Consider the following 112,766-nt stretch of genomic DNA (forward strand, 5'->3'; position numbering starts at 1 on the left):
TTCCTCCGGCGATTTCGGAGCGCATCTTCGATCCCTTCTTCACCACCAAGGGCGTGGGGCGTGGCCTCGGTCTCGGCCTTTCCATCACCTACAACATCATCAAGGATTTTGGTGGCCAGCTGCGTGTCAGAAACCATGAAGATGGCGGCGCGGAATTCGAGATCGAATTGCCGGCAGCAGCCTATCGTGTGGAGGCGGCGGAATGACCATGTCGCGGGTTCTGTTGATTGATGACGAGGAGGAGCTGCGCTTTTCCACCGCGCAGGCGCTGGAACTTTCCGGTTTTGCGGTCACCATGCTGGCGAGCGCCGAACATGCGCTCGAACTCATCGGCTACAGCTTCGATGGCGTCGTGGTCAGCGATATCAGGATGCCCGGCATGGATGGCATGACGCTGCTGCAGAAGGTGCGGGAGCTTGACCCGGAAATACCTGTCATCCTGATGACGGGCCATGGCGATGTGCAGCTTGCCGTCAATGCCATGCGCAACGGCGCCTATGACTTCATCGAAAAGCCCTTCACCCCGCAATATCTCGCCGGCATCATCAAAAGAGCCAACGACCGGCGGGCGCTGGTGCTGGAAAACCGCCGCCTGAAGGCGGTGGCGGGCAAGCATGACGATCTCGAAACGCGTCTGCCCGGTAGAACCCAGGTCATGGTCGATCTACGCTACCGCATTCGCGCCATCGGTGCGACGGATGCCGATACGCTCATTGTCGGCGATACCGGTGCGGGCAAGGAAGTGGTGGCGCGCGCACTTCACGATATCAGCGCCAGAGCCAACCGGCCCTTTGTTGCCATCAATTGTGCCGCCCTTCCGCAAACGCTGATCGAAAGCGAGCTGTTCGGCCACGAGGCTGGCGCTTTTCCGGGCGCGCTGCGCCCGCGCTACGGCAAGTTCGAGCATGCCCGCGGCGGCACCATATTGCTGGACGAGATCGGCTCCATGCCCTTTGAATTGCAGGGCCGGTTCCTGCGCGTGTTGCAGGAACGGGTGATCACCCGTCTTGGCTCCAATGAAACAGTCGAGCTCGACGTCCGCTTCATCGCCACCAGCAAGGTCGATCTGGAGCAGGAAGTCGCGGCAGGGCGGTTCCGTGCCGATCTTCTTTACCGCCTGAACGTGGCGACGCTTCTCGTGCCGTCCCTCTCGCAGCGCAGTGCCGACATACCGCTGCTTTTCCTGCATCTGGTGCGGGAGGCCGCCGCCCGTTACGGGCGGGAAGATATGGACGTTCCGCAGCATCTACTCTCAGTTATTTCCCTGCGCGAGTGGCCGGGCAATGTCCGGGAATTGCGCAATGCGGCGGACCGTTTCGTTCTCGGTCTGGAAAGCGATGTCTCCGAAACCTCGCTGCCGTTTGAGGACGATGGCAAGGCGGCGCTTGCCGCAAGGGTCGCCGCTTATGAAAAAAGCCTTATTGCGCGCGCGATCGCCGCCCACGGCGGAAATCTGAAATCCGTCTATGAGAGCCTCGGCATTTCACGCAAAACGCTTTACGAAAAAATGCAGAAATACGAGCTGCACCGGCATATGACCGAGGTGTGATGGGTGGATTTCCACCCATGGATGAGCCCGTATGGGTAGAAATCCACCCATTGCTGCCCATGATGGCGATAAAAGCGCGCCTTGCAGCAAGACCACCGTTGCTGAACCGCAATCCCGGATCGCAAATGGCTCACCCCGGTCGCCATGGAGGAGCATGCGCGGCTGAAGTGGCGAACATTTTCATCCGGGAGGAATCGATGAAAATACTGAAGACAGTTACCGGCCTTGCTGCCGCCGCTGCCGTTTCCCTTTTTGCGCTTTCTGCATCCGCTCAGAACTACCCCGAGCGCAACATCACCATGGTCGTGCCCTTTGCCGCCGGTGGCCCGACAGATACGGTCGCGCGTCTTGTCGCTGAATCCATGTCGAAGGATCTCGGCCAGCAGATCATCGTCGAAAATGTCGGCGGCGCTGGTGGCACGCTGGGCGCTGGCCGCGTGGCGTCGTCGGATCCGGACGGTTACACCGTTCTGCTGCATCACATCGGCATGGCGACGAGCGCCACGCTTTATCGCAAGCTCGCCTATGATACCCTGAACGCTTTCGAATATGTCGGACTGGTCACGGAAGTGCCGATGACCATTCTGTCGCGCAAGACGCTCGAGACCAAGGATCTCAAGGGTCTGATCGACTACGCCAAGGCGAACAAGGACAAGGTCACCGTTGCCAATGCCGGCATCGGTGCTGCTTCGCATCTGTGCGGCATGTTGTTCATGAGCGCGATCGAGACACCGCTGGTCACTGTTCCCTACAAGGGCACAGGCCCGGCCATGACCGACCTGCTCGGCGGCCAGGTCGATATCATGTGCGACCAGACCACCAACACCACCAAGCAAATCCAGGGCGGAACCGTTAAAGCCTATGCCGTAACCTCGGCCAAGCGGCTCGACGTGCTGCCGGACGTACCGACAGTTGCCGAATCGGGCCTGCCGAAGCTTGAGGTGGGTATCTGGCACGGTATCTACACGCCGAAGGGTACACCGGCCGAGATCAACGAAAAGCTCTCCAAGTCCCTTCAGGTCGCGCTGAAGGACAAGAACGTGGTGGCCCGTTTTGCCGAACTTGGCACCACGCCTTCCCCGGAAGCCGATGCGACGCCCGCAGTGCTCAAGACCAAGCTTGAAAGCGAAATCGCCCGCTGGAAGCCTGTGATCGAGGGAGCCGGCCAATATGCCGACTGATGGTTGAAGCAATTGCCGGCGGCACCTGCCGCCGGTTTCTTGCCGTCAATTTAACGCGCGGAACGGTGTGTGGCCGGCCGCAGTGGAGGGGCATCTTTCATGAAGTCGTTTTTCATTGACCCTGCCGAGGCAGCCTGTGGGGCAATTTTCATCGGTTTTGGCGCTTTTTTCGCCTTGCAGTCTTTCGGGCTGGATATCGGAACCGCCTTCCGCATGGGGCCGGGTTATTTTCCGCTTGTTCTGGCAATCGTGCTGATCCTGCTTGGCGGGGTAATATTCATTCGCGCCACCCGTGTGCAGGGCGATGCCCTCGGTGCAATCGCCTGGCGGGGGATTTTTTTCATCCTGCCCGCGCCGATCTTTTTCGGTTTCACGGTCCGGGGGCTTGGTTTCGTACCGGCGCTTTTTTTCAGCGCCCTTATCGCAGCCTTCGCCTCGCACAAGATGAGCCCGCTCATGGCCGTCATTATTTCCGCCGCCATCACGGTCTTTTCCGTTGCTGTGTTCAATTATGGTCTCGGCCTGCCATTCCAGCGCTTCGGCCCCTGGCTTAAATTTTGAGGTGCCGCAATGGAATTGCTTGATAATCTTGCTCTCGGTTTCGTCACGGCCACGTCGCTGGCAAACCTGTTTTTCTGCCTGATTGGCGTGCTGCTCGGCACGCTGATCGGCGTGCTGCCGGGCATCGGCGCAACCGCGACCATCGCCATGCTGTTGCCGATCACCTTTCAGCTTGAGCCCGTCTCGTCGCTCATCATGCTCGCAGGCATCTATTACGGCGCGCAATATGGCGGCTCCACCACGGCGATCCTCATCAACATGCCGGGGGAATCCTCATCCGCCGTTACCGCCATTGACGGCTACCAGATGGCGCGCAAGGGCAAGGCGGGTGCCGCACTTGCGATTGCCGCCATCGGCTCGTTTTTCGCCGGCACGGTTTCCACCTTTCTCGTGGCAGTCTTTGCACCGCCTTTGACGGCGATTGCGCTGGAATTCGGCGCGGCGGAATATTTCTCGCTGATGGTCGTCGGCCTCGTCTCCTCCATCGCGCTTGCCCACGGTTCCATCGTCAAGGCGCTGGCCATGGTCGTGCTTGGCCTGCTGCTCGGTCTCGTCGGCACGGATATCTACAGCGGCGCGCCGCGCTTTACTCTCGGCATCCGTGAATATGCCGATGGGCTGAATTTCGTTGCGGTGGCGGTGGGCGTATTCGGTATCGCCGAAATCCTGCGCAATCTCGAAAACGAGCGCACGCGCTCGGTGCTGATCGCCAAGGTCAGCAGCCTGATGCCGTCGAAGGAAGACTTCAAGGCCATGGTCGGCCCGGTGTTGCGCGGTACGGCCATCGGTTCGGCACTGGGAATCCTGCCCGGCGGCGGTGCAATTCTCGCTGCCTTCGCATCCTACACCGTCGAAAAACGCGTCTCCAAGCATCCTGAGGAGTTTGGACACGGTGCGGTCGCCGGTGTTGCCGGTCCGGAATCCGCCAATAATGCCGGTGCCCAGACCTCGTTCATCCCGCTTCTGACGCTCGGTATTCCTGCAAACCCGGTGATGGCGCTGATGATCGGTGCTATGATCATTCAGGGCATCGTGCCCGGCCCGAACGTTGCGACCGAGCAGCCGGCGCTGTTCTGGGGCATCATCGCCTCGATGTGGATTGGCAATCTGATGCTCGTCATCCTCAACCTGCCCCTGATCGGGCTTTGGGTGAAGCTGCTGACGGTGCCTTATTACGTGCTTTTCCCCATCATCATGGCCTTCTGCGCCATCGGGGTTTACAGCGTCAATTCCAACGTCTTCGATCTCTACGCCGTCGCCTTCTTCGGCTTCATTGGTTATGTGCTCGTGAAGCTGCGCTGCGAGCCGGCGCCGCTGTTGCTGGGCTTCGTGCTTGGGCCGCTGCTGGAGGAAAACCTGCGACGCGCCATGATCCTGTCGCGTGGCGATCCGACGACCTTCGTCACCCGACCGATCAGCGCCACCCTGCTGTTTATTGCTCTGGCCGTGCTGATCATCGTCTTCCTGCCCAGCGTGAAGAAAAAGCGCGAAGAGGTTTTCGTAGAAGAAGACTGAGCAGGTCGCGAAAAATTCGGAACGCCGGTGATGGAAACGTCGCCGGCGTTTCTGCGTTGACGGGATCGTTGTGAGGAATCCGCTTCACCAAAGCGGCATATGGTTGACTTGAAGCTTTTTAGGGCCAAGGAAGGGCGGGAAAGAGAGGTCGATATGACGTCGGAAACCGAAAAACGGATCATTGCGCTTGAGGAAACGATCGCGCATCAGGCCAAGACTATAGAGGAACTGTCCGACCAGCTGACGGAACAGTGGAAGGTGGTGGAACAGACCCGCGCCAAGCTCGACCGGTTGACGGAAAGGTTTCTGAGCCTCGAGGAGCAGTCGCTGGACGCGCCCGCAATTACCCGGCCGCCGCATTATTGATGAGGGAGACCCGATGAAGAGCGATACAGCCGCACTTGCCGCCGAAATTGTGGATTTCTGGAAGAAGGCAGGACCGGACAAGTGGTTTGACAAGGACGCCGCCTTCGACGATCACTTTCATGACCGTTTCCGCGATGCCCATTTTGCCGCTGCAAGGCGCGAATTGGATGGCTGGCTGGACGGTGCGGAAAGCAGCCTCGCGCTGATGCTTCTGCTGGATCAGTTCCCGCGCAACTGCTTTCGCGAGACAGCGCATATGTATGCGACCGATCCGCTGGCACGCATGTTCGCCAGCGAGGCCATCCGTCGCGGCCACGATCAGGCGGTGACCGAGGATTTGCGAGTCTTCTTCTATCTGCCCTTTTCCCATTCGGAAAGCATCGAGGATCAGGAGCGTGCCTGCAGGCTCAACCGGCCACTTGGCGGGCCTTATCTCCACCATGCCGAAGAGCATCGCGATATCGTCGCGCGTTTTGGCCGCTTTCCGCATCGCAACGACATATTGCTGCGGGAAACGACGCCGGAGGAACGGCAATATCTTGATGCGGGCGGTTTTACTGGCTGATACGAACGAAAAACGCCGCCAGTCCCGAAAGACGGCGGCGTTTTTTATGGTGGGTAACGGCCGCAGATCAGCCGTCGAAGAATTCCTTCATCCGGGCAAAGAAGCCGGTTGATTCCGGATTATTCTCCTGGGACGAGAGTTGCTCGAACTCCTGCAACAGCTCGCGCTGGCGCTTGCTGAGCTTCTGCGGTGTCTCGATCTGGATCTGGATGTAGAGATCGCCCGTCTGCGCCGAACGCAGCACCGGCATGCCCTTGCCCTTCAGGCGGAACTGCTTGCCTGGCTGGGTGCCTTCCGGAACCGTGACGCGAGACTTCGTGCCGTCGAGCGTCGTGACATCGAAGGTGCCGCCAAGAGCAGCCGTCGTCATGGAGATCGGCACGGTGCAATAGAGATCGGCACCGTCGCGCTGGAAGAACTCATGCGGACGCACGGACAGGAAGATGTAGAGATCGCCCGCCGGGCCGCCACGCATGCCGGCTTCGCCTTCGCCCTGCAGGCGAATGCGGGTGCCATCCTCGATACCCGAGGGAATGTTGACTGAAAGCGAACGCTCTTCCGTCACGCGGCCCTGTCCGTGGCACTTGCTGCACGGATCGGAAATCGTCTGTCCACGCCCGTGGCAGGTGGGGCAGGTGCGTTCTACCGAGAAGAAGCCCTGGGCTGCGCGCACGCGGCCGGAACCCTGACAGGTGCCGCAGGTTTTGGGTTGCGTGCCGGGTTTCGCGCCAGAACCGGAACAGACATCGCAGGTGATCGAGGTTGGAACCCTGATCTGCGCCGTCTTGCCGGCAAAGGCTTCTTCCAGCGTGATTTCCATGTTGTAGCGAAGGTCGGCGCCGCGCTCACGACCGCCGGAAGAGCGGCGTGCGCGTCCGCCGCCCATCATCTCGCCGAAGATGTCCTCGAAAATATCCGAGAAGCCGCCATTGGCGAAACCGCCGCCGCCCATACCGCCGCCGCCCATGCCGCCATTTTCAAAGGCGGCATGGCCAAAACGGTCATAGGCCGCGCGTTTTTGCGGGTCCTTCAGCGTTTCATAGGCTTCGTTGATTTCCTTGAACTTCCGTTCGGAATCAGCATCATCCGGGTTCTTGTCCGGATGGTATTTCATCGCGAGTTTGCGGAAGGCGCTTTTCAGCTCTTTTTCGTCCGCGGTCTTGCTGACGCCGAGTGTTTCGTAAAAGTCTGCTTTCGCCATTAAGATAACAAGCCTCGCAAATGGATTTCCGGCTGCACGTCGGCAGCCGGATGTCTTGCATGTATCGACAGGAGACGGGAAGTCACGCGATTATGCGGACTTCTTGTCGTCCTTGATTTCCTCATAGTCGGCGTCGACGACGTCGTCCTTGCCGCCTTCTCCGTTAGCGCCGGCTTCAGCCTGCTGGGCTTCGTAGATGGCCTGACCGAGCTTCATGGAAACTTCCATGAGGGTCTGGGTCTTTGCCTGAATGTCGTCGGCATCCGGTTCGGAAGCCTCAACTGCCGTCTTCAGGCTGGCAATGGCGTCTTCGATGGCCTTGCGGTCGGTTTCGGAAACCTTGTCGCCATATTCCTTCACCGATTTCTCGGTGGAGTGAACGAGGCTTTCGGCCTGGTTCTTGGCTTCGACACCCGCACGACGCTTCTTGTCGGCTTCGGCATTGGCTTCAGCGTCCTTGACCATCTTCTCGATGTCGGCGTCGGAAAGACCACCGGAAGCCTGGATACGGATCTGCTGTTCCTTGCCGGTGCCCTTGTCTTTCGCCGAAACCTGCACGATGCCGTTGGCGTCGATATCGAAGGTCACCTCGATCTGCGGAACGCCGCGGGGTGCCGGCGGCAGGCCGACGAGGTCGAACTGGCCGAGCAGCTTGTTATCCTGCGCCATTTCGCGCTCGCCCTGCGAGACGCGGATCGTCACGGCCGACTGGCTGTCTTCGGCGGTCGAGAAGGTCTGGCTCTTCTTCGTCGGGATCGTCGTGTTGCGATCGATCAGACGGGTGAAGACGCCACCCAGCGTTTCGATGCCGAGCGACAGCGGGGTCACGTCGAGAAGCAGAACGTCCTTGACGTCGCCCTGCAGAACGCCGGCCTGAATGGCGGCGCCCATGGCAACCACTTCATCAGGGTTCACGCCCTTGTGCGGCTCCTTGCCGAACAGCTGCTTGACGACTTCCTGTACCTTCGGCATGCGGCTCATGCCACCAACGAGAACGACTTCATCGATCTCGGCAGCGGTAACGCCGGCATCCTTGAGGGCTGCCTTGCAAGGGGCGACGGTGCGCTGCACCAGATCGTCCACCAGGCTTTCGAACTTGGCGCGGGTCAGCTTCAGCGTCAGGTGCTTCGGACCGGAAGCGTCAGCCGTGATGAACGGCAGGTTGATTTCGGTCTGCTGCGAGGACGAAAGTTCGATCTTGGCCTTTTCGGCAGCTTCCTTGAGGCGCTGCAGAGCGAGCTTGTCGTTCTTCAGGTCGATGCCCTGATCCTTCTTGAACTCGCCGGCCAGATATTCGACCAGACGCATGTCGAAGTCTTCACCGCCGAGGAAGGTATCGCCGTTGGTGGACTTCACTTCGAAAACGCCGTCGCCGATTTCCAGAACGGAAATATCGAAGGTACCGCCGCCAAGGTCATAAACGGCGATGGTCTTGCCTTCCTTCTTGTCGAGACCGTAAGCGAGGGCTGCCGCGGTCGGCTCGTTGATGATGCGCAGGACGTCCAGACCGGCGATGCGGCCAGCATCCTTGGTGGCCTGGCGCTGGGCGTCGTTGAAGTATGCCGGAACGGTGATGACGGCCTTCTCGACCTTTTCGCCGAGATAGGATTCAGCCGTTTCCTTCATCTTCTGAAGGATCATCGCGGAAATCTGCGAAGGGGAATAGTTCTTGTCCTGAGCCTTCACCCATGCGTCGCCATTGTCGCCCTTGACGATTTCAAAGGGAACGAGGGCCTTGTCCTTTTCGACGGTCGGGTCTTCATAACGGCGACCGATGAGGCGCTTGACCGCAAACAGGGTGTTGGTCGGGTTGGTGACCGCCTGGCGCTTGGCCGGCTGGCCGACAAGGCGTTCGCCATCGTCGGAAAATGCCACCATGGATGGCGTAGTGCGCGCGCCTTCCGCGTTTTCAATAACTTTCGTGTCCTTGCCGTCCATCACTGCAACGCAGGAATTGGTTGTGCCAAGGTCGATACCGATTACTTTTGCCATGCTCTTCTCTCCTTGAAGCGAGCTGTCGGAACCCCGTGAGGCATTCCATGGACAACTCCTTGACTTGGATTTGCAGTATTCGCTGCTGTTATGCGGCGTATATAAGGAGCGATTTTTCCTGCTGCAAGGCGCAAGAGAGGGTGAAGCGCTGCAAAAAAGCGGATGAAACCCCTGTCTGTGCAGAAGCATAGCCATCAAGGCTTGCAGAAGGGCAAAAACGTGACTTTGACTGCCACGGTAATGGCGATCCGGACGCGCGTTTATAAAGTCGTTGAAGTGAGGTGAAATGGCGGACAGGGTGGGATTCGAACCCACGGTACGCTTTCACGCACACACGCGTTCCAGGCGTGCGCCTTAAACCACTCGGCCACCTGTCCTTTTTTCAAATCTGCATGTTTTGAGGAATGCAAATCACTGGAACGGCGCGATATATACCGATGAATTCGCTGGGATCAACACGAATCTGACAGTTTTTTGAATTGTCGGCAATTTCCTGCCTTCCGATGCGATTGCAAACCGGTTTTCCCGCCTTTATCGATGCAATATATCTTTCAAAACATGGCTGTCGAAACGACGGGCCGCAACCGAGGTATCCTGATGAAAGCTTTTTTGCGGTTTTTAAGCTTTCTTCTTCTCATTGCAGCGGTTTTTCTTGGCGTACTCGATTCGATCCGCTCGGTTTCCACATCCTCGGTCAACATCACCGGCATCCTGTCCGTCTGGAACTATCTTCTTCCTGCCTCGCGCACCATGGTGGAAACGGCCTTGGCTCACTATATTCACCCTGAAGCGTGGCGCTTCATTGAAAATGCCCTGTCGGGACTGCCGGCATTTGCTTTTTTCCTCGCGCTATCCCTGCTTTGCTGGATGGCCGGTTACAGGAAGCGAAAAGTCATGAGGCGTTCGTCAGTCTGAATTTATCAACTGACAGCGCGCGCGCCCCGCAGATGTGAACCCTGAGAAGCGGCAAAACAGGCCGCACGGAGGACCGAATGTTCCTGTTCGATACGCTTTCAAAAAAGACGACGATGCCGACCGAAGAGACGGCTTTGCCCGGCCGTGAAGAGGCGCTTGCCGTGCCTGAGACCCATTTCGTCAATGGCCGGCCTTTGAAGGGGCCTTATCCCGATGGTTTGGAAATCATCTATCTGGGCATGGGTTGCTTCTGGGGTGCGGAGCGCCTGTTCTGGCAGACGCCGGGTGTGTGGGTGACGGCGGTAGGTTATGCCGGCGGTTTTACCCGCAATCCCACCTATCAGGAGACGACGACGGGCCAGACGGGCCACGCCGAAGTGGTCAAGGTCGTCTACGATCCGGCCGTCATCTCGCTGTCAGGCCTGCTCAAGATATTCTTCGAGGAGCATGATCCGACTCAAGGGATGCGGCAGGGAAACGATGTCGGCACGACCTATCGTTCCGCCATCTATGCCAATACCGAAGGCCAGTTGCAGCAGGCGCAGAAGGCGCACGACGCTTTTCAGCAGGCTTTGGACGAGGCGGGGCATGGCCGCGCCATCACCACCGAAATTGGACCGCTTGAAACATTTTATTACGCGGAAGACTATCACCAGCAATATCTTGCCAAGAATCCGGGCGGCTACTGCGGCCTCAGGGGAACAGGCGTAAGCTGCAATATCGACTAGATTTTTTGCACGTTGCCCAGGTGGAAAGACCAAAAAAACGCCAGAATAAAGTTTTTCCACCGGGTCAAAAAAACCGGATGAATTTTTCGTTGAGCCATGCAAGGATATGGGCCAAGCACAGCCGGGATAACGGCTGGCGGTTCCGCAGACATTCCCGGTCAACGGGTTTGCGGGAGGACCCTTAAAATATCAATTGCAACAACAGGGCTGCACAATGAAAAAATCCCTTCTGACGCTTTTTGCGCTCGCCGCCATGTCGGCTTCCGCGCTTGCTGCCGATATCAAGCCGGCATTGGTTTATGGTACGGGCGGCAAGTTCGACAAGTCGTTCAACGAAGCCGCCGCGGCTGGCGCTGAAAAGTTCAAGGCAGAAACGGGCATCGAGTTCCGCGATTTTGAACCGACCAGCGATACGCAGGGCGAGCAGGCTATCCGCAACTTCGCCAGCAAGGGCTTTAACCCGGTTGTTGCCGTGTCCTTCGCCTGGACGTCGGCCATGGAAAAGGTTGCAGCCGAATTCCCGGACACCAAGTTCGTCATCGTCGATTCCGTCGTCGAGCTGCCGAATGTCCGCTCGGTCGTCTACAAGGAGCACGAAGGCTCTTATCTCGTCGGTCTTCTGGCAGGCATGGCCTCCAAGACCGGTAAGGTCGGCTTCATCGGCGGCATGGATATTCCGCTGATCCGTAAATTCGCCTGTGGTTATGCGCAAGGCGCCAAGGCTGCCAACGACAAGATCGAAGTCTTCCAGAACATGACCGGAACTACGGGTGCGGCCTGGAACGATCCGGTGCGCGGTGGCGAACTGACCAAGAACCAGATCGACCAGGGCGCTGACGTAATCTACGCGGCAGCTGGTGCGACCGGTATCGGCGTGTTGCAGACCGCCGCCGACAACAAGAAATTCTCGATCGGCGTCGATTCCAACCAGAACCACCTGCACCCCGGCTCGGTTCTGACCTCGATGGTCAAGCGCGTCGATCTGGCCGTCTATAACGCCTACAAGGATGCCAAGGACGACAAGTTCACCCCCGGCATCGTTGCTCTCGGCGTCAAGGAAGACGGCGTTGCCTATGCTCTCGACGACAACAACAAGGCCCTGATCACGCCGGAAATGACCGCCGCCGTGGACAAGGCGAAGGCCGACATCATTGCCGGCACCATCAAGGTTCATGACTATATGGCGGACAATTCCTGCCCGAAATGATATGATATGTGTCTGGGGCGCATGGTGATTTTTCACCTTGCGCCCTTTTCATATCCAGCCTTCGGAGAGGTTTCGGTTTGAGTATGGACCCAGCAATCGAACTCGTGGGCATCGATAAAAAATTCGGTGCCGTTCACGCCAATAAGAATATCAACCTGACCGTTGCCAAGGGTACGATCCACGGCATCATCGGGGAAAACGGTGCCGGAAAATCGACCCTGATGTCGATCCTCTACGGTTTTTACCAAGCTGATGCCGGTGAAATCCGGGTAAACGGCGCGCCGGTATCGATCCGCGACAGCCAGGCGGCGATCAGTGCGGGCATCGGCATGGTGCATCAGCATTTCATGCTGGTGGAAAATTTCACCGTGCTGGAAAACGTCATGCTGGGCGCTGAAGGCGGTGCTTCGCTTGCCAAGGGCCGGGCCGCTGCGCGCAAGGAGTTGAAGCGCCTTGAGGACGATTACGGGCTGGAAGTCGATCCGGATGCGGTGATCGAGGAACTGCCAGTCGGCCTGCAACAGCGTGTCGAAATCCTCAAAGCCATGTATCGTGGCGCCGAAATCCTGATCCTCGACGAGCCGACCGGCGTTCTCACGCCTGCGGAAGCCGATCATCTTTTCAAGATCCTCGGTGTCCTGCGTGAGCAGGGAAAAACCGTCATCCTCATCACTCACAAGCTGCGCGAGATCATGGCGATCACGGATTCCGTCTCCGTCATGCGCCGCGGCGAAATGGTGGCGACCCGCAAAACCTCCGAAACCAGCGTCGAGGAACTGGCCGAATTGATGGTCGGCCGTCGCGTGCTGCTGCGGGTGGAAAAAGGCGAGACGACGCCGGGCGAGGTTCTCCTCTCCATCCGCAACCTGACCGTCAAGGACAGCCGCGGCGTCACCATGGTGGACGATGTCTCGCTGGATGTCCGTGCCGGTGAAATCGTCGGCATCGCCGGAGTGGCTGGCAATGGCCAGTCCGAACTTCTCGAAGCGATCGCGGGCATCCGCAAGCCTTATTCAGGCGAGATATGGGTGGCCGGGCAGAAGGTTGACCGACCCGATCCGTCCATTCTGCGCGAACTCGGTCTCGCACATATTCCGGAAGACCGGCACCATATGGGGCTGGTGCTGAAATTCGAGGAATATGAAAATTCCATCCTCGGCTATCACCATGACGAGCGTTACGGCAAAGGCCCTTTCCTCAACCCCGAGGCCATCCGCAAGGATGCGGTCGAAAAGATCGAGAAATACGATATCCGCCCGCCGAACCCGCAGCTGAAGACCGCCAATTTTTCCGGCGGCAACCAGCAGAAGATCGTCGTCGCCCGCGAAATCGAGCGTGACCCCAAGATGCTGATCATCGGCCAGCCGACCCGCGGTGTGGATATCGGCGCCATCGAATTCATCCATCGCCGCATCATCGAAATGCGCGATGCCGGCAAGGCGATCTTGCTGGTTTCGGTCGAACTCGATGAAATCCGTTCCCTTTCGGACCGGATCATGGTCATGTTCGCCGGGCGTGTCGTTGGAGAAAAAACGGCGGAAGCCGAAGAACAGACGCTGGGCCTGATGATGGCCGGCATCGCCGCATGAGGCATGAATGAGCACCGCTTCCGTACCCCTGCCAAACTGGATCACCTACGGCCTCCTGCCGTTTTTAAATGTAGTTACCGCATTTCTGATTTCCGGCCTCGTCGTCTGGTCGATCGGTGAAAATCCGTTCGCGGCGCTTCGCCTGCTCATCGAAGGTGCGCTAGGTCGTGGCGATGCCATCGGCTTCACGCTGTTTTATACGACGAGTTTCATCTTCACCGGCCTCTCTGTGGCGGTCGCCTTCCATGCCGGTCTGTTCAACATCGGTTCTGAAGGTCAGGCCTATATTGGTGGACTGGGCGCGGCGCTGGTGGCGCTGGCGCTCGACCGTTACGTGCCGTGGTACGTTACGATGCCCTTCGCCGTCATCGGCGCTGCGGTTTTCGGCGCGGCCTGGGCGTTTATTCCGGCATGGCTGCAGGCAAAACGCGGCAGCCACGTCGTCATAACCACCATCATGTTCAACTTCATCGCTGCGGCTTTGATGGTCTATCTGCTGGTGAACGTGCTGATCGTGCCGGGCAAGATGGCGCCAGAAACGCGCACCTTTCTGCCAGGTGGGCAATTGCCGAAGCTCGACTGGCTGATGGCGCTGTTCGGCCTGAAGCTCGGGCCGGCGCCGTTCAACGTCTCCTTCATCATCGCACTGGTCATGTGTTTTCTGGTCTGGGTGCTGATCTGGCGCACCAAGCTCGGTTATGAGATGCGCACGCTCGGCGTCAGCCCCTCGGCCGCCGTCTATGCCGGCATTCCCTATGCGCGCACCGTCATCATCGCCATGCTCATTTCCGGCGGTCTGGCAGGCATGATGGCGCTGAACCCGGTCATGGGCGCGTCCGCCCGCCTGCAGGTGGAATTTGTCGGCGGTGCGGGTTTCGTCGGCATCGCCGTCTCGCTGATGGGGCGAAGCCACCCGCTCGGCATCCTGTTTTCGGCGCTGCTGTTCGGTATTCTCTATCAGGGTGGTGCAGACCTCTCTTTCGAGATGCCGAATATTACCCGTGAGATGATCGTCGTCATCCAGGGTCTGGTTATCCTGTTTGCCGGCGCGCTCGAATATATGTACCGGCCGGCGATCGTCCGCATCTACCAGCGCTTGGCAAAGGGGTGAGCTGATATGGATTTCTTCGATATGCTGGTCAGCATTCTCGGCTCGACCGTCCGTCTCACCATCCCGCTTCTGTTCACGGCGCTTGCGGGGCTGTTTTCCGAACGCGCGGGCGTGTTCGATATCGGCCTTGAAGGCAAGATGCTGGCGGCAGCCTTTGCTTCGGCTTGTGTCGCCTATCTCACCGCAAATCCCTGGGCCGGCCTGCTTGCGGGCATTGCCGTCTCCATCCTGTTCTCGCTGATCCACGGCTTTGCCGTCATCACAAATCGCGGCAACCAGATCGTTTCAGGCGTGGCGCTCAACTTCATTGCCGCCGGTCTGACGGTGGTTCTGGGGCAGGCGTGGTTCGGGCAGGGCGGGCGCACGCCGCAATTGCCGGGCGAAGGCCGTTTTGCACCGATCATCCTGCCCGGTGCGGATGCGATGCGTGAAGTGCCTTTCATCGGCCCGCTCTACGCCAATGTCATTTCCGGCAACAATATCCTGACCTATCTCGCCTTTCTGGCGGTGCCGCTGTCCTGGTGGGTGCTTTACCGCACCCGTTTCGGCCTTCGCCTGCGCGCGGTGGGTGAAAATCCGGGCGCGGTCGATACGGCGGGCATTTCGGTGACATGGATGCGTTACCGCGCCGTCATCGTTGCCGGCTTCCTCTGCGGTTTTTCGGGCGCCTATCTCGCCGTTGCGCAATCGGCGGCCTTCATCGCCAACATGTCGGCCGGCAAGGGCTATATTGCACTCGCCGCGCTGATCTTCGCGAAATGGAAGCCGGTGCCGGTCATGTTCGCCTGCCTGCTCTTCGGTTTCCTGGATGCTTTCGCCAACTTCATGCAGGGCAAATCCGTGCCGGGTATCGGCGAAGTGCCGGTGCAGATTTTCCAGGCCATGCCCTATATTCTGACCTGCATCCTGCTTGCCGGTTTCATCGGCGTCGCCAAGCCCCCCAAGGCCGGTGGCGTTGCCTATGCGAAGGAGCGTTAAATCCATGTCCCGTGAACCAATGTCCCATCAGTTGTTCGAGGCAGCGGTGGAGGCCATGGCCTTTGCCCATGCGCCCTATTCGAAATTCCCTGTCGGTGCGGCAATCCGCGCTGAAGACGGTAAGATCTACAAGGGCGCCAATATCGAGAACCTCTCCTTCCCTCAAGGTTGGTGCGCCGAGCCTTCGGCCATCAGCGCCATGATCATGGGTGGAGCAAAGAAGATAAGCGAGATCGCCGTCATTGCGGAAAAGCTTGCTCTTTGCCCGCCCTGCGGCGGCTGCCGGCAGAAGATCGCCGAATTCGCCTCGCCAGACACCAAGGTCTATCTCTGTGACGAAACCGGTGTTCAGAAGGTCATGACCATGGATGAACTTTTGCCCTTCAGCTTCAAGACCGAGCTGCCCTGATGCCGGATACGCTGATCGATATTCTGGTGGAGCGTCTGAATGGCCTGATGCCGCGCATCGCCATCGTGCTGGGCTCAGGCCTGGGGTCGCTGGTGGACGAGGTCAGCGATGCGATCCGCGTGCCCTATGCCGAACTTCCCGGTTTCCCTGCAAGCGGCGTTTCCGGCCATGCGGGCGAGTTGGTGGCCGGATATCTCGGTGGCGAGCCGGTGATGATGCTGTCCGGCCGGGTGCACTATTACGAAAAAGGCGATCCGGCCGCCATGCGCGCGGTCATTGAGGCGCTCACTGGTCTTGGCGTGCAGTCGCTCATCCTCACCAATTCGGCAGGCTCGGTCAGACAGGACATACCGCCCGGCTCGGTCATGCAGATCACCGATCATATCAATTATTCCGGCATGAACCCGCTGATTGGCGAAGAGAGCGACAACCGTTTCGTCGGCATGACCACGGCTTATGATCCGGACCTGATGCTCGCCATGCGCAATGCCGCGATCCGCGCGACGGTGCCCTTGTTCGGCGGCGTCTATATGTGGTTTTCCGGCCCGAGTTTCGAAACGCCGGCGGAAATCCGCATGGCGCGGCTGCTGGGTGCGGATGCCGTCGGCATGTCCACCGTGCCGGAAGTCATCCTCGCCCGCTTTTTCGGGATGCGCGTTGCCGCCGCATCGGTTATTACCAATTACGGTGCCGGCATGACTGGCGCTGAACTGAGCCATGAGGAAACCAAGGACATGGCCCCGGTGGGCGGCAAGAGGCTTGCCGCCATCTTGAAAGAAATGATCGCAGGAGGAGCGTGACCATGGAACTCCAGCGTCCGCGCGAAGCGGCTGCCCTGACACTATCCTTGCTGGACCTGACCAACCTCAAGGAAGACTGCACGCCCGAGCAGATTGCTGCTTTGTGCCAGAGGGCTCATACTGAATACGGCAATACGGCCGCGATCTGCATCTGGCCGCGTTTCGTCGCCCAGGCGCGTGCCGCTTTCGGAAAAGACCATGCGATCCGTATCGCTACGGTCGTCAATTTTCCCTCAGGCGATCTGGATGTCGCGACCGTGGTCGCGGAAACCGAGGCGGCTATCCGCGACGGTGCCGACGAAATCGATCTGGTCATCCCCTATCGTAAGTTCATAGCAGGCGATGAAACGGCTGTTTCCGAGATGGTGGCTGCCGTGCGCAAGGTCTGCGTCGCACCCGTTCTTCTCAAGGTCATTCTCGAAACCGGCGAGTTGAAGGACAAGGCTCTCATTCGCCGCGCTTCCGAACTCGCCATTGCCGAAGGGGCCGATTTCATCAAGACCTCAACAGGCAAGGTCGCCATCAACGCCACGCTGGAAGCCGCCGATATCATGTTGCAGGCGATCCGCGACAGCAGGCAGAAGGTGGGCTTCAAGCCTGCCGGCGGTGTCGGCACGGTGGAAGACGCCACGCTTTATCTGCGGCTGGCGGAAACCATCATGGCGCCCGACTGGGCCATGCCGTCCACGTTCCGTTTCGGCGCTTCCGGCATTCTCGATGATGTCCTGAATGTGCTGGCCGGCGGTGAACCGGCCAAGGCCGCCAGCGGGTATTGAGCTTGATCCCGCAGGAAATCATCCGCCGCAAACGTGATGGCCTGTCTCTTGCGCCGCAGGAGATTGCCGCTTTTATCGAGGCGCTGTCCAAGGACTGCATATCGGAAGGCCAGGCCGCTGCCTTTGCCATGGCGGTGTTTTTCCGGGGTATGAACCGCGACGAGATGGTGGCGCTGACGCTCGCCATGCGCGACAGCGGCGATGTCCTGTCCTGGAGCGATATTGGCAGGCCGGTGGCGGACAAGCACTCGACCGGCGGCGTCGGCGACAATGTCTCCCTGATGCTCGCCCCGATCGTTGCCGCCTGCGGTCTTGCCGTGCCGATGATTTCCGGCAGGGGCCTTGGCCATACCGGCGGCACGCTCGACAAGCTGGAAGCGATCCCCGGTTACGATGTGATGCCGGACGAAGCCCTGTTCCGCCGGACGGTCAAGACGGTCGGCTGTGCCATCATCGGCCAGACGGGCGATCTCGCACCCGCAGACAAGCGCCTCTATGCTATCAGGGACGTGACCGCGACGGTGGATTCCATCCCGTTGATCACCGCCTCCATTCTGTCGAAGAAGCTTGCGGCCGGGCTTCAGACGCTGGTTCTGGATGTGAAGGTCGGCAACGGCGCTTTCATGCAGAGTGTGGAGGATGCCCGTAATCTCGCCGTCGCGCTGGTCGATGTGGCAAATGGCGCGGGCCTGCCGACGACGGCTCTTATAACCGACATGAACCAGCCGCTTGGCGATGCCGCAGGCAATGCGGTCGAAATCGTCAATTGCCTGGACTTTCTGGCTGGCCGCAAGGTGGGAACACGTCTCGAAAAGGTGGTTATTGCCTTTGCTGCGGAAATGCTGGTGCAAGCGGGCAGCTCGGCCACTCTGGATGAAGGCGAGGCGCTGGCTGAGGCCGCCCTTTCCTCCGGTCGTGCCATGGAAGTCTTTGCGAAAATGGTCGCAGCACTTGGCGGGCCTGCGGACTTTGTCGATCATCCGTCGCGTTACCTGCCATCTGCGCCGGTCATTCTCCCGGTTTCGGCTGAGCGCAGCGGCTGGCTGGCATCCTGTGCGACGCGCGATCTCGGCATGGTCGTTGTCGAGCTTGGCGGCGGCAGAAGAATGCCGTCAGACAAGATCGACCCTTCGGTCGGGATCTCCGATATCCTGCCGCTCGGCACAAAAGTGGAAAAAGGCGAAACAATCGCCAGCGTCCATGCGGCCTCTAAGGAAGAAGCGGAACTTGCCGTCAAAAGGATTACGGCCTGCTATGGGGTTGCTGACACTGCGATGGAAACCGGCACTGTGGTCCTCGAGCGAGTTACCTGACCAGCCTCATTTCGCCACCCGATACCTTGAATGAAGATAGTTGTTTCAGGAAGCTCATGCCAACAAGCATGTTGCTCAACGCATTGTCTTTCAGCACCATGGCGTCGACATTCTGAACGCGGATCGTGCCGATTTCCACCCGGTCGAGCTTCAGATAGGCCGCCATGGTCTGGCCGTTGGCGGTTGAGATCGGATATTTGAAATCGAGGCTGTTGACGCCGAAACCGAGCCGCCGGGCGATAGTCTCATTGATGGCAACCATGGAGGCGCCGGTATCGACAAGCCCGTCGAAAGATTTGCCGTTGATACGGAAGGCGGCGTTGAAGTGGCCGCGTGCGTCCGCTTTCAGATTGACGCCACCAAGCGAAACGGGTTCCGGTTTGACGGCTTCCGATTTGACTTCAGCTTTTTCCACCTTGGCTTCCGGGCGCGGCTGAAATTTTTCCACCAGCGCCGGAATCTGCGTGGCGCTGACCGAAAGACCGATAAGCAGAAAAATCGTACGCGCCAGCAAGTCGTCGCTCCTGAGAAGGCAGGGTTATCCCTATGCAGAATAGACGCAAAACATGCTGAAATCTTAAAAGAAAAAGCCATTCGCCGCTTGTTGGTCGGCGAATGGCTCAAACGGTTAAGCGATGATGAACGGTGTTATTTCGTGCCGTACATGCGGTCGCCGGCATCGCCGAGGCCGGGAACGATATAACCCTTTTCATTCAGCTGCTTGTCGATTGCGGCAGTATAGATCGGCACATCGGGATGCGCTTCGCGGAAATTCTTGATGCCTTCGGGTGCGGCCAGAAGACATAGGAAGCGGATGTTCTTCGCGCCCCGCTCTTTCAACTTTTCAACCGCAGCGATGGAGGAATTGCCAGTCGCCAGCATTGGATCGACGACGATGATAAGGCGGGCATCAAGGCTTTCAGGAGCCTTGAAGTAATATTCGACCGCCTCCAGCGTATCGTGATCGCGATACACACCTATATGCGCAACACGCGCCGAAGGCACGAGCTCGAGCATGCCTTCCAGAAGGCCGTTGCCGGCACGCAGAATGGAGGCGAAAACCAGCTTCTTGCCCTCGAGCACCGGAGCCTCGATGGTTTCGAGCGGCGTATCGATGGTTTCCATCGTCATTTCAAGGTCGCGCGTCACTTCATAGCAGAGCAGCGTCGAGATTTCCCTGAGCAGGCGGCGGAAGCCGGCTGTCGAGGTTTCCTTCTTGCGCATGATGGTAAGTTTGTGCCGCACCAGCGGATGTTCGATGACTGTGACGCCGTCCATGAAACTGGCCTTCCTTTTTTATCCTGTGCCCCTGTAATTCACCGAAAGCAGGCTTTTCGCAAGCCTTCTTCGCGGTTTTACCCCGCCAACCGATGCCTAATGGCTATCGAGTTTTGCAAGCAGCCGGGCGCGTGTGATTTCATCCACAAAGGCGCTTTCCAGTGCGGTTCGGGTCATGCGGTTGATCTCGGCATCGCTGAAACCGAATGCATCCGCAGCCAGCGCATATTCCCGGGCAAGCGAGGTAAAGAAGAATGGCGGATCGTCGGAACTGATGCAGACGCGCACCCCGGCATCGCGCAACGCCCTCAGCGGATGGCTGCCGAAATCGGGATAAACGTTGAGCGCGATATTTGATCCGGGGCAGACCTCAAGCACTGTTCCCGCCTCAACCAGCCGGGCGACGAGAGCGGCGTCTTCGATGGCGCGCACGCCATGCCCGATGCGCGACGGCTTTACGAGATCGAGCGCATCGACGACGCTTTCTGGTCCGCAGACCTCACCCGCATGGATGGTCAGCCCAAGCCCGGCATCGCGGGCAATATCGAAGGCGCGCGCATAATCGGCGACGCGGCCCATGCGCTCCTCGCCTGCCATGTTGAAACCGGTCACCAGCGGGTGTTTCGTGCGTGCTGCATACTCAGCCGCCGCGATCACCCGTTCAGGACCGAAATGCCGCTCGCCGGTCACGATGATGCGGGTTTCGATACCAGTCTTTTCTTTCGCGATCCGGATGCCCTCGGCGATACCGGAGAGATAGGCGTCAGCGCCGAGCCCGATGCGGTCGCCATGATCGGGCGAGATGATGAGCTCGCTGTAGATCGTATTGGCCTCGGCAAGTTCGGTCAGATAGGTTTCCGTCAGAACCGCATAGTCCTCATCGGTCTTGAACACCTGCGCCACCGCATCGTAGCACTGGATGAATTGCGCAAAATCCGACCAGACGTACTGGCCGTCGCGCAGAAAGCTACTGGTGTCTATGCCGTATTTCTCAGCCTGTTGTGCGACGAGGGCAGGGGGTGCCGCACCTTCCAGGTGGCAGTGAATTTCCGCTTTCAGCAAATGCGATGTCAAATGAAGCTCCTGCCGTGTGAACCGGCCTCGATTCCTAGATGGTGGGCGATGCTTTCGCCGATGTCGGCGTAGCTTGAACGAATGCCGACATCGCGTGAGCGGATGCCCGGCCCGAATGCCATGATCGGCACCCTTTCCCGTGTATGGTCCGTGCCCCGCCATGTGGGATCGCAACCATGGTCGGCAGTAAGGATGGCGATGTCGCCCGGCGCCATTTTGCGATGGATTTCCGGGATGCGCGCATCGAAGGTTTCAAGCGCCGCCGCATAACCGGCAACATCGCGGCGATGGCCGTAGAGCATGTCGAAATCGACGAAATTGGTGAAGACAAGATCGCCGTTTTCGGCTTCGTCAATAGCGTGCAGTGTTGCGTCCATCAGGGCGCTGTTGCCATTTGCCTTGATGATGCGCGAGACACCCTTGTGGGCATAGATATCGCCGATCTTACCGATCGCGTGCACTTTCCTGCCAGCCTCCACAAGGCGGTCGAGCAATGTCGGTTCGGGCGGCGGAACGGAGAAGTCGCGGCGGTTGCCGGTGCGCTCAAAAGTGGCGACCGTCTCGCCGATGAAGGGACGGGCAATGACACGGCCGATATTCAGCGGATCGAGTAGCTTGCGCACCGTCTCGCAGAGCGTGACGAGCCGCTGCAATCCGAAATGGGTCTCGTGCGCGGCGATCTGGAACACGGAATCGGATGAGGTGTAGCAGATCGGCTTGCCGCTCCTGATATGCTCTTCGCCAAACTTCGCGATGATCTCGGTGCCAGAAGCGTGGCAATTGCCGAGAATGCCTGGAATATCCGCTTGCGTGCAGATGGACTCCACCAGTTCGGGAGAAAAGGCGTCGCCCTCTGTCGGGAAGTAGCCCCAGTCGAAGGTGACGGGCGTGCCCGCGATCTCCCAATGGCCTGAGGGCGTATCCTTGCCCTTTGATATTTCGCTGGCAGAGCCATGCAGGCCGAAAATACGCTCCGGCGGTTCCATGCCGGCGGGAATGTCGCCGCTTGATTGTCGTGCAATCTCCAGAAGACCGAGCGAAGACATGTTGGGCAGCTTCAGCGGACCCGCCCGAAGGCCTGGCCTGTCGGCAGCACCTGCCGCACAGAATTCGGCGATATGACCGAGCGTATTGGCACCAAGGTCGCCATAATGCTCCGCGTCAGGCGCACCGCCGACACCGAAGGAATCCAGAACGAGAAGAAATGCTCTTGCCATAACTCACCGAAACGAAAATGCGCCGACGGGCAATGTCAGGCCGAACTGTCGTTATAGATCAGCAAAACGTGAAGAAGGAAGTGATTTTATGAACCATCCGGTAAAACCGGCTGCTCAATCCTCTTCCCGTTTCGATTTCGGCGCGTTGAGATTGCGCAGCACGTACCATCCAGCGGCAATTACCATGGCCGCCAGAATATACCATGTGATGGCGTAGGACAGGTGGTTGTTGGGGAAGGTGAGCATGGTCTTGCCGCCGACCGGTAGGCCACCCGGATTGGGCGTCGCATCGGCATCGACATAAAAGGGCGCCACGCCGGAAAGGCCGGATGCCTGCGATATCTGCGGGATATTGCGGGAGTACCAGCGCCGATTTGCCGGATCGTTGGTTCGGAGGAAAAGCCCGCCGGTTTCTGGCGCGCGCATCAGCCCGACGATCTCGACCTGCCCGGTTGGCTCGCCTTCCCGGCGCGAGGATGGATCGCGTTTGTCCGAAGGCACGAAGCCGCGATTGACGATGATATTCGATCCGTCATCGCGTCTCAGCGGCGTCATCACCCAGTAACCGGGGCCGAGATCGCTGACCGTATAGACCTGGATCTCCTTGTCGTTGAGGAAGGTGCCGGACAGTTTCACGCGGCGATATTCATAGTCCGTGGGGTCTGCAAGGGCCGGCCATTCGCTCGCTGCCGGTGCATCCACAGGTGCGGCATGGGCGCGCGCTTCGACGCGTTCGATGAGATCGAGCTTCCAGAAGAGGCGTTGAACCTGCCATGTTCCAAGCGCCAGCAGGAAGCCTGTCAGTACAATGGTCAGAAGCAGGACGACGATTGCTGCGGGGCGGATGTGTCGCGTGTGCGGGGCGGTTGTGGACGGATCGGTCATGGTTTCACAGTCCTTGCAAGGCCATGCGGTTTGCTGCGGCAACACTGTCGGCTGCCGGCATCCGGGTCTTCCAGCAAATAACCCCATAAATCGCGCCGACGATTCATGGGGTTATGCGCTGCGGGGGTCGTGTGCTGGCGCAGAAAGCGGCCCGCCGTAAATCCGGCGGGCCGTTGATCTATGGCTGCTCAGGGCAGGTTTTTCACATCCTCGATGTGCAGCGGCATCATGTTCTTGTTCATGTTGTACATGACCCAGAGTGAGCCGGAGAGCGTGATCAGCAGCACCACGACGGTGAAGATCAGCGCCATGAAGGTCCAGCCGCCTTCGGACTTGGTGTCCATGTGCAGGAAGTAGATCATGTGAACGAAGATCTGGATGACGCCGAGACCCATGATCGCGATGACCAGCAGCGTCTTGTTTTCAAGAACGTCGCCCATGACCAGCCAGAACGGGATCGCCGTCAGGATGACCGACAGGACGAAGCCGATCATGTAGCTTTTGAACGTGCCGTGGCTGGCGCCATCATGGTGATGATGGTCGTCGCCATGCGCGTCGTGGTGTGCGTGTGCTTCGGAACTCATCAAAGAACTCCCATGAGATAAACGAAGGAGAAGACGCCGATCCAGATGACGTCAAGGAAGTGCCAGAACATCGACAGGCACATCAGGCGACGCTTGTTTGCGGCGATCAGACCATGTTTTGCGACCTGGAACATCAGTGTGACGAGCCAGATCACGCCGAAGGTGACGTGCAGACCGTGCGTTCCAACCAGCGCGAAGAAGGCGGAAAGGAACGCCGAACGCTGTGGACCTGCACCTTCTTCGATCAGGTGATGGAACTCGTAAAGTTCCACGGCGAGGAAGGCGAGACCGAAGAGACCGGTGATGCCGAGCCAGATCAGCGTCGTCTTCACCTTCTGCTTTTCCATTTCCAGCATGGCGAAGCCATAGGTGATGGAAGAGAAAAGCAGGAAGGCGGTGTTGATCGCCACAAGCTTCAGATCGAACAGATCTGCGCCCGAAGGGCCGGCCGCGTAGTTGCGGCCGACAACGGCATAGGTGGCAAACAGCGTTGCGAAGATGAGGCAGTCGCTCATCAGATAGAGCCAGAAGCCCAGCGAGGTGCCGTTCTCCGGGTGGTGGTCTTCCTTGAGGTAGAAGACCGGTGTTTCCGCGCCCGCGGCGCTTTGTGCAGGTGTATGAGCCATATTCGTTACGCCTGTTCCGCAAGCAGCTTCGTACGTTCCGCCTCGACTGTCGAAACATCGGAGGCAGGAATGTAGTATTCGCGGTTGTAGTTGAAGGTATGGGCGATCGAGACCGCGATGATGGCGAGCATGGACAGAGCCGCCAGCCACCAGATGTGCCACACCAAGGCAAAGCCAAGCACGACGCTGATGGCGCTGATGATTACGCCCGCACCGGTGTTCTTCGGCATATGGATCGGGATGAAGCCTTCCTTGGGACGGTCGTAACCGCGCTTCTTCATATCCGCCCAGGCGTCGACGTCATGGACAACCGGCGTGAAAGCGAAGTTGTAGGCAGGCGGCGGCGACGAGGTCGACCACTCCAGCGTACGCCCATGATAGGGATCGCCGGTCACGTCACGGAGCTGATCGCGCTTCAAGAAGCTGACGATGAGCTGGATGACGAAGGAAGCGATGCCGAGCGCGATCAGGAAGGCGCCGAAGGCTGCGATCAGGAACCAGATCTGGAGCGAATTGTCCTCGAACTGGCTGATACGGCGGGTCACACCCATCAGGCCGAGAATGTAAAGCGGCATGAAGGCGAAGTAGAAGCCGATGAACCAGAACCAGAAGGACAGCTTGCCCCAGAACGGATCGAGGCGGTAGCCGAAGGCCTTCGGGAACCAGTAGACGATACCCGCAAGCACACCGAACACCACGCCACCGATGATGGTGTTGTGGAAGTGGGCGATGAGGAACAGCGAGTTGTGGAGCACGAAGTCCGCCGGCGGAACAGCGAGAAGAACGCCGGTCATGCCGCCGATGACGAAGGTGATCATGAAACCGATCGTCCACAGCATCGGAACGTCGAACTTGATGCGGCCCTTGTACATGGTGAAGAGCCAGTTGAAGATCTTCGCACCGGTCGGGATCGATATGATCATCGTGGTGATGCCGAAGAAAGCGTTGACGCTTGCGCCGGAACCCATGGTGAAGAAGTGGTGCAGCCAAACGATGTAGGCGAGGATGGTGATGACACCCGTCGCATAGACCATCGAGGCGTAACCGAAAAGACGCTTGTTGGAGAAGGTCGAGACGATTTCCGAGAAGACGCCGAAGGCCGGCAGCACCAGGATGTAAACTTCGGGATGGCCCCAGATCCAGATGAGGTTGACATACATCATCGGGTTGCCGCCGAGATCGTTGGTGAAGAAATTCGTGCCAACGTAACGGTCAAGGGTCAGAAGGGCGAGCGTGCCGGTCAGGATCGGGAAGGATGCCACGATCAGGATGTTCGAACACAGCGACGTCCAGACGAAGATCGGCAGGCGCATCATGGTCATGCCAGGTGCGCGCATCTTGATGATCGTGACGATCAGGTTGATACCAGAGAGCGTCGTGCCCACACCGGCGATCTGCAGACCCCAGATGTAATAATCCACACCCACGCCCGGACTTCCATCAATGCCGGAAAGCGGCGGATAGGCAAGCCAGCCAGTCTGCGCATATTCACCGATGAACAGCGAGATCATGGTGATGACGGCGCCGGCCGTGGTCATCCAGAACGAGAAGTTGTTGAGGAAGGGGAACGAAACGTCGCGGGCGCCGATTTGCAGCGGCACGACGAAGTTCATGAGACCGGTGATCATCGGCATGGCCATGAAGAAGATCATGATGACGCCATGGGCCGTGAAAATCTGGTCGTAATGGTGCGGCGGAAGATAGCCTTCCGATCCGCCGGAGGCGATCGCCTGCTGGACGCGCATCATGATGGCATCTGCGAAACCGCGCAGCAGCATGACGAGTGCCAGAATGATGTACATGATACCGATCTTCTTGTGATCGATGCTCGTGAACCATTCATTCCAGAGATAACCCCACAGCCGGAAATAGGTGAGGGCGCCGACGACGGCGATGCCGCCCAGAGCCACTGCCGCGAAGGTCGCGACGAGAATGGGCTCGTGAAGCGGGATGGACTCCCATGTCAGCTTCCCGAACAGGAATGACGTTTGATCGGAATTGACGATCATTTTTAGCCTCTTGCGATTCTAAGACATAAGATCGGCGCAGCCATTGGCCGCGCCGCATAATGCCGGGACTTATCCGTCAGCCAGCGACTTGTTTCGTTTCCGGCAGCGCCGCGGGTTCGAAAGTCTGTCCTTCGATCGCAGCCGGAGTGGATTGGGGTCCGCTGGCGACACCGTAAGGTGAAAGCGGTGTACAGACGACGGAGTTCAGCGCCTTGGCGATATCGATGCCTTCCTTGCCGCCGCCGCCCTTGGCGTCGATATGCATCATGTCACGCATGCAGAGCTTGTTGGGCTCGACGCAGCGGTTGAGGATGGCATCGTAAAGCTGCGGATCGACGGAGGCGAAATATTGCACCGGCTCACGTTCCGAAGGCTTGGCGAAGTCGAGATATTCCTGGCGGCCGAAGCCCTTGCCGCCATCCTTGATCTTCGCAACCCACTGATCGAAGCCCTGCTGGCTGAGACCATGGAACTTGAAGCGCATATGCGAGAAGCCGGGGCCGGAGAAGTTGGCCGAGAAGCCGTCATAAACGCCTTCCTTGTTGATGACCGCGTGCAGCTTGGTCTGCATGCCACCCATGGCGTAGATCTGGCCGGCGAGTGCGGGAACGAAGAACGAATTCATCGCGGTCGTGCCGGTGATCTTGAAGTTGATCGGAACATCGACCGGAGCTGCGAATTCATTGACGCTGCCGATGCCGAGCTCGGGGTAGAAGAACAGCCACTTCCAGTCCATGGCCACCACTTCCACCGTAAGCGGCTTGGTCTCGGCGGTAACCTGACGGTTTTCGTCGATACGCTCCAGCGGGCGGTAGGGGTCGAGACGGTGGGTGGAAATCCAGGTCACCGTGCCGAGCATCAGGATGATGGCGACCGGGGCGGACCAGATCACCATTTCAAGGCGCGTCGAGTGATGCCACTCGGGATCGTAATCCTCGGCCTTCGCCGATTCGCGGTACTTCCATGCGAAGAACAGCGTCAGGGCGATAACCGGGACGATGATGAGCAGCATCAGAACGGTGGACGTGATGATGAGGTCGCGCTGCTGGATGGCGACGTCGCCCGAAGGGTTCATCACCACGAGGTTACAGCCGCTAAGCAGCAGCAGTGCGGGGATTGCCAGAAAGGCAGATGTGATTTTCTTGATCATGCGCACGTTCTTTGAACTCGTACAGTTTGGATTATGCCGCGATTAATTGCCGAACATCATTTTTGAAATGAGGTATATTGTCGCGGTGCAGCGAAACCTTCGCGATGCACCATAGGCTTAGCGGAGCCGCGTTTGAAGGCGGAGCGGCTGCATTATCGCATAGCGCGCTTCCGGGGCAAGCCTTTCTTATCAAACTTCAATTGACGTTACGTAGGGTGCGTGTGACAATCCGTCGCATCATAACGCTAAGGAAGAGGAGCCGGCGCGTTACAGGAAATGGTTCGTCCATGACGCAGGAGGGATATTATGAGTTATACTGATGCTGCTCCATCTTTTGGGCAGGCGCCGGAAGCGAACGGACATGGAACCGATCCGGTCAAGGTCGATCCGGATCGCATTACAATTGCTGTCATTCTTGCGAGAATGACGGAGTTTTTCGACTTTTTCATCTACGCCATCGCCTCCGCGCTCGTTTTTCCGCATGTCTTCTTTTCCTTCGTCGATCCGCTGACGGCGACGCTTTATTCCTTTGCGGTCTTCTCGCTGGCCTTCATCGCAAGGCCGATCGGTTCATTGATCTTCCTCCAGATCGACCGAAAGTTCGGACGCGTCGTCAAGCTGATGGCGGCCCTGTTCACGCTCTGTGGTTCCACGATGGCGATCAGCTTTCTTCCGTCCTATGCGGAAGCCGGCATGCTTGCCCCCTGTCTTCTGGCGGTATTCCGTATCGGTCAGGGACTTGGTCTTGGCGGTGCCTGGGATGGTCTTGTCTCGCTCCTCGCCATGAACGCACCGCCGAAGCAGCGCGGCTGGTACGCCATGATGCCACAAATTGGTGCGGCGATGGGCTTTGGTCTTGCCAGCGCATTCTTCATCGTGTTCGTGACGCAGCTCTCCAGCGCGGAATTCCTGGCCTGGGGCTGGCGTTTCCCGTTCTTCGTTGCACTGGCGCTCAATGTTCTCGCGCTCTTTGCCCGCCTGCGCATGATTGTCACGCCGGAATTCCAGTCCATGCTGGCACAGCATGAGCTGGAGCCGCGTCCCATGTTCAAGATGCTGCGCTCGCAGTTTCCGGTCGTGCTGACGGGCGCTTTCGTGCCACTGGCAAGCTTCGCGCTCTTCCATCTCGTCACGGTCTTCCCGCTGAGCTGGGTTTCCCTCAATACCACCCAGCGGGTTTCGGACTTTCTGTTCGTGCAGTTCGTCAGCGCCATCATCGCCGGCGGCATGATCGTGGTGTCCGGTATTCTCGCCGACAAAATCGGCCGGCGGAAGCTTCTGGCTTTCGCCGCAGTGCTGATCGGTCTTTTCAGCCTCGTGGCACCGCTCCTGCTGAGTTCGGGTGATATAGGGCGTTATCTTTTCGTCTTGGTCGGCTTTGCATTGCTTGGCCTTTCCTTCGGTCAGGCGGGCGGTGCGCTCGCCTCCCGCTTCAGTCGCGAATACCGTTATACCGGCGCTTCGCTAACCTCGGATATTTCATGGCTGATCGGCGCGGGTTTTGCACCGCTCGTCGCGCTCGGATTTTCGTCCAAATTCGGACTGTTTGCGGTCGGTATTTATCTGATGTCGGGTGCAGTCTGTACACTGGTCGCCCTGTGGTTCAGCCGAACGCTGGACATGCCCTCGGAGTGAACAGGGCAATATAACCATCTCTGCAGCCATCGCGCCGCGGAATCCTGTCGGATTTCGCGGCGTTTTTGTTTTTTTATTGCGTGGGGCCGATTTTAATCTTGACTCGGTCCATCATGAAATATTATGTAAGCAATACTGACGTAATTCAATGTGTCTCACTGCCGGAAATGCCGGCCATCAGGGAACGCAATGCGAACGATGACGATCATTATTTGCGAGAAAGCGGCCAATGCCGCCACGCCGTTTGGCGGCCGCAAAACGACCGTTCGCGCCATTAAACGCCGATAAGCAGAAAAGAAGAGGAGCAGCCAGGTCGCCTGCGGCTCCGCCCGCAGAGTGCCGGCTGACGCGCCGGGTTTCGGGAAAAGGGCGATGCCGCGCGGAATGCGCAACGAGAGGAGAGAACCTTGAGCGTGACGGAGCAAAAATTCGGCCTTTACGATGCGGCTTTTGAGAAAAGCAGCTGTGGCGTCGGTTTCATCACCCGCAAGGACGGCGTGCAGACGCATGATGTGCTGAAGCGCGGTCACGAGGCGCTCTGTGCCGTGCCGCATCGCGGCGGCATGTCGGCGGAAGGCGTGGGCGATGGTGCTGGCGTGTCGCTCGATCTTTCACTCTCATTTTTCCGGAAGCTGACGAACAACGATTCCTTGCAAGCCGGCCGGTTCGGCGTCGGCAATTTTTTCCTGCCGCAGAACCCTGCATTTCATGACCAGGCGATCGGCATCATCGGCAGTGCTCTGGAGGAACAGGGCTTCTCGATCCTGCTCGTCCGCGATGTACCGGTGAATGACGTGGCCATCCGCGCGGCCGCCATTTCCTATCAATTGCCGATCCGGCAATGGGTCTTTTCGGCGCCAGCGGAATGCGCAACCCTTGCCGAGTTTGACTGGCGTATCCACAAGGCGCTGCTCGCTATCGAGGCGCTTGCCTACACCGCGCCGGAACTTGCCGGTTTTTATCCGCTGTCGCTCAGCGCGCGCACGCAGGTTCTGAAAGGGCGTCTGAACTCGCATGAGGTCATGCCCTATTTCTGCGACCTGACCGATCCGCGCCATGAAGTGCATACGATGTATTTCCATACGCGGTTTTCCACCAATACCGATCCGCATCCCTCCATGGCGCAGCCCTTCCGGCTGATGGCGCATAATGGCGAACTCAACACCGACAAGAAGAACCGGCTGTCGGAAGCAGCCGTGGCGTTGGCGAAAAATGCCAGCATCATCCGGCCGAAGGGCCAGTCTGACAGCTGCCGTCTGGACCAGACATTGCAGGCGCGGGTGATGGAGGATGGTCTCGACCTCGTCACCGGCGTCGTCTCGATGATGCCGCCCGCCTGGGAAAGCGACGACACGCTGTCGCCCGGCGTCAAGGCGATGCTGGAATATTTCTCGCTCTACGAAGAGAAGAACGACGGCCCGGCCGCGCTGATTTTCGGCGACGGCACCATCATCGGCGCACGGCTCGATCGCCTCGGCCTGCGTCCGCTGCGGACCGTCGAGACAGACGATTATCTCTGCGTCATGTCGGAGGCGGGGCAGATCGCCTTTCCGGCCGAAAGCGTCATTCGTCGCGGCCGCATCGAGGCCGGCGGCATGCTTTATTACGACCACGCCGAACGACGCGCCTTTTCCACCGTCGAAGCGCTGGAGCTTCTGGCGGCGCGGCGGGACTACCCGTCACTATTGTCCGAAGCGCGCGTCATGCTTGCGGATTTGCCGGAGGTGCCCGCCGAAAAGCAGGGATCGCCGCTTCGATACAATGGCGATCTGGAACGGCATCAGCGTTATGTCGCCTATTCGCACAATCAGGAGAGCTTCAAGTTCCTGATGGATCCGATGCTGGCGTCGGGTGCTGAAAAAATCTCGGCCATGGGTTATGGCAATGCCATCAACGCGCTCTCCGATCAGGAAGGCGGGGTTGCCAAATATTTCTCGCAACGCTTTGCGCAGGTCACCAACCCCCCGCTCGACAGCATCCGTGAGGCCGATGGCATGACGCTGCGCGTGGCGCTCGGCGCAAAGCCGAATAGCGGTGCGAAAGTGGCCCGGCAGATTGTCGTGCGCTCCCCGATCCTGACCCATCTCGACATGCTGCGCATTCGCGAGCAGTCGGAGACGCCAGTTCGTCGTTTCGAAATGCTCTATACGCCGATCTTTGATGCTGCGAGTGCCAACGAAGCGGCCTTGCGTCAGGCTATAGATGGCCTCTGCGGTGAGGTTGTGGCTTTCGCGGCTGGGGAGGGCGGTATTGCCGTCGTCACTGACCGGCATGTTTCGGCAGGTCGTGCGGCCTTGCCGATGATCATGGTCGTCTCCGCCATCAACCAGCGGCTGATCGAGGAGGGTCTGCGGCTGCGCGTGTCCCTGATCGTTGAAAGTGGGCAATTTTCTTCCTCGCATCACATCGCGGCGGGCCTTGGCTTCGGGGCTTCGGCTGTCTACCCACTCGGCGTGCAGTTCCGTGCGGAAGAGAAATTCGGCGCCGATGCTGACAAGGCCTTCAAGCGTTTTGCCAAGGCGGCTGAAAAGTCGCTGATGAAGACCATGGGCAAGGTCGGGCTGTGCACGGCGGAAAGCTATATTGGCGGCGAATTCTTCGAACCGAACTTCCTCGACACCAACGATCCTGTGCTGAAGCGTTATTTCCCCAATGTTAAGACCCCGGTCGGTGGCGTTACCTTCGCTGTCATCGCGCAGGCAGTAGTGGACTGGCATCGAAAGGCGCTGTCGGTAAAGGGTGAAAACGACATTCCGCTGCTCGGTCTCTTCAAGGAGCGCGCCGAAGGTGCGGGCCATTCCTATGGTACGACGGCGGTTCGCGGTTTCGTTGATATGACCGAGGAAAAGATCGGTTTCGACAAGGGAACCGACAACGAAGAGGCGCTGCGTCTCCTGCCGCTCAACCGGCTGGAGGATGCTTTCGGCCTCAACGATGCGGCCTATTATCACAACAGCTTCGACCGGCTGACGCCCGAAGCAATCGACGCTTTCGAGGTAACGCCCGGTTACCGCGCCTTCGCACGCATGATGGCCGAAGAAAGGGCCCGCCGTCCGGCAGCCCTTCGTGATGTTCTGGAATTGCCGGCCGATGTGACCTTTGCCGGTTCGGCCGAAGAATTCCGCCGCGAGATGGGGCGCTTTTCCAGACGTGGCAACAACAGCTTCATGGTGCGCGGATTGCTCTGCGAAAGTGCGGGCGAAGGCGCGTTCCGGCTGCAATTGACCGGCCCGCACGGTCATGAGCTTGCCCGGCTTGCCGCACTCGGTCAGTCGCTGCTCGACCGTTTCGGTGAGGATATTGCCGGCCATTGGCTGGAGGGCGGCGCGCTTCTGGTTCAGGCGAAGGGTGAAGCATTCACCTATCTGTCGCTGATCCGCACCGCACCTGACAGCATTGCGCTCGACGCCGTGCAAAAGGCGAGTGAAATCACCAAGACCCTCGCTTCGGGTGCGATGAGCCATGGCGCGCTGGTCGCAGCCGCCCATGAGGCGGTGGCGCATGGCACCAATATGGTCGGCGGCATGTCGAATTCGGGGGAGGGCGGCGAGCATATTTCCCGTTACGGCACCATCCGCGCCTCGCGCATCAAGCAGTTCGCCTCTGGCCGTTTTGGTGTCTGGGCGGGTTATCTTGCCGACCCGATGCTGGAGGAAATAGAGATCAAGATAGGCCAGGGTGCAAAGCCCGGCGAGGGCGGGCAATTGCCGTCCCCCAAGGTAACGGTGGAAATAGCCGCGGCCCGTGGCGGCACCCCAGGCGTCGAGCTGGTTTCGCCGCCGCCGCACCATGATACCTATTCGATTGAGGATCTGGCCCAGCTTATCCACGACGCCAAGGCGGCGCGCGTGCGCGTCATCGTCAAGCTCGTCTCGTCGGAAGGCATCGGCACGATTGCAGTCGGTGTTGCGAAAGCGGGTGCGGATGTCATCAATGTTGCCGGCAATACCGGCGGCACAGGTGCGGCCGCCGTCACCAGCCTCAAATATACCGGCCGCGCGGCGGAAATCGGCATCGCCGAGGTGCATCAGGCGCTTTGCGCCACGGGCCTTCGTGCCAAGGTGCTGCTGCGCTGCTCCGGCGCGCACCAGACGGCGAGCGACGTGGTGAAATCGGCCCTTCTTGGCGGCGACAGCTTCGAGTTCGGCACCACGGCGCTGATGATGCTGAAATGCGTCATGGCGAAGAACTGCAACATCAAGTGCCCCGCCGGCCTCACCACCAATCAGGAAGCCTTCAACGGCGATCCACGCGCGCTGGCGCAATATCTCATGAACATCGCCCATGAAACCCGCGAGATATTGGCCGCACTCGGGTTGCGCTCGCTGCGCGAAGCTCGGGGCCGCTCCGATCTTCTTCACCTCCTCGATCATCCGGCGAGCGTCGGCCAGCTTGACCTGCGCGCGATGCTTTCGGTGGTGGAGGAAGTGAAGATCGACAGCCCGGTCTATATGGAAAAGGACTTCGCGCTGGACGATGCCTTCATCGAACTCGTGCGCTCGGCTCTGATCGACAGCAGACGGGAAAACATCGAGCTTGGCGGCAACCGCTTCCTCAACAATTGCAACAAGAGTGTTGGCGGCCAGCTCGCCGTCGATATCGAGCGCATGCTGAACCACGAACTTTCCGACGAAGAGGCGGATGCGCTTCCGGCTGTGAAGCGGGATAGCCGTGGCCGCCGTTTTCTGGAGGCGGGTTCGGTGCGCATCGACACATCAGGGTCGGCCGGGCAGTCCTTCGGCGCTTTCTGCAATGACGGCATGGTCATGGTCCATACCGGTACCTGCAATGATGGTGTCGGCAAAAGCGCCTGCGGCGGCACCATCGTAGTGCGCTCCCCCGGTGGCGGTTCGCAAGATGCTGATGGCAATGTGCTGGTCGGCAATTTTGCATTGTTCGGCGCCACCGGCGGTCGCACTTTCGTGGAAGGGCAGGCGGGCGACCGTTTCGCGGTGCGCAATTCGGGTGCGACAGCCGTTGTCGAAGGTGTGGGCGACTTCGCCTGCGAATACATGACCAATGGCGCTGTGCTTAACCTCGGCAGTTTCGGCAAGGGTTTTGGCAACGGCATGAGCGGCGGCTTCGTCTATCAATATGACCCTTACGGCGATCTGCCGAAGAAGGTGAGCCATGATTCCATCCTGCTCGGCTCCATAACCGGCGAGGACGAACAGGCATCTATCCACAATCAGGCCGTTCACCAGCTTTTGACCTGGCATGTCGACGAAACAGGGTCGGCCAAGGCCGCATGGATTCTGGAAAACTGGGAAAGCGAACAGCACAATTTCGTCTATGGCATGCCGCGCGCCCTGCTGCTTTATCAGGACAGCGACGAAATTCTGAAAGCCAAGCCCCGCAAGGAACTGCTGGAGGAACTGGCATCCGCGCTCGCGGCGCATCAGGTGCGGAAGTTCAAGCTCGCCTATCGCGACCGCAAGGCCGTGTTGAATGGAACCGTCCCTGGCTATGGTGAGACGGATACGGAAGACATGTATGCGCTCATCAACAACTACACGGTGTTGAGCATGGCGCAGGCCATTGCTCTCCAACGGTTGCCGATGGCATCCGGTCCTTCCGATCCCGCCATCGAAAAAGCCGTGCGCAATCTCGTCCTCACGGAGGACTATGCGCTGATGCAGCGGCTGCTGAAATATGCGCGCGAGGCGCTTTCCGATCATGAGGACGAGCAGCTTGCGGTGATGATCGCCGCCAAGCGGCTCGACGATTACAAGCAGGCGCTTGCGCGCCGCAACATCTGGTCGGTGGATAGCCCCGGCACCTATGGCTGGATCATTCAGCAGAACCGCAAAAACATCGAGAAGATCGGTCGTTTGCCGGGCTTTGAGGAGCTTTTCGCGGCGCGTGCCATTCCCGACCTTGCCACCGCATCCAGCCAGAACAGGGCAGCATGATGAAGATACCTTACATTCCTCAAGATGCCCCGTTCAATGGCGACCAGCGCGCCTGGCTGTCCGGCTTCCTGGCCGGGCTTCATTCCCGCGCAGCAATGGGTATGGACACATCGGTTGCCGCTGCCGTTCCCAAGGCGGCGGCCAGCGTGCTGAACATTCTCTTCGGCACCCAGACCGGCAATGCCGAGGCGCTGGCGATGGATATAGCCGACGCCGCCCGTGCCCAGGGCATGCAGCCTGTGGTGACGGCCTTGGATGATGTGTCCATGGATAATCTGGGCGCCATGAAGCGCGTCATTGTCGTCACCTCCACCTACGGCGAAGGTGAAATGCCTGACAATGCCCAGCTTTTTTGGGAGGCACTTTCCACGGAGGCCGCACCCCGGCTGGATGAGATGAACTTTGCCGTGCTTGCGCTTGGCGACACCGGTTACGATGGCTTCTGCCAGGCGGGCAAGCTCATCGATACCCGCTTCGAGCAGCTTGGCGGCAAACGCATGAAGACGCGTATCGATTGCGATATCGATTTCGAAGATGTCGCCGCCAACTGGATCGGCGAGACCCTGCCACTCGCGCTCGCTATCGATGGTGGCAATAAGGTGGCGGTTGTGCCGGCGATCGCCGAGGCGCCCGCGCGGGCAAAACAGGGCTGGAGCCGCAAGAACCCCTATGCCGCGCAGGTGAGCGTCAATCGCCTTCTTTCCGGGCCTGCTTCGTCCAAGGAAATTCGCCACTACGAATTTGATCTTGGCGAAAGTGGTCTCGACTACGAGGCGGGGGATGCTCTGGGCGTCGTTCCCCTAAACGACCCGAAACTGGTAGGCGCGCTGCTCGAACGCTTCGGAGTGAGCGCGGATGGCGAAGTCGCCGGACTCGACCGTCCGGTCGGCGATGCGCTTCTCAATATGTTCGAGATATCGACACCGTCGCGTGAATTGGTCGCCGAGATCGGCAAGCGCGCAGGGCACGATGAACTCAGCCACATCCTTGCGAATGGAGACAGGGAACAGCTTGCCGCCTTTCTCTGGAGCAAGGATATTCTCGACCTGCTTAGTCTCGGTGAAAAACCCGTATTCGACCTTGCTGAATTCGTGACTTTCCTGAAGCCGTTACAGCACCGCGCCTATTCGATCTCTTCCAGCCCTCTGGCCGCGCACAAGAGTGTGCATCTGACAGTCGCCAGCGTGCGTTATCGCGCCGAAGGTCGCGAGCGTGGCGGCGTGTGCTCCACCTATCTCGCGGACCGGGTAGAGGCGGGGCAGAATGCCGGGATTTTCGTCTCTCCGAACAAGGCGTTTCGCGTGCCTCAGGACAATGACGCACCCGTTATCATGGTGGGACCGGGCACGGGCATTGCGCCATTCCGGGCATTTTTGCAGGAACGGCAGGCGCGGGGCGCAAAGGGCAGGAACTGGCTGTTTTTCGGCGATCAGCACCGGCAGTCGGATTTCATCTACGAAGATGAACTTGGAAAGATGAGTCGCGATGGCGTGCTGACCCGTCTCGATCTCGCTTTCTCGCGGGATCAGGCCGAAAAGATCTATGTTCAGACCCGCATGCGCCAAAACGGCAAGGCACTCTATCAATGGCTCGAAGAGGGCGGCCATTTCTATGTTTGCGGCGACGCGACCCGCATGGCGAAGGATGTTGACGATGCTCTGCACCAGATCGTTATTCACGAGGCGGGCATCTCTGCGGAAGCGGCAAGCGACTATGTAAACCGGCTGAAGCGCGAAAAACGGTATCTGCGCGATGTTTATTAGAGCAAAGCGCTGAGGCGCATCAGCAATTGGAGCAGGTTATCTCAGCGTCGCGCTGCTTGAAGAAATAATCGCGTGCGATCGTGATCGATCTTACGCCGGACGAAGAAATATCTGGCATGAACATCAACAATTCATGCGGCACGGAAAGCTCGACGTGGATGAGGAAACTGTCCGCTACAAGCAAACGTGTGGGAACGGAGACTGGCGATCCCAGCACATAGGGCCGCGCGTTTTTCTCGTTCCAGGACCAGGCGATAGTCGCCTGTTTCTGCTTGTCGATCTTGATGCCGCTGATCTTCAGCTGCAGACCCTTGGTGCTGTAAGGCGCAAAGACGGCAGCCGTTACGTCCTGCATGCTTGTCAGATAAGCCTTGTCGACGGAATTTGTTTTCGAGATCAGGTCGTTGATCGTTGCGGAAGCGCTGCTCGCCCGCTTGTAGGTATTGTAGCCGATGGTGAGTTCGAAGGACGTCAGATAAAGCGCAAGCAGTATCGGGAAGACGATTGCAAATTCTACCGCACCCACGCCACGGCGATCCCGTGCGAAGCGTTCAACGAGCGCGATGAAACGAAGTCTGCCGTTCGTGATGGTGGAAACAAGCCCTGCCATCATGAGCCCCCGCTCGTGGTGTATTTCTCATTCATGAAAGCATCGGTCGCGACAATGAGGAAATGCGAGGGCATCGACCCGTCGGCCGGGCGTATTTTGGTAAGATATGGTCGGATGATATCTGCGACGACGCGCCAGCGATAATAGACGCGCAGCATATTGATCGTGTCCGGCCCACCCGGCTTGAAGCCGAATTGCGCCGTGTCGAGATCGTAATATTCGCCGTTAGCTTTCAAGGGTATCGTAGTTGGAATATCCTTGAAGGCGGTGAAGGAGCGAAGGTCTATATAAAGCTTCTGTTCTTTTTTGATCTCATCAGCCGAGCAGGCGATAATCACCGAAACTTCGTTGCAGAAACTCTTGCGAAAATCCTCTTTGGAAATCGAACTGCTGATCTGCCCGGTGCGCAGACGCCTCGCCATCGTGTCGGTAGCATTGACGACCACTTGCTCCGCCATCAAGGCGATGAAAGTTTCGATGATCGCAAAGACGACGAGGAAATAGGGAAGCGCCAGGATCGCGAATTCGATGGCTGCTGTCCCGTCACGCGAGAGCCCGAATTTTTCCAGCAATGGCTTCAATTTGGCCAGTCGCATATGTCGGTGTCGATCTTTAGAATATGCGGCAAGCGCAACCGTTGAATTTGTTGCGGACCATAACCAGCCGGTGTTTAAATTCAGTTACCCCGACGAGTTATACTTTATCAGTTCGCAAAAATGGCACAGGCTATAAACGCAAAAAGCCCGGCATATCGCCGGGCTCTTACATACTGGAAAAACGATAGCTTATTCCGCATCCGCTTTTGAGAGAACCTCAAGGGTGGGTGTGGAGGTGATATTGTAGCCGCAATCCACGTAGTGGCACTCGCCGGTAACGCCGCGCGACATGTTGGACAGCAGATAAAGAGCCGATCCGCCGATATCGTCGATATCCGCTGTCCGCCGCAGCGGTGCGTTTTTCTGGTTCCACGCATAAATTGCGCGCGCATCGGAAATGCCGGCGCCCGCCAGTGTGCGGACCGGGCCGGCCGAGATCGCGTTGACGCGAATATCGCGCGGGCCATAGTCGGCAGCGAGATAACGCACGGACGCTTCGAGAGCGGCCTTGGCAACGCCCATAACGTTGTAGTTGGGGATGACCCGCTGAGAACCGTTATAGGTCAGCGTCAGCATGGATCCGCCATTCGTCATCAGTTCGGCGGCACGCTTGGCGATTTCCGTGAACGAGAAACAGGAGATAACCATAGTGCGGCTGAAATTCTCGCGGGTTGTATCCGCGTAAAGACCCTTCAGCTCGTTCTTGTCGGAAAAGCCGATCGCGTGCACGACGAAATCCAGCGTACCCCATTTTTCGCGGATTGCCGCAAAAAGCGCGTCGACCGAGGCGATATCCTCGACATCGCAAGGCACGATGAAGTCGGATCCGAGTTCGGCGGCGAGCGGCTTTACCCGCTTGCCGAGCGCCTCACCCTGATAGGTGAAGGCGAGCTCTGCGCCCTGCGCCGCAAGCGCCTTGGAGATACCCCAGGCGATGGAGTGATTGTTTGCGACGCCCATGATGAGGCCGCGTTTACCCTGCATGATGCCGTTCATGGCAATTATCCATTATGACGCTGGAAGACCAGCGTGGCGTTGGTGCCGCCGAAGCCGAAGGAATTGGAAAGGATCGTGTCGATCTTGGCATTGTCGATGCGGCTGCGAACAATCGGGACGCCCGCAAATTCCGGATCGAGTTCGGAAATATGCGCGCTCTCGCCGATGAAGCGTTCCTGCATCATCAACAGGCCGTAGATCGATTCCTGAACGCCTGCTGCGCCCAGCGAGTGGCCGGTGAGGGACTTGGTCGACTGGATATGCGGGATCTTGTCGCCGAAGACTTCCCGGATCGCGCCGATTTCCTTGCTGTCGCCGACCGGCGTCGAGGTGCCGTGAGTATTGATGTAGTCGATATCGCCCTTGACGGTGGAAAGGGCCTGACGCATGCAGCGGATCGCGCCCTCGCCGGAAGGAGCCACCATGTCGTAACCATCCGAGGTTGCGCCATAACCGACGATCTCGGCGTAAATCTTGGCGCCGCGCGCCTTTGCATGTTCCAGCTCTTCAAGAACCAGTACGCCAGCACCGCCGGCGATCACGAAACCGTCGCGGTTGACGTCATAGGCGCGGGAAGCGAGGTTCGGCGTCTCGTTATATTTGGACGACATCGCGCCCATGGCGTCGAAGAGGTTGGACATGGACCAATCGAGGTCTTCATGGCCGCCAGCGAACATCACGTCCTGCTTGCCCCACTGGATCATCTCGGCGGCGTTGCCGATGCAATGCGCCGATGTGGAGCAGGCCGAAGAAATCGAATAGTTGACGCCGTGGATCTTGAACCAGGTCGCAAGTGTGGCCGATGCGGTCGAGGACATGGCCTTCGGCACGGCAAACGGGCCAATACGCTTCGGGCTGTTATTCTTCAGCGTGATATCGGCGGCTTCGACGATGGTGCGGGTGGAAGGACCGCCCGAACCCATGATGATGCCGGTGCGCTCGTTGCCGCTGATGTCGCTTTCCTCGAGACCGGAATCGGCAATCGCCTGCTTCATGGCAACGTGGTTCCATGCGCCGCCCTGCGAAAGGAAGCGCATGGCGCGACGGTCGACCAGCTCGGTCGGATCGAGAGACGGCTTGCCCCATACCTGGCACTTGAAACCGTGTTCGGCAAAATCGGGTGAAAATGAAATGCCGGATTTGGCGTCGCGCAGGGATGCGGTGACTTCGGCGGCATCACCACCGATGGAAGAAACAATGCCGAGGCCGGTGACAACAACTCGTCTCATGAAATGGACCTTTTCTTAAGATTTCGGCTGGACGGCCGAAGCCGCCCGGCGTTTGCCAGGACTATTCCGTCCGCTTCAGGCGGTCTTTTCCTTCGACAGCCCCACACGAAGGTCCGTCGCTTGATAAATGGTTTCGCCGTCTGCCTTCAACCATCCGTCTGCGGTACCCAGAACGAGACGTCCGCGCATCACGCGCTTGAAGTCTATGCCGTACTGGAGAAGCTTCGTCTCCGGGCGAACCATGCCCTTGAACTTGACTTCGCCGGTGGAGAGCGCCATGCCGCGGCCTTCTTCGCCCAGCCAGCCGAGGAAGAAGCCAGTCAGCTGCCACATGCCGTCAAGGCCGAGGCAGCCCGGCATGATGGGGTTGCCCTGGAAATGGCAGGGGAAATACCAGTCGTCTGGGCTGACATCGTATTCAGCGCGGATGAAACCCTTGTCGAACGCGCCGCCGGTTTCGGAAATTTCGGTGATGCGGTGAACCATGAGCATGGGAGGCAACGGAAGCTGGGCATTTCCCGGACCGAACAATTCGCCGCGTCCGCAGGAAAGGATCTCCTCGTAATTGTAACTTGATTGCCTCGTTGCCATACCGCTTTCACTTCCTCAATCACTGGTGTTTATCGACTTCACTAGAGCAAGTTAGGTTCAAAATGAAGCGCTGCAAGGGCAGAGGCCATTATGCCCCCATTCTTTGTCTTCGAACCTTCTTCACAGAAGTCATTACCTCAATATGCCGTCCGCATACAGGAACCATCCGGCAGGAACCAGAGGAAATTTGCAAGAATGGCCGGTTTGCAGCCATTTGCGACACTCGGCGACGCTGAAACTATTGAAAGCATTCACCGCAAAAGATATATGCTATTGCAATTGATGGGTTTCACCCCTGTGTTTGGAATGGGATTGCATGGCATTTGACGCCACATTGGATATTGGAACGAGGCTGCGGCGCTCGGGGCTGCGCCCCACGCGCCAGCGCGTGGCTTTGGGCGATCTTCTCTTTGCAAAGGGCGACCGCCACCTGACGGTGGAGGAACTGCATGACGAGGCGATCACCGCCGGCGTGCCCGTTTCTCTCGCCACGGTCTACAATACCCTGCATCAGTTTACCGAAGCCGGTCTCATCCGCGTTCTGGCTGTCGAGGGTGCCCGCACCTATTTCGACACCAACGTGTCCGACCACCATCACTTCTTCGTGGAAGGAGAGAACGAGGTTCTCGACATCCCCGTCAACAATCTCCAGATCGACAATCTGCCAGAGGCGCCCGAAGGCATGGAAATCGCCCATGTGGACGTGGTCATTCGCCTGCGTCGCAAGCGAAGCTGAGGCTTCGGTTTGATAAACCAAGCAACATGGCGCCTAAGGGCGCCATTTTTGTTTCAGGCAGCCTTCGCCGCCTCACTTCAATATATCTTCGGGCCGTCTGCCGGGCTTGCCCTTGTAGGGCGGAAAGGTCCATCCGAAGATCAACGCTCCGGACCGGACTCCGAAAGCCGTCAATACGCCGATGCCCGACGCGACATAAAGCGGCGCGCCGAGGAAATAGGCGCCGGTGAAGATGGAGGCCCCCAAAAGCGCGCAGGTGATGTAGATTTCCGGGCGCAGCAGCACGGAGGGTTCTCCCGCAAGAACATCGCGCAATACGCCGCCGAACGTCGCTGTCAGAACGCCTGTCACGATGGCCACGGTTGCGGAGCCGCTTGCAGCCAGACCCTTGGCGGCGCCCATGACGCAATAGGCTGACAGGCCGACGGCATCGAGCCAGATGAGCACCCGATACCGGGATTCGAACAGGTAGGCGGTGAAGAAAAGCAGAACCGCAACCGAGACGCAGACCAGAATATAGGTCGGGTTCACCACCCAGAACACGGGCGCCCTGCCGAGCACGAGATCGCGCACCGTGCCGCCGCCGATCCCGGTCGCGGCTGCGAAAAACAGGAAGCCGATCAGGTCAAGCTGCTTGCGTGAGGCGGCCAATGCGCCGGTTGCGGCAAACACGGCAACGCCGGCATAATCGAGAAAACCCAGCAGTGTCATGGAAAAGGTCCCCCCGGAAATTTGGATGCGTTTGCGTCAGTGTCGCGCAAGCACGGAACTCTAGGCTGGCCGCCCGGATGATCGCAACATCCATAAACGAAACGGATGCAAAGGAAAATGCCGTGCGAATCGCTATCGTTGCCGCTCTTCAGGCGCTGGTCCTCTTGATGTTTCCGGTCGCGCTGGCGGCACAGCAGCAGCTGGTGAACGATCCCGAGATCTATGAAAAGGATCATTTCCGCAAGGAGTGCAAGACGGCTGGCTTCGGCGATGATTTCATCACCAGACTGGATATCAACAATGATGGCCTGATGGATGCCGTCGTCAATCACGGCGTGCTGGACTGCGATGGCGAAAAAGGCCGCAGCTGCGATGAGGAAGGCTGCCCTTACAATTTTTACGTCCAGGTGAAAGAGGGCGGATATCTGATGATCGCGACGGCTCGGATTTACGGCTACGATTTCATCAAGCGTTTCGGCAACATGGTCTTCATACTGAAGATGCACCCGCGTTATTGCGATCGAACCGACAAGGAAACCTGCCTGATGACCGTGCGGGTGCGTGGCACGAAATTCGTCACCATATCACGCAAGTGACGACGCTTTACGTCAGGGCGCGACGCGCCTGATCCGGACCCTTTGATTATAGCGGTGGCGAAGCGAACGTGGAATGACGAGTGTCGCGATGGCGACCGCAAAAACGGTTGCCGCAACCACCCACAGGGCATCGTACTGTAGCGTGGCGCCCAACACTGCCCCGCAGATTGCGCCGCTGATCATACCGAGCCAGGGCACGATCTGGATGCCCCAATCGAGGCTTCGCTCCCCCAGAAGATAGCGACCGATGCCACGGCCAAAACGGGAAAGGGCGCCTGTCACATAGGTAAGACCGATCGGCAGCCCCTCAATATGCTCGACGGCAGCGTTGACCATGCCCATGGCGAAAACGACAAGATAAAACTGCGCCAGGGCGGAAGCATCGCCGCGCAGCAATGCGGCAATCGCCACCAGCGATCCCACGGCCACGAGAACGGCAAAGATGCTCCGGTCGAATTTATGTGCGACCACGATACCGCCGGCATTGCCCGTCACGAAAGCGACGATCGCGAAGAGCAATTTCGCCGCATGGGAATAAACGCCAGCTTCGACCGAGATGGCCGCGCGGGTGGTATTGCCGGTCATGAAGGAAACGAAATCGCCGGAAAGATGAAGACCCACCGCATCTGTCATTCCGGCGATGAATGAAATGGCGGCGACGAGCGCAATACCGGTGCCGGTGCGCCTTGCCCTGATGATGTTACGGCGTCTCTGTCTGGTCATGGAAAAGCTCGATATGGAAAACAGCGGGCCGATGCGCCGGGCTGTGTTATCCTATGTCTAGAATGCCGGGCGGCTTGTTTGCAATCTTTCTGGAAGCGTTTGAGTGCCTCTATTTTGTCTAGACAAATGTAAAATCCCTGCCTAGCATGCCTCAAATAAAGCGAAAAAAATATCGCACAAAAATAAATCAAAAGGGGTTCCGATCATGAAAAAAACATGGGTTATCGCCGCAATCGCGACGCTTGTTTCATCTGCTTCCGCCTATGCCGAAACATCGGTTACGATAGGCATGTCCGGCTGGACCGGCTTTGCGCCACTGACGCTTGCCAAGCAGGCCGGCATTTTCGAAAAGAATGGCCTCAAGGTCGATATCAAGAAGATTCCGCAGGCAAGCCGGCATCTGGCGCTTGCTTCCGGTGACATCCAGTGCGCCGCCACCACGGTCGAAACATGGATTGCCTGGAATGCCAACGGCGTGAAGTCCACCCAGATTTTCCAGATGGACAAGTCGCACGGAGCCGACGGCATTGCGGTGCGCAGCGATGTTGCAAAGGTCGCGGACCTCAAAGGCAAGACGGTTGCCGCTTCTGCACCGGGCACATCCCCCTATTTCTTCCTTGCCTGGATACTGAAGGAAAACGGCCTGACCCTGAAGGACGTGAAGGTCGTCAACCTTGAGCCGGGACCGGCCGCACAGGCTTTCGTCGCCGGCCAGAATGAAGCTGCCATGACCTATGAGCCTTATCTGTCCACAGTGCGCGCCGCACCGGACAAGGGGAAAATCCTTGCGACGACGCTGGATTATCCCGCCGTCATGGATACGTTCGGCTGCACGCCGGATTTCTTGAAGGCCAATCCGCAGGCGGCAAAAGCCCTTGCGGACAGCTATTTCCAGGCGCTCGAGCTCATCAAGACCGACCCTGCAAAATCCTATGAGACCATGGGAGCGGACGTAAAACAGACCGGCGAGGCATTCGCAGCTTCGGCGAAATTCCTGGAATGGCAGGACAAGGCCGCCAACCAGAAGTTCTTCGACGGTGAATTCAAGACATTCTCCGAAAAATCGGCTGATCTGCTTCTGGAAATCGGCGTGATAAAATCGAAGCCCGATCTTTCGACACTCGCGGACACGTCCTTCATCAAGTAACAGAAGCAACCCGCTGCTTTTCCTTCGAGGATTATTGCAGCCAGTGAGAAGCCTTGCAGCGCCTGTGCGTCATGGACGACGCACAGCGCTTAGATGGCGCGGCGATAGAGTGCCGCGCCCGTTTTCCGGACAGGCGACAGAATGCAACCTCTTCAACCCATAAAGAACAGCACGCGGATTTTTCTCGGCATTCTGTTCTTCGTGCTTTTTTTCTCCGCCTGGGGCTTTGCCACGCTCGGCGGTTTCGTATCGCCGACCTTTCTGGCCGACCCGATCACCATGCTGAAGGACGGCATCTATCTGCTGACCGATCAGGGATTCGCCAGCGATATCGGCATGACGATCTGGCGTGTTGTCGGCGGTTTCGTGCTGGCATCGCTCGTTGCCGTACCGGTCGGCATAGCCATGGGCGCTTACAAGCCGGTCGAGGCGCTGCTTGAGCCGTTCGTCTCCTTCGCGCGCTATCTTCCTGCTTCCGCCTTCGTGCCGCTGCTTATTCTCTGGGCCGGCATCGGCGAGATGCAGAAACTGCTGGTGATCTTCATCGGCGCGGTTTTCCAGATCATTCTCATGGTGGCCGTGGCGGTTGCCGGCACAAGACGTGATCTGGTGGAGGCTGCCTATACACTTGGGGCAAAAGACCGGGGCGTGGTCCGCCGCGTTCTCATTCCCGCCAATGCGCCCGATATTGCCGAAATTCTTCGTCTCGTCCTCGGCTGGGCCTGGACCTATGTCATTGTTGCGGAGTTGATCGGCGCGTCGTCGGGCATCGGCTATATGATCATCAACAGCCAGGCGCTGATGGCGACCGGGCAGATCATCTTCGGCATCATCGTCATCGGTGTCATCGGACTTATTTCTGACTTCGCGTTCAAATCGCTGAACCGGAAGCTTTTCGCCTGGAGGCTTGCCTGATGAGCGAACTCGTTATCAAGGGCGTCAGCCGCACTTTCCCCGGCGTTCAGGGCGGCCAGCCAACGCTGGCCTTGCAGCCCACGGATCTGGAAATCTCCCGCAACGATTTCGTCACCATTCTCGGCCCGTCCGGATGCGGAAAGTCGACTTTGCTGCGCATCATCGCCGGTCTTGACCGTCCAACGACGGGTGAAGTCCTTTTGTCCGGCCGGGCAGTGACAGGGCCGGGGGCGGATCGCGGCATGGTGTTCCAGTCCTACACGCTGTTTCCGTGGCTGACGATTCGGGAAAACGTCGCCTTCGGCCTGCGCGAACGTGGTGTCGCCGAGAAGGAAAAATGGGAGATCGTCGACAGCTATATCGACAAGGTCGGCCTGCGCGGCTTCGAGAACCATTGGCCGAAACAGCTGTCAGGCGGCATGCAGCAGAGAACAGCCATCGCGCGCGCTCTGGCAAACGGCCCGAAAATCCTGCTGCTCGACGAGCCTTTCGGCGCACTCGACAACCAGACACGCGGGCTGATGCAGGAATTGCTGCTCGGCATATGGGAGCGCGAGCAGAAGACCGTCATTTTTGTGACGCATGACATCGAGGAGGCGGTGTTCATGGCGTCGCGGGTCGTGACGATGTCAGCACGGCCGGGGCGCATCAAGTCGATCATGCCGGTCGACCTGCCCCATCCGCGTCACTACACCGTCAAGGCCAGCCCGGAGTTTTCGCAGCTACGCGCCAGGTTGACGGAGGAAATTCGCAGCGAGGCGATTGCCGCCGCTGCTCATGGATAGTTGATCCATAGAACCGGGAGGAAGGAAGCATCGGTATGAGGGGTACAGGCGCCGATCTTCAGGAAAAATCACTGCACGAGCGCATCCGCAACGATGTCGAGCGCCACATCATGTCGGGCGAGTGGCCGCCGGGGTACCGTATTCCCTACGAACACGAGATGACCCGGCAATATGCCTGCTCGCGCATGACGGTGAACAAGGCGCTCGGTGAACTGGTGCAGCGCGGGCTTATCGAGCGCCGCCGGCGTCTCGGCACCTTCGTTCGCCAGCCCCATGCGCAATCGGCCGTGCTGGAAATCCACGATATCGAAAGGGAGGTGCAGGCGCTCGGTCTTGTTTATGGATACCGTCTAGACAGGCGACGGCTGCGCCCTGCAGGTGAAAAAGACAGCGCAGCCATGGCGCTTGCTGCCGATGCCCAGGTTCTTGAGCTTACCTGCACGCATTTTGCCGGCGGCGTTCCCTTTTGCCTTGAAGAACGCGTTATCAATGTCACGGCCGTGCCGGAGGCGGAACTGGCGGATTTTTCACAAGTTGGGCCGGGCACTTGGCTGCTGAAAATGGTTCCCTGGAGTGCTGCGGAACATCGCATCAGCGCAGTTTCCGCTGATCGCAAAAATGCGACCGCGCTCGGCATTGCTTCCGGTGCGGCGTGCCTCGTCATCCACCGCCGCACCTGGCACGGAGCGGATTATGTCACCAGTGTCCGGGTCACCTATCCCGGCGACCGACACGCGCTGGTGGCGCAGTTTTCGCCCTCGCAAAACACCTGAAGACCGCAGGTCGGTCAATTTTTTGTAAAGAAGAGTTTACGGTTCCTCTTTTGGCAATATAATAGTTGTCAAAAGAACTCAGGTTTATTATCGGAACGTCAAGCTTTCACGACGGCGTCCGTTCATGGCCCCGGTTTCAGGACCGGCCGATCTGCGGATGAGTTCATCGACGGAAATCCGGGATAAAAATTATGTCAGCTGAGACCTCAACTTCTTCCGCGTCCTTAACCAAGGCAAACAAAACACGGCATATCTCACTTGCCATGACGGTCACCTTGCTGGCCGGCTTGAGTGCCGGAGCGGTTTTTGCTCAGTCGGCATCCGAGACCCCGATCCAACCCGCACCTGCACCTGCACCTGCACCGGCAACGGAAACGGTGCAGCCCGCCCAGTCGCCGGCTGAGGCGCCGAGCGCTCCGGCAGTCCAGCCAGTGCCGCCTTCCGTTGCCGCGCCCACACAGCCCGCGCCCGCCCAGCCTGCGCCCGCCGCAAGCAATCCCACGCCGGCAGCCGAAGGTGTTGCACCGCAGCCGACACAGACGGAGCAACCCGCTCCGACGAACGGTACGACAGCGCCGAACGAGGTCTTCACCCCGGTTGAACCGGTAGTCGCCGAACCCGCAAGTGCCGCACATCGTGCGGACATTCCGCACAACCTGTCTCCCTGGGGCATGTTCATGGCGGCGGACTGGGTCGTGAAGGGCGTGATGATCGGTCTCGCTTTCGCATCGCTCGTCACCTGGACGGTCTGGGTTGCGAAGTCTATCGAACTTGCCGGAGCGCGCGTGCGTGCCGGTGCGACGCTCAAGGTCATCCGCCGGGCGAAAACCCTGAACGAGGCGACTGAGGCCGTCGAAAAGAAGGGCGGGCCGGCAGCGCTCATGTTGCGCATGGCAACTCACGAAATGCAGCTTTCCGACGCGGTGGTCGAACACACCGACGGCGGCGGGATCAAGGAGCGTGTATCCTCGGCCCTGTCGCGCATTGAAACCCATGCCGGTCGCCGCATGTCGCGCGGAACGGGCGCCTTGGCGACCATCGGCTCCACCGCTCCATTTGTCGGTCTGTTCGGTACCGTCTGGGGCATCATGAATTCCTTCATCAGCATCTCGGAATCGCAGACCACCAATCTTGCCGTCGTGGCACCCGGCATTGCCGAGGCGCTGCTTGCCACGGCAATCGGCCTTGTCGCTGCTATTCCAGCGGTGGTGATCTACAACGTCTTCGCCCGCTCGATCACGGGATACCGGCATTTGCTGGCGGATGCGGCAGCCGGCGTGGAACGCCTCGTCAGCCGCGACCTCGATTTCCGCCGCATTCCGCCGGGCAGCAGCAAGCCCGCAGTGTCGCTGGTTGGGCGGTGATCGGTCATGGCTGGCGGTATTCGCGAAAATAGCGGAGACGATCTCTCCGAAAACCACGAAATCAACGTCACGCCTTTCATCGACGTGATGCTGGTTCTGCTCATCATCTTCATGGTGGCCGCACCGCTGGCGACCGTGGATGTGAATGTCGATCTGCCCGCATCCACCGCCAAGCCGGCGGAGCGCCCGGAAGAGCCGCTTTATCTGACCGTCAAGGACGATCTGTCGCTCAATCTCGGCAATGATGCGGTTGCCCGCGAAGCCCTGGCAGCGGCGATCGACCGGCAGACGGGCGGCAAGAAGGATACGCGAATTTTCCTGCGCGCCGACAAGGCCGTCGACTATGGCCACTTCATGGAAATCATGAACCTGCTTCGCGATGCCGGATATCTGAAGATCGCTCTGGTAGGGCTGGAAAATGCCCCTGCGGCAACGCAGCCAGCCGGTGCTGTTCCGCCCACCGCGCCTGCTGTGCCAGGAACCGCGCCATGACTGAAAACGGCTACCCGCAGTCCCGACATTCCCGCCTCGGGGAAGCGGCGTTGTGGTCCGCCGCAGCAATGCTCATGCTGGGCGTTCATGCGGGTTTTGCCTATTACCTGATGCAGGAACCAGAGGAACTGGATGCCGGCGGGCCGCCGCCCGCCGCGATCATGATCGAAATGGCGGCCATACCGGAAGCCGTGAACACCGAGGAAACGACGCCTGCGCAGGACGTTGAAGATGCCGAAGAGGTAAAGAGCGACAACAGCCAGCCGGTGGAGGAAGTCACCCCGGAGGAGCCGCCGCCGCCTGAGCCGGTTGTGGAAACGCCGCCGCCGGAACCCGTGCAGCCGCCGGAGCCTCCGGTCGAGGAGATCGTCGAACCGCAGGAAATCCCTGAACCGGTGGAGCCGATCGATCCCGTGCAGGAACAGATGATGGCGGAACTCGAAAATGTCGAGGTTCCCTTGCCCGTCATCCGGCCACCGCCGCCGCCGGTCGAAAAGAAGGTGGAAAAGAAAGAACCGGACGACAAGAAGAAGGTCGAGCCCCAGCGCCCCAAACCGCAACAGGCATCGGAACTGCGCGAAACGGCCAAGGCCGAGACACAGCAATCCGACCGGACGGCGGCATCGCGCAACAATGCCGGTTTCTTCTCTTCGGCGTCCGTTTCGCCCGCAAAATGGGGCGCTAAAGTTCATGCACATATCAAACGTCGTAAACCCCGCTCTCTTCGTGGTGGTGATATGACGGCGACTGTGCGCTTCCGGGTCAACGATGCAGGTGTCGTTAGTGGGGTGAGTATTGTGCAGTCTACGGGTGATTCCTCTGTCGACCAGCAGATCGCAGCCTGGGTACAGAGTGCCTCACCGGTCCCGCCTCCTCCTCCGGAGATAAATAAGACGATCACTTTGCCGATCAGTATCCGTTAGAGCCATACCAGCGGCGCGGATTTTCGAAGTGAAAATATGTGCTCACTCGATATTTCATGCGATACCGATTTAGGCCTGAATTGCATTTCGCGAATGTTTTCGATGGTGTAGGTCTTGTCGACTTAACACGCAGAGGCATTCCGGAATGAAATTCTCAATCGCAGAGGCGGAGGATCTCGTATCCTCTATCTTTGAGCGCAACGGCGTTCTGCCGCAAAACGCCCGCTCCGTGGCGAAGGCGCTCGTGGCATCCGAGGCTGCAGGCCAGGGCGGCCACGGTTTTCGGCGTATCCCCGTTTATGTCCGTCAGGCGCGGGTTGGCAAGGTCGATGGCAATGCGCGGCCGGTGGCAAGTCGTGTCAAACCGGGTGTGCTTTCAATCGACGCTAACAACGGTTACGCCTATCCCGCGATCGACTGCGCCGTAGACGAGTTGCCGGACATGGCCCGGCAGCAGGGCATCGCGCTCGCCGCGATCCATCGCTCCCATCATGCGGGCGTCATGGCGCTTACAGTCGAGCGTTTCGCGGAAATGGGCCTCGTGGCGCTGATGTTCGCCAATGCTCCGGCATCCATGGCGCCTTGGGGTGGCACCAAACCGCTCTATGGCACCAATCCGATTGCATTCGCCAGCCCTGTTGGCGAGGCAGATCCGCTGGTGATCGATCTGGCGCTTTCCAAGGTTGCGCGCGGAAAGATCATGGCGGCCCGCCAGAAGGGCGAAACCATTCCGGGCGACTGGGCGCTTGATACGAATGGCCGACCCACGACTGATCCCGAAGAAGCCATAGCCGGAACGATGGTGCCTGCGGGCGAGGCCAAGGGGGCTGCCCTGGCGCTGATGGTGGAGATCATGGCCGCTGCGCTCACCGGTGGAAACTTCGCGTTCGAGGCCTCTTCCCTTCTGGACGACAAGGGTGCGCCACCTTCTCTCGGCCACACGATCATCGCCATAGACCCCGTATCGTCGGGCGGTGCGGCCTTTACCGGGCGACTGGCGCTTATCGCCGGAGAGATAGAGAAGCAGGAAAACGTGCGTTTGCCCGGTCGGCGAAGCCAGGGCATTCGAAGGCAGGCGCTGGAAAGCGGTATCATCGTCGAAAGCGATATTCTTGCCGAAATCCAGTCGCTATGAACTGAAAATGAAAACCCGGCGGACCGGAAAGTCCGCCGGGTAAACCGTGTATGGCTGCCTCGCATTTGCGCCGATAGGCCGGAAATCATTTCCGACCCGCCTTTTGGTCCGCCGTCCCGCCATCGAAATGGTGGGTTTTTGGCGCAGAAAGCAACACATCCGGTTTTGGCTTACGGGAAGGGGACGATTTCGCGTAAGCTTTTTTAAGCAAGAGGGAAGCTCTAAATATCCTGTTCAATCAGTCCGCGCAGCAGGGCAATGCTGACGGCATTCAGTAGATTGGCCGCACCCAGCCTTAGGCGGACCCGTTCCAGAGTATCTTTAACATCCGCTTCGTCCGCTCCCGTTATCAAGGCAATGTGAGAAGGATGTCGGCCCCGCGCAACGAGCCCCAGATATTGCCGCTCACGATCCGAAAGGACGATTTCACGCGCCTGGTGACGTTCATGCTGCGTTTTTGACGACATAGTCTTTCAGCCTCAAAAGAGATTGACCTTCCCAAAGCCGGATGTGGCCTCAGGAACCAAGCAATAAGCGGCTGATCTCGCAGCCAGCCGGTCCCGACATGGATCCTTGGCGATGAAAGAATGACTGCACCGTCCTTCGCAAAAACCTGAAATCGGTTCTTGTCCAGAACAATGTAAAATTCAAAGCTTTGGAATATTTTCCGTCATGCCCGAAGGCATATTGCGGCGTTCTATTAGGCGGTCTGCCATCTCAGGAGAATAACATCTCACGCCAAGTTTTGCGTTCTTATTGTTATGTTTCGATACATAATCCTATCAACGCCGACATATTTCCCAATTTTATTTTGGATATGTGGAATATTGATGCTGGGAATACGCCCTATACGGCGGAATGATGCGCGTGTTTCTTGCGAATATCCGTTGGCGTTGCCCCGAACCAGCGGGAAACGGAACGCGAAAACGCACCCGGCGTCGAATAGCCGAGCCTGTAGCTGATATCGGAAACCGGAAGATCGCTTTCCACGAGGAGCTTGAAGCCGGCATTCTTGCGAATGGCGTCCTTTATCTCGTTGAGATTGGTCCCAAGCTCGGCAAGCCGTCTTTGAAAACTGCGTTCCGACAGGTTGAAATAGGGGGCGATCTCGCTCAGCGAAAGCTCGGCATCCGACAGCCGCACCTGCATGTAACGCTTCACCTGATCGATGAAATGCGTGGCGTCTGCCGATGTCTGCGGCCGCAGCATCCGGCATTGCAAATTCATCAGCTCGAACAGCCGCTCATCTGCATTTGGGTTGACCACGTCCAGAAGCGATGTGGGAAGGCGCATGGTGTGGATGGGTTGCGAAAAGCTGACACGCTTGGTCATTCTTTCTTTAAATAGCTGAATATTAACCGGTTTCGGCCGTTCCAGACCGATCTCGACCAGGTTGACGCGCTCCCCCAGAATATCGCGAAGGCGCTGGATAAGAGCTGTCAGCGACAAATCCACATATTGATCGCGTTTGGCGATGACAGGCGCAAAGGACCACGACAGGGTTACGTGCGCGGCATCCGTGACCATGGTGAAATTGCTGTTATTGGTCGCGTAATAAACGTGATCCTGAAGAAAACGCAGGAAAGCCCGCACTGTCGGCGCGCTGATCAGGCCATATCCGAATGCGCCGGATGCGCCGGCGGGAAAGGTGGACGCGCATTGCAGACCAAAGGCGTCGTCGCCGGAAATCAACGCACATGTCTCGAGCAAGCGGCAAAATCTGTCGAGGCTGATGCGCTCCGTCACGCTGCCGAAAGTGGCGGGATCGATATCGAGAGCCTTGCAGATGGGGGCGATGTCGATGCCCCGCGACCGTGCATAATTGGCTACGCCGGCGGCCAGACCGGCCACCACTGTTATCTCGTCGCTGACCCTCTTTTCAGGCATCCCTCGCCTTGGCGTACCATGTTTGGAAATTGTCGCCTGATGGTAAGCGTTGGGAAGCCATTTGTCGAGCAGTTCGGCCTGTGGAGTTTAAATGTGGCGGTGGCAGGCGCTCTGCTCCAGCACCTGCATGATGGTTTTGCCCGCATCTTCCATGGCACCGCTATTGTCCACCGTTGTCACGTCGAAATCCCCGACGACTGTCAGCGAACTGCGTTCCAGCCGCCGGAGAATATCCTCCCGGCTTTCCCGCCCGCGCTGCTCCAGCCGCTTCGCCAGCACGTCCGGCCGTGCAACGATGTTCACGACCTTGAGGCGGGCAAACGCGGTGCCGAACTGGGGCAGGGCCGAGCGGGAGCCGTTGGCGATGACCACGTCTCCCGCATTAAGATGGCGATAGACGGCGGCCGGAATGCCATATTTCAGCCCGTGCGCCTGCCAGGAAACGGCAAAAGCACCTTCCTCTTCCAGCCGGTTGAACTCGTGCATGGAAACCGCATCGTGATTTTCGCCGCCGGCATCGCCGCTGCGGGTAATGACCCGGCGGGTGAAATGGAAGCCCGGCCGCCCGGACAGCTGCGCTGCCGCATAATCCATCAGCGTGTCCTTGCCGGCCCCACTCGGGCCGACAATTACGATCATGGTTCCGTGCACCGTACCCAGCGTCTGGCCGTCAAGCCGGCTATCCTGTCCGTTGCCGGTCATGCCACACGTTTGCCCTGACGCCAGACCGAGCGGGCGACGGGAACGCCGTCCTCACGGTGAACTCGGACCAGATCGGCCCGCAATCCCGTTGCGATGCTGCCGCGATCGCGAAGGCCCACCGTTCGTGCCGGCGTGGAGGTGACCATGCGCAGCGCTTCCGGCAGAGTGATGGCTTCCACCTGGTCGGCGAGCAGGAACGGCGCGTAAAGCAGGCTGAACGGCACATAGTCGGAAGAGAGAACATCCAGCACGCCAAGTTCGGCAAGATCACGGGCGGCGATGTTGCCGGAATGGGACTTGCCGCGAACGATGTTCGGTGCGCCCATCAGCACGCTCATGCCGGCGCTGTGCGAAGCCTTTGCCGCCTCGACGCTGGTGGGGAACTCCGCGAGTTTCACGCCGTGCCCGATCGCTTCGCCCACATGCGCTTCTGTAGCGTCGTCATGACTTGCAACTGTTATGCCGCGCTCGGCGCAGCGGGCCGCCAGGTAATCCCGGTGCTTAGCAGAAAACTCCGCCGATGCCGTCTGCCGGCGTCTGACGAACTCGGCGAAAGCCTCGTCGCTCAGTCCGCGCTTCTTCTGGTAATAGAATATATATTGGTCCATCGACTGGAACTGGCGCTGCCCCGGGGAGTGGTCCATCATCGAAATCAGCCGCACACGCGGATCGGTCTCAAAATCTTCGAAATGCTCGAGCACATCGGCGGAGGCAACTTCACAGCGCAGGTGCAGCAGGTGATCTGCCCGCAGGCGGTTCTGATCGGCAGCGGTTTCAATGGCATCCGCCATTTCCCGCATCTCGCCCTTCTTGAACCCGCCATCTTCGTCGGAGCCGAGCCGCAGGCAGTCGAAAACAGTGGTAATGCCTGATGATGCGACCTGCGCATCGTGAGCCTGAATGGCGGCGATCTTATCCCAGATAACCCCGGGACGCGGCGAATAGTGCTGTTCCAGATGGTCGGTGTGCAGTTCCACCAGACCCGGGATGAGGAAATCGCCTTCGAGATCCTCACCGGTTTTGGAGGCGCCTTCGCTGATATCGGCGATCTTGCCGTCACGGATCAGAACGGATCCCACAATAATATCGTCTTCCAGAACGATACGGGCGTTGGAAAGGGCGTGCTCGGTCATGGGTCAGCATCTTTCTTTGGCGGCTGGCCAAGCGGGTGCCAGCGATGAACGATAAATGGTGCGCCGCGCGTTTCCTCAACGAACAAAGCGAGGCCGGAAATGGTGAGAGGCTGGTCGACGAACTCGGAAAACCGGGTCGAAAGCACATCCTGGACAGCGGGCGCGTCGCTTTCGTCGATGCGGCCCGTCAGCGTCATATGAAAGCGGAAGTCGTCCATGACATGCGGATAACCCCAGAGCGACAGATTTTGCCGCTGGCTTTCCGTCAGGTTTTGCGGGCGCCGGCGGGCAATGTCGGTCTCGGACAGGGGCGCGCGAAACCGGTCGAAATGGTCGACGATCTCAGCGGCAAAATCCTGCAGCGGCTGGTAGGTGCGATCCGGAACGAGCGCGAAAAACGGCCCGAGTGCGCCGATGACAACACGCGGAATATCGAAGACGGATTGGCTGGCCGCAAACTGTTCGAGGGCGGCGACGAGATCCGCTTCGCTGTATTTTTCGGCAAGCTCGAAGGGGGCTTTCAGCGTCGCGTGGAAACCGTAACGGCGCGGCTCTTCCGTCATCTCCGCATAGGCGGCATGGTCATCATGTTGGGCGCCGGAAAACGCATTGCGTCCCAGCCAGCGCGACGCCGCTTCAGTCAGTGGATGATCTTTAGCCGGAGAAAAATAGATGGCGTAGCGCACGGCAAGCACTCTTCGGTATCATGGAAAACCTGGATGAAAAGCTATTTGGCGTGACTCGCCCGCTTCCCGCAAGGTCAGGAGTGCGAGGTAATCGCTTTCCGTGACAGAATGATGATGCCCCAGGAAAAAAAGCGCTTGAAACGCCGCGTGTCTCTCGAATGTCCGGAAGACGGATGCTGGCACATTGAAGGGATGTGTCGGGCTTTTGCAAAAAGGTTCCGGTTTTGCGCAGGTCTCAGGGAGCGGGATAGCGAAACCCCGCCTCTGTTTCATCACTTAGTGCTGGGTTTTCCCGATCAGACGCGACCGCAGGGAATTCGAGATGTGGTCGAACAGGAAAACCACGAAGAGAATGAGAAGGACCATATAAGCGACCTTGTCCCAGTCGGCATTGGTACCCATCGCTTCCAGCAGTTTCAAACCGATGCCGCCAGCGCCAACCGCACCGATGATCGTGGCGGAACGGGTATTGCTTTCCCAGAAATAAAGCGACTGGGAAATAAAGACCGGCAGGACCTGCGGAAGCACGCCGAAACGATTGACGGCAATGGGGGAAGCGCCAACCGATTTGACGCCCTCGCGCTGCTTGTCGTCAACATTCTCCAGCGCCTCGGCATAGACCTTGCCGAGCGCGCCGGTATCGGTGAAGAAGATCGCGGCAATGCCGGGGATCGGTCCCGGGCCGAAGCTGCGGGTAAAGAACAGCGCCCAGATCAGCATGTCGATCGAGCGGAGGAAGTCGAACAGACGCTTCATGCCCCAGTTGGCGGCCCTGTTGGCGGTGATATTGCGTGCGGCGAGAAAGGCGAGCGGCAGGGCAACGAGCGTGCCGAACAGCGTGCCCACAAAGGCCATCACCAGCGTCTGCATCAGCTTGGAAAGAATATCGGCGTGCTGCCAGACACCATTGTCGAGGAAATCATCGACCATGTGGCTGATGTTGGAGCGCGTGGGATCGAGCCTTTCCCCCCACAGCGCCAGCGCGGCAAGGTCGCCGTAGCCCTTGCCCCAGAATTCCGATTTGGTATCGAACAGGAAGTTCGCCCACCCGAGGAACCGCCGCTGCACGTAAACCTGACTGGTGCGGATTTCCGCCTGTCCGGCAAAACCGTAATGCACGAGAACCTTGTTGCCGTCCTGCGTGATCTCTTGCGGCAGGACCTCAGGCGCCAGAGCCTTGTCGCCATTGATGACGACGGGATAGTTCTTGCCGTCGACATAGACGTCCACCCGGGTCGGCGTTACGTCGAGACGGTTTTGCGTGCCCGCATAAACAACGCTGTAGCCACCATCCGGCAAGGGTTGCAGCCAGTCAATCGGCGCATCGGTGGGATATTGCATGCGGCTTGACCACTGGGGGTTCACCTTGCCGTCTTCGAAACGAAGGCGTGGCTGGGCCCGCCAGGAATACCAGTCCTGAATGTAGCTCGAAGCGCGATCCCATCGGCCCTGCATGAAAGCGGGGCCGACATTGAAGAAGAAAAAGCAGGCGGTGAGATAGACGAGGACGGCGACAATACCGGTCAGCAGGCCGTATCGCTGCATGAAACCGCGATTGAAAATTGCGGGATGTGCGGCCGTCAGCCTCTCGCGGTCTGCGGTATTGAGAATGAAGCTGGACGACATCAGGCCGCTCCCCGTCCGAATTCGAAGGATTGATGGCCGATCAGCCTGCGGCGCAACCAGCTGGAAAACTGGTCGACAGCGATGATGGTGATCAGCAGCAGGATGATGATGGCATAGGTCTTGGAGGCGTGATCGTTACCGATCGACAGCCGGAAGACCTCGCCAATGCCGCCACCACCAACGGCGCCGATGATGGTCGAGGCGCGCACGTTGATTTCGGCACGCAGCAAGGCGTAGGATACGAAATTGGGCAGGACCTGCGGCACGATGGCAAAGCGCACCCGCTCCAGCCAGTTGGCACCCGCGGCACGGAGACCTTCATCCGCCTTCATGTCGGCATTTTCCACGACTTCGAAGAATAGCTTCCCCAGAGCCCCGATGGTGTGCACGGAAATCGCGATGATCGCCGCGATCGGCCCGATCGATAAGATCGCAGTCAGCAATCCGGCGACGACGATCTCCGGAAAGGCGCGCAGGATCTCCATTACCCGGCGTACCACCCAGCGCACGAGGCCGGCACCGATAAGGTTGGTGGAGGCAAAGAAGCACAGCACAAAGGCGAAGGTCGTGCCTATTATCGTCGAGACCAGCGCGATGTTGAGCGTGATGATCAGCTGATAGATGAAATGCGGTATGTAGAAACCGTTGGTGATGTAAACGCGATCCGCGACATAGTTGTATTTCAGCGAACCGTTGTCATAGGGCGACGGCAGGTCGAACATCGCCCGGAAGACCTCCAGGGGACTATCCGGCACGAATGTTTTCATGAAGTCGAAAAAATATGGCAGGCGCTCGAAGAACTTGCCCGAATTGGCCTCATTGGCGAAATTCAGTGAGGCGGCAAGGACGATGAGGAATATAACGAGCGACATAACGGTATAAATCCGCCGTGTCCTAAGCTGCTGTTGATAATGACGCATCACCGTTCGGGACGATGCGCTCAATCCCTCGGGCGTGAGGGTACCATGTTGCAGTGTGGTCGCCATGCCGCTTTCCTTTATTGGCAAAAGCGGCGATGCCGCAAGGCACCGCCGCTTCTGGATATGATCTGAGGATCAGCCGCCGATAACGGACTTACGGGCGTCGATGATCGTCTGGTAGAAAGCCGGGTCGACCTTGATGTAGGCAGTGTTCTTGCCCTGGGTGTAACCCTGGAAGCAGGCGAGATCCTTCTTCGGCAGTTCCATGAAGAAGTCTTCGACCTTCTGCTTCATGCTGTCACCGATCTTGTTGGCAACGAGAAGCGGACCGTTCGGGATCAGCGGGGACTTCCAGACCTGAACGATATCGTCCATGTCGAGGTTGCCCTTCTTGACCATCTGGTGAAGGTTGCCGCCGGAGTAGCCTTCTTCCCACTTGCCGACGCCCGAACCGAATGTCGTGCCGACGTCGAACTTTTTATCGAGAACGGCGAGAACAAGGTTCTCATGGCCGCCGCCGAAGCCGGTTTCGGAGAAATATTCCTTGACCGGAACGCCGGTTTCCTTCGGGATCGATACGTTCGGGACGAGGAAGCCGGAGGTGGAGTCAGGGTCGGCGAAGCCGATCTTCTTGCCCTTGGCGTCAGCCAGAGACTTGATGCCGCTGTCCTTGCGGGCAACCATGATCGTGTAGTAGCCGCTGGAACCGTCAGAGCCGGTATAGGTCAGGATCGGATCGACGGCCTTGGGATCGGCAATGGCGATCTTGGCGTAGGAAGAAGCGCCCATGGAGGCAATGTCGATGGTGCCGCCGAGCAGGCCCTGGATAACGCCGTTATAGTCCGGCGACGGGAAAACCTGAACTTCGGAAACGCCGGTTGCAGCCTTGAGGCCATCGGCAACGCACTTCGTGTTGCGGATCTGGTCGGCTTCATTTTCCGAACCGTCGAGACCGATACGTAGGACCTTGACGTCCTGAGCCATGGCCGAACCGGCCAGAACGCCAAGGGCGACTGCCGAAAGAAGGATTTTCTTCAACATGGACTTTCTCCTGTTTCCCGGCGAGCCGGAGTTTGTTGTGAAGTATCGGCCCTTGACGCGGGCGCAAACGATGCTGAGCGGTTCCTCAGAGCCCGGCGAGAGCCAGCGGTTCGGGACCGGCAGATTGCTGAACCGGACGCGCGGCAAGCTGCGCGCCGGGAATATTGATGCTGGTCGAGGTCATGGTCTCGTCGATGCCGGCGCCGTGTGAATCCGTGCCGTAAATCTCCGTGACCGCCGCCGCCGTCAGTTCGGCGGGCGTTCCGTCGAAAACGACTCGACCCTGCGACATGCCGATGATGCGTTCGCAATAATTGCGCGCCGTATCCAGCGTATGCAGATTGGTGATGACGGTGATGCCTTCACGCTCGTTGATGTCGCGCAGGGCGTCCATGACGATCTTGGCGTTCAGGGGATCGAGAGAGGCGATCGGCTCGTCTGCGAGAACCATCTTCGGAGACTGCATTAGTGCCCGGGCGATAGCGACGCGCTGCTGCTGGCCGCCGGAAAGCGTGCCCGCCGCCTGCATGGCTACGTGCTCGATGCCGAGCCGCTCGAGGGCGGCAATCGCCATCAGGCGCTCTTCATCCGTGAAGATGTTGAAAAGGCTGAGCACGGTCGAACGGTGGTTCAGGCGGCCGAGCATGACATTGGTGAGCACGTCGAGACGCGGCACCAGATTGAACTGCTGGAAGATCATCGCGCAGTCGCGCTGCCAGTTACGCAGGGCGGCACCCTTCAGCGACGAGACTTCCGTGTCGTTGAAATGAATGGAACCCGAGGAGGGATCGACGAGGCGGTTGATCATGCGCAGCAGCGTTGACTTTCCTGCGCCAGAACGTCCGATCACGCCAACCATCTGGCCTTGCGGAATTTCCACATTCACGGAATCGACCGCAGTGTGGTTGCCGAAACGGCGCGTGACTTGCTTCAGGTGAAAGCTCATTTCCCCGTCCAATCTTCTTCTGATGGGGTTCGACCTAACAGCGGTGCGTGAAGCGTGAATGTCAGTTTGATGAAGAAAATATTACAGAATGCGCAGATAAGGCGTGCGCGTAGTCGCCTGCGAACCTTTTAGTAGTCGTGCCAAGGGCTTGAAGCCCGCGCTGTGTCTCGCAGACATGGTTAGGGAGACCCCGGAGCATGACCCCGGAATCTGCAGTTTCTTCGGTGTGGGGCGATTTACCCGGCGTATTTCGCCACGAAATCCTCGGCGGCGAGGGTGCGGAAATCGTCCAATGCGCCGCGCAGCGTTGCGTGGTCCCAGTCCCACCATTTGAGATCGTCCATGCGCCGGCCAAGGTCCGCCGGGAAGCGGTTCCTGATCAGCCGGGCGGGTACGCCGCCGACGATGGTATAGGGCGCAACGTCTTTCGACACGACCGCACCGGCCCCGATTACCGCACCGTTTCCGATTGTGACGCCTGGCAGGATGGTCGCGCCATGGCCGATCCAGACATCGTGGCCGATCACCACGCGCTTGGCGCGGCGGGCGGCGAAGAAGTCATTTTCATCTTCGGCGTCGTCCCAATAGCTGCGGGCACGGTAGGTGAAATGGTGAAGTGTGGCGCGCGACATCGGATGATTGGTGGCGTTGATGCGGACGGATGCGGCGATGTTGACGAATTTGCCGATGGTGGCGCACCAGATCGCACCGTCCTGCATGACATAGGAATAGTCGCCCATCTCCACTTCCTCGATGCGGCAGCGTTCCGAAATTTCGGTATAGCGGCCGATCGATGAATTGGTGACGCGGGCACTTTCGTGGACAACAGGTTCGAGACCGACCTTCACACTCATGCCGCTGCCTTCCGGGGGGAGAATTGCGAGACATCCAGAACGCGATCGGCCACGGCTTCCCGCACTTCCTCGTCATGGAAAATACCGAGCAAGGCGGTCCCTTTGCGCTTCTTTTCGGCGATCATCTCCACGACCACCCGTCGGTTGGCGGCATCCAGGGATGCGGTCGGTTCATCGAGAAGCAGGATCGCGTGATCGGTGATGAAACCGCGTGCGATGTTGACGCGCTGCTGCTCGCCGCCGGAAAAGGTTGCTGGCGGCAGCGACCACAGTTCCCGTGGCAGGTTGAGTTTCGAAAGCAGAACGGCTGCCTGCTCGCGGGCCTCTTCCGCGGCAACCTTGCGCGCAAAAAGCGGCTCGGCGACGACGTCGATCGCCGGAACGCGCGGCACGGTGCGCAGAAACTGGCTGACATACCCGATGGTGCGATGGCGAATCTCGAGGATGGTGCGCGGCGAGGCGCTGCCCATGTCGATGACCTGATCCTCGTGGCGGATGAGGATCTGGCCGCTGTCGATGGCATAATTGCCATAGAGCATTTTCAGGATCGAGCTTTTGCCGATGCCGGACGGGCCGCCGAGCACGACACATTCACCGCCGGACACGGAGAAACTGACATCGCGGACAACAGGCAGTTCGATGCCATCGCGAAGATGCATGGTGAAGCTTTTGAAGACTTCCGAAACGATAAGGGGCGTCGGCATGGCGTCAAACCTGCAAAATGGAGGAAACAAGCAATTGCGTGTAGGGTTCGCGCGGATCATCCAGCACCCGGTCTGTCAGACCGTGTTCGATGACGTCACCACCCTTCATCACCATCATGCGATGGGAAAGCAGCCGCGCGACCGCCAGATCATGGGTGACGACGATAACGGCGAGGCCGAGATCGTTGACGAGACCACGCACGAGATCGAGCAGGCGTGCCTGCACCGAGACATCGAGGCCGCCGGTCGGTTCGTCCATGAAGACGAGGCGCGGTGAGGTCACCAGGTTGCGGGCAATCTGCAGACGCTGACGCATGCCGCCGGAAAAGGCGCGCGGCTGGTCGTCAATGCGGTCTGTGCCGATTTCCACCCGCTCCAGCCACTCGCTGGCTGATTGCCGGATATTGCCGTAATGCCGGTTACCGACAGCCATAAGCCGCTCGCCGACATTGGCGCCCGCCGAAACCGCCATGCGCAGTCCATCCGCTGGGTTCTGGTGCACGAAACCCCAGTCTGTCCGCATCAGGAAACGCCGTTCGGCCTCGCCCATATGATAGAGGTCTCGCACCGAGCCATCGCGCATGCGATATTCCACGCTGCCAGCCGTCGGCACGAGCCGTGTGGAAATGCAGTTGAGAAGCGTGGTCTTGCCGGAGCCGGATTCACCGACGATTGCCAGAACCTCGCCCGGATAAAGCTCGAAGGAGACGTTGCGGCAACCGGCGCGGTCGCCGTAATATTTCGAAACGTCCCTGACTTTCAGAAGCGGTGCGTCGCTCATTCTGCGGCCTCCTTCACATCCGCCAGCAAATGGCCCTTGTGGCCATGGGCGCGGCGGTCTTCGCAATGGTCGGTATCGGAGCAGACGAACATCCGCCCGCCCTTGTCGTCCAGCACCACCTCGTCCAGATAGACATTCTCCCCGCCGCACAGCGCGCAGGGCTTGTCGAAGCTCTGGATTTCAAACGGATGATCCTCGAAATCCAGGCTGACGACATCCGTATAGGGTGGCACGGCATAGATGCGCTTTTCGCGCCCGGCCCCGAACAATTGCAGGGCGTCCGACAGGTGCATTTTCGGATTGTCGAATTTCGGGGTCGGCGAGGGGTCCATCACATAGCGCCCCGCAACCTTCACCGGATAGGCATAGGTGGTGGAGATACGGCCGTTGCGGGCGATATCCTCATAAAGCTTGACGTGCATCAGGCCGTATTCCTCCAGCGCATGCATGACGCGGGTCTCGGTCTCACGCGGCTCGAGGAACCGCAAGGGCTCGGGAATGGGAACCTGATAGACAAGGACCTGCCCCGAATGCAGTTCTTCTTCGGGAATGCGGTGCCGCGTCTGGATGATGGTTGCATCCTTGGTGCGGGTGGTGACGGCGACATCAGCGACTTTCTGGAAGAAGGCGCGGATGGAAACGGCGTTTGTGGTGTCGTCAGCGCCCTGGTCGATAACCTTCAGGACATCGTCTGGCCCGAGGATGGCGGCGGTCACCTGCACACCGCCGGTGCCCCAGCCGTAAGGCATGGGCATTTCACGGGAAGCGAAGGGAACCTGATAACCGGGAATGGCAATTGCCTTCAGGATCGCCCGGCGGATCATCCGCTTGGTCTGTTCGTCCAGATAGGCGAAGTTGTAGGCAGCCAGCCCGTCGTCGAATGAAACTTCTTTAAGCATTGCGCGTTAACCTTGCGAAAAAAGGAGTACAAGCTCATGGAGATTGGAATTCTTGCAGCCGTGTTCTTTGCCGCTTTTGCAGCATTGACCGTCTTTTGCGCCTATTGGTTCGGCGAGCAGCACAGTCGCTGATTTATTCGGCGGCATCGCTCATCCATTCCCCGGCATGGGTGTCGGCCGCGTCGAAATCGGCGCGCATCTTGCGCACCAGGCCCAGTTCGGCCTGAAAATCCACGTAATGCGGCAGTTTCAGATGTTCGACAAAGCCTGTCGCCTGCACATTGTCGGCGTGTGAGATGACGAATTCCTCATCCTGCGCCGGAGCAACCACATCCTCACCGAATTCACCGGCGCGTAGCGCACGGTCGACCAGCGACATGGCCATCGCCTTGCGCTCGCTCTGGCCGAACACCAGACCGTAACCGCGGGTGAATTGCGGAGGTGCCTTGGCAGAGCCCTTGAACTGGTTGACCATCTGGCATTCGGTGACCTTGATGTCGCCGAGCGATACGGCAAAGCCGAGTTCGGGGACATCTAGCTCGATCTCCACCTCGCCGATGCGGATTTCGCCGACGAAGGGGTGTGTACGGCCGTAACCGCGTTGCGTGGAATAGGCGAGCGCCAGAAGAAAACCCTCGTCGCCGCGTGCAAGCGATTGCAGGCGCAGGTCGCGCGCCATCGGAAACTCTATCGGTTCGCGTGTCAGATCGCCGGCAACGTGGTCATCCGGCATGTCGCCGTCACTTTCGATCAAGCCTTCTTGGGCGAGAATGTCGGATACGCGCATGACGTATTCTGTCTCGCCTTCACGGATGGCAGGGATCTCGACAGCTCCGTCCTCCAGCAGCGAGGGATCAAGCAGGCGGTGGGTGTAATCGAAGGTCGGTCCCAGCAATTGCCCGCCAGGCAAATCCTTGTAGGTCGCCGAAACGCGCCGTTGGACCGTCATCTTCGCAGTATCCACGGGAACAGAATAGCCGAAACGGGGCAGGGTCGTGCGGTAGGCGCGCAGCAGGAAAATCGCTTCTATCATGTCGCCGCAAGACTGCTTGACGGCAAGGGCGGCCAGCGACTGGTCGTAAAGCGAAGCCTCCGCCATGACCCGGTCAACGGCGAGCGAAAGCTGCGAAACGATCTGCGCCACCGTCATGGCGGGCAGGTCGCGGTCTCCGCGCCGCTTGTCGGCCAGAAGCCGGTGGGCGTTGGCGATGGCGGTTTCCCCGCCTTTGACAGCAACATACATCTTATGCCTCCACGGGTTGAATGCGCGTCGTGCGCGGCAGGCAGACGAATTTGTCGCCAGCCGTCAGGATGACGTCGATGCCGCGCGGGAAGATGGCGTTGTTTTCCGTCCATAGCCTCGGGAATATGTCCGGCAGGCCGGATGGGCTGATGATGTTGATATGGCGGATGCCGGGGCCGGACAGCAGCAGTTCCCGTCCGCCGTCAAGATCGGGCAATTCAATGATGACCGTCGTGGAACGGTCGGGGTATTCCTGACTGCCCTGGGCAAAGAGACCGAAAGAGGCAATTGCGCTTCCCGCCTCAATGACGGCGAAATGCGCCGCGCTTTTTTCCTCTGTTGTAACCGCCCCGGTGTGAAATCCGATCCATCCCGGCACCGTGGTTTTGCGTAGCGCGCCGCTCAGCCAGACCGGCGTGTCATGGTCGCAAAGTGCAAGAAGAACGGCGCCGCTGGCCGCACCAAGCGGCAGCGGCGGGGCAACTGTTGTTTCGATCGTTTGCGCTGTGCCTGGCCGGGCCATGCCGTCCATGAGCTTCTTGAAGATTCGCTGTGAATCGAAAACGGCGTCGGAAAAACCGCCCGTCAATGCTTCCGCTTTCACGCCCATCAATCCTCTCCTCGAACCATGGTGAAGAAATCCACACGAGTTGCGGCTGTTTCTTTCGTTTTCCGGTCTTTCTCCTCGGCCAGTCTTTTTTCGACCGGTGAAAGAAGCTCGGTCTCGATGAAGCCGCGTGTCGGGTTTTCCTGCCAGAGCGCATCGAAAACCGCAGCGTACCAGGCCTTCTTGCGACCGGTGCCGAGCACATGCGCATGGCCGACGGTGCCGGATGCAAGCTTCACGGTTGCCCGGGTCACGGTGGTTTCGCCCAGATTAAAAGGCGCACCGCCGCCGCCTATACGGCCCTTGACCATCACGAGGCCGGTTTCAGGCCCCCGCACGTTTTCCGTCTGCGGGCTGGCATCCTGCCGGCTCCAGACCGCCTCAAGTTCCTGAACGGTGGCGCGGGCAAGAAGTGCTGCCACCCGTTTCCTTTCCGCATGTAAATTCGCAGCTTCGTTAATCATCGCTTGACCTCTAATGTCTATTGATATAGACAACTATACAATATAAGTTACAATTAACGTCGATGAATGACAAGCGTGTGACATGAGCCCTTCGGCAGCGATGAAAAGAAAGAACGGCGTGGCGCTCTGGCGACAGATCGCCGACAGGATCAGGGGCGAGATCGCAGCGGGCGATCACGACGAAACCGGCATGTTGCCGCCAGAAATGACGCTGGCCGAAAAATTCGGTGTCAACCGCCATACCGTCAGGAGCGCCATTGCCGCGCTGGCAAGCGAAGGCATTCTCGAGGCGAGGCAGGGGCGCGGCACGATGATTGCGCGCAAGGAACGACTGAGCTTTCCGATTTCACTGCGCACGCGGTTCACGGCCGGTATCAGCGATCAGGTGAAGGATATGCAGGCGCTGCTTCTTTCCCACACCACCGAGCCGGCAAATGCCGACCTGGCGGCACGGCTGCAATTGCAGCCGGGTGCGCCGCTTGTGCGTCTGGAAACCCTGCGAAAGGCCGACAGCCGGCCGGTTTCCTGCTCGACCACGTGGTTTCCGGCGGACCGTTTTTCAGGGATAGGGGAAGCCTATCAAAAAAGTGGGTCGATCACCGCCGCCTTCGAAATGCTGGGCGTCGCGGATTATGTGCGCATCTCTACCGTCATTTCCGCGAGCCACGCTGATACGCAGGATCTGGCCGATCTCGAATTGTCGCCGGGCGCAATACTGCTCGTCACCCAGGCGCTGAACGCGGATATGGACGGCATTCCCGTGCAATATGCCATCAGCCGGTTCTCGGCAGATACGGTTGAGTTTACGGTGGAAAATTAAGGCGCAGACATAGACTGAAGCGTTATTCTGCCTGCGAAAGGCCGAGAACATCCAGCATGGAATAGAAGCCCGGCTTCTTGTCGAAGGCCCAGACCGCCGCCGCAATCGCGCCGCGTGCGAAGATGGAGCGGTCGCCGGCGTAGTGGGAAAGCTCGACGCGCTCTCCCTCGCCAGCGAAGATCACCGAATGTTCGCCGATCACCGAGCCGCCGCGCAGCGTCGCAAAACCGATTGTGCCTGCTTCACGCGCACCCGTATGCCCGTCACGCACGCGAACGGAGGAGGTGGCGAGATCGACCTTGCGGCCCGCTGCCGCCGCTTCGCCGAGCAGCAACGCTGTCCCGGAGGGCGCGTCCACCTTGTGTTTGTGGTGCATTTCAAGGATTTCGATATCCCAGTTCTGCGCATCCAGTGCCTTGGCGGCCTGCTGCGTCAAAACGCTGAGCAGATTGACGCCGAGGCTCATATTGCCCGATTTGACGATGCGGGCATGGCGTGACGCTGCCTTGAATTTTTCCTCGTCGCCCAGTGAGCAACCTGTAGTGCCGATGACGTGCACGATGCGGGCCTGCGCGGCGAGACCGGCGAAAGTGACGCTGGTTGCAGGCGAGGTGAAGTCGATTACCCCTTCCGCATGCAGGAATGCCTGCAAGGGATCGCTGGTGATCTCGACGCCGATTGGTCCGAGACCGGCAATCTCGCCGGCATCGCGGCCAACAAAAGCAGACCCTTCGCGCCCGACGGCGGCATGCAGCGTTACACCCGGCGTCTGGTGAATAAGGCGGATCAGCGCCTGTCCCATGCGGCCCGCCGCACCAACCACCACCAGTTTCATATCGCTGCCGCTCATGCCTTCACTCACTTTTCACGTCCTGCCGTTCAAAGTCGCCATTCAATAGACTGACCCATATCTCACCGACGTTAAAGACCGCCCGCCCGCTTCGCAAGCCTGTCCCAAGCGCCGATCAGGCTCTCCAGCGCCGCCCGTCGAGTGAAAGGCCGAAATCCGAAGGGGTGCGCGCGTAGGTGGCGAGACCGGAAAGAGCCGCCTGTGGATGGGTAACGACGAAGGTGGGAATGCTGCGCATCAGGGCACTGTGCGGCGCCTTGTCTTCGAACGCCGCCCGGAATTCAGGGCTTTTCAGCGCCGGAACGATTTTCTGCGAAATGCCACCTGCGAGATAGACACCGCCCTTGGCCATGAAGATCAGGGCAAGGTCACCCGCCACACGGCCGAGATAGGTGCTGAAAAGCGAAAGCGTCTCTTTCGCCTGCGGGTTCTGGCCCGAAAGCCCCTGCGAGGTTATGTCGGCCGGATCGGAAAAGATCGGCTCGATGCCATCGGCGGTGCAGATGGCCCGGTAAAGATTGACCAGCCCGCGCCCGCAAAGGATCTGTTCGCCGGCGACACGGCCTTCGATGGTCTCGATATGCGGAAAGACCGCATAGTCACGCGCGCTTCTGGGGCCGATATCGATATGGCCGCCTTCGCCGGGCACTGGAAACCACATATGTCGGGCGTAAACCAGACCGGCAACGCCAAGGCCTGTGCCTGGTCCGAGAACGACGCGCGATGCCAGCATGTCTTTTTTGCCGGAACCGATAGAATCGCGGTTGTCGTCGTCGAGCGCGGCAATAGCCAACGCCTGCGCCTCGAAGTCGTTGATGACGATGACGTCCTTCAGGCCGAGTTTGGCCAGCATATCCTTCGGCTTGACGACCCAATGGCAGTTGGTCAGCGGAATTTCGTCGCCTTCGATGGGGCCGGCGATCGCAAGGATGGTTGAGACGGGCTGAAGCGAGGTCTTGTCCAGAACCGCCTGCTGGATGGCGTCGTCAATTGTCGGATATTCCGCTGTTTTCACGGTGGTGAGGTGCACCGGTTCCGCAAAGGAATCGATCAGAATGGAAAAGCGGGCATTGGTGCCGCCGATGTCGCCAAGAAGGATCGGAAAGGAAAGATATTCGGTATCGGACGTCTTCGGCATTACCTGTTCCATGTTGGCGCGTCATTCGGCGAGGTTGAAGTCGATCAGGTTTTCTGCGGTGGCGCGATTGAGCGCCATGGGAATATCGTAAACCGTGGCAAGCCGCGTCAGCGCCTTCACATCCACATCATGCGGCATCGCCGTCAGCGGGTCGGTGAAGAAGATAAGCATATCGACCTCACCGGTCGCGATCATCGCACCGATCTGCTGGTCCCCGCCAAGTGGGCCGCTTTTGAGGCGGATGACGCTGAGTTCGGGGCAGGCTTCCTGAACGCGCCCGCCTGTGGTGCCGGTGGCGACGATCTTGAAGCCGGAAAGCACCTTTTGGTGATGACGCGCAAAATCCGCCATATCGTCTTTTTTCTCGTCGTGAGCGATGAGTGCGATACAGCGTTGTCCTGCCATGTCCCCAGCCTGTTCCCGTAAAGAATTAAATCGATTTGAAGCCTTCTATAACAGCTTGCCCCCATTTGAAAAGGGAAGCTGTTTAATGCCGCATTTCTGTTTCAGTTCAATGTCGGGCGCTGGGTCGGAAGCGGAATATCCGCAGGTGGCTGAATGGCCGGAGCGTTCTGGATGATCTGTTCCACGCCTTGCTGGCGCACGGCCTGGGCCGGGGAATATGCCTGTGCAGCAAAACCTTCCGTATTGGCGGATGGGGCGGCGGCCACGGCGGCACAGGCTGCGGGCAGATCGGAGACCATGACCTGACGGGGTTTCACCGGCTTGGCATTGGGGTCTTTCTTCGGCGGCGCCCATGGTTCCTTGGTGAACCACCAGGCCAGCGACTTGTCGCAACCGTCACCTTTGCCAACTTCGGCCTGAGGTTTGCAGTTGGGCGCGCCGGGCGGGCATTCCAGCCGGATGTGGAAATGTTCGTCGTGACCGTAGATTGGCCTGATCTTGCCCATGAAGGTGCGGTCACCGGTCCATGTCTGGCAGAGTTTCTGCTTGATTGCCGGGTTCACGAAGACCCGCTCCACCTGCGGATAGCTCGCTGCCATCATCACCAGCCGTGCATTGAGCGGCGACCATTTGCGGTCATCGACCGTCAGGAACTTGGACTTATCAAGCATGGAAATGAAAGGCAGCGTCTCGCGCTGCTGCACCGTCAGTCTCGGGTTCGGCATGGGCCGCCACCACACATCGACATCGAGGCCGATCTGGTGCGAGGCATGGCCTGTCAGCATCGGTCCACCGCGCGGCTGTGAGATATCGCCGAGCAACAGGCCCGGCCAGCCGATTTTCTGTGCATCCTGCGAAAACCGCTCGAGGAAGGAAATGAGCTGCGGTTGACCCCAGTTGCGATTGCGGGAAAGGCGCATGGCTTGCCACGTCGGGCCATCCGCGGGCATGGCGATGGCGCCGGACTGACATCCCTTTGCATAGGAGCCGATCGGCTGGGAGCTATTCGCAGATGGCAGGTCGATATGGCCGAATACTTCTTTCGCGGGCCTGTCCTCGGCCGATGCGATTTGCGTCTGCAACTGGAGCGCCGAAACGACCGAAATCGCCAGCATGGCCGCCTTGAAAACTCTGGATGATCCCGCCGTCATATATTCGTGCCCGTTCCGACTAAATGATTCTCTCGCCCCTCAGGATAAACTGGATCGGGATTTTGTTGAAACCATGTTTCAAGCCGCCCGCACCAAGGCATGCGAATAAAGGCCTCAATAAAGAGCTTGTGAGCCGGAGCATCTGTTTTTTGCCAATGTTTGTTTTATGCTCTCTTCTACAAACACGAAAACAGGGAACGTCCCGAATGAAATTGGCACCGCTGAAATCCCGGCTTCTCGTCGCTCTTGCGGCCTCCGCCATGCTGATGCCGGCGGCCGCCTCCGCACAGTCTGCGGAGGTGTGGCGAAAGGGAATCTCGACGGTCGGGGAATTGAAGCATCCCGACGGGTTTGATCATTTTGACTATGTGAACACCAAGGCGCCAAAAGGCGGCACGCTACGCCTGTCGACGTCGGGAACCTTCGACACGCTCAATCCGCTGCTCGCCAAGGGTGAGGCGGCCACAGGTCTTTCGCTGGTTTTCGACACTCTGATGAAATCGACGGAAGAGGAACTCTCGGCCTCCTACGGCCTCCTGGCCGAGGGCGTGACCTATCCCGACGATATCTCCAAAGCCACCTTCCGGCTGCGCGCGGAAGCAAAATGGGCCGACGGCAAGCCGGTGACGCCGGAAGATGTCGTCTTCAGCTTTGAAAAAGCCAAAGATCTCAGCCCGCAGCTTGCGACCTATTACACCCATGTCACCAAGGCTGAGGTGACGGGTGAAAGGGACATCACCTTCACCTTCGATGAAAAGAACAATCGCGAATTGCCGCAGATCGTCGGGCAGTTGCTGATTGTTCCCAAACACTGGTGGGAGGGCGTTGGTCCGGATGGCAAGCCGCGCGACATATCGCGTGGCACGCTGGAGCCGGTGATGGGGTCTGGCCCGTATAGAATAGCGTCGCTGTCTCCCGGATCGACGATCACCTATGAGCGACGTGACGACTATTGGGGCAAGGACATCAATGTGAATGTCGGCCAGCACAATTTCAAAACAATCGCCTATACCTTCTTTGCCGATCAGGACGTCGAGTTCCAGGCTTTCAAATCAGGCACAGTCGATTTCCGGCAGGAAGCTTCTTCCAGCCGCTGGGTCACTGGTTATGATTTTCCGGCCGTCAAGGATGGCCGCGTCAGAAAGGAGGAATTGCCGAATATCTACCGCTCCGTCGGCATCATGCAGGCCTTCGTGCCGAACATGCGGCGGGAGAAGTTCCAGAACCCGAAACTGCGCAAGGCGCTTAACTATGCTTTCGACTTCGAAGAGCTGAACAGGACGCTGGCTTACGGTCAGTTTCAGCGCATCAACAGCTTTTTCATGGGCAGCGAGCTCGCCTCTTCCGGGCTGCCGACCGGTCGTGAACTTGAAATTCTTCAGGAGTTGAAGGATCAGGTTCCGCCGGAGGTCTTCACCACCGAATATAGCAATCCCGTCGCGGGTGAACCCGCCAAACAGCGTGACAATCTGCGCGAGGCGGTCAAGCTGATGAAGGAGGCCGGTTATGAGTTGCGCGGCAACCGCATGGTCAACGCGGCGAGCGGGCAGCCGCTGGATATGGAGTTTCTGATCGATTCCTCCGGCATGGAAAGAACCATCCTGCCCTATGTCCAGAACCTGAAGAAGATCGGCGTCAACGCGACCATCCGCACCGTCGATGCCTCGCAATATACCAACCGTACCCGCAGCTTCGATTTCGACGTGGCCGTCAAGCTCTGGGCGACGTCGGCAAATCCTGGAAACGAACAGGCGGATTTCTGGGGTTCGGCGGCGGCCGACCGGCAGGGCTCCAACAATCTCGCCGGCATCAAGAACCCCGCCGTCGACGCTTTGGTCAGGAAGGTCATATTTGCGCCCAACCGGGATGAGCAGGTGGCCGCCGCGCGGGCGCTTGACCGGGTGCTTCTGGCAAACAGCTACGTCATACCGCAATTTTATCGCGGCGAGATGTTCATCGCTTACTGGAACACGCTCATCCGTCCGGAAAACCTGCCGCAATACGGCGTCGGTTTTCCGGAAGCATGGTGGTCCAGCCAGGCCGCGAACTGACGCCGCGCTTGCTTTCGCGCCGAAGGCTTGATTCACATAGGGCGAGACGAATCGCTTGGATCGCGCAAGGCAGCGCTTTCAGGAAAGGACCGGGTTTGACAGAAACGAAAACCGCTGACGTATCGGCCGGGAGCAAAGGCTGATGGGCGCCTATATTCTCAGACGTCTGGCGCTGATGATCCCGACCATTATCGGCATTATGGGCATTTCGTTTCTTGTCATCCAGTTCGCGCCGGGCGGGCCGGTGGAACAGGTCGTCGCGCAACTGACTGGGCAGGGCGACAGCGCCTCCGACCGCCTCTCCGGCGGCGGCGATCTTATGGGCCAGTCCGGCGGTTTCGATGAAAGCGGCTCGAAATATCGCGGTGCGCAGGGCCTTGATCCGGAGCTGATCGCCAAGCTTGAGAAACAGTTCGGTTTCGACAAGCCGCCGCTCACCCGTTTTCTCGAAATGATGTGGAATTACATACGCTTCGATTTCGGCGACAGCTTCTTCCGCAATTCCTCGGTCATCGATCTTATCATCGACAAGCTACCGGTCTCGATGTCGCTCGGCTTCTGGATCCTGATCATCTCCTACATGATCTCCATTCCACTCGGCATCAAGAAAGCCGTTTCCGACGGCTCGACCTTTGATATCTGGACATCAGGCATCATCATCATCGGTTATGCCGTTCCGAGCTTCCTGTTCGGCATTCTTCTCATCGTGCTTTTCGCCGGCGGATCGTTCTTCGACTGGTTCCCGCTGCGCGGTCTGGTATCGGACAATTTTGACCAGCTGAACTGGTGGCAGAAGATTATCGACTATTTCTGGCACCTGACCCTGCCGCTGATCGCGCTGTCGCTTTCGGCTTTCGCGACGACGACGCTTCTGACGAAGAATTCCTTCATCGACGAGATCAAGAAGCAATATGTCGTGACCGCCCGCGCCAAGGGCCTCAGCGAACGCAAGGTTCTTTATGGTCACGTCTTCCGCAATGCGATGCTGATCGTGATCGCCGGTTTTCCGGGCGCCTTCATCTCGGCATTCTTCACCGGCTCGCTGCTGATCGAGAATATCTTCTCGCTGGATGGCCTAGGCCGCCTCGGTTATCTCTCGGTCGTCAATCGCGACTACCCGATCGTGTTCGGCACGCTCTTCATCTTTTCGCTGATGGGCCTCGTGGTCAGCCTCCTATCCGACCTTATCTACACATGGATCGATCCGCGCATCGATTTCGAGCGGAGGGACGTGTGATGACGCTTTCCCATACCGCCGCAACGGAAACGTTGGTAAAGCCGAAGCGCCCGTGGTTTTCACCAACCACCAAGCGCCGCTGGCAGAATTTCAAGGCAAACCGGCGCGGTTACTGGTCCTTCTGGCTGTTCCTGATCCTGTTTTTCCTGAGCCTGATTGCGGAATTCATCGCCAATGACAAACCCATTTTCGCTTCCTACAAGGGCGAATTTCTGGTGCCGGTCATGGTCGATTATCCGGAGGAAAAGTTTGGCGGGTTCCTTGCCCAGACTGACTACAAATCCTCCTTCATTCAGGACGAGATCAACGCCAATGGCTGGATGATCTGGCCGCCGATCCGTTATTCCTATCAGACGGTCAATTCCAACATTCCGCATTCCGCGCCCACGGCACCCTTCTGGCTGATGGATGAAAAGGACCGTTGCTCTGCCTATCCGCAGGGTAATGCCGATCCCGGCTGTACGCTCGGCAATCTCAATTGGCTCGGAACCGACAATCAGGCACGCGACGTCACGGCGCGGATGATCTATGGCTTCCGTATTTCCGTGCTTTTCGGCCTGACGCTGACGATCGCTTCCGCCCTCGTTGGGGTGACTGCCGGCGCCATCCAGGGTTATTTCGGCGGCTGGACGGACCTGCTGTTGCAGCGTTTCATTGAAATCTGGTCATCCATGCCAGTGCTTTACATCCTGCTGATCATCGCGGCTATTCTGCCGCCGGGTTTCTTCGTGCTGCTTGGCATCATGCTGCTGTTTTCATGGGTCGGCTTCGTAGGCATCGTGCGGGCGGAATTCCTGCGTGCCAGAAACTTCGAATATGTCCGCGCCGCCCGCGCCCTTGGCGTCGGCAACTGGACAATCATGTTCCGGCATCTCCTGCCAAACGCCATGGTGGCAACACTGACCTTCCTGCCGTTCATCCTCTCCGGCTCGATCACCACTTTGACCTCGCTCGATTTCCTCGGCTTCGGCATGCCGCCGGGATCGCCGTCGCTGGGCGAGATGATCGCGCAGGGCAAGAACAATCTTCAGGCGCCCTGGCTTGGCCTCACGGCCTTCTTTACCATGTCCATCATGCTGTCGCTGCTGATCTTTGTCGGCGAGGCTGTGCGAGACGCCTTCGACCCACGCAAGACGTTCCGGTGATCGCCATGATGGAAACAAAGACCCAGCCGCTTCTCTCCGTCCGTGATCTCTCCGTTGCCTTTCATCAGGGTGGCGCCACCAGCATCGCCGTAGATCATGTCTCCTTCGACCTGATGCCGGGCGAAGTTGTCGCCCTAGTCGGGGAATCCGGCTCCGGCAAATCGGTCACGGCGAACTCCATTCTCAAATTGCTGCCCTATCCGGCGGCGAGCCATCCTTCGGGCAAAATCCTGTTCGACGGGAAGGATATGCTGACCCTGCCGGAACGCGCGTTGCGCGCTGTTCGCGGCAACGACATCACCATGATTTTCCAGGAGCCGATGACCTCGCTCAACCCGCTCCACACCATCGAGCGGCAGATCGGCGAGATTCTGGAGCTGCATCAGGCAATCACCGGCGCTGAAGCGCGGGCGCGCACGCTGGAACTGTTATTGCAGGTGGGAATCCGCGAGCCGGAAAAGCGCCTGAAGGCCTATCCGCATGAATTGTCCGGCGGCCAGCGGCAGCGCGTGATGATCGCCATGGCGCTTGCCAACCGGCCGAAACTGCTGATCGCCGATGAACCCACGACCGCACTCGATGTAACCGTTCAGGCGCAGATCCTTGAACTGCTGAGCGACCTCAAAAACCGGCACGGCATGTCCATGCTGTTCATCACCCACGATCTCGGCATTGTCCGTAAGTTTGCCGATCGTGTTTGCGTGATGACCAAGGGAAAGATCGTCGAGACCGGCACGGTGGAGCAGGTGTTTACCGATCCGCAGCATGCCTATACCCGCCATCTTCTGGCTGCCGAACCCAAGGGCGAGCCGCCCCTTTCCGATGCCAGCAAACCTGTCGTCATGCAGGGCGACGACATAAAGGTCTGGTTCCCGATCAAGGCGGGGCTGATGCGCAAGGTGGTCGACCACGTGAAGGCGGTTGACGGTATCGATATTACCCTGCGCGCCGGACAGACGGTTGGCGTCGTGGGCGAATCCGGCTCCGGCAAAACGACACTCGGTCTCGCCCTCTCGCGTCTGATCGCGTCTGAGGGGCGTATCAGTTTCATCGGTCAGTCGATCGACAGCTATTCCTATGAAATGATGAAGCCGCTCAGAAATCGGCTTCAGGTGGTGTTTCAGGATCCTTACGGTTCGCTCAGCCCACGCATGTCGGTGGGCGAAATCGTCGCCGAGGGTCTGAAGGTACATGAGCGGCAACTTTCCGCCGATGAGCGGGATACCCGTGTCGCCCAGGCGCTGGAAGAAGTCGGCCTCGACCCGGCGACGCGCTGGCGCTATCCGCATGAGTTTTCCGGTGGCCAGCGTCAGCGTATAGCCATTGCCCGCGCCATGGTGTTGAAGCCGCGTTTCGTCATGTTGGACGAGCCCACATCGGCGCTCGACATGAGCGTGCAGGCACAGGTGGTCGATCTCTTGCGCGATCTTCAGGCCCGCCACGAACTCGCCTATCTCTTCATCAGCCACGACCTGAAGGTAGTTAAAGCGCTTGCCAACGACGTAATCGTCATGCGCAACGGCAAGGTGGTGGAGAGCGGCCCGGCAGCGGAGATATTCGCTGATCCGCAACAGGAATATACCAAGGCCCTGCTGGCTGCTGCTTTCAATATCGAGGCAGTCGAAACCAAAGCGGTGAGCCAGTAACAGGCGCATTGCTGTTTCTATTAAGACGATGATTTTTCTGTTGCTTTGCGCAAAATGCCGACCCATGTTGCGGGGACGAGATACGCAAACGGATTGAATGCCATGGCAGCGGATGTGATCGTTTTGGGGGCGGGGATCATCGGGGTCTCCGTCGCTTTGCAACTGGCCCGCAGGGGCAAATCGGTGGTGCTGGTGGACCGGCGGGGACCGGGTGAGGAAACCTCCTTCGGCAATGCCGGACTGATCCAGAGAGAGGGTGTCGTTCCCTACGCCTTCCCGCAGGAAGTTAGCCGGCTTCTCCGCTATTCCCTGAACAACAGCATCGATGCCCGTTATCATCTCTCGGCCCTACCCAGGATCGCGCCTTTTCTTGGCCGCTACTGGTATAATTCTGCGGCCACGCGCCACGCAGCAATTACGCGCGCCTACGCGCCACTGATCGAGCATTCGGTCTCCGAACACAGCATCCTTATCGATGAAGCCAAGGCCGGCGATCTAATCGTGAAAAACGGTTGGATGGAGGCCTACAGGACCGCCGAAAGGCGGGATGCAGACTTTGCTTTCGCGGAACGACTGGCGCGCGACCACGGCATCTCCCACACGAAACTCGATGGGGCGGAACTCGCCGCGGCGGAGCCGCATCTCAGTCGGGATTTCGTCGGCGGTTTGAAATGGAACGATCCATGGTCGGTGCGCGATCCACATGCGCTGACGCTCGCCTATGTCAAACTGTTCGAGAGCCTTGGCGGAACCTTTGTCCGGGGTGATGCATCGACGCTCAGCCAGACGACAAGTGGTTGGACGGTACGCACCGAAACCGGGGCGGTGGAGGCCGAACATGCCGTTGTCGCACTAGGCCCCTGGGCGGATACGGTGACGGAACGGCTGGGTTACCGCTTCCCGCTCGGCGTCAAACGCGGCTATCACATGCACTATGCGCCGCAGGAGGGCACCAAGCTCAACAACTGGCTGATCGACGCCGAGCGCGGTTATTTCCTCGCGCCAATGCGAAAGGGCATCCGCCTGACGACCGGCGCGGAATTTGCCGAACGCGATGCGCCGAAATCTCCTGTACAGATCGAGCGGGCGGAACGGGTGGCCCGCACCGTCTTTCCTCTGGGCGGCAGGCTGGATGCGGAACCCTGGATGGGCGCGCGTCCTTGCACACCGGATATGATGCCGATCATCGGCAAGGCGCCGCGCCATAGGACATTGTGGTTCTCGTTCGGTCACGCCCATCACGGCCTGACACTCGGGCCCATCACCGGCCGTGTGCTGGCGGAAACCATGCTGGGAGAAACGCCGGTCATCGCCATCGATGCCTATCGACCCGAAAGGTTTAATCCCTAGATCCTGATGAACTGAAGTCATCTCTGGCGAAAACCGTGCACACTTTCCGCCATCCCGCTCTGATGGCCGAATCCGCTGGCCTTCCCGCGGCGGGCCACGTAACATGAGCTTATCCAAAGGGAAAAGGGGCAAGCGTCATCATGACGGCGAGGTTTCTCATCTATCAACAGCAGGACGATTTTCGTTAGCGAAGCGCTTCTGCGCGCGAAACAGAAGAGAAACGGCCTGCTGGTGCATGATGGATGATATTGAAAAAGCAAAGAAATTTTTCGACGATAACCCTGATATCGAAATTCTCGAAGCCTTTGTCATAGACGCGAACGGCGTGCCGCGCGGCAAATGGATTCCGCGCGAAAGGGCGATTGACGTTCTTGAAAAGGGAATGGCGATCCCACGCTCGGTCTATGCGCTGGATATCTGGGGCCGCGATGTGCATGCCGCAGGCCTCGCCGAAGGGACGGGCGATCCGGACGGGTTCTGCTTTCCTGTCCCCGGCACGCTGTCTCGGGTGACATGGCTTGGCCGGCCGACCGCGCAAGTCCTGCTCGCGATGAAAAATCCGGATGGAACCGGGTTTTATGGCGATCCGCGCAATGTTCTGGCACGGGTGCTGGAAGCCTACAAAAAGGCCGGCCTCACGCCGGTCGTGGCAACCGAACTCGAATTTTACCTGATCGACCCGGTTCGCTCTGCGCTCGATCCGGTGCGTCCGCCGCACAGCCGCGAAGGCCGGTGGCATACCGGCCAGACACAGGTTCTGTCGATTTCCGAATTGCAGGATTTCGAGGATGTCTTCCATGATATCGCCACCGCATGCAGGGCGCAGGGTGTTCTTGCCGATACGACGCTGCGGGAAAACGGCCCCGGCCAATATGAAATCAACCTCAATCACGTGCCGGACGCGTTGCGGGCCGCCGATTTCGCTGTCTTCCTGAAACGTATCGTCAAGGGTGTGGCGCGGCGGCACGATCTCGACGCCACCTTCATGGCGAAGCCCTACGGGTTGCAGGCCGGCAATGGCATGCATGTGCATTTTTCCGTTCTCGATAGTGACGGCAGGAATATCTACGCCGGGGAAAACGGCCCATCGGACGCGCTGATGCATTCGGTCGGCGGCCTTCTGGAAAACATGGGGGAGAGCATGGCGATCTTCGCTCCCCATGCCAATTCCTATCGCCGCCTGACGCCCAGCGAACATGCGCCCACCTATGCCTCCTGGGGCATAGACAACCGCTCGGCGGCGGTGCGCGTTATCACTGCCAGCAAGGCCGCAACCCGCATCGAACATCGTGTCGCAGGCGCCGATACCAATCCCTATCTTGTTGTGGCGATGATCCTGAGTGCTGCCCTTGCCGGCATGAAGGAAAAACGCCAGCCGGGCGGCGCGATTTCCGGGGACAGCCACGCTATCAATCACGAACCTCTGCCCACCAACTGGGACTATGCATTGCAGCGCTTCACGCGTTCGAGTTTCGCCTATGCGACGCTCGGCCAGCGTTATCGCACGCTGTTTTCCGCCTGCAAACAGCAGGAACTTTCCGAATTTTCCCTGCGCGTAACCGACGTCGAATATGACGCCTATATCAGAACGGTGTGAGATGGCTGAGGTGACGACTATTCCCAATCCCGGCCACACATCCTCCTGGTATGCGGCCTCCGCCAATGTCAAATCCGTGCGGCCCACGCTTGAAGGCGCAATGGAAGCGGATGTCTGCGTCATCGGTGGCGGGTTTACCGGCATTTCCGCAGCACTCGAACTTTCCGAACGCGGCTATTCCGTTATCGTGCTGGAAGGCGTGCGGATCGGCTTCGGCGCCTCGGGGCGCAATGGCGGCCAGATCGTCAATGGCTATAGCCGCGACCTTGAAACAATCGCCAGTCGTTATGGCCACGACAAGGCGGTGAAACTCGGCGAAATGTCGCTGGAAGGCGGGGCGATCATCCGCAGCCGCATTGCGAAATACGCTATCGATTGCGATCTCGTCGATGGCGGTTTCTTTGCGGCCTTCACGACGAAACAGATTCGCGAGATGGAGGCCCACAAGGCCCATTGGGAAAAACACGGCCATGGCGGGCTTGATATGGTCTCCAAAGCCGATGTCGGAAAATACGTGCGGACCGATCGTTATGCCGGCGGCATGATCGACCGTTTCGGCGGCCACATCCATCCGCTCAATCTGGTGCAGGGGGAAGCGGCGGCGGCCGAAAGTCTCGGTGCGCGCATATTCGAAAATTCGCGGGTCATTTCGCTGGAGCAGGGCGTAAACCCTGTCGTGCGCACGGCGACGGGCAGCGTGAAGGCGAAATATGTTCTCGTCTGCGGCAACGCCTATCTCGGCAAGCTGCTGCCGGAAATCGGCGACCGGATGATGCCTGTCTCAAGCCAGGTCATGGCGACAGAGCCGCTTGAGGCCGATCTGATCGAGGAACTCCTGCCAGCCAATTATTGCGTCGAGGATGCCAATTATATTCTCGATTATTATCGCCGCACCTCCGACAACCGCCTGCTTTATGGCGGTGGTATCGGTTATGGCGGCAGCGATCCGGCGGATCTGACCGGGGTGATCCGTCCGAACATGCTGAAGACTTTCCCGCAACTGGAAAAGACGAAGATCGATTTCGCCTGGAGCGGCAATTTCGCGCTGACGCTGACGCGCATCCCGCATATGGGCAAACTGTCGGACAATGTCTATTTTTCGCATGGCGACAGCGGCCACGGTGTCACCACCACGCATCTGCTCGGCAAGATATTGGGCGAGGCCGTTGCAGGCCACGCCGAGCGTTTCGATGTCTGGAGTTCCCTGCCGAATTATCCGTTCCCGGGCGGTAAGACGTTCCGCGTGCCGCTGACCGTGCTTGGTGCATGGTGGTACGGCCTGCGCGACAGGCTCGGATTTTAAAAAGCCACCGCTTTCAGGCCCGAAAGTGCGTTTGCGGTAATTTCCTCCGGCGTGGCGTCGATGCTGACGGTTACGACGCCGGGTTCGCCGGTCGGCACTTCCAGCGTGGCAAGCTGGGTCTGGAGCAGCGAGAGCGGCATGAAGTGGCCCTTGCGTTCGCCCATGCGCCTGCTGAGAAGTTCCAGGCTGCCGTCGAGATAGACGAAAGCGAGCGGGCCGCCGGTAGCCTCGCGAAGGCGGTCGCGGTAGATTTTCTTCAGCGCCGAGCAGGAAACGACGACACCGTTATTTTCGTTTCCCTTGCGCAGTTCTGCGCCAATCAGATCGAGCCAGGGCCAGCGATCTTCATCGGTCAGCGGAATGCCCTCTGACATTTTCTCGACATTGGATTTCGGGTGAAGCTTGTCGCCCTCAATAAAGGCAATGCCCAGTTTTTCCGCCAGTTCCTCTGCGACCGTGGACTTGCCAGAGCCGCTCACTCCCATCACGACGATTGCCTTTGTCACCCGAACCTCGAATGTTTCTGTTTCGACGGTCAGCCCCTAACATGCGCGGCGGATGTCGGGAACATAAAAATGAGGAGCTTGCATTTGTCAGTGCCCGGTTTTGCGGGCCGCTGCCTTTTCCAGTGCAGAAAAGCCGGCGTGGATCAGGATTGCCAGCACAGCAACGATCAATCCGCCCTGAAGGATGAAGGCGAGATTGTTGGATTGCAGGCCGGCGATGATCACCTCTCCGAGCGTGCGGGCTGCGACCGTGGAACCGATGGTTGCTGTTGAAAGGCTGATCACCGCCGAAAGCCTGATGCCTGCGAGGATCGCCGGAAGGGCAAGTGGCAGCTCCACTTTGACGAGCCGTTGCCAATCGGTCATGCCGGCGCCCTTTGCGGCATCCATGACGGTTGGTTGCAGCGTGGTCAGCCCTGTCAGCGTATTTTCGAAAACCGGTAAAAGCGCATAGAGAAACAGTGCGATGAGCGTCGGTTTCTCGCCAAAACCGATCATCGGCACGGCAAGCGCCAGCACCGCCACCGGCGGAAAGGTCTGGCCGATATTGACGATGCTGCGCGATAGCGGCAGAAAATCCGCGCCGAAAGGGCGAGTGACGAGAACCGCAAGGGCCCCCGCCACCAGCGTGGCCAGCCCCGTTGCGATTGCGACAACGGTCAGATGCGACAGTGTCAGGGAAAGCAGATTGGCCTGCGTGTAGATCGCCGGCGCATTGGTCTGCACAAGAGGGCGGAATATCGGTGCGAAAACCTGCGGCGCCGCGAGAAAGGCGATCAGCGCCAGCACCAGAAGCCCGGGGGCGAAAAACGAAGCGGCATTTTTCATGGGGTTCCGGCAGCCCGCTGGAGGAGAACATCGCGCCGCACGATACCTGCGGGTTTGCCATCGTCTTTCAGCACCGGCAAGGTATCGCAGCCCGCCCACAACATTGCAGACAGGGCGTCGCGCTGGCTGGTATGTTCATTCAAAGGTTCGCCTTCAGCGCTTCCCGGCTCCACGACGTCTGCAACCGACAGGACGGATAGCAGTTTCAGGGCGCGCTCGTTTTCTCCGATCATGGTGCGGACGAAATTCGTTGCCGGTTTCAGCACCAGCTCGGCCGGCGGGCAGTCCTGAACGATACGGCCCTTGTCCATGACGGCAATGCGGTCCGCCAGGTGAAAGGCCTCGTCCATATCGTGCGTGACAAGAACGATGGTGACGCCGAGCTTCTTCTGAATATCGAGAAGATCGTTCTGGGACTTGGCGCGGATAACCGGGTCCAGAGCACCGAAAGGTTCGTCCATCAGGAGAATGTTCGGCTCGGCCGCAAGCGCACGCGCCACGCCGACACGCTGTTGCTGGCCGCCTGAAAGCTCATGCGGAAAGCGGTTGGCATAAAGCGCCGGGTCCAGCTGGAAGAGCTGCATCAGCGCGTCGATTTTCGCATCGATTCGTTTGCGGTCCCAGCCGATCAGCTGGGGCACGGTCGCGATATTCTCCGCCACGGTGCGATGCGGAAACAGCCCATGGCCCTGAATGGCATAGCCGATCTGACGGCGCAGCTTGTAGCCCGGCATGGTGCTCACATCGTCTCCGTCGATGCGGATAGTGCCGGAGGTCGGCTCCACCAGCCGGTTTATCATGCGCAGCAGCGTGGTTTTTCCCGACCCGGAAGTGCCGACGATGACGGTGACGGTGCGCGGCGCCACAGTCAGGGAGACCTGGTCGACCACGACCGTATCGCCATATCGTTTCGTAATGGTGTCGATCTCGATCATGCCTTTTGCCTTCCGCCTGCGCTGAAGAGATTGCTGTCGATAAGGGCGTCGAGCGTAATCGCGGCGGCGAAGCCGAGCAGAACGGTCGGCACGGTGCCGAGCAGTACGAGGTCCATCGCGGTCTGCCCTATGCCCTGAAACACGAAAACGCCAAATCCGCCGCCGCCGATCAGCGCTGCGATGGTCGCAAGACCGATATTCTGCACCAGCACGATACGGATGCCGGTGAGGATGACGGGCATGGCGAGCGGAAACTCCACCCGCAGCAGTCTTTGCAGTGGCGTCATGCCAAGCCCGCGCGCGGCTTCCCGCACTGCCTGCGAAACGCCGGACAGGCCGACCACCGTATTGGAGACGACGGGCAGCAGCGAATAGAGAAACAGCGCCACGAAGGCAGGCGCCATGCCGATGCCGGCGATGCCGATCTTCGCCGCACCCGGCACATTGGCTGCCATCCATCCGAGTGGCGCGATCAAAAGGCCGAAAAGCGCGATGGAGGGAATGGTCTGGACGATATTGAGAGCGTTCAGTACACCGGAGCGCAATCGCTCGACCTTGTAACAGAGAATGCCGAGCGGGATACCGGCGAGGGTGGCCGCAACCAGCGAGCCGATGGCAAGTTCCACATGCCGCAGTGCTTCGGTCCAGAAGATATCTGCCCGGCCGGTATATTCCTTGATGATGGAGAGATCGTCCCAGAGGCCGCTTGTCAGGACCGCCGCAAGCGTCCCGGTTGCCACCAGCAACAGCAAAATCCGCAAAGTGGGTTTCGGCTGGAGACGTGCAATGCAATCGGTGGCGAGCAATGCAAGCCCTGCAAACATCAACCAGAAACCGCTGGCGGGCGAAACGCGGGCAAAACTGTTGCCCTTAGGTGTCAGCGCAGACGCCGCCTGCCCGACGAAGATCGCCAGCGCCGCGAGACCGACCAGCGCAGCGGCGAGTTTCAGGCGCGCCGGAAACCGGAAAAAGGCGATGAAGGCGGTGACAACAATGATGGCGACGAGGAGGGTAGCAGCAGCAACCGGAAGCGCTTCGAAGATCGTTCGCGTTTCACCCTGAATGATCCGGTTGGCTCGGAATGTCATGAAGGGGGCCGCGAAAAGCGCGTAGAGAAGCAGGCACGAAATCAGCACGCCTACCTTGTCAGGCCATTTCGTCAAATTCCGCTCCCCCGGATCATAGGTTCGGACGGGATGGTGAAAACCTCACATGGTTTCCGATATCCCGTCCCAACGGTTCTCTGGCAATTACTTGATGAAACCGTTCTTCGTCAGGAAGTCGGTCGCAACTGCCTTGGCCTGTTCGCCACCCACCTGCACGCGGGCGTTCAGCTCCTGCAAGGTTGCCAGATCCAGCTTTTCGAAAACGGGTTTCAGCAATGCCTCGATATTGGGGTTCTTTTTCAGAACTTCCTCGCGAATGATCGGCGCGGGCTGGTAGACGGGTTGAACGTGCTTGTCGTCCTCAAGTACGACAAGACCGGACGGCGCGATGCCACCATCGGTGCCATAGACCATGGCCGCATTGGCATTGTTCGTCTGATTTGCGGCGGCAGCGATAGTGGCCGCCGTATCGCCACCGGAAAGCGTGATCAGCTGATCCGGTTTCATGGTGAAGCCGTAGGTGGTCTGAAATGCCGGCAGGGCGGCTGCGGAATTGACGAATTCCGAGGAGGCGGCAAGAACCACCTCACCGCCACCGGCAATGTATTTGCCGAAATCCGAAAGCGTCTTCAGATTGTTCTTGTCGGCAACATCCTTGCGCAGCGCAATCGCCCAGGTGTTGTTTGCGGGCGATGGTGTCAGCCAGACGATCTTGTTGGCGTCATAGTCGAGTGTCTTGGCTTCCTGGTAAGCCTTGGCGGCATCTTTCCAGAGCGGATCGTCCGCCTTGGAGAAGAAGAAGGCGGCGTTGCCTGTGTATTCCGGATAAATGTCGATCTCGCCCGCAGTGATCGCTTTTCTGACGACCGGGGTAGCGCCGAGCTGGATGCGATCCGTCGTCTCGATATTGTTCTTGTTCAGCACGGCAAGGATGATGTTGCCGAGAACGCCGCCCTCCGTGTCGATCTTAGACGACACCACCACCTGCGCCTGAGCGAAGGAAACAGAAAGGGCAAGCGCAAATCCGGCGCCTGTCAACATCATCAAGCGGTTCATGAATAGTCCTCCGGTGGGTCAGCCTGTCGAACACGCGAAAAATCGCCGCCGCAATTGCGGAGAAAAAAGAACGGCCAGAGGAACAAATGGTTGCAACGCCATTGGCGTTTTTTACCTGAATGGCGAGGGCGCTGGCCCGGCTTAGATTTCGCCGTCCCGCTTGCGTGCATCCTTGCCCATGACGAGCGGCATGAGAACCGACAGGAACAGAAGTCTGAGAACGTGATGTGAGCCGACATAGGCGGTATCGGCGTGCATCATCACGGCCATGGCCGCCATGGTTTCAAGGCCGCCCGGCGAATAGGCGATCATGACGGCATTGAGCGGAACGCCTGTAATGTTGGAAATCATCCAGGCGATACTTCCGGCGATAACCATCACGGCGATGGTGACGACGAAACCCGCCAGAAAGCCTTTTCGCACATCCATCAGCGACACATTCGAAAAGCGCGTGCCGATGAGACAGCCGATCAGCACATAGACCGGCAGGCTGAGCCAGCTCGGAACACCGCCCTCGGTAAGGCCGGTAATATGGGTGCCGATGGAAACGGCGACGCCGCCCAGCAGCAGGGCTGCGGGAAATCTCCAGCGAAGGAACAGCCATCCCATCGCAAGCGACGCACCAATGGTCAGGGCCAGTGTGAACAGGCCCATCGGCGGATTGGCGATGAGCGGTTCCGTGCTGACGAGATCAAAATATTCAACGATCAGCGGCACGGAAAGCGTCAGCGCCAGCACTCGCACGCTTTGCACGATGCTGACGGTCGCAAGGTCGCTTTTCGTCTCGGCGCCGAGGCTGATGATATAGCTGAGGTGCCCGGGCGAAGCGCCCAGCATCGCCGTCGTCCTGTCGTATCCGAAGCCGTAATGCAGGATCCAATAGGCGACATACAGCATGATGACGACTGCAACGAGCACGATGACGAAGCTCAGTGGCCATGTCTTCGCGGCATCGATCACCGACGGCGTTACGCTCGTTCCCATCGAAATGCCGACCACGACGAAACAGGCATTGCGGATGAAGGCGGGAATCCCAAGCTTCACGCCCGCCAGTCCCGTAATCGTCACGGCGAGCGCCGGACCGGACAGAAACGGCGCTGGAACGTTAAGGAGACTGGCAAGCAGCGCACCCATGCTGCCGACGAGCGCGGTAAGTGCAAATGTATGGAATTCAGGCTTGATGATCATTGCGACGCTGGCTGATTGCTTCAAAAAAGCTCGCGACCAAATGCGCCGCTTCGTCTCCTGGCGTCAACACGCGCAACCAAAAATATTGCATTTCCGGAGTATTCTATAAAAGAAAAGCCCGTGACCTGTGGACACGGGCTAGCGCAATTGCCGCTTGGGCAATGGGATGATCAGGCGGCCGGCAAGGCGGCAATCTTCGGCATTTCCGTGTCGATGCCGAGCAGGAAATTGATCTGCGGCCGCGCCTTGACGAGATCGTCGATGGAATATTCCGCCAGCACATCGAAGAAGGCATTGAGCGCCTTGCGAAGCGCCGAGTTGAGGCCGCAGCTGTCCACAAGCGGACATTCGACGGCACCGTCTTCGAAGCATTCCGCCATGGCAAAGCTGTCTTCGGTCACCTTCACCACGTCAAACAGGCTGATTTTCTCAGCGGGTTTGCCAAGACGCACGCCGCCGTTACGGCCGCGCACGGTTTCCACCAGACCGGCCTTGTTGAGCGGTTGAAGAATTTTGAAAAGGAACAGCTCAGATACGCCATAAGCCCTGGCGATCTCCGGAATGCGGCTCAACTTGCCTTCATTTGCGGCGCAATACATCAACATGCGAACGGCATAGTTGGTCTGTTTGGTCAAACGCATGCTGGTCTCCTAACTCTCAATGTGGAGTTATATAGTCTCTTTTTCAGTTTAGAACAATTCCAGAAACTGAAAAAACTGGCAGCCATCCGATATTTCTCGGACAGCCTTGTTGACCGCTTTGATGATTCATGAACAAACAAGTCAAGAATCTGAATGTAATGGAGGCATTCTCAATGGCAAGCTTGAAATCGTGTTTTTCCGCTGCCGTTTTTTCGGGTCTGACGATCCTCTCGGCCGCGCCCGCTGCTTTTGCGGACGGCGAGGTGAACGTCTACTCCTACCGGCAGCCCGAGTTGATCCAGCCGCTGCTCGATGCCTTCACGAAAGAAACGGGCATAGAGGCCAACGTTCTCTTCCTCGACAAGGGTCTGGTGGAGCGCATTCAGGCAGAAGGCGTCAATTCGCCGGCCGACGTGCTGTTGACGGTCGATATCGCCCGGCTTGTCGAGGCGAAAGAAGGCGGCGTCACACAGCCGGTGCTGAACGATCCCGTCATTGAAAAGGGTATCCCGGCCAATCTGCGCGATCCGCAAGGCGAGTGGTTCGGCCTGACGACGCGTGGCCGCGTGGTCTATGCCTCGAAGGAGCGGGTCACCCAGAAAGACATCACCTATGAAGAGCTTGCCGATCCGAAATGGAAGGGCAAGATCTGCATTCGCGACGGTCAGCATTCCTACAATATCGCGCTGATCGCCTCGATGATCGCCCATCATGGTGTCGATTATACCCGGACATGGCTGACCGGCCTTAAGAACAATCTTGCGCGCAAGCCTGATGGAACAGACCGCAGCCAGGCCAAATCGATCTTTTCCGGCGAATGCGATATCGCGCTCGGCAATACCTATTATGTCGGCCTGATGCTGACCAACGACCGCGAGCCGGAGGAAAAGGTTTGGGCGGGATCGGTGCGGGTGATCTTTCCCAATGCTGGCGACCGAGGAACGCATGTGAATATTTCCGGCATGGCCCTGACGAAATACGCACCGAACAGGGACAATGCGCTGAAGCTGATGGAATTCCTGGCATCGCGCGAGGCGCAGGAAATCTATGCCAAGCAGGTCTTCGAATACCCGGTGCTGCCCGGCGCGGAGCCTTCCGATGTCGTGAAGGGCTTCGGCCCCATCAATCCGGACAAGCTGCCACTGACGGATATTGCCGCCCACCGCAAACAGGCATCCGAGCTGGTGGACGAAGTGGGTTTCAACGACGGCCCGACCAACTGATGTCGCTTCCGATCGGTTGAGGGACAGGCTACCGGCGGATCAATTACCCGCCGGTTTTTCGTCCAGAAACGCGTTGTAGTCGATGATCGCCTTGCGCCTTTCCGGCGTTCCGGGATGGGTGGACACGATGCTGGTACCGCCCTTGTCGCCCAGCTTGTCCTCAAGCAGTGCAAAGAAACGTTCGATTGCGGTGGGATCCAGCCCGGCCTTGCGCATCAGTTCCACGGAGCGCTGGTCGGCCTGACGTTCGGCATCACGCGAATGCGACAACGCCAGAAGACCGCCACCCTGGGTGAGAATGTCTTCCATGGCCGAACCTACATCGCCGGCAATCAGCATGACGAGACCGGCGACCCCGGCGGCGCGGTAGAGTTGCCGCAGGCTGTGTTCATATTCGACATGGCCGATTTCATGCGCGAGAACGCCGATGATCATCTGCCGGTCGTCGCCAGCCAGCTCCACCAGCTCGTCGGTCAGCACGAGCGTCCCGTCCGGAAGCGCGAAAGCGTTGGGACCGATGTAACCGCCACTACGAAAATTCAGCTTGTAGTCTTCGGGCGGGACCTCCGCATGGGCGACTATTCTGGCGAAGTCCGAACGGATCGCGTCCTGTTCCGCCTGTGGCAGGGTGCTTGCAGAAAACACCGTTTTGTCGAAGGCTTGCAGCGTGCTGGCCGACATGACCTGCGGCACGATCGGCGGGGTCACGGCAACCGCCACTTCCACCAGCGCCGGAAGCGCCAGCTTGTAGGTGCCGTAGGCCAGAAGAACGGCCGCCGCCGTGATGCCGACCAGCCGCGGGCGAAATTGTTCCAGCCAATGAACAAAGCCGGCACGTCTCGTGATGTGCCTGCCGAGCAGCCGGTCCACGCCGTCATTGTCGCGTGATTCGAACAGAGAGCCGTCAGGAAAATGCAGCTCGCGGGGAATGGCCCCGACCCGATGGCTGATCTCGACAGTTTTTATCTCGGCCTGCGTTCTGACATGGTTGTCCTTTGCGTCGAGCACGAGAAGGACTGTGCCGCCAAGCTTTAACCTGGCGGCATTCGAAAGGTTTGAGCGAGCGGCATGCCACTCGCCCGAAACAGTTTCTCCGGTATCAGAAACCAAATTCGAAACCTTCCATATCCATATATTCGGCGCTGACGGCAGCGCCCGTCGCCTCCATCGATGAGAGAACCTCGCCCACATCGCCGTTGAAACGGATTGCCGTACGCTCGACGGTGTAGCGCGCTTCACGTACCGCCGCCCACGGCCGCATCAGGCCAAAGGTGAAAACGGTGACGATCAGGTTGGAAATGACGATCCACAGATATCGGCCCCGATGAAGGTCGCTGCGCAATTCGTGCTTTCCATCAAGCAGCATGGACGAGATGACGACGTTGCGCACGCCAGTGCGATAGACCACGCCGGCAAGACCATAGACCAGAAATGCGCCAAAAAGGCCGATATAGAGGGAGGCAAGCGCGATTACCATGGCAGCCGTCTCATCTTCAAGCATCGCGCTGTTGGCGGCAAAGGCGGCAATGCCGAAAAAGCCGACCAAGATGCTGCCGATCACGACCATGATGGCGGGAATGATCCAGACCCGGTACAGCGCGCCGATCTTCGGATCGGCGGTGAACGGACGATCGCCATAATGCAGGTTGCTGAAAATGTAGCGGTTCGCCCAGCGGCTGGCCAGAGGCGCCAGAATGCCGAAGGAAAAGAGCGCAACGAGGCCGCCGAGCAGAATGGAGACGAAAGCGCCACCGGCCGTACCGACAAAATCAAAACGCACGTTACGATAGCTCGTCACCCGCGCATTGAATCTGATGCTGCGTGTAATGAGCCAGGGAAAGAAGATCAGAAGCAGGATCGCCGGCACGAAAACCAGGAACGGGTGGATGAGGCCGACAAGTTGCGAGATGACGATGAAGGCAAAGGCGATCAGGCGACCTTTGAAGATTTGTCCGCCGGTGGCGTGATAGCCGAAAGCGCGGCCGGCGAGTACGGTATTGCCGTTGAAATAACGCTTGCGGCGTACCTTCGCCCAGGCGGAGTAAATGCCGATCGTTATGATCGTCAGTAGAATATTGACGATCCAGATGCCGAAATACTCCTTGGCATTTCCGCTGAAAGAGCCACGTTCGATCGCGCGCTGATCCGCGTTGACAGAGATGTCACTCATAAATAGTCCCTCATGGCATGCCCCTCTCCGGGCAGATTGAGTTTGCAAGCTTCCCCGTTATTCGTCGGTTTGGCAGCGTCCCCACGCCGCAGCGGACTCTTACGCGATAACAGCTTTAAGTGGAATTATTTTGACAGAAGAAAACTTGATATTTTTGGTTATCTTTTTAACCAAAAAAGCCCCGCTGTGAAAACAGCGGGGCTTTTTGTAAGATCGCGGGTTGCTCCAGTTTATTTCATCGTCGGCATGACGAATTCTGCACCCGACTTGATGCCGGACGGCCAGCGCGAGGTGATCGTCTTGGTCTTCGTCCAGAACTTGATCGAATCCGTGCCGTGCTGGTTGAGATCGCCGAAGCTGGAAGCCTTCCAGCCGCCGAAGGAATGGTAGGCGAGCGGAACCGGGATCGGAACGTTGATGCCGATCATGCCGATATTGATGCGGCTGGCGAAGTCACGCGCAGCATCGCCGTCGCGGGTGTAGATCGCAACACCGTTGCCGTATTCGTGCTTCATCGGCAGTTCCAGCGCGTCTTCGTAGTTCTTGGCGCGAACGACGGAGAGAACCGGTCCGAAGATTTCCGTCTTGTAGATGTCCATGTCAGGGGTGACGTGGTCGAACAGGCAGCCACCGACGAAATAGCCGTCTTCATAACCCTGGAGCTTGAAGTCGCGGCCGTCGACCAGCAGTTTCGCTCCCTGCTCGACACCGCTGTCGATCAGTCCCCTGACGCGCGCCTGCGCTTCCTTGGTAACGAGCGGGCCCATATCGGCCTTGTCGTCGGTGTAGGGGCCAATCTTCAGCGCTTCGATCTGCGGGATGAGCTTTTCAACGAGACGGTTGGCCGTTTCCTCGCCAACCGGAACCGCAACGGAAACAGCCATGCAGCGTTCGCCGGCCGAACCGTAACCGGCGCCCATCAGGGCGTTCACGGCCTGGTCCAGATCGGCATCCGGCATGATGATCATGTGGTTCTTCGCGCCGCCGAAGCACTGCGCACGCTTGCCGTTCATGGCGGCGGTGCCGTAGACGTAGCGGGCAATCGGCGTGGAACCGACGAAGGAAACCGCGCCAATATCCGGATCGGTCAGGATGGCGTCGACAGCGGCCTTGTCACCATTGACGACGTTGAGGATGCCGGCCGGAAGACCTGCCTCGATCATCAGTTCGGCAAGGCGGATCGGCAGGGACGGATCGCGCTCGGAAGGCTTGAGGATAAAGGCGTTGCCGCAGGCGATTGCCGGCGCAAACATCCACATCGGGATCATGCCGGGGAAGTTGAACGGCGTGATGCCCGCACCGATGCCGACCGGCTGGCGGATCGAATACATGTCGATAGCGGGACCTGCGCCCTCGGTGAACTCACCCTTCTGCAGATGCGGAATGCCGCAGACGAATTCGCAGACTTCGAGGCCGCGCACGATATCGCCCTTGGAATCTTCAACGGTCTTTCCGTGCTCGCTGGAGAGCAGCACCGCCAGCTCATTCATGTCACGGTTCAGAAGTTCGACGAACTTGAAGAAAACGCGGGCGCGGCGCTGCGGGTTGGTGGCGGCCCACTTCGGCTGTGCCGCTTTTGCGCTTTCCACGGCAGCGCGCAGCTCGGCGTCGCTGGCAAGCGCGACAGTCGCCTGCACTTCGCCGGTTGCCGGGTTGTAGACGTTAGACGTGCGGCCACTGGTGCCGGACACATGCTTGCCGTTGATGAAATGACCGATTTCCCTCATGGGGCTTTCCTCCGCGATTTTTTGATGGGTGCAGCATTGCACTTGAATTTGTACAAATCAATGAACTCAGATAAGAAACCGTTGTGCGTAAATTGAAGCAAGGCGAGCATTTTGAGGGTGGCGGCGGATTTCCGACACCGACACGTTCGCCGGTCAACAGAAGGTCAGAAGCTTGATGAGCGATGAACCGGTTGTGCGGATGGCTGAAATCGAAATCGATCCAACCCAGCTGGATGCCTATCGCAGACTGCTTGCAGAAGAGATCGAAGCTTCGGTCAGCCTGGAAATTGGTGTGCTTGCATTAAATGCGGTGGCAATCAAAGGCAGCCCGGAAAAGATTCGCATCCTCGAAGTCTACGCGGACCGGGCGGCATATGAAGCGCATCTGCAAACACCGCATTTCCTGAAATACAAAGAGGGCGTGGCAGGAATGGTGACGTCGCTGACCTTGCTTGACGTCGAACCCGTAATGCTGCGCAGCAAACCATGAATTGGGATGACGTCCGCATCTTCCTCGCCGTTGCCCGCTCCGGGCAGATCCTCGCCGCATCGAAACGGCTCGGACTTAACCACGCAACGCTTTCGCGGCGATTGACGTCGCTGGAGCAGGCACTGAAAACCCAATTATTTATCCGCCGGACGAACGGTTGCGAACTGACCGAAGAAGGTCAGCTGTTTTTGGGCGCCGCCGAGCGCATGGAAACCGAAATGCTGAATGCGCAGGCAAATCTCGGTCGCGTCGATACGGCAGTGGCGGGAACGGTGCGCATCGGCGCGCCCGATGGTCTCGGGGTTTCTTTTCTTGCGCCACGGCTTGGCCGGCTGACCGCGCGTTATCCCGACCTGAAAATCCAGCTCGTGCCGGTGCCGCGCTCCTTTTCCCTGTCACAGCGCGAGGCCGATATCGCCATCACCATAGAGCGGCCGGAACAGGGTAGGCTGATGTTTTCCAAGCTCACCGACTATTCGCTGGGGCTTTACGCATCGAAGTCCTATCTCTCCGAATACGGAACGCCGGCGGATGTGGAAACACTCAAGCGCCATCGGCGCATCGGCTACGTCGAGGATCTGATCTTCTCGCCTTCCCTGAACTATACCGGCGAGATCATGCGCGACTGGGACGCCGCCTTTGAAATCTCCAGCGCCACCGGTCAGACCGAGGCGGTGCGCTCGGGCGCCGGCATCGGCATCCTGCACAATTACATTGCCGGACAATATCCCGAACTTCTGCGGATCATGCCGCATATGGGCATAAGCCGATCCTATTGGACGGCCTATCACGAATCCGCCCGTCAGTTGGTCCGCGTGCGCACGGTGGTCGATTTTCTCCAGGAACTCGTTGCCGAAGAGAGGCGCATGTTCGCGTGACATCGAAATTGCCGATTTATTAGTACTATTAATACGCGAGTCCTCCCGCTCCGGGCTTGACAAAGGAGGGCTGGCTGAACGACCAATGCAGCCATTGGGAGAGAACGGAACCTGACATGCCGAATATATTACGAAAGCTTTCGCCGACTGGCCTCGGCGTGGCCGTCATGCTGCTTGGAATGCTGCTTTTCGCGTTGAACGACGCCATGGGGAAATGGCTGGTTTCGACCTACAGCCAGGGGCAGGTGATCCTCATCCGCAGCGTCGCTGCCCTTGTCATTCTGGTTCCGATCGTGTGGAAAGGAGGTCTTTCCGGCCTCATGAAAATCGAGCGACCGTCTCTTCAGGTGGCGCGCGTATTCTTCTCCACCGCCGAGCTTTTCTGTTTCTATTTCGCAGTCGCTGCCCTGCCGCTGGCAGACGTGATGACCTATTGGCTCGCCGCCCCCATTTATGTGGCGGCTCTATCGCCGTTTCTCCTGGGAGAAAAGGTCGGCTGGCGTCGCTGGACGGCCATCGCCATTGGTTTCGTCGGTGTTCTCATTGCCTTGCAGCCAAGCTCGGCAAGCCTCACCTCGGCCGCACTGTTTTCCATTCTCGGCAGCGCCGCCTTCGCCTTCATGATGTTGTCCGGACGCCAGCTGCGCAACACGCCCGATACGGTGCTCGCTTTCTGGCAGATCATCGGTGCGGGGCTTGCGGGCCTCGTTGCGGTGTTCGTCACGCCGTCGGGCTGGTTGCCGGTCCAGTCCGGTTTCGATCTCGCGTTCCTCGGCCTGCTCGGCGTGGTCGCCATGGCGGCGCATGTGCTGGTCAACCGCGCTCTGAAGCTCGCGGACGCCGCGACCGTCGCGCCGCTGCAATACACATTGCTGCTCTGGGCGGTGGTCTTTGGCTGGCTGTTCTTCGGGGATGTGCCGCAGACCAGTATCGTCGTCGGTGCGGGCCTGATCGTTCTTTCCGGCCTTTATATTTTCTTCCGTGAAAATACGCTCAAACGCCGTCGCGAAAAGGTGGATATACTGGCTGCGGACTAGAAATTTCCTCTGTTTACCCGTGATGTTGCCGCCGAAATCATCACGGGACTTGACGAAGAGGTGATCTTCGGGGAGTAAGAGAAGGTCCTGCGATCATATGTCTCGCAAGGGCAGAGGAAACAAAGGTGCCGGGCCCCTCTGGCGAGAGTTTTACGGCGCTCTCGTGATGTCGGTACCGCCTGCAAAAATTGGCCGGCGGATTAAAAACTATGAAAAACCTGAATGTGCTTCGCGCGCGTGCTTTCTGCGTGCGGCCCGACGTCCTGCGTCGTTCCGCAATCGCTCTCGTTACCGGAGGTAACCGGACATGAGCGCCACCCAGAAAACCACACTTTCCTACTTCAAGTGGGCTTTTATCGTCACCATCGTCGGTCTGATCCTTGGCGGCTATCTCGGCTGGGAAATGACCGGAACTGTCAGTGGAACAGCGACGATCTTCTTCATTTGCGCGGTGCTTGCCGTGCTGGAAATTTCGCTTTCCTTCGACAACGCCATCGTCAACGCCAACAAGCTGAAAGAGATGACGCCGGTCTGGCAGCATCGCTTCCTGACCTGGGGTATTCTGATTGCCGTTTTCGGCATGCGTATCGTCTTCCCGCTGCTGATCGTGGTCGTTGCCGCCAATGTCGGCCCCTGGACGGCGCTCGTCATGGCGGCCACGCAGCCGGAACGTTATGCAGAAATCATGCGTGACGCCCATCTGCCGATCGCTGCTTTCGGCGGTACCTTCCTGATGATGGTCGGCCTCAACTTCTTCTTCGACCATGAAAAGGACGTGCACTGGGTGCGCTGGATCGAGGAAAAGGCTGCGGTCTATTCCTCCGTCAAGGGCATCGAGATCGCCTTCGTGCTGGTCGTCATGCTGGCCTTCTCTCGTATCATCGGCGCCAGCGACAATCCGGAGCTTGGTCCGGTTGCGGCCAACACCTTCTTCCATGCGGCAATCTGGGGTCTTTTGACCTTCCTGCTGGTGGAAGTCGTCGGCGGTATTCTCGATCGTAGCCAGGAAGTGCTCGAAGGCGCAGCAAAAGGCGGCTTCGGTGCGTTTCTCTATCTCGAAGTGCTCGATGCAAGCTTCTCCTTCGATGGCGTCATCGGTGCTTTTGCGCTGACGCAGAACCTGTTCATCATCGCCATCGGCCTCGGTATCGGTGCCATGTACGTGCGCTCGATGACAATCATGCTGGTGGAAAGGGGAACGCTTGCCGAATACCGCTATCTGGAACACGGCGCTTTCTACGCGATCCTCATCCTGTCCGTCATCATGTACGTGCAGACGATGTTCCACATTCCGGAGGTCATTACCGGCCTTGGTGGCGCGACCCTGATCGGCATTTCGCTCTGGTCGTCGATCCGACATAACCGGCGGCACAATGCAGATGCGACCGATGCCGCACGCGGCGCGGAAATCTGATCCATCCCGATCCCAGCCTTCCGCTGTTATGGCGGAAGGCAGTTTTTAAGCACTGAATTGCTGATTGCCTGTTTTTGTTGCTATTCCCGCCTTGCGGAAAATTTGAACATAATATCGGAATCGTACCTCAAGCATCTGTTTTTGCTCGTATTTGTGCGCTGCAGTAAAACTGGCACGCTTCCTGCTTCTCATCTTGCAAGTCCAGAGGGGACATTAAAGGCCCGAAAAACGGGTTTAAACAATGCCGCCGCGCCGCGCGATCTTTTATGGTCTGCGAAGGCGCGGCGGTTCTGTTTGTGCGGTATGCTTCTTGAGTTTTCCGCTTCGTTGAATGAAAACGGTGGGATAACGACTGGAAGGTTACCGGTTTGCCTGCAGAACTTTCGCCTACGGAGGCCTTGGGGCTTTGGCATCGCGTATCTGCTGCGCAGGTCACGGCCGATGCGCCGGATTTGACCTTGCGCCAGACTACAATCCTGCTGCAGATATACCTCGTGCCGCCGCCACATACCGTCCGGGGCCTCGCTGCCTTGCTGGGCGTGACCAAACCGGTCATCACCCGCGCACTCGACAGTCTGGGGGCGCTCGGGCTGGTTGACAGGGTGCGGGACGAACGGGACAAGCGCAATGTCGTGATAAAACGCACCGTGGCAGGTGCGCTCTATCTGGAAAAATTCGGCGATCTGATTATTGATCAGGCACGCAAGATCTAACCTCTGGATGTGAAACCATGATGCTCGACCGCCGCCTGAATGTCTTCCGCTCCGATCTGGCCGATGAGAAACTGCAAGGCGTGGTTCAGGCCGAGCGTTTCGTCAGCGGTTCGCCCGCCCAGATCGCTCTGCCGGTTATTGGCCTGCGGCCAACGCCTGACCTTGCCGCCGGCATCGATACGGAGCTGCTGTTTGGTGAAACCGTGCGCATTTTCGACCGGGCGAATGGCTGGGCCTGGGTGCAGGCGGATGCGGATGGTTATGCCGGTTACGTGCCGGAGACGGCAATCGGCGATGTCGTTGCCGTTACCCACCAGGTGGTTGCGCCACGCACCTTCCTCTATCCTTCCGCCGAATTGCGCAAACCGCCGGTCGCAGCCATTTCCATGGGCAGCATGGTCCGGATCGTTGGTGAGGCCGAGACACGTGGCACCCGCTATCTGCTGACCGAAAAAGGCGAGGGCATAATCGCCGCCCATTGCCGACCAGCCGATGCCGCTCTCGAAGAGGACTATGTTGCGGTGGCCTTGCGCTTTATCGAGACGCCTTATCTCTGGGGCGGCCGCTCCGGCTTCGGCATCGATTGCTCGGGCCTCGTGCAATTGTCCATGGCGATGACGGGCCGACGGGTTCTGCGCGATACAGACATGCAGGTGAAATCGCTCGGCGTGGAAATAGAACGTGATGAATTGCGCCGCGGCGATCTGGTTTTCTGGAAGGGCCATGTCGGCCTCATGGAAAACGAAGAGACGCTGCTGCACGCCAATGGCCACACGATGAATGTTGCACGCGAAAATCTCAATGAGGCCATCGAGCGCATCGGCTGGCTTTACGAAAAGCCGACGGCTTTCCGGCGTCTGGAAGGCTGAGGCGGCGGCTTCACGAAATTGTGCCTGCCTCGCCCTTTGTGCGACCACAGCCGAAAGCCTACATCGGTTGAATGATGGTACGGGACCGGCATCGATGAAGACAAATATGGCAACACGATTGGCAGCGATCCTGGCAGCGGTGTTAATGAGCGCTTCCGCGCAGGCGCAGACCGTTTTTCAGAATGGTTTTGCTCCGGCTCCAGATGCCTATGCGAACCTGCCTGGTGTCAAGGACCCGCGAACGCTACAGCCTAAGGTGCGTTACAATTGCCATAGCGAACTTGGTGTAACTGGATATGCCCGCGGCCCATACCGGGATGTTTTCGGTAGCCGCGGTCTGCCGGTTCAGGGCTATCGCTGCACCGATGAGAACGGCATCTCCAGCTTCGGTGGCAGAAATCCCATCTCCAAGGACTGGTATCCCGGCATCAATCCTGTCGACCCGACCTTCTGAAGTAATATGACTTAAAGCGGCGTTTGCGCCGCCCGCACTCTGGACTTGTTGTTGCTTTTTCAGATAAATCTTCGACATGACAGGTTGATAATACCTGCCGAGGTGCGGGGTGACGTCGGCCCTGCCGATGTTCTGGGCCGATGCTGGGGAATGCAAGCATGACGAAGACCGATATAGCAACCCGGGTCCACAATCACACCTGGAAACTCGATCCGATCGTCCGCAGCCTGATCGATACGGATTTCTACAAGCTGCTGATGTTGCAGATGATCTGGAAACTCTATCCGGAAGTCGACGCGACGTTTTCGCTCATCAACCGCACGAAGACGGTGCGGCTGGCCGAAGAGATCGACGAGATGGAACTGCGCGAGCAGCTCGATCACGCGCGTACCCTGCGCCTCTCCAAGAAGGAGAACATCTGGCTTGCGGGTAACACCTTCTACGGCCGCTCGCAAATCTTCGAGCCGGAATTCCTCTCCTGGCTTTCGAGCTACCAATTGCCCGAATACGAGCTTTTCAAGCGCGACGGGCAATATGAGCTGAATTTCCACGGCCGCTGGATGGATACGACACTCTGGGAAATCCCGGCGCTGGCGATCATCAATGAGCTACGCTCGCGCAGCGCAATGCGCTCGCTTGGTTATTTCACGCTGGATGTTCTCTACGCCCGCGCAAAGGCCAAGATGTGGGAAAAGGTCGAACGGTTGCGGGAACTGCCGGGCCTGCGCATTTCCGATTTCGGCACCCGCCGCCGCCACAGTTTTCTGTGGCAGCGCTGGTGCGTCGAGGCGCTGAAGGAAGGCATCGGCCCTGCCTTCACCGGCACGAGCAACGTCCTTCTCGCCATGGATTCCGATCTCGAAGCCGTCGGTACCAATGCGCATGAATTGCCGATGGTGGTTGCGGCGCTGGCGCAGACCAACGAGGAACTGGCCGCAGCGCCCTATCAGGTTCTGAAGGACTGGAACCGGCTTTACGGCGGCAACCTGCTGATCGTGCTGCCCGATGCTTTTGGCACGGCGGCCTTCCTGCGCAATGCGCCGGAATGGGTGGCGGACTGGACGGGCTTCCGTCCCGACAGCGCGCCGCCGATCGAAGGCGGGGAAAAGATCATCGAGTGGTGGCAGAAGATGGGCCGTGACCCCCGCAAGAAGATGCTGATTTTCTCAGATGGTCTCGATGTCGATGCCATTGTTGATACATACAGGCATTTCGAAGGCCGGGTGCGCATGAGCTTCGGCTGGGGCACCAATCTGACCAATGATTTCGCCGGTTGCGCGCCGAAGACCATCGCCAGCTTGAAGCCGATTTCCATCGTCTGCAAGGTCAGCGATGCCAATGGTCGGCCAGCCGTGAAACTCTCCGATAATCCGCAAAAAGCGACAGGCGAACGATCCGAGGTGGAGCGTTATCTGAAGTTCTTTGGTGAGGAAGATCTCAAGGAACAGAAGGTTCTGGTTTGATTGAGGCCGGGCGCTCCGCTTAACGAAGCGCCCGTGGGCCAGTCAAAACAACCGTGGTACCGACTTACTTCGCAAACTGGTGTGTGATGTAATGGAAGAGTGCTCTGATACCTTGAGCCTCGCCGCCGATCGATGAGTGGTGCCTTTCGCTCAAGGACCAGCCGTAAATATCGAAATGTGCCCATTTTTTTGTATTGGTGACGAAACGCTTCAGGAACAGGGCGGCGGTGATCGATCCTGCCATGCCGCCTGATGGCGCGTTGGTGATATCGGCCGCGCGTGAGCGGATATCCTTGTCGTACCCCATATAGAGCGGCATGCGCCACAGGGGATCGTCGGTATCGATGCTGGCTTCCGCGATATCGTGGGCCAGATCGTCGTCATCGGTATAGAAGGGCGGCAGATCCGGGCCGAGAGCAACGCGGGCGGCACCCGTGAGCGTTGCCATGTCGATCATCAGGTCCGGCGCATCCTCGTCGGCATAGGCCAGCGCATCGGCCAGAACGAGACGGCCTTCTGCATCCGTATTGTCGATCTGTACCGTCAGGCCCTTGCGGCTCCTGTAGATGTCACCGGGACGGAAGGCGTTGGCGGAAATGGAGTTTTCGACGGCGGGCACGAGGACGCGAAGATTGATCGGCAGTTTCGCGTCCATGATCATCAGCGCGAGACCGAGAACATTGGCCGCACCACCCATGTCCTTCTTCATCAGCGCCATGGAGGCGGCTGGCTTGATATCGAGACCACCAGTATCGAAGCAGACACCCTTGCCAACGAGGGTCAGGCGCGGATTTCCCTTCTTGCCCCAGTTCATTTCCAGGAGGCGCGGTGCGCTTTCGCTGGCGCGGCCGACGGCATGGATGAGCGGGAAGTTTTCCTTCAGCAGATCGTCGCCGGTAATGACGCCCACCTTTGCCTTGTAGTGTGCGGCAAGGCTGCGGAAGGCGATCTCAAGCTCGTCCGGTCCCATATCGTTGGCCGGAACATTGATGAGATCGCGGGCGAGGAAGACGCCGGCCAGAACGCGCTTGATCTCGCCATCTTCGGCATCCTGCGGAATGAGAAGCTTTGCCCCGCTGGTTTTGGTTGTTTTGTATTTGTCGAAGCGGTAGCTGCCGAGGCCGAAACCGAGAGCCAGCCGATTGGCCGTCAATGGCGCGGTTTCAATATGCCACTCGCCTTCGGGCAGCTCGCGGGCCAGTTTTCCGGTTATGAACGGGATTTCGGAGGGATTGCCGCCAAGGCCAAGAAGAACGCCACCCAGCGAACCATCGGAAGAGGGAACAAGCAATACGGCGCCTGCTTCGGCCTTAAAACCCGCTTTTTTCGCCCAGTCCAGAGCAACAGGATCGATGGCACCCTGTTCGATATGGGCTGGCGTCACGGCGAAAACCGGCAGGGTGCTGCCAGCCTTGGAGCTGAAAGGTGTCGGGCGTTCGATGAACTGATAGGGCGCCATGGTCTGCTTTCGTAACTGTCGAGAATCGGTGCGATTAACGCTCTGTTAGGGTTAACAGATTATTGCTTAAGCGAAAGTTGCGTCATGTGAGTCTGTCGTATGTCGGGCGCAAGATCGATAATTCTTGGGCGGGGGCACTGCCATGACTGCTTTTTCTTTGAGCGAGACAGGTCGGACAGGGTTACTGCGCGGAGCATGTCTCGCAGCGCTGGTTTTCGCCGTTTCCGGATGCGCAAGCACCAACAAGCCGGATCGCATGTCCACCGGCTCCATTCCTGCGGCCACACGCTCCTATGACCACATGAACATGGACCAGCTCCGGCAGGCGGAAGAGACGGCCGGCAAGGCCTATGAACGCAGCCCCAAGGACAGGTCCGTCGGCATGAATTATGCCAACGTACTGATGATGACCGGCAAGAACACGCAGGCGCTCGCCGTCATGCAGCAGATCGCCATCGCCAATCCGGCCGACCGCGAGGTGCTTGCCGCCTATGGCAAGGCGCAGGCAGCATCAGGCCAGCTCGAACAGGCCCTTTCAACCATCCAGAGAGCGCAGACGCCAGATCGTCCAGACTGGCGGCTGTATTCTGCCGAAGGTGCCGTGCTCGATCAGCTTGGCAGGTCGAACGAGGCCCGCACCAAATACCGACAGGCACTCGATCTCAAACCGAACGATCCAAGCGTGCTCTCGAACCTTGGCATGTCCTATGTCCTGTCGAGCGATCCCCGTACCGCCGAGACGTATCTGCAATCGGCCATCGCCCAGCCGGGCGCCGACAGCCGCGTTCGCCAGAACCTCGCGCTCGTGGTGGGTCTTCAGGGACGGTTTGCCGAGGCTGAGCGCATCGCGGTTCAGGAACTTTCGCCACAGCAGGCGCAGGCAAATCTCGGTTATCTGCGTGCAATGCTGTCGCAGCAGAATTCCTGGCAGCAACTGGCGAAGAAGGACAACAAGCCAGCAGGCTGATGCAGGGTCAGGCACGTCCATCAACGCCAGACCGCAGATAATATTCACAGCTCCGCATCATCACGCGCTACCGCCTACAGTGTGGGCGCGTTTAGAGTGTCAGAACGTATCGGCGACGCGAATGCCGGCTGGTCCGAGAATGACTGCGATGAGCACCGGCAGGAAAAATATGATCATCGGCACGGTCAGCTTTGGCGGCAGGGCGGCGGCCTTCTTTTCGGCCTCGTTCATCCGCTCGTCGCGGCCTTCCTGGGCCAGAACGCGCAGCGCCTGAGCCAATGGCGTGCCGTATCGTTCCGCCTGGATAAGCGCTTGCACTACGCTTTTGACGCCGTCCAGCTGCGTGCGCATGCCAAAATTCTCAAGTGCGATGCGCCGGTCCTGAAGGAAGGAAAGCTCCGCTGTCGTCAGCATCATTTCCTCCGCCAGTTCGGGCGACTGCTCACCCATTTCTTCCGCAACACGACGCATCGCGGCCTCCATGGACACACCGGATTCGATGCAGATCAGCATCAGATCAAGCGCATCCGGCCAAGCGCGCCTGATCGAGGCCTGCCGCTTGTTCATGGCGTTGGAAACATAGATATTGGGTGCGTAAAAACCCAGATAACCAAAAATGAGCACTGCCATCAGCCGGACGACGAAAGCCTTATCGGCGAGGTTTCCGAGAACGAAAACCCAGGTAAAGGCCAGGGCCAGAAAAACGAATGGCAGCACGAACCGGGCGGCAAGAAATGTGTTGAGCGCATTCTGTGAACGAAAACCCGCAGCGCGCAGCTTGTTCATCGTGTTCTTGTCGGCAAGCGCTTCCTGAAGGTTGAATTTTTCGACGATGCGTCGCGCTGATTTATTATTATTGCCACGCAGGGAGGCCTTGCCGTCCCTCGTGGCGGCGGCCAAGCGCTCACGCTCGCGGCTGCGAATGAGATCGCGCTCCGATGACACGGCTTTCATGCGCTTGGCGAAGTCTTTTCGCTCGAAGAGCGGCATGATGAGCGTATAGAGGGTCGCGAAAACCGCAAGGGTGACGAGAATGGCAATGATCGTTTGCGGGTCCGTCAGGCTGGAAAAGAGGCTTCCTGTCATGGTCGTACCCTCATATGTCGAAATTGATCATTTGGCGCATGATGAAAATCCCGATCAGCATCCATAATCCCGACACCCCCAGAATGATGTGCCCACGCATGTCGGTGAAGAGCACCGACAGATAGTCGGGCGAGGTGAAGTGCACCAGCAGCATGACGATGAAAGGCAGCGCGCCAATAATAACCGCCGAGGCCTTCGCTTCCATCGATAACGCGTTTACTTTGGCACGCATTTTCCTGCGTTCACGCAGAACTTTCGAAAGGTTGGAAAGAGCCTCCGAAAGATTGCCGCCCGCCTGCGCCTGAATGTTGATGACGGTGCTGAAGAAGCTCACTTCGAAAAGCGGCACGGTCAGCATCATGCGCTCGATCCCCTGCGGAATGCCGATGCCGACCTGCTGCGCGTCGACGACGCGCTGGAACTCCGTTTTCACCGGTTCCTGTCCGTCCGACGCGATCAGTCGCACGGCGTCGTTAAGCGGCAATCCGGATTTGATCGACCGGCACATGACATCCAGCGCATTTGGAAATTCCTCGAGGAATTTTTTCTGCCGGCGCTTGAGTATAAATGCCAATACCCATCGCGGCAGTCCCAAGGCCACGACGGCTCCTATGAGCAGAGCGATAAGCATCGACAGGCCATAAAGAAGCGCAATGACGGCGGAGAAAGCAGCCGCGCCTGCGCTCAGAAGGTGGAACTGCCGGACAGAAAGTTGCAGTCCCGCCTGAACCAGCTTTTCGCGCAGACCGACATTCTTTGCTTTCTTCGCCTTTTCGCTTTGTTTCTTTTCCATTTCCCGCAGGCTGTCCTGCATGGACTTGCGGCGTTTGCCAAGTTCCTGAACCCGGTCCCGCGCGGCCTTGATGTTGGCGTGATCCGTTTCGGCGGCCTTGACCCGCTTGAAGCGACTTGTGGTCTTTTTCTCGACCTCGATCTGCTGGAAGAGGAAGGCATAAGCAAGCGCCCCTGCCGAAATAGCGACAAGTGCGGCCAGTAGCAGGATTGTGGGGTCCATGGCAGTCGCCTTCCCTTAGAGCATTTCCAGTAAAATTGCGTAGTGGTTTTCCGTACGGAAAATGCGTAGAAACAAAGAGTTAGAGCACGTCAGACGATTCCGTTTAAACAGGACGTGCTCTATGATGTCTTTTCCATCTCGTCGAGCGCGGTGGCCAGGCGTTTTTCCTCGCCATAATAGCGCGCGCGATCCCAGAAATGGGGTTTGCTGATGCCCGTGGAGACGTGCTTACCGATCAGCTTGCCGTGCGCGTCTTCGCCGTCTATTTCGTATCGCATCAGATCCTGGGTCACGATGACGTCGCCTTCCATGCCGATCACTTCGGTGATCTGCGTTATCCGGCGTGAGCCGTCGCGAAGGCGCTGGGCCTGAATGACGATATCGATAGAGCCCGAGATGATTTCGCGTACCGTCTTTGCCGGCAGGGTAAACCCGCCCATGGCGATCATCGATTCGATACGGCTGAGGCATTCCCGCGGCGTATTGGCGTGAAGCGTTCCCATCGATCCATCATGGCCGGTGTTCATCGCCTGAAGAAGGTCGAAAACCTCCGGTCCACGCACTTCGCCGACGATGATACGTTCAGGCCGCATACGAAGGCAGTTCTTGATCAGATCACGCATGGTGATCTCGCCTTCACCTTCGATGTTCGGCGGGCGCGTTTCCAGCCGCACCACATGCGGTTGCTGCAGTTGCAGTTCGGCGGTGTCCTCACAGGTGATGACGCGTTCATCCTTGTCGATGAAGCTCGTAAGGCAATTGAGAAGCGTGGTCTTGCCCGAGCCGGTACCACCAGAGATGACGACATTGCAGCGGACGCGGCCGATGATCTTGAGCAGGGTCGCGCCTTCAGGCGTGATTGCGCCGAAACGCACCAGCTGGTCTAGCGTGAGCTTGTCCTTCTTGAATTTTCGGATCGTAAGCGCCGGACCATCGATGGCGAGCGGTGGTGCGATGACGTTGACACGCGATCCATCGGGTAAGCGGGCGTCGCATATCGGGCTCGATTCGTCCACGCGTCGGCCGACCTGGCTGACGATGCGCTGGCAGATGGAAAGCAATTGACCATTGTCACGGAACCGTATGTCGGATTCGATGGTCTTGCCGCCGACTTCGATGAAGGTCTGGCCGGAACCGTTGACCATGATATCGGCAATATCATCGCGTGCGAGAAGCGGCTCCAGCGGCCCATAACCAAGAACGTCGTTGCAAATGTCTTCGAGCAGCTCTTCCTGCTCGGCGATTGACATGGCGAAATTCTTGATCGTGATGATATCGTTGACGATATCACGAATTTCCTCGCGCGCGCTCTCCGCGTCGAGCTTGGCGAGCTGCGAAAGGTCGATCGTATCGATGAGCGCGGAAAAGACCTGGCCCTTGGTATTGTAATAATCTTCCGTGCGGGCACGCTTTTTCTGCGGCGATTGCATGGGAGATTGCGCCTGCCGCGTTGCAGGCGATTGGCCGGGCTCCAAAGTGTCGATCGCCAGAGACCGCGGCTCAGGTGTTGCCTTCACCTGCTGTATGGCAGGCGCGACAAAATCCGGCTTTATGGTTCTGGCTGGGCCTTCTGGCCCGCGTTTTCCGAACATCGGCGTTTCCGTCTAAAGGCCCAGAAAGGGAGCCTATTTGCGCTTGAGAATATTCTTGAGCTTGTCCAGACCGCCACGCTTGTTTTTGCGCAGAATGGTACGGCCTGTAATGGTATGGGCAATTTGCGAGAACGTTTCCGCGATCTGGGATTTTTCGTCCATCTCGCTGATCATGCGTCCGCTGTTGGCGGCATTTCCGAACAGCTGGGTGTCGAACGGAATGATGGCAACCGGCTCGATTTCCAGTGGGTCGAGAAAATCCGCGGGGGCGATCTCCGGGCGTTTCGGCATGCCGACCTGATTGAGAACGAGATGCGGTAACTTGTCGTTGGGTCTCAGTTTTATCAGCGCGTCGAACAGGTTCTTCGTATTGCGCAGATTTGCGAGATCCGGAACCGCCGTAATGACCACCTCGTCGGCTTCCGCAAGCACCGCCCGCGTCCAGTCACACCATTGGTGGGGAAGGTCGAGAACCGCGACAGGCGCACTGCGCTGCAGGACCTCAAGAATCGGCAGAAACGCCTGACGATCGAGATCATAGGTCCTGTCGAGAAGAGAGGGTGCGGCCAAAAGTGAGAGGTGGTCGGAACATTTCGTCAGCAGACGGTCGAGGAACACCTCGTCCAGTCGTTCCGGCGAAAACACCGCTTCCGCCATGCCCTGAGCGGGATCCTGATCGAAATCGATGTTGGCCGTGCCATAGGCAAGATCCATATCCGCCAGAATGGTTTCGGTGGAGAACAGGGTAGAGATGCCGAAGGCGCAATTATGCGCGATCGTCGACGAGCCCACCCCGCCTTTGGCACCGATGAAGGCGATGTTGCGACCGAGCGGCTCCGCTTCCGGATCAACGAAGATCGTCGCGATCGAAGCCAACAGATCTGCCATGTTGATCGGAGCGACGAGATATTCGGAAATGCCGTTGCGGATGAGATCGCGATAAAGCGTTATGTCGTTGTGCCGGCCAACGATGATGACACGGGTGGTGGGGTCGCAGACCTCTGCCAGAGGCGCGAGATCATCCAGCAGCGAAGCCGGTGAGCTTGCTGTTTCGAGAACGATGAGATTGGGCGTTGGTGAGGCGGAAAACATCGTCGCCGCCGCGTTGATGTCGCCCTTGGTTACCCGCAGGGTGACCTTGCTCATGCGCCTGTCACTGGACAAGGCATCCATCACACGCTGCATGTTTTCGCTGACGCAGAAGGCATGGACGGATATGCGGGGCAGGGGCCGCAGGCGATCCATATCCGAGGCACGCGGCGCCGGCTGTTCGGCTTCCGCGTCGCCGCTTGACTTGATATCGTATTCTACAGCGCTCATCGTCTTTCCTGCCCTGACAATTGTTGGAACCGCGTCAATTTGACGTCGCCGTGTTTTTGCCGCTGCGATAGGCGTCAATCACCACCGCTCGGCGCTCCGCGTCGATCGGGCTCATGCCACGCGGACCAACAAGATCCATTGGGTTGGCAACCTGTGCCGCGAGATTGCTCTGGGAGGCACATCCGAAATTGTACCAGTTCTTGTTGGCAAAGGTATTGTCGGAAAGGTCTTCGGGCCATTGGCCGCATTGCCCGGTCATGGCGGTGACAGCCACATAACTCAGGCGAATGGGGGCGGCATCGCCATTCCGGGATGCAGCGTAACGTGTTTCCATGATCTTGCCCGAGGGCACACCAGCGCCGGAAAGCGCGGAGCGGATTTGTCTCGCCATTTTTGAAGCCGCTGCCGAGTTGGCTGATCCCGATGGCATCTGGATATTGACGATCCCCGTCGACATCGAGGCGTAATTCTGGGCGAAACCACGGACATTATCCGCCATTGCCGTGGTCAGCCGGCTATCGCCTGCTGATACCGGAATATCCAGCGAATGCTCGGCTTCCGACAGGGTGATCGGATGGCGCGTGCGGTAGTCGTCGGGAATGGCGTTGGTCGTCATCGGGTCGCGTGCGCAACCTTGCAACAGGCCGGCGGCAAGCGCCACCATGGCGACGAGACCTGCCCGTCGGCCCGGCAGGCTTGAGGAAAAGGAAGAAGGGTTTTCCTGCATGGCGTTTCCTGCCGGGACCGGGCTTGCTGTGAAAAGGGGATTTCGTGCGCGTGTCGTCATTTGTAGATGAACCCCACTGATCCCTGATAGGGAGCCGCCTGAACCTGGTCCTTGCGGCCATAGACCTTGTTGACACGGTTCATGAAATACATGGCGGCATCGTTTTCCGGGTTGAAGTTGTCATCCGGCCGGGCGATCTGGTTGCGCGCAACGGGACGTACCAGATAGGGCGTTGCTATGATGACAAGCTCTGTCTCGTTGCGGATGAAATCCTTGCTGCGGAAAAGCGTGCCGAAGATCGGCACTTTGGAAATGCCGGGAAGTCCTGACATGGCCTGGCGAATATTGTCCTGGACCAGACCCGCGATCACAATCGAGCCGCCGGACGGAAGTTCGACTGTTGTCGATGTCTCGCGTTTGCGGATCGACATGTAGGTAGAACCTGGGATGGTGCGGCCCGCATTTCCGGTTACAACGTTGCCTTCATATGTCGGCTCGGAAACATTGGTCTCAATTTTAAGGCTGATCCGTCCCGGTGACAGCACGACGGGCCTGAAGTTCAACGTGATGCCGTAGTCGACCGTGTTGGTGGTACGCGTTATGGTTGGCTGGCCCGTTTCCTTGTCGATGGTAACTTCCTGCTCTGCAGGCAGACGGAAATCGCCCCCCACGTAGAACTTGGCCTGTTCGCCGGAGATGGCGGTAAGACTCGGTTCGGCCAGAGTGCGCACGACACCCGCCTGTTCCATGGCGTTGAGATAGGAAGCAAAGTTGAGCGAGCCGGAGCCAATCGCGCCACTGGCTATTCGCGACGCACCGCTAATTGCATTTCCGAGATTGGACGGATTTGAAAATTCGAAACCGTTATTGCTTGTCGAGCTGCTGATGGAACCATTGAAGCCAAGCTGTTTCAGCACCTGCCGGCTAACTTCAGCAACGGTGACTTTCAGCGTCACCTGATCTTCGCCCTCAATCGTCAGCATATTGACGATCTGCGATGTCTGGCGGTTTTCGGCAAAAATCGCCGCGTCACCGCCATTGTTGCCGCCCGTCAGCGATATATTGCGGGTGGTGGCTTCGCCGCCTTTCAGAAATGCTTCGGCAAGTTGCACGGCGCGTGCAGAATCCTGCGGCGTGCGCACTGATCCAGTGAGAACGATGTTATCAGAAACGATCTCTACCTTGATGTCCGACTCGGGAATGAAACGACGGATATTGGCCTCAAGCCCGGAGATATCGCGCTCGACCTCAAGATCAAGACTGACGATTTCGCGCCCGCCATCTCCGAAAATGAAGATATTGGTCTGGCCCACCGTTTTTCCGAACAGATAGATGCGCTTGGACGTACGGGTTACGGCATCGGCAAGGCTCGGATCGGCGACGAGAATATCATGGGCATCCTCCGGCAGATCGATGACCAGTGCCTTGTTGAGACCGAGCTTCAGGCGCTTGCGAATGCCAGTACCGCTTTCGGTGATCCGCACGATGCTCGCGCTTTGAGCCTCGGCTTCGCTGATACGCAAAAACGCGAGTGAGTGCTGACCCGGAATGCCTGAAAAAGCCAGGCAAAATGCAAGGCTGCCCGCCATTGAGGAACGCAGGTGTTGTTTAATGCGCTTTGCCATGGAACCCCCGGTCATTGCGATGCTCCCTGTCCGGCTTTGACGATCGAACCGGATTTGATCACCTGAATCTCCGGCTGCCCGGAGCCACCGTTGAGAAGGTAACCTGCTGAAAGCGTGTCGTTTTCCTGCGCATCGGCGACTGAGCGCAAAGCCAGCGTAAGGCGATCCGCCATCTGTTGCGCTACGGTGATGATTTTGGCCTGTTCGGGTGTGAGTTCGAGCGTTGCGGTTGCACCCACGACGGCTGAGGTGCCGTCCTCGCCTTCCTTGATCTGCTGGTCGATCGCCAGAACACGGACATTGTTCAAAACATTTTCAGTCAAAAAATGGCCTGAATCGCCCTTGCGGACCATGATGACATCGACCCGGTCATTCGGCAGCACGAAACCGCCAGCACCTGTCGAGACGGAAATTTCCGTGGCGACGGCGCGTTTGCCGGCTGGCAAGAGCGAGGACATGATGCGGGTGCTGGAATCGACCACTTTTTCAGGCCGTACCGGCTCGCCCTGAAACAAAGGCAGCCGCACGACAGCGCCGGATAGTTCGGTTATGGCGTTCGGGTTTTTCGCTTCCGTTATGAAGCTGTCGATGACGTTACCAGTGGGCCAGGGCGTCCAGTGCACCGAACTATCGTTCAGGCGGCTGCCGACGGGTAGGTTGACCGAGGAAACGAGAACGTTAACCGTCGGTTCCTTCTCTATGATCGTTTCCGCTTTTTCGATGACCTGCTTCGCGCCGGAAATCTGCATGGCAACGATGCCGGCAAGACCGGCGGCGACCAGGGCAACTGACAGAATGACGATACGCGACGGTTTCATGCTCGATCCTTGAGGGAATCAGATTTTTCTCCCGTCAGGATGGCCCGTCATTGGTATAATTATGGTTAATATTATGCTTGGATTTCTGGTTAACAGGCCTTTAACCTGCAGTGAACGCAGATTTCTCAGGAAAGACTTGCGATGGCGGCTTTTACAAGCGGTGTTTCGCCATAGGTCAAAAGCCCGGCAATGGCGATGCCTATGCCATAGGGGATTTTCTTCGCAACCAGCAGGGAATCCGGAATGGGAATGCCGGCCGCCATGATTTCCTGCGAGCGCGATCGCAGAAGCAGGATTCCAAGCGTCAACACGCCGCCGATGAAGGTGACCGAAAGTAGAAATTCGATAAGGGAGATGTTGAAGCCGTACCAGACCGCTGCGGCAGTCAATAACTTTGCGTCTCCTCCACCCATGACATTGGTAGCGAATAGCGCAAAGCAAGCAAACAATACAACAATACCGGCAACAAGGCTCATTACATAAGTCTGCCAGTCCATGCCGGAAAAGGGGGCAACCACAGCAAAGGATAGGAGCAGTAAAAGCGGTATCCTGTTGGGGATAGTCATACTGAAAAGATCGTTCAGAGCGGCAAAGGCTAGGCAAAGGGGCACGATCAGGAAAATTGCAGCTATCACCATGGTCGCCTCCCAAGGCATTTCAATCTAAGACCGAAAGCTCTGTACCAAAAAATACGCCGCCATATTGGCGGCGTACTTACGTCTAATTTACACGCGCCTTGGATCAGTTGTTAGTGGCAGACGGCGTATTGTTGCCAATTCTGGTGCCAAGGTTCGTAAATACGGTATTGAGCTTCGTGCCCACTGTCGTTGCGCCACCGATGATGGCAACAGAAATAAGCGCGGCAATCAGTCCGTATTCGATTGCCGTTGCGCCGGACTCATCTTTCAGGAAGCGAGCGAAAATCTTGGTCATGGGTCTCTCCTAACACTTGTTTGGTTCAGCACGCCGACAACTGTTTTCCGTTGTTCGGTTGCGTTCAAACTACAGCGGAGCAATTTCCAAGCGCTTAAAGAAGAGGATTAATCCAAAGTAAACGACAGGATGACTTTCTCTTGGTAAATAAAACCGAAAAGTATTTCCTTCATTTTTATAGTTGCTGAGAAACAAATATATTCCAGAGCGGGTCGTTTCTCATTTCCGGCAAAATGTCCTTTCAATGAGACACATATGTTCAGTTTTGACGCGTGACGTCAGGAGCCGACAAATGTCATGATATTGCAAATGGTTACCGCGCGCGTCATGGATTTCCGCCATTTAACGCTTCGTTCACTAAAACCGCGCATTCTATCGAGTAGTAAAGTGCGGGATAGTGAATAAGGGCGAAACGCGTGTCATCCGGAAAACTGGCGAAAATCGTGGTCGGCTTGTCCGTCATTCTGTCGGGTTCGTTACAGCCCGTTTTTGCTCAGGAAGACATATTGCGCGTTTCGATGAACCACGCCCGTGTTCTTCGCCTCGACCGCCCTGTGAGCAAGGTTATTGTCGGCAACTCGAAAGTCGCCGATGCGACGGTGGCCGATGCCACCACGATCGTGCTGACCGGGCGCAGTTTCGGTACGACGAATCTTGTTCTTCTCGATGCCGAGGGCAATCCAATCGTCGATGAGCGCATTCTCGTGTCCATCGATGAAGGCAATACGGTTCGCGTTTTCCGACAGACGGAACGGACCGTGCTTTCCTGTACGCCGAATTGCGAACAGCATTCGCAAAACAGTGGCGACAAAGACGTCCAGCCTTAAGCGAACTGCAACCCAATACCAGGTCTGAAGATATCGGAATTCCGCGCGCGGGAATGGCTGGCGTTGTGTCAAAGTGACAAAGGCTTAACGCTCGTCCTGGGTAGCATTTTTACGGGAAAGATCGGGGCTGATCGTCAGCAAAACGAAAAACCGCAACATGTTCCCCTGCGTTTTGCAGGAGGACTGAATGTTGCTGTTTTTTCGTCTAAGTGTTTGATCTGGCTAAGATCAAAAATGGAATGGTGCCCAGAAGAGGACTCGAACCTCCACACCCTTGCGAGTACCAGCACCTGAAGCTGGCGCGTCTACCAATTCCGCCATCTGGGCGACGGAGAGCGATGTACGAGGGCAGCCGCCCGGTGTCAACAGACTTTTTGAACTTTTATGACGATCATTGATTTTAAAGGGAAAAAACTTGGTTAGACGCTGTTGAAACATGTTGCCGCGTCAATTGTCGAGCCCTTCATGCTTCGTCCTGTCGACATGACCGAGGTCACGTTCCGGGTCGATGACATCGCGGATTCTCTGTTTGAGCTCTTTTGGACCGGGAAAGCCGCCATCGCGCTTGCGCTCCCATATGGTTTCACCATCTACGGTGATCTCGAACAGGCCACCCGTTGAGGGAATGAGGCCGACTTCGCCGATATCAGAAGCGAAGGTTTGCAAAATCTCCTGCGCCATCCATCCCGCACGAAGCAGCCAGTTGCATTGCGTGCAGTAGCGGATGGCTATGCGGGGCTTGGTCTCGGCCATGGTCACGTCTCCTTCAGCGCCTGGTGACAATAATGCTCACGATAATGTTAACTATAATACTCATGTTTTTACCTGCGGCATGCTTGTTCTTATCATGCTGCTTTGCGAACAGATAAGCCATCGAAGGCTAAAACGCGGAGATCCCATGGCCCAGTTCGACAATAATCGTCAGCGTCTTTTCGTTCCGGCGGTCGCACCTCTTTATAATTCGACACATGATCTGGTGGAGACCGTTCTGCGCGTCGTGGCCGGGCTTCTTCTTGTCACCCACGGCTTCGGCAAGATCGCCAATCCGTTCGGGGCTGTCGGCATGGTGGAGAGCCTCGGCTTTTATCCGGGTGTATTCTGGTCACCTCTCCTGGCCGCCACCGAATTTTTCGGTGGAATTCTCGTGGCCATTGGGCTGTTCACGCGGCCGGCATCCTTTGCCGCAATGATCGTGCTTTTAGTAACGGTCTATTTTCACGGTATCGTAAAGGCGGAAGGTCTGGGTGGCGCGGAAAAATCAGTTCTCTGGGCAGCCATTTTCCTGTTCTTCGCTGTCCGCGG

110 protein-coding genes and 2 tRNA genes (2 of these 112 running past the window's edge) are annotated in these 112,766 nt (G+C 58.5%); 51 read left to right on the forward strand and 61 right to left on the reverse strand.

The window, feature by feature from the left end; translation table 11 throughout:
- The 7 genes from CRP02_RS26100 to CRP02_RS26135 all read left to right on the forward strand — a co-directional run.
- Nucleotides 1-206, forward strand: partial view of a sensor histidine kinase gene (locus CRP02_RS26100; RefSeq protein ID WP_097172684.1) — the 3' end only. Its footprint begins 1,618 nt before the window's first position; only the last 206 of its 1,824 coding nucleotides appear in the window; the start codon falls outside the window, past its left edge; its stop codon occupies nt 204-206.
- On the forward strand, nt 203-1,549 hold the full coding sequence (locus CRP02_RS26105) for a sigma-54-dependent transcriptional regulator (protein WP_097172685.1): 1,347 nt from the start codon (nt 203-205) through the stop codon (nt 1,547-1,549). Before CRP02_RS26100 ends, CRP02_RS26105 begins: the two co-directional genes overlap by 4 nt.
- Before the next feature lie 197 nt (nt 1,550-1,746).
- Complete coding sequence (locus CRP02_RS26115; RefSeq protein WP_097172686.1) at nt 1,747-2,730, forward strand: tripartite tricarboxylate transporter substrate-binding protein; 984 nt, start codon at nt 1,747-1,749, stop codon at nt 2,728-2,730.
- 99 nt (nt 2,731-2,829) lie between these two features.
- A complete protein-coding gene (locus CRP02_RS26120) occupies nt 2,830-3,291 on the forward strand; it encodes a tripartite tricarboxylate transporter TctB family protein (protein WP_003514354.1) in 462 nt (153 codons plus the stop codon).
- Between the two features lie 9 nt (nt 3,292-3,300).
- A complete protein-coding gene (locus tag CRP02_RS26125; RefSeq protein ID WP_097172687.1) occupies nt 3,301-4,806 on the forward strand; it encodes a tripartite tricarboxylate transporter permease in 1,506 nt (501 codons plus the stop codon).
- A 153-nt stretch (nt 4,807-4,959) separates the two neighbouring features.
- Nucleotides 4,960-5,172 carry a SlyX family protein gene (locus tag CRP02_RS26130; protein WP_013635242.1) on the forward strand — a complete coding sequence of 71 codons (213 nt, stop codon included), beginning with the start codon at nt 4,960-4,962 and terminating at the stop codon, nt 5,170-5,172.
- Between the two features lie 13 nt (nt 5,173-5,185).
- Nucleotides 5,186-5,737, forward strand: coding sequence for a DUF924 family protein (locus tag CRP02_RS26135; RefSeq protein ID WP_097172688.1), 552 nt, complete (start codon nt 5,186-5,188; stop codon nt 5,735-5,737).
- A 67-nt stretch (nt 5,738-5,804) separates the two neighbouring features.
- Here CRP02_RS26135 and dnaJ read toward each other — a convergent pair whose 3' ends face one another.
- The 3 genes from dnaJ to CRP02_RS26150 all read right to left on the reverse strand — a co-directional run bounded on the left by dnaJ (nt 5,805) and on the right by CRP02_RS26150 (nt 9,307).
- Nucleotides 5,805-6,938: a molecular chaperone DnaJ gene (gene dnaJ, locus CRP02_RS26140; protein WP_003514371.1), complete on the reverse strand. Its 1,134-nt coding sequence runs from the start codon at nt 6,936-6,938 to the stop codon at nt 5,805-5,807.
- A 90-nt stretch (nt 6,939-7,028) separates the two neighbouring features.
- Nucleotides 7,029-8,930 carry a molecular chaperone DnaK gene (gene dnaK, locus CRP02_RS26145; RefSeq protein ID WP_097172689.1) on the reverse strand — a complete coding sequence of 634 codons (1,902 nt, stop codon included), beginning with the start codon at nt 8,928-8,930 and terminating at the stop codon, nt 7,029-7,031.
- Nucleotides 8,931-9,217: 287 nt separating this feature from the next.
- Nucleotides 9,218-9,307, reverse strand: a tRNA-Ser gene (locus CRP02_RS26150).
- A 220-nt stretch (nt 9,308-9,527) separates the two neighbouring features.
- On the opposite strand from CRP02_RS26150, the gene CRP02_RS26155 reads away from it, so the two are divergent.
- From CRP02_RS26155 to deoA, 10 genes are all read left to right on the forward strand, one after another.
- Nucleotides 9,528-9,845, forward strand: a complete 318-nt coding sequence (locus tag CRP02_RS26155) for a hypothetical protein (RefSeq protein WP_013635245.1) — start codon at nt 9,528-9,530, stop codon at nt 9,843-9,845.
- 77 nt (nt 9,846-9,922) lie between these two features.
- The gene (gene msrA, locus CRP02_RS26160) at nt 9,923-10,573 is read left to right on the forward strand and encodes a peptide-methionine (S)-S-oxide reductase MsrA (protein ID WP_019564547.1); all 651 of its coding nucleotides are present in this window, start codon (nt 9,923-9,925) and stop codon (nt 10,571-10,573) included.
- A 214-nt stretch (nt 10,574-10,787) separates the two neighbouring features.
- A complete protein-coding gene (locus tag CRP02_RS26165; protein WP_003514392.1) occupies nt 10,788-11,780 on the forward strand; it encodes a BMP family lipoprotein in 993 nt (330 codons plus the stop codon).
- Between the two features lie 83 nt (nt 11,781-11,863).
- On the forward strand, nt 11,864-13,369 hold the full coding sequence (locus CRP02_RS26170; protein ID WP_003514394.1) for an ABC transporter ATP-binding protein: 1,506 nt from the start codon (nt 11,864-11,866) through the stop codon (nt 13,367-13,369).
- Nucleotides 13,370-13,376: 7 nt separating this feature from the next.
- Nucleotides 13,377-14,480, forward strand: coding sequence for an ABC transporter permease (locus CRP02_RS26175; protein ID WP_097172690.1), 1,104 nt, complete (start codon nt 13,377-13,379; stop codon nt 14,478-14,480).
- Between the two features lie 6 nt (nt 14,481-14,486).
- Complete coding sequence (locus CRP02_RS26180; RefSeq protein WP_003514401.1) at nt 14,487-15,458, forward strand: ABC transporter permease; 972 nt, start codon at nt 14,487-14,489, stop codon at nt 15,456-15,458.
- 19 nt (nt 15,459-15,477) lie between these two features.
- Complete coding sequence (locus tag CRP02_RS26185; protein ID WP_019564546.1) at nt 15,478-15,867, forward strand: cytidine deaminase; 390 nt, start codon at nt 15,478-15,480, stop codon at nt 15,865-15,867.
- The gene (locus tag CRP02_RS26190) at nt 15,867-16,667 is read left to right on the forward strand and encodes a purine-nucleoside phosphorylase (RefSeq protein WP_097172691.1); all 801 of its coding nucleotides are present in this window, start codon (nt 15,867-15,869) and stop codon (nt 16,665-16,667) included. Before CRP02_RS26185 ends, CRP02_RS26190 begins: the two co-directional genes overlap by 1 nt.
- Before the next feature lie 2 nt (nt 16,668-16,669).
- On the forward strand, nt 16,670-17,443 hold the full coding sequence (gene deoC / locus CRP02_RS26195) for a deoxyribose-phosphate aldolase (RefSeq protein ID WP_097101099.1): 774 nt from the start codon (nt 16,670-16,672) through the stop codon (nt 17,441-17,443).
- Entirely contained in the window at nt 17,440-18,756 is a 1,317-nt protein-coding gene (gene deoA / locus CRP02_RS26200; RefSeq protein ID WP_097172692.1) for a thymidine phosphorylase, read from the forward strand. Before deoC ends, deoA begins: the two co-directional genes overlap by 4 nt.
- On the opposite strand, the gene CRP02_RS26205 is transcribed toward deoA, so the two are convergent.
- From CRP02_RS26205 to cyoA, 9 genes are all read right to left on the reverse strand, one after another.
- On the reverse strand, nt 18,749-19,270 hold the full coding sequence (locus CRP02_RS26205; RefSeq protein ID WP_013635250.1) for a TIGR02281 family clan AA aspartic protease: 522 nt from the start codon (nt 19,268-19,270) through the stop codon (nt 18,749-18,751). The genes deoA and CRP02_RS26205 overlap by 8 nt on opposite strands.
- 134 nt (nt 19,271-19,404) lie before the next feature.
- Nucleotides 19,405-20,034 (reverse strand): uracil phosphoribosyltransferase, encoded by a 630-nt coding sequence (upp, locus tag CRP02_RS26210; RefSeq protein WP_003493096.1) that lies wholly within the window; start codon nt 20,032-20,034, stop codon nt 19,405-19,407.
- A gap of 96 nt (nt 20,035-20,130) precedes the next feature.
- Nucleotides 20,131-21,108: an adenosine deaminase gene (locus CRP02_RS26215; RefSeq protein ID WP_097172693.1), complete on the reverse strand. Its 978-nt coding sequence runs from the start codon at nt 21,106-21,108 to the stop codon at nt 20,131-20,133.
- Nucleotides 21,105-22,325, reverse strand: a complete 1,221-nt coding sequence (locus tag CRP02_RS26220; protein ID WP_097172694.1) for a phosphopentomutase — start codon at nt 22,323-22,325, stop codon at nt 21,105-21,107. The genes CRP02_RS26215 and CRP02_RS26220 overlap by 4 nt, the downstream gene beginning before the upstream one ends.
- 114 nt (nt 22,326-22,439) lie before the next feature.
- The gene (locus CRP02_RS26225; RefSeq protein WP_097172695.1) at nt 22,440-23,210 is read right to left on the reverse strand and encodes an SURF1 family protein; all 771 of its coding nucleotides are present in this window, start codon (nt 23,208-23,210) and stop codon (nt 22,440-22,442) included.
- A 188-nt stretch (nt 23,211-23,398) separates the two neighbouring features.
- The gene (cyoD, locus tag CRP02_RS26230) at nt 23,399-23,794 is read right to left on the reverse strand and encodes a cytochrome o ubiquinol oxidase subunit IV (RefSeq protein WP_003514416.1); all 396 of its coding nucleotides are present in this window, start codon (nt 23,792-23,794) and stop codon (nt 23,399-23,401) included.
- A complete protein-coding gene (cyoC, locus tag CRP02_RS26235; RefSeq protein WP_003514417.1) occupies nt 23,794-24,420 on the reverse strand; it encodes a cytochrome o ubiquinol oxidase subunit III in 627 nt (208 codons plus the stop codon). Before cyoC ends, cyoD begins: the two co-directional genes overlap by 1 nt.
- Before the next feature lie 5 nt (nt 24,421-24,425).
- The gene (gene cyoB, locus CRP02_RS26240) at nt 24,426-26,429 is read right to left on the reverse strand and encodes a cytochrome o ubiquinol oxidase subunit I (protein ID WP_003514419.1); all 2,004 of its coding nucleotides are present in this window, start codon (nt 26,427-26,429) and stop codon (nt 24,426-24,428) included.
- A 76-nt stretch (nt 26,430-26,505) separates the two neighbouring features.
- Complete coding sequence (gene cyoA, locus CRP02_RS26245) at nt 26,506-27,579, reverse strand: ubiquinol oxidase subunit II (protein WP_097172696.1); 1,074 nt, start codon at nt 27,577-27,579, stop codon at nt 26,506-26,508.
- Between the two features lie 306 nt (nt 27,580-27,885).
- Here cyoA and CRP02_RS26250 point away from each other — a divergent pair, with 306 nt between their 5' ends.
- The 3 genes from CRP02_RS26250 (at nt 27,886) to CRP02_RS26260 (ending at nt 36,889) form a co-directional block, all read left to right on the forward strand.
- Nucleotides 27,886-29,214: an MFS transporter gene (locus tag CRP02_RS26250; RefSeq protein WP_097172697.1), complete on the forward strand. Its 1,329-nt coding sequence runs from the start codon at nt 27,886-27,888 to the stop codon at nt 29,212-29,214.
- Between the two features lie 407 nt (nt 29,215-29,621).
- Entirely contained in the window at nt 29,622-35,126 is a 5,505-nt protein-coding gene (locus CRP02_RS26255) for a glutamate synthase-related protein (protein ID WP_097172698.1), read from the forward strand.
- Nucleotides 35,123-36,889 (forward strand): sulfite reductase subunit alpha, encoded by a 1,767-nt coding sequence (locus tag CRP02_RS26260; RefSeq protein ID WP_097172699.1) that lies wholly within the window; start codon nt 35,123-35,125, stop codon nt 36,887-36,889. The genes CRP02_RS26255 and CRP02_RS26260 overlap by 4 nt, the downstream gene beginning before the upstream one ends.
- Before the next feature lie 19 nt (nt 36,890-36,908).
- Here CRP02_RS26260 and CRP02_RS26265 read toward each other — a convergent pair whose 3' ends face one another.
- The 5 genes from CRP02_RS26265 to fabA form a co-directional block, all read right to left on the reverse strand.
- Complete coding sequence (locus CRP02_RS26265) at nt 36,909-37,502, reverse strand: TadE/TadG family type IV pilus assembly protein (protein WP_097172700.1); 594 nt, start codon at nt 37,500-37,502, stop codon at nt 36,909-36,911.
- Nucleotides 37,499-38,095 carry a TadE/TadG family type IV pilus assembly protein gene (locus CRP02_RS26270; protein ID WP_097172701.1) on the reverse strand — a complete coding sequence of 199 codons (597 nt, stop codon included), beginning with the start codon at nt 38,093-38,095 and terminating at the stop codon, nt 37,499-37,501. Before CRP02_RS26270 ends, CRP02_RS26265 begins: the two co-directional genes overlap by 4 nt.
- A 189-nt stretch (nt 38,096-38,284) precedes the next feature.
- Nucleotides 38,285-39,091: an enoyl-ACP reductase FabI gene (gene fabI / locus CRP02_RS26275; protein WP_003514436.1), complete on the reverse strand. Its 807-nt coding sequence runs from the start codon at nt 39,089-39,091 to the stop codon at nt 38,285-38,287.
- A gap of 5 nt (nt 39,092-39,096) precedes the next feature.
- Complete coding sequence (gene fabB / locus CRP02_RS26280) at nt 39,097-40,320, reverse strand: beta-ketoacyl-ACP synthase I (protein WP_003514438.1); 1,224 nt, start codon at nt 40,318-40,320, stop codon at nt 39,097-39,099.
- Nucleotides 40,321-40,395: 75 nt separating this feature from the next.
- Nucleotides 40,396-40,911 (reverse strand): 3-hydroxyacyl-[acyl-carrier-protein] dehydratase FabA, encoded by a 516-nt coding sequence (fabA, locus tag CRP02_RS26285; RefSeq protein ID WP_003514441.1) that lies wholly within the window; start codon nt 40,909-40,911, stop codon nt 40,396-40,398.
- Nucleotides 40,912-41,106: 195 nt separating this feature from the next.
- On the opposite strand from fabA, the gene CRP02_RS28020 reads away from it, so the two are divergent.
- Nucleotides 41,107-41,238 carry a hypothetical protein gene (locus CRP02_RS28020; RefSeq protein WP_003514443.1) on the forward strand — a complete coding sequence of 44 codons (132 nt, stop codon included), beginning with the start codon at nt 41,107-41,109 and terminating at the stop codon, nt 41,236-41,238.
- Nucleotides 41,228-41,647 (forward strand): iron response transcriptional regulator IrrA, encoded by a 420-nt coding sequence (irrA, locus tag CRP02_RS26295; protein WP_097101112.1) that lies wholly within the window; start codon nt 41,228-41,230, stop codon nt 41,645-41,647. The genes CRP02_RS28020 and irrA overlap by 11 nt, the downstream gene beginning before the upstream one ends.
- A 72-nt stretch (nt 41,648-41,719) precedes the next feature.
- On the opposite strand, the gene CRP02_RS26300 is transcribed toward irrA, so the two are convergent.
- On the reverse strand, nt 41,720-42,358 hold the full coding sequence (locus CRP02_RS26300) for a trimeric intracellular cation channel family protein (protein WP_097172702.1): 639 nt from the start codon (nt 42,356-42,358) through the stop codon (nt 41,720-41,722).
- A gap of 77 nt (nt 42,359-42,435) precedes the next feature.
- Here CRP02_RS26300 and CRP02_RS26305 point away from each other — a divergent pair, with 77 nt between their 5' ends.
- Nucleotides 42,436-42,954 (forward strand): hypothetical protein, encoded by a 519-nt coding sequence (locus tag CRP02_RS26305; protein WP_097172703.1) that lies wholly within the window; start codon nt 42,436-42,438, stop codon nt 42,952-42,954.
- A gap of 12 nt (nt 42,955-42,966) precedes the next feature.
- On the opposite strand, the gene CRP02_RS26310 is transcribed toward CRP02_RS26305, so the two are convergent.
- Nucleotides 42,967-43,677 carry a YoaK family protein gene (locus CRP02_RS26310; RefSeq protein WP_097172704.1) on the reverse strand — a complete coding sequence of 237 codons (711 nt, stop codon included), beginning with the start codon at nt 43,675-43,677 and terminating at the stop codon, nt 42,967-42,969.
- 205 nt (nt 43,678-43,882) lie between these two features.
- Between CRP02_RS26310 and CRP02_RS26315 the strand changes: the two genes are divergently transcribed.
- From CRP02_RS26315 to CRP02_RS26350, 8 genes are all read left to right on the forward strand, one after another.
- The gene (locus CRP02_RS26315; protein ID WP_097172705.1) at nt 43,883-44,824 is read left to right on the forward strand and encodes an ABC transporter substrate-binding protein; all 942 of its coding nucleotides are present in this window, start codon (nt 43,883-43,885) and stop codon (nt 44,822-44,824) included.
- 141 nt (nt 44,825-44,965) lie between these two features.
- On the forward strand, nt 44,966-45,739 hold the full coding sequence (locus CRP02_RS26320) for an ABC transporter permease (RefSeq protein ID WP_003514452.1): 774 nt from the start codon (nt 44,966-44,968) through the stop codon (nt 45,737-45,739).
- Entirely contained in the window at nt 45,739-46,524 is a 786-nt protein-coding gene (locus CRP02_RS26325; protein ID WP_097101117.1) for an ABC transporter ATP-binding protein, read from the forward strand. Before CRP02_RS26320 ends, CRP02_RS26325 begins: the two co-directional genes overlap by 1 nt.
- A 35-nt stretch (nt 46,525-46,559) precedes the next feature.
- Nucleotides 46,560-47,297 carry a histidine utilization repressor gene (hutC, locus tag CRP02_RS26330; RefSeq protein WP_097172706.1) on the forward strand — a complete coding sequence of 246 codons (738 nt, stop codon included), beginning with the start codon at nt 46,560-46,562 and terminating at the stop codon, nt 47,295-47,297.
- A 191-nt stretch (nt 47,298-47,488) separates the two neighbouring features.
- Nucleotides 47,489-48,661, forward strand: a complete 1,173-nt coding sequence (gene exbB / locus CRP02_RS26335) for a tonB-system energizer ExbB (RefSeq protein WP_179784136.1) — start codon at nt 47,489-47,491, stop codon at nt 48,659-48,661.
- Nucleotides 48,662-48,667: 6 nt separating this feature from the next.
- On the forward strand, nt 48,668-49,153 hold the full coding sequence (gene exbD / locus CRP02_RS26340; RefSeq protein WP_097172708.1) for a TonB system transport protein ExbD: 486 nt from the start codon (nt 48,668-48,670) through the stop codon (nt 49,151-49,153).
- Entirely contained in the window at nt 49,150-50,076 is a 927-nt protein-coding gene (locus tag CRP02_RS26345; RefSeq protein ID WP_097172709.1) for an energy transducer TonB, read from the forward strand. The genes exbD and CRP02_RS26345 overlap by 4 nt, the downstream gene beginning before the upstream one ends.
- A gap of 145 nt (nt 50,077-50,221) precedes the next feature.
- The gene (locus CRP02_RS26350; protein WP_097172710.1) at nt 50,222-51,211 is read left to right on the forward strand and encodes an Ldh family oxidoreductase; all 990 of its coding nucleotides are present in this window, start codon (nt 50,222-50,224) and stop codon (nt 51,209-51,211) included.
- Nucleotides 51,212-51,432: 221 nt separating this feature from the next.
- Here CRP02_RS26350 and CRP02_RS26355 read toward each other — a convergent pair whose 3' ends face one another.
- The 16 genes from CRP02_RS26355 to phnG form a co-directional block, all read right to left on the reverse strand.
- Nucleotides 51,433-51,678, reverse strand: a complete 246-nt coding sequence (locus tag CRP02_RS26355; protein ID WP_003514469.1) for a LuxR C-terminal-related transcriptional regulator — start codon at nt 51,676-51,678, stop codon at nt 51,433-51,435.
- A 379-nt stretch (nt 51,679-52,057) separates the two neighbouring features.
- Nucleotides 52,058-53,098, reverse strand: coding sequence for an AraC family transcriptional regulator (locus tag CRP02_RS26360; RefSeq protein ID WP_097172711.1), 1,041 nt, complete (start codon nt 53,096-53,098; stop codon nt 52,058-52,060).
- Between the two features lie 87 nt (nt 53,099-53,185).
- Nucleotides 53,186-53,800, reverse strand: a complete 615-nt coding sequence (phnN, locus tag CRP02_RS26365; protein ID WP_179784137.1) for a phosphonate metabolism protein/1,5-bisphosphokinase (PRPP-forming) PhnN — start codon at nt 53,798-53,800, stop codon at nt 53,186-53,188.
- A complete protein-coding gene (locus tag CRP02_RS26370; RefSeq protein ID WP_097172712.1) occupies nt 53,797-54,933 on the reverse strand; it encodes an alpha-D-ribose 1-methylphosphonate 5-triphosphate diphosphatase in 1,137 nt (378 codons plus the stop codon). Before CRP02_RS26370 ends, phnN begins: the two co-directional genes overlap by 4 nt.
- Nucleotides 54,930-55,628, reverse strand: a complete 699-nt coding sequence (locus tag CRP02_RS26375) for a DUF1045 domain-containing protein (RefSeq protein WP_179784138.1) — start codon at nt 55,626-55,628, stop codon at nt 54,930-54,932. Before CRP02_RS26375 ends, CRP02_RS26370 begins: the two co-directional genes overlap by 4 nt.
- 267 nt (nt 55,629-55,895) lie before the next feature.
- Complete coding sequence (phnE, locus tag CRP02_RS26380) at nt 55,896-57,245, reverse strand: phosphonate ABC transporter, permease protein PhnE (RefSeq protein ID WP_097172713.1); 1,350 nt, start codon at nt 57,243-57,245, stop codon at nt 55,896-55,898.
- The gene (phnE, locus tag CRP02_RS26385; RefSeq protein WP_013635271.1) at nt 57,245-58,231 is read right to left on the reverse strand and encodes a phosphonate ABC transporter, permease protein PhnE; all 987 of its coding nucleotides are present in this window, start codon (nt 58,229-58,231) and stop codon (nt 57,245-57,247) included. Before phnE (CRP02_RS26385) ends, phnE (CRP02_RS26380) begins: the two co-directional genes overlap by 1 nt.
- Before the next feature lie 69 nt (nt 58,232-58,300).
- On the reverse strand, nt 58,301-59,206 hold the full coding sequence (phnD, locus tag CRP02_RS26390; protein ID WP_003514479.1) for a phosphonate ABC transporter substrate-binding protein: 906 nt from the start codon (nt 59,204-59,206) through the stop codon (nt 58,301-58,303).
- Nucleotides 59,207-59,291: 85 nt separating this feature from the next.
- On the reverse strand, nt 59,292-60,152 hold the full coding sequence (gene phnC, locus CRP02_RS26395) for a phosphonate ABC transporter ATP-binding protein (RefSeq protein WP_003514481.1): 861 nt from the start codon (nt 60,150-60,152) through the stop codon (nt 59,292-59,294).
- 236 nt (nt 60,153-60,388) lie between these two features.
- The gene (locus tag CRP02_RS26400) at nt 60,389-61,006 is read right to left on the reverse strand and encodes a DapH/DapD/GlmU-related protein (protein WP_097172714.1); all 618 of its coding nucleotides are present in this window, start codon (nt 61,004-61,006) and stop codon (nt 60,389-60,391) included.
- Nucleotides 61,003-61,710, reverse strand: a complete 708-nt coding sequence (gene phnL / locus CRP02_RS26405) for a phosphonate C-P lyase system protein PhnL (RefSeq protein WP_003514486.1) — start codon at nt 61,708-61,710, stop codon at nt 61,003-61,005. The genes CRP02_RS26400 and phnL overlap by 4 nt, the downstream gene beginning before the upstream one ends.
- Nucleotides 61,711-61,714: 4 nt before the next feature.
- Entirely contained in the window at nt 61,715-62,491 is a 777-nt protein-coding gene (gene phnK, locus CRP02_RS26410) for a phosphonate C-P lyase system protein PhnK (protein ID WP_003514488.1), read from the reverse strand.
- On the reverse strand, nt 62,488-63,390 hold the full coding sequence (locus CRP02_RS26415; RefSeq protein ID WP_003514490.1) for an alpha-D-ribose 1-methylphosphonate 5-phosphate C-P-lyase PhnJ: 903 nt from the start codon (nt 63,388-63,390) through the stop codon (nt 62,488-62,490). Before CRP02_RS26415 ends, phnK begins: the two co-directional genes overlap by 4 nt.
- A 133-nt stretch (nt 63,391-63,523) precedes the next feature.
- Nucleotides 63,524-64,633 (reverse strand): carbon-phosphorus lyase complex subunit PhnI, encoded by a 1,110-nt coding sequence (locus CRP02_RS26420; RefSeq protein ID WP_097172715.1) that lies wholly within the window; start codon nt 64,631-64,633, stop codon nt 63,524-63,526.
- 1 nt (nt 64,634) lies between these two features.
- Nucleotides 64,635-65,243, reverse strand: a complete 609-nt coding sequence (gene phnH, locus CRP02_RS26425; protein ID WP_179784139.1) for a phosphonate C-P lyase system protein PhnH — start codon at nt 65,241-65,243, stop codon at nt 64,635-64,637.
- On the reverse strand, nt 65,243-65,704 hold the full coding sequence (gene phnG / locus CRP02_RS26430; protein WP_097172717.1) for a phosphonate C-P lyase system protein PhnG: 462 nt from the start codon (nt 65,702-65,704) through the stop codon (nt 65,243-65,245). Before phnG ends, phnH begins: the two co-directional genes overlap by 1 nt.
- 82 nt (nt 65,705-65,786) lie before the next feature.
- Here phnG and phnF point away from each other — a divergent pair, with 82 nt between their 5' ends.
- Entirely contained in the window at nt 65,787-66,524 is a 738-nt protein-coding gene (gene phnF / locus CRP02_RS26435; protein WP_097172718.1) for a phosphonate metabolism transcriptional regulator PhnF, read from the forward strand.
- Nucleotides 66,525-66,546: 22 nt separating this feature from the next.
- On the opposite strand, the gene dapB is transcribed toward phnF, so the two are convergent.
- The 4 genes from dapB to mepA all read right to left on the reverse strand — a co-directional run bounded on the left by dapB (nt 66,547) and on the right by mepA (nt 70,068).
- Entirely contained in the window at nt 66,547-67,374 is an 828-nt protein-coding gene (gene dapB, locus CRP02_RS26440) for a 4-hydroxy-tetrahydrodipicolinate reductase (protein ID WP_097172719.1), read from the reverse strand.
- 115 nt (nt 67,375-67,489) lie between these two features.
- A complete protein-coding gene (locus CRP02_RS26445) occupies nt 67,490-68,512 on the reverse strand; it encodes a glucokinase (protein ID WP_065703630.1) in 1,023 nt (340 codons plus the stop codon).
- Nucleotides 68,513-68,533: 21 nt separating this feature from the next.
- Nucleotides 68,534-68,917, reverse strand: coding sequence for a methylglyoxal synthase (locus tag CRP02_RS26450; protein ID WP_097101128.1), 384 nt, complete (start codon nt 68,915-68,917; stop codon nt 68,534-68,536).
- A gap of 101 nt (nt 68,918-69,018) precedes the next feature.
- Complete coding sequence (gene mepA / locus CRP02_RS26455; RefSeq protein ID WP_013635279.1) at nt 69,019-70,068, reverse strand: penicillin-insensitive murein endopeptidase; 1,050 nt, start codon at nt 70,066-70,068, stop codon at nt 69,019-69,021.
- Between the two features lie 206 nt (nt 70,069-70,274).
- Between mepA and CRP02_RS26460 the strand changes: the two genes are divergently transcribed.
- From CRP02_RS26460 to CRP02_RS26490, 7 genes are all read left to right on the forward strand, one after another.
- Nucleotides 70,275-72,119: an extracellular solute-binding protein gene (locus tag CRP02_RS26460; RefSeq protein WP_097172720.1), complete on the forward strand. Its 1,845-nt coding sequence runs from the start codon at nt 70,275-70,277 to the stop codon at nt 72,117-72,119.
- Nucleotides 72,120-72,261: 142 nt separating this feature from the next.
- The gene (locus CRP02_RS26465) at nt 72,262-73,356 is read left to right on the forward strand and encodes a microcin C ABC transporter permease YejB (protein ID WP_003514512.1); all 1,095 of its coding nucleotides are present in this window, start codon (nt 72,262-72,264) and stop codon (nt 73,354-73,356) included.
- Complete coding sequence (locus CRP02_RS26470) at nt 73,356-74,501, forward strand: ABC transporter permease (RefSeq protein WP_097172721.1); 1,146 nt, start codon at nt 73,356-73,358, stop codon at nt 74,499-74,501. Before CRP02_RS26465 ends, CRP02_RS26470 begins: the two co-directional genes overlap by 1 nt.
- 5 nt (nt 74,502-74,506) lie before the next feature.
- Entirely contained in the window at nt 74,507-76,147 is a 1,641-nt protein-coding gene (locus tag CRP02_RS26475; protein ID WP_034501848.1) for an ABC transporter ATP-binding protein, read from the forward strand.
- A gap of 102 nt (nt 76,148-76,249) precedes the next feature.
- Nucleotides 76,250-77,497, forward strand: coding sequence for an NAD(P)/FAD-dependent oxidoreductase (locus CRP02_RS26480; protein WP_097172722.1), 1,248 nt, complete (start codon nt 76,250-76,252; stop codon nt 77,495-77,497).
- A gap of 235 nt (nt 77,498-77,732) precedes the next feature.
- The gene (locus tag CRP02_RS26485; protein WP_003514517.1) at nt 77,733-79,094 is read left to right on the forward strand and encodes a glutamine synthetase family protein; all 1,362 of its coding nucleotides are present in this window, start codon (nt 77,733-77,735) and stop codon (nt 79,092-79,094) included.
- Nucleotide 79,095: 1 nt separating this feature from the next.
- The gene (locus CRP02_RS26490; RefSeq protein WP_179784140.1) at nt 79,096-80,397 is read left to right on the forward strand and encodes an NAD(P)/FAD-dependent oxidoreductase; all 1,302 of its coding nucleotides are present in this window, start codon (nt 79,096-79,098) and stop codon (nt 80,395-80,397) included.
- Here CRP02_RS26490 and CRP02_RS26495 read toward each other — a convergent pair.
- The 7 genes from CRP02_RS26495 to rirA all read right to left on the reverse strand — a co-directional run bounded on the left by CRP02_RS26495 (nt 80,394) and on the right by rirA (nt 86,657).
- Nucleotides 80,394-80,882, reverse strand: a complete 489-nt coding sequence (locus tag CRP02_RS26495; RefSeq protein WP_174002304.1) for a gluconokinase — start codon at nt 80,880-80,882, stop codon at nt 80,394-80,396. The genes CRP02_RS26490 and CRP02_RS26495 overlap by 4 nt on opposite strands.
- 108 nt (nt 80,883-80,990) lie before the next feature.
- Nucleotides 80,991-81,731 carry an ABC transporter permease gene (locus CRP02_RS26500; RefSeq protein ID WP_097172724.1) on the reverse strand — a complete coding sequence of 247 codons (741 nt, stop codon included), beginning with the start codon at nt 81,729-81,731 and terminating at the stop codon, nt 80,991-80,993.
- Complete coding sequence (locus CRP02_RS26505; RefSeq protein ID WP_097172725.1) at nt 81,728-82,666, reverse strand: ABC transporter ATP-binding protein; 939 nt, start codon at nt 82,664-82,666, stop codon at nt 81,728-81,730. The genes CRP02_RS26500 and CRP02_RS26505 overlap by 4 nt, the downstream gene beginning before the upstream one ends.
- Complete coding sequence (locus CRP02_RS26510) at nt 82,663-83,829, reverse strand: ABC transporter permease (protein WP_179784141.1); 1,167 nt, start codon at nt 83,827-83,829, stop codon at nt 82,663-82,665. Before CRP02_RS26510 ends, CRP02_RS26505 begins: the two co-directional genes overlap by 4 nt.
- A gap of 87 nt (nt 83,830-83,916) precedes the next feature.
- Nucleotides 83,917-84,828: an ABC transporter substrate-binding protein gene (locus CRP02_RS26515; RefSeq protein WP_097172726.1), complete on the reverse strand. Its 912-nt coding sequence runs from the start codon at nt 84,826-84,828 to the stop codon at nt 83,917-83,919.
- A 141-nt stretch (nt 84,829-84,969) separates the two neighbouring features.
- Complete coding sequence (locus CRP02_RS26520) at nt 84,970-86,016, reverse strand: AbrB family transcriptional regulator (protein WP_003514529.1); 1,047 nt, start codon at nt 86,014-86,016, stop codon at nt 84,970-84,972.
- A 170-nt stretch (nt 86,017-86,186) separates the two neighbouring features.
- Nucleotides 86,187-86,657 (reverse strand): iron-responsive transcriptional regulator RirA, encoded by a 471-nt coding sequence (gene rirA / locus CRP02_RS26525; RefSeq protein ID WP_003514531.1) that lies wholly within the window; start codon nt 86,655-86,657, stop codon nt 86,187-86,189.
- Between the two features lie 173 nt (nt 86,658-86,830).
- Between rirA and CRP02_RS26530 the strand changes: the two genes are divergently transcribed.
- Nucleotides 86,831-87,880, forward strand: coding sequence for a Fe(3+) ABC transporter substrate-binding protein (locus tag CRP02_RS26530; RefSeq protein WP_323455390.1), 1,050 nt, complete (start codon nt 86,831-86,833; stop codon nt 87,878-87,880).
- Between the two features lie 39 nt (nt 87,881-87,919).
- On the opposite strand, the gene CRP02_RS26535 is transcribed toward CRP02_RS26530, so the two are convergent.
- The 3 genes from CRP02_RS26535 to CRP02_RS26545 all read right to left on the reverse strand — a co-directional run bounded on the left by CRP02_RS26535 (nt 87,920) and on the right by CRP02_RS26545 (nt 91,777).
- Nucleotides 87,920-88,990 (reverse strand): M48 family metallopeptidase, encoded by a 1,071-nt coding sequence (locus CRP02_RS26535; protein WP_097172727.1) that lies wholly within the window; start codon nt 88,988-88,990, stop codon nt 87,920-87,922.
- Entirely contained in the window at nt 88,980-90,050 is a 1,071-nt protein-coding gene (locus CRP02_RS26540) for a YjgN family protein (protein ID WP_097172728.1), read from the reverse strand. Before CRP02_RS26540 ends, CRP02_RS26535 begins: the two co-directional genes overlap by 11 nt.
- A 230-nt stretch (nt 90,051-90,280) precedes the next feature.
- Complete coding sequence (locus tag CRP02_RS26545) at nt 90,281-91,777, reverse strand: CoA-acylating methylmalonate-semialdehyde dehydrogenase (protein ID WP_097172729.1); 1,497 nt, start codon at nt 91,775-91,777, stop codon at nt 90,281-90,283.
- Between the two features lie 175 nt (nt 91,778-91,952).
- Between CRP02_RS26545 and CRP02_RS26550 the strand changes: the two genes are divergently transcribed.
- From CRP02_RS26550 to pncB, 8 genes are all read left to right on the forward strand, one after another.
- Entirely contained in the window at nt 91,953-92,267 is a 315-nt protein-coding gene (locus CRP02_RS26550) for a putative quinol monooxygenase (protein WP_179784142.1), read from the forward strand.
- A complete protein-coding gene (locus tag CRP02_RS26555; protein ID WP_097172731.1) occupies nt 92,264-93,145 on the forward strand; it encodes a LysR family transcriptional regulator in 882 nt (293 codons plus the stop codon). Before CRP02_RS26550 ends, CRP02_RS26555 begins: the two co-directional genes overlap by 4 nt.
- A 116-nt stretch (nt 93,146-93,261) precedes the next feature.
- Nucleotides 93,262-94,182 carry a DMT family transporter gene (locus tag CRP02_RS26560; RefSeq protein ID WP_097172732.1) on the forward strand — a complete coding sequence of 307 codons (921 nt, stop codon included), beginning with the start codon at nt 93,262-93,264 and terminating at the stop codon, nt 94,180-94,182.
- Nucleotides 94,183-94,489: 307 nt separating this feature from the next.
- Nucleotides 94,490-95,596, forward strand: coding sequence for a DUF475 domain-containing protein (locus CRP02_RS26565; protein WP_097172733.1), 1,107 nt, complete (start codon nt 94,490-94,492; stop codon nt 95,594-95,596).
- A 368-nt stretch (nt 95,597-95,964) separates the two neighbouring features.
- Entirely contained in the window at nt 95,965-96,309 is a 345-nt protein-coding gene (locus CRP02_RS26570) for a MarR family winged helix-turn-helix transcriptional regulator (protein WP_003514544.1), read from the forward strand.
- Nucleotides 96,310-96,326: 17 nt separating this feature from the next.
- Nucleotides 96,327-97,178, forward strand: coding sequence for a C40 family peptidase (locus tag CRP02_RS26575; RefSeq protein WP_097172734.1), 852 nt, complete (start codon nt 96,327-96,329; stop codon nt 97,176-97,178).
- Nucleotides 97,179-97,272: 94 nt separating this feature from the next.
- Complete coding sequence (locus CRP02_RS26580; RefSeq protein ID WP_097172943.1) at nt 97,273-97,632, forward strand: hypothetical protein; 360 nt, start codon at nt 97,273-97,275, stop codon at nt 97,630-97,632.
- Nucleotides 97,633-97,790: 158 nt separating this feature from the next.
- A complete protein-coding gene (pncB, locus tag CRP02_RS26585) occupies nt 97,791-99,095 on the forward strand; it encodes a nicotinate phosphoribosyltransferase (protein ID WP_003514549.1) in 1,305 nt (434 codons plus the stop codon).
- 64 nt (nt 99,096-99,159) lie between these two features.
- Here pncB and CRP02_RS26590 read toward each other — a convergent pair whose 3' ends face one another.
- Nucleotides 99,160-100,554 (reverse strand): leucyl aminopeptidase family protein, encoded by a 1,395-nt coding sequence (locus CRP02_RS26590; protein WP_097172735.1) that lies wholly within the window; start codon nt 100,552-100,554, stop codon nt 99,160-99,162.
- Nucleotides 100,555-100,696: 142 nt separating this feature from the next.
- On the opposite strand from CRP02_RS26590, the gene CRP02_RS26595 reads away from it, so the two are divergent.
- Nucleotides 100,697-101,521: a tetratricopeptide repeat protein gene (locus tag CRP02_RS26595; RefSeq protein WP_065659772.1), complete on the forward strand. Its 825-nt coding sequence runs from the start codon at nt 100,697-100,699 to the stop codon at nt 101,519-101,521.
- Nucleotides 101,522-101,620: 99 nt separating this feature from the next.
- Here the strand turns inward: CRP02_RS26595 and CRP02_RS26600 are convergent, their stop codons facing one another.
- From CRP02_RS26600 to CRP02_RS26640, 9 genes are all read right to left on the reverse strand, one after another.
- The gene (locus CRP02_RS26600; RefSeq protein ID WP_013635294.1) at nt 101,621-102,607 is read right to left on the reverse strand and encodes a type II secretion system F family protein; all 987 of its coding nucleotides are present in this window, start codon (nt 102,605-102,607) and stop codon (nt 101,621-101,623) included.
- 10 nt (nt 102,608-102,617) lie between these two features.
- Complete coding sequence (locus tag CRP02_RS26605) at nt 102,618-103,622, reverse strand: type II secretion system F family protein (RefSeq protein WP_097172736.1); 1,005 nt, start codon at nt 103,620-103,622, stop codon at nt 102,618-102,620.
- Nucleotides 103,623-103,741: 119 nt separating this feature from the next.
- Entirely contained in the window at nt 103,742-105,214 is a 1,473-nt protein-coding gene (locus CRP02_RS26610; protein ID WP_003514561.1) for a CpaF family protein, read from the reverse strand.
- A 33-nt stretch (nt 105,215-105,247) separates the two neighbouring features.
- Nucleotides 105,248-106,534, reverse strand: coding sequence for an AAA family ATPase (locus CRP02_RS26615; protein WP_097172737.1), 1,287 nt, complete (start codon nt 106,532-106,534; stop codon nt 105,248-105,250).
- Nucleotides 106,535-106,568: 34 nt separating this feature from the next.
- Nucleotides 106,569-107,261 (reverse strand): CpaD family pilus assembly protein, encoded by a 693-nt coding sequence (locus CRP02_RS26620; RefSeq protein ID WP_097172738.1) that lies wholly within the window; start codon nt 107,259-107,261, stop codon nt 106,569-106,571.
- A gap of 56 nt (nt 107,262-107,317) precedes the next feature.
- Nucleotides 107,318-108,901, reverse strand: coding sequence for a type II and III secretion system protein family protein (locus CRP02_RS26625; RefSeq protein WP_097172739.1), 1,584 nt, complete (start codon nt 108,899-108,901; stop codon nt 107,318-107,320).
- Nucleotides 108,898-109,704, reverse strand: coding sequence for a Flp pilus assembly protein CpaB (gene cpaB / locus CRP02_RS26630; protein WP_003514566.1), 807 nt, complete (start codon nt 109,702-109,704; stop codon nt 108,898-108,900). Before cpaB ends, CRP02_RS26625 begins: the two co-directional genes overlap by 4 nt.
- A 125-nt stretch (nt 109,705-109,829) precedes the next feature.
- A complete protein-coding gene (locus CRP02_RS26635) occupies nt 109,830-110,342 on the reverse strand; it encodes a prepilin peptidase (protein ID WP_097172740.1) in 513 nt (170 codons plus the stop codon).
- 103 nt (nt 110,343-110,445) lie between these two features.
- Nucleotides 110,446-110,637: a Flp family type IVb pilin gene (locus CRP02_RS26640; protein ID WP_097172741.1), complete on the reverse strand. Its 192-nt coding sequence runs from the start codon at nt 110,635-110,637 to the stop codon at nt 110,446-110,448.
- A gap of 443 nt (nt 110,638-111,080) precedes the next feature.
- On the opposite strand from CRP02_RS26640, the gene CRP02_RS26650 reads away from it, so the two are divergent.
- On the forward strand, nt 111,081-111,464 hold the full coding sequence (locus CRP02_RS26650; protein ID WP_097172944.1) for a pilus assembly protein N-terminal domain-containing protein: 384 nt from the start codon (nt 111,081-111,083) through the stop codon (nt 111,462-111,464).
- A 240-nt stretch (nt 111,465-111,704) separates the two neighbouring features.
- Here CRP02_RS26650 and CRP02_RS26655 read toward each other — a convergent pair.
- Together CRP02_RS26655 and CRP02_RS26660 are read right to left on the reverse strand one after the other, a co-directional pair.
- A tRNA-Leu gene (locus CRP02_RS26655) sits at nt 111,705-111,791 on the reverse strand.
- Nucleotides 111,792-111,911: 120 nt separating this feature from the next.
- On the reverse strand, nt 111,912-112,217 hold the full coding sequence (locus tag CRP02_RS26660; RefSeq protein WP_097172742.1) for a SelT/SelW/SelH family protein: 306 nt from the start codon (nt 112,215-112,217) through the stop codon (nt 111,912-111,914).
- A 145-nt stretch (nt 112,218-112,362) separates the two neighbouring features.
- Between CRP02_RS26660 and CRP02_RS26665 the strand changes: the two genes are divergently transcribed.
- Nucleotides 112,363-112,766 carry the 5' portion of a DoxX family protein gene (locus CRP02_RS26665; protein WP_003514571.1) on the forward strand. Its footprint extends 46 nt past the window's final position, so the window shows 404 of its 450 coding nt (coding positions 1-404); it begins with the start codon at nt 112,363-112,365; its stop codon lies beyond the right edge, outside the window.

Origin of the sequence: Rhizobium sp. AN5, from assembly GCF_900215255.1 — a bacterium.
In the GTDB taxonomy this organism is placed as follows: domain Bacteria; phylum Pseudomonadota; class Alphaproteobacteria; order Rhizobiales; family Rhizobiaceae; genus Agrobacterium; species Agrobacterium tumefaciens.

What these genes read in the sequence shown, in the direction of transcription:
- CRP02_RS26595 (WP_065659772.1), top strand. Translation starts at nt 100,697, where the DNA reads ATGACTGCTTTTTCTTTGAGCGAGACAGGTCGGACAGGGTTACTGCGC.
- CRP02_RS26170 (WP_003514394.1), top strand. Translation starts at nt 11,864, where the DNA reads ATGGACCCAGCAATCGAACTCGTGGGCATCGATAAAAAATTCGGTGCC.
- CRP02_RS26575 (WP_097172734.1), top strand. Translation starts at nt 96,327, where the DNA reads ATGATGCTCGACCGCCGCCTGAATGTCTTCCGCTCCGATCTGGCCGAT.
- CRP02_RS26615 (WP_097172737.1), bottom strand. Translation starts at nt 106,534, where the DNA reads ATGAGCGCTGTAGAATACGATATCAAGTCAAGCGGCGACGCGGAAGCC.
- CRP02_RS26500 (WP_097172724.1), bottom strand. Translation starts at nt 81,731, where the DNA reads ATGAAAAATGCCGCTTCGTTTTTCGCCCCCGGGCTTCTGGTGCTGGCG.
- CRP02_RS26495 (WP_174002304.1), bottom strand. Translation starts at nt 80,882, where the DNA reads ATGGGAGTGAGCGGCTCTGGCAAGTCCACGGTCGCAGAGGAACTGGCG.
- CRP02_RS26315 (WP_097172705.1), top strand. Translation starts at nt 43,883, where the DNA reads ATGAAAAAAACATGGGTTATCGCCGCAATCGCGACGCTTGTTTCATCT.
- upp (WP_003493096.1), bottom strand. Translation starts at nt 20,034, where the DNA reads ATGGACGGCGTCACAGTCATCGAACATCCGCTGGTGCGGCACAAACTT.
- CRP02_RS26165 (WP_003514392.1), top strand. Translation starts at nt 10,788, where the DNA reads ATGAAAAAATCCCTTCTGACGCTTTTTGCGCTCGCCGCCATGTCGGCT.
- CRP02_RS26565 (WP_097172733.1), top strand. Translation starts at nt 94,490, where the DNA reads ATGAGCGCCACCCAGAAAACCACACTTTCCTACTTCAAGTGGGCTTTT.
- pncB (WP_003514549.1), top strand. Translation starts at nt 97,791, where the DNA reads ATGACGAAGACCGATATAGCAACCCGGGTCCACAATCACACCTGGAAA.
- CRP02_RS26590 (WP_097172735.1), bottom strand. Translation starts at nt 100,554, where the DNA reads ATGGCGCCCTATCAGTTCATCGAACGCCCGACACCTTTCAGCTCCAAG.
- CRP02_RS26415 (WP_003514490.1), bottom strand. Translation starts at nt 63,390, where the DNA reads ATGCTTAAAGAAGTTTCATTCGACGACGGGCTGGCTGCCTACAACTTC.
- CRP02_RS26635 (WP_097172740.1), bottom strand. Translation starts at nt 110,342, where the DNA reads ATGGTGATAGCTGCAATTTTCCTGATCGTGCCCCTTTGCCTAGCCTTT.
- CRP02_RS26265 (WP_097172700.1), bottom strand. Translation starts at nt 37,502, where the DNA reads ATGATGGCAGGGCTTGTTTCCACCATCACGAACGGCAGACTTCGTTTC.
- phnE (WP_013635271.1), bottom strand. Translation starts at nt 58,231, where the DNA reads ATGGCGACCACACTGCAACATGGTACCCTCACGCCCGAGGGATTGAGC.
- CRP02_RS26605 (WP_097172736.1), bottom strand. Translation starts at nt 103,622, where the DNA reads ATGGACCCCACAATCCTGCTACTGGCCGCACTTGTCGCTATTTCGGCA.
- dnaK (WP_097172689.1), bottom strand. Translation starts at nt 8,930, where the DNA reads ATGGCAAAAGTAATCGGTATCGACCTTGGCACAACCAATTCCTGCGTT.
- CRP02_RS26185 (WP_019564546.1), top strand. Translation starts at nt 15,478, where the DNA reads ATGTCCCATCAGTTGTTCGAGGCAGCGGTGGAGGCCATGGCCTTTGCC.
- CRP02_RS26130 (WP_013635242.1), top strand. Translation starts at nt 4,960, where the DNA reads ATGACGTCGGAAACCGAAAAACGGATCATTGCGCTTGAGGAAACGATC.
- CRP02_RS26155 (WP_013635245.1), top strand. Translation starts at nt 9,528, where the DNA reads ATGAAAGCTTTTTTGCGGTTTTTAAGCTTTCTTCTTCTCATTGCAGCG.
- CRP02_RS26465 (WP_003514512.1), top strand. Translation starts at nt 72,262, where the DNA reads ATGGGCGCCTATATTCTCAGACGTCTGGCGCTGATGATCCCGACCATT.
- phnL (WP_003514486.1), bottom strand. Translation starts at nt 61,710, where the DNA reads ATGCCGACGCCCCTTATCGTTTCGGAAGTCTTCAAAAGCTTCACCATG.
- mepA (WP_013635279.1), bottom strand. Translation starts at nt 70,068, where the DNA reads ATGACGGCGGGATCATCCAGAGTTTTCAAGGCGGCCATGCTGGCGATT.
- CRP02_RS26320 (WP_003514452.1), top strand. Translation starts at nt 44,966, where the DNA reads ATGCAACCTCTTCAACCCATAAAGAACAGCACGCGGATTTTTCTCGGC.
- exbD (WP_097172708.1), top strand. Translation starts at nt 48,668, where the DNA reads ATGGCTGGCGGTATTCGCGAAAATAGCGGAGACGATCTCTCCGAAAAC.
- CRP02_RS26505 (WP_097172725.1), bottom strand. Translation starts at nt 82,666, where the DNA reads ATGATCGAGATCGACACCATTACGAAACGATATGGCGATACGGTCGTG.
- cyoB (WP_003514419.1), bottom strand. Translation starts at nt 26,429, where the DNA reads ATGATCGTCAATTCCGATCAAACGTCATTCCTGTTCGGGAAGCTGACA.
- fabI (WP_003514436.1), bottom strand. Translation starts at nt 39,091, where the DNA reads ATGAACGGCATCATGCAGGGTAAACGCGGCCTCATCATGGGCGTCGCA.
- CRP02_RS26325 (WP_097101117.1), top strand. Translation starts at nt 45,739, where the DNA reads ATGAGCGAACTCGTTATCAAGGGCGTCAGCCGCACTTTCCCCGGCGTT.
- CRP02_RS26475 (WP_034501848.1), top strand. Translation starts at nt 74,507, where the DNA reads ATGATGGAAACAAAGACCCAGCCGCTTCTCTCCGTCCGTGATCTCTCC.
- dapB (WP_097172719.1), bottom strand. Translation starts at nt 67,374, where the DNA reads ATGAGCGGCAGCGATATGAAACTGGTGGTGGTTGGTGCGGCGGGCCGC.
- CRP02_RS26180 (WP_003514401.1), top strand. Translation starts at nt 14,487, where the DNA reads ATGGATTTCTTCGATATGCTGGTCAGCATTCTCGGCTCGACCGTCCGT.
- CRP02_RS26480 (WP_097172722.1), top strand. Translation starts at nt 76,250, where the DNA reads ATGGCAGCGGATGTGATCGTTTTGGGGGCGGGGATCATCGGGGTCTCC.
- CRP02_RS26460 (WP_097172720.1), top strand. Translation starts at nt 70,275, where the DNA reads ATGAAATTGGCACCGCTGAAATCCCGGCTTCTCGTCGCTCTTGCGGCC.
- cyoC (WP_003514417.1), bottom strand. Translation starts at nt 24,420, where the DNA reads ATGGCTCATACACCTGCACAAAGCGCCGCGGGCGCGGAAACACCGGTC.
- phnK (WP_003514488.1), bottom strand. Translation starts at nt 62,491, where the DNA reads ATGAGCGACGCACCGCTTCTGAAAGTCAGGGACGTTTCGAAATATTAC.
- CRP02_RS26105 (WP_097172685.1), top strand. Translation starts at nt 203, where the DNA reads ATGACCATGTCGCGGGTTCTGTTGATTGATGACGAGGAGGAGCTGCGC.
- CRP02_RS26530 (WP_323455390.1), top strand. Translation starts at nt 86,831, where the DNA reads ATGGCAAGCTTGAAATCGTGTTTTTCCGCTGCCGTTTTTTCGGGTCTG.
- CRP02_RS26190 (WP_097172691.1), top strand. Translation starts at nt 15,867, where the DNA reads ATGCCGGATACGCTGATCGATATTCTGGTGGAGCGTCTGAATGGCCTG.
- exbB (WP_179784136.1), top strand. Translation starts at nt 47,489, where the DNA reads ATGTCAGCTGAGACCTCAACTTCTTCCGCGTCCTTAACCAAGGCAAAC.
- CRP02_RS26350 (WP_097172710.1), top strand. Translation starts at nt 50,222, where the DNA reads ATGAAATTCTCAATCGCAGAGGCGGAGGATCTCGTATCCTCTATCTTT.
- CRP02_RS26600 (WP_013635294.1), bottom strand. Translation starts at nt 102,607, where the DNA reads ATGACAGGAAGCCTCTTTTCCAGCCTGACGGACCCGCAAACGATCATT.
- CRP02_RS26450 (WP_097101128.1), bottom strand. Translation starts at nt 68,917, where the DNA reads ATGGCAGGACAACGCTGTATCGCACTCATCGCTCACGACGAGAAAAAA.
- CRP02_RS26515 (WP_097172726.1), bottom strand. Translation starts at nt 84,828, where the DNA reads ATGAACCGCTTGATGATGTTGACAGGCGCCGGATTTGCGCTTGCCCTT.
- CRP02_RS26355 (WP_003514469.1), bottom strand. Translation starts at nt 51,678, where the DNA reads ATGTCGTCAAAAACGCAGCATGAACGTCACCAGGCGCGTGAAATCGTC.
- cyoA (WP_097172696.1), bottom strand. Translation starts at nt 27,579, where the DNA reads ATGATCAAGAAAATCACATCTGCCTTTCTGGCAATCCCCGCACTGCTG.
- CRP02_RS26620 (WP_097172738.1), bottom strand. Translation starts at nt 107,261, where the DNA reads ATGCAGGAAAACCCTTCTTCCTTTTCCTCAAGCCTGCCGGGCCGACGG.
- CRP02_RS26220 (WP_097172694.1), bottom strand. Translation starts at nt 22,325, where the DNA reads ATGGCAAGAGCATTTCTTCTCGTTCTGGATTCCTTCGGTGTCGGCGGT.
- CRP02_RS26400 (WP_097172714.1), bottom strand. Translation starts at nt 61,006, where the DNA reads ATGAGTGTGAAGGTCGGTCTCGAACCTGTTGTCCACGAAAGTGCCCGC.
- phnC (WP_003514481.1), bottom strand. Translation starts at nt 60,152, where the DNA reads ATGAGCTTTCACCTGAAGCAAGTCACGCGCCGTTTCGGCAACCACACT.
- CRP02_RS26260 (WP_097172699.1), top strand. Translation starts at nt 35,123, where the DNA reads ATGATGAAGATACCTTACATTCCTCAAGATGCCCCGTTCAATGGCGAC.
- CRP02_RS26420 (WP_097172715.1), bottom strand. Translation starts at nt 64,633, where the DNA reads ATGTATGTTGCTGTCAAAGGCGGGGAAACCGCCATCGCCAACGCCCAC.
- CRP02_RS26270 (WP_097172701.1), bottom strand. Translation starts at nt 38,095, where the DNA reads ATGCGACTGGCCAAATTGAAGCCATTGCTGGAAAAATTCGGGCTCTCG.
- phnG (WP_097172717.1), bottom strand. Translation starts at nt 65,704, where the DNA reads ATGATTAACGAAGCTGCGAATTTACATGCGGAAAGGAAACGGGTGGCA.
- CRP02_RS26445 (WP_065703630.1), bottom strand. Translation starts at nt 68,512, where the DNA reads ATGCCGAAGACGTCCGATACCGAATATCTTTCCTTTCCGATCCTTCTT.
- rirA (WP_003514531.1), bottom strand. Translation starts at nt 86,657, where the DNA reads ATGCGTTTGACCAAACAGACCAACTATGCCGTTCGCATGTTGATGTAT.
- deoC (WP_097101099.1), top strand. Translation starts at nt 16,670, where the DNA reads ATGGAACTCCAGCGTCCGCGCGAAGCGGCTGCCCTGACACTATCCTTG.
- CRP02_RS26310 (WP_097172704.1), bottom strand. Translation starts at nt 43,677, where the DNA reads ATGACCAGACAGAGACGCCGTAACATCATCAGGGCAAGGCGCACCGGC.
- CRP02_RS26550 (WP_179784142.1), top strand. Translation starts at nt 91,953, where the DNA reads ATGAGCGATGAACCGGTTGTGCGGATGGCTGAAATCGAAATCGATCCA.
- CRP02_RS26370 (WP_097172712.1), bottom strand. Translation starts at nt 54,933, where the DNA reads ATGACCGAGCACGCCCTTTCCAACGCCCGTATCGTTCTGGAAGACGAT.
- fabB (WP_003514438.1), bottom strand. Translation starts at nt 40,320, where the DNA reads ATGAGACGAGTTGTTGTCACCGGCCTCGGCATTGTTTCTTCCATCGGT.
- CRP02_RS26580 (WP_097172943.1), top strand. Translation starts at nt 97,273, where the DNA reads ATGAAGACAAATATGGCAACACGATTGGCAGCGATCCTGGCAGCGGTG.
- CRP02_RS26555 (WP_097172731.1), top strand. Translation starts at nt 92,264, where the DNA reads ATGAATTGGGATGACGTCCGCATCTTCCTCGCCGTTGCCCGCTCCGGG.
- phnN (WP_179784137.1), bottom strand. Translation starts at nt 53,800, where the DNA reads ATGACCGGCAACGGACAGGATAGCCGGCTTGACGGCCAGACGCTGGGT.
- CRP02_RS26610 (WP_003514561.1), bottom strand. Translation starts at nt 105,214, where the DNA reads ATGTTCGGAAAACGCGGGCCAGAAGGCCCAGCCAGAACCATAAAGCCG.
- msrA (WP_019564547.1), top strand. Translation starts at nt 9,923, where the DNA reads ATGTTCCTGTTCGATACGCTTTCAAAAAAGACGACGATGCCGACCGAA.
- CRP02_RS26490 (WP_179784140.1), top strand. Translation starts at nt 79,096, where the DNA reads ATGGCTGAGGTGACGACTATTCCCAATCCCGGCCACACATCCTCCTGG.
- cpaB (WP_003514566.1), bottom strand. Translation starts at nt 109,704, where the DNA reads ATGAAACCGTCGCGTATCGTCATTCTGTCAGTTGCCCTGGTCGCCGCC.
- CRP02_RS26540 (WP_097172728.1), bottom strand. Translation starts at nt 90,050, where the DNA reads ATGAGTGACATCTCTGTCAACGCGGATCAGCGCGCGATCGAACGTGGC.
- CRP02_RS26470 (WP_097172721.1), top strand. Translation starts at nt 73,356, where the DNA reads ATGACGCTTTCCCATACCGCCGCAACGGAAACGTTGGTAAAGCCGAAG.
- cyoD (WP_003514416.1), bottom strand. Translation starts at nt 23,794, where the DNA reads ATGAGTTCCGAAGCACACGCACACCACGACGCGCATGGCGACGACCAT.
- CRP02_RS26305 (WP_097172703.1), top strand. Translation starts at nt 42,436, where the DNA reads ATGATCGCAACATCCATAAACGAAACGGATGCAAAGGAAAATGCCGTG.
- CRP02_RS26250 (WP_097172697.1), top strand. Translation starts at nt 27,886, where the DNA reads ATGAGTTATACTGATGCTGCTCCATCTTTTGGGCAGGCGCCGGAAGCG.
- CRP02_RS26560 (WP_097172732.1), top strand. Translation starts at nt 93,262, where the DNA reads ATGCCGAATATATTACGAAAGCTTTCGCCGACTGGCCTCGGCGTGGCC.
- phnH (WP_179784139.1), bottom strand. Translation starts at nt 65,243, where the DNA reads ATGGGCGTGAAAGCGGAAGCATTGACGGGCGGTTTTTCCGACGCCGTT.
- hutC (WP_097172706.1), top strand. Translation starts at nt 46,560, where the DNA reads ATGAGGGGTACAGGCGCCGATCTTCAGGAAAAATCACTGCACGAGCGC.
- phnF (WP_097172718.1), top strand. Translation starts at nt 65,787, where the DNA reads ATGAGCCCTTCGGCAGCGATGAAAAGAAAGAACGGCGTGGCGCTCTGG.
- CRP02_RS26545 (WP_097172729.1), bottom strand. Translation starts at nt 91,777, where the DNA reads ATGAGGGAAATCGGTCATTTCATCAACGGCAAGCATGTGTCCGGCACC.
- CRP02_RS26485 (WP_003514517.1), top strand. Translation starts at nt 77,733, where the DNA reads ATGATGGATGATATTGAAAAAGCAAAGAAATTTTTCGACGATAACCCT.
- CRP02_RS26520 (WP_003514529.1), bottom strand. Translation starts at nt 86,016, where the DNA reads ATGATCATCAAGCCTGAATTCCATACATTTGCACTTACCGCGCTCGTC.
- CRP02_RS26660 (WP_097172742.1), bottom strand. Translation starts at nt 112,217, where the DNA reads ATGGCCGAGACCAAGCCCCGCATAGCCATCCGCTACTGCACGCAATGC.
- CRP02_RS26625 (WP_097172739.1), bottom strand. Translation starts at nt 108,901, where the DNA reads ATGACCGGGGGTTCCATGGCAAAGCGCATTAAACAACACCTGCGTTCC.
- phnD (WP_003514479.1), bottom strand. Translation starts at nt 59,206, where the DNA reads ATGTTGAAGAAAATCCTTCTTTCGGCAGTCGCCCTTGGCGTTCTGGCC.
- CRP02_RS26300 (WP_097172702.1), bottom strand. Translation starts at nt 42,358, where the DNA reads ATGACACTGCTGGGTTTTCTCGATTATGCCGGCGTTGCCGTGTTTGCC.
- dnaJ (WP_003514371.1), bottom strand. Translation starts at nt 6,938, where the DNA reads ATGGCGAAAGCAGACTTTTACGAAACACTCGGCGTCAGCAAGACCGCG.
- CRP02_RS26115 (WP_097172686.1), top strand. Translation starts at nt 1,747, where the DNA reads ATGAAAATACTGAAGACAGTTACCGGCCTTGCTGCCGCCGCTGCCGTT.
- irrA (WP_097101112.1), top strand. Translation starts at nt 41,228, where the DNA reads ATGGCATTTGACGCCACATTGGATATTGGAACGAGGCTGCGGCGCTCG.
- CRP02_RS26125 (WP_097172687.1), top strand. Translation starts at nt 3,301, where the DNA reads ATGGAATTGCTTGATAATCTTGCTCTCGGTTTCGTCACGGCCACGTCG.
- phnE (WP_097172713.1), bottom strand. Translation starts at nt 57,245, where the DNA reads ATGTCGTCCAGCTTCATTCTCAATACCGCAGACCGCGAGAGGCTGACG.
- CRP02_RS26135 (WP_097172688.1), top strand. Translation starts at nt 5,186, where the DNA reads ATGAAGAGCGATACAGCCGCACTTGCCGCCGAAATTGTGGATTTCTGG.
- CRP02_RS26225 (WP_097172695.1), bottom strand. Translation starts at nt 23,210, where the DNA reads ATGACCGATCCGTCCACAACCGCCCCGCACACGCGACACATCCGCCCC.
- CRP02_RS26175 (WP_097172690.1), top strand. Translation starts at nt 13,377, where the DNA reads ATGAGCACCGCTTCCGTACCCCTGCCAAACTGGATCACCTACGGCCTC.
- CRP02_RS26360 (WP_097172711.1), bottom strand. Translation starts at nt 53,098, where the DNA reads ATGCCTGAAAAGAGGGTCAGCGACGAGATAACAGTGGTGGCCGGTCTG.
- CRP02_RS26120 (WP_003514354.1), top strand. Translation starts at nt 2,830, where the DNA reads ATGAAGTCGTTTTTCATTGACCCTGCCGAGGCAGCCTGTGGGGCAATT.
- CRP02_RS26345 (WP_097172709.1), top strand. Translation starts at nt 49,150, where the DNA reads ATGACTGAAAACGGCTACCCGCAGTCCCGACATTCCCGCCTCGGGGAA.
- fabA (WP_003514441.1), bottom strand. Translation starts at nt 40,911, where the DNA reads ATGGCAACGAGGCAATCAAGTTACAATTACGAGGAGATCCTTTCCTGC.
- CRP02_RS26640 (WP_097172741.1), bottom strand. Translation starts at nt 110,637, where the DNA reads ATGACCAAGATTTTCGCTCGCTTCCTGAAAGATGAGTCCGGCGCAACG.
- CRP02_RS28020 (WP_003514443.1), top strand. Translation starts at nt 41,107, where the DNA reads ATGGCCGGTTTGCAGCCATTTGCGACACTCGGCGACGCTGAAACTATT.